This window comes from Noviherbaspirillum galbum (assembly GCF_010974945.1).
In the GTDB taxonomy this organism is placed as follows: Bacteria; Pseudomonadota; Gammaproteobacteria; order Burkholderiales; family Burkholderiaceae_D; genus Noviherbaspirillum; species Noviherbaspirillum galbum.
The window spans coordinates 1-114,879 of the sequence record NZ_JAAIVB010000045.1; the positions used below are offsets into that span (position 1 = coordinate 1).

A 114,879-nucleotide genomic window follows, 5' to 3' on the forward strand; every position below is an offset into this window, starting at 1 on the left:
CTCTAACAATGCACGGACGTCAGTAAAGGTTCAGTCCGTGTGAGAACGCCTTGACCGCTAGCATGCCTATCCCGTTTTCATGTGAAAGTCGGGTATCGGGATGAAGCAATGGCAGCTTGGGGTCGATAGCACGCTGTTACCTTTTGCCGGTGAAAGTCTGGACTGCTCTGCTTAGCCGCGATGCGGTTCAGACTTTGAAGGGCGGTTTCATGCTCGCTTCGTTCATTCGATCCTCGATTCGTCATTCCGTGAAACCATGTCGATATCGGCCACGATCTGCTGGCGGAGTAGAGGTCGCTCACCGTCCAAAAACTGCTCCATGCCCTCAATCCGGTCAACTTCTCCCTTGTCGCGAAGGCGCCGTACCTGATCGGCTAGATGGCTCAGGTTGCTTTGGAGGCGCATGAATGCCGGATCGCCACTCAAACGGGTGGAAAGATTGGTTAGGGCACCCTTGTAGAGCGCTGTTTGCTGTTCCAGTGTCTCCAACTCGCGACGTGCCCCTTCTTCGGTAGTGGACAGTGCCAGGCTTCTGGCGGCCTGGTCAGCTTCCAGGTAGGCATCTCGCACAACCGCTAGCGCATTCATCTGGTCGACATCGGTCAGGTCATCATGAGTTGATTCGCGGTCTAGCCGCGCGATGACGGAGCTTGCCAAAATCACCAGCGACACACAAAGGACGCCAAGTTCCACTTTCAAGCCTCGTCCGCGCTTCGTCTTGGCATTCTGGTTCGTCCGCTTCACAACATCCTCCAGCATGGTTTTTCCATGCGGAATTGTCGCAAGGCCGAGCCGAAAGTGAAGTGCCGAACAACTCGTACAATCCAGGCCTGATTCAGCAGGCGGAACATTAAACCCGACGTCCGGTTTAATAAACGACGACAGGCAGCTCAGGGTCGGATGCGGGCCTCGAACGCGGCGCCGTCAAAGGCCGGAACGTGTTGTAGACCGGTCGTTTCATCTTTGATGCACAAGCAGACCTTCCGGCCAGAGGCGCGTCAGTTAGAATGAAACAAGTCCCCCTACTGGAGCTGAAACGCCATGGCCAACATTTTCGATACCGGGCTGGACCCCAATCCCGCCAACTACACACCTGTCACCCCGTTGAGCTTCCTTGAGCGTGCCGCGGCAGTCTACCCCAGGAGGCCAGCGATCGTGCATGGCGCGCTGCGCCGGACCTGGTTCGACACCTATGCGCGCTGCCGGCGTCTGGCCAGCGCGCTGGCTGCGCACGGAATCGGACTCGGCGATACGGTGGCGGTAATGCTGCCCAATACGCCGCCAATGGTCGAAGCGCACTTCGGCGTGCCAATGTCCGGCGCGGTGCTCAATACGCTGAATACGCGGCTTGATGCGGCCGCCCTCGCTTTCATGCTGGAGCACGGCGAAGCGAAGGTCGTCATCGTCGATCGCGAGTATGCCGGCGTGATGCGCGAAGCGCTCGCAAAGTGTGGTCGCGCGCCGCTTGTCATCGATGTGGACGATCCGGAATACACCGGCGCCGGCGAACATATTGGCTCGGTCGAATATGAAGATTTCCTCGCCTGCGGCGATCCCGGCTACCCCTGGCAAGGTCCTGCCGACGAATGGCAGGCGATCTGCCTGAACTACACCTCCGGCACCACCGGTGATCCGAAAGGCGTGGTCTACCATCACCGCGGCGCGTACATGAACGCGGTGTCAAACATTCTTGAATGGGACATGCCAAAGCACCCGGTCTACCTGTGGACGCTACCGATGTTCCACTGCAATGGTTGGTGCTTCCCGTGGACCGTTGCCGCGCGCGCAGGCGTCAATGTCTGCTTGCGCAAGATCGAAGCTGCTGTCGTGTTCGACTTAGTGCGCGAGCATCACGTCACCCATTACTGCGCCGCGCCGATCGTGCACAGCCTGCTGCTGAATGCGCCCGATGCGATGAAGGCCGGAATCAGCCAGCGCGTCAGTGCGATGGTTGCCGGCGCCGCGCCGCCGGCGGCGATGATCGAGGGCATGGAGAAGATGGGCTTTGACCTTACCCATGTCTACGGGCTAACCGAGGTGTACGGCCCGGCCGCGGTATGCGTCAAGCATCCGGAATGGGAAGCTGTCGACATTGGGGAACGCGCGCGCCTGAATGCGAGACAAGGGATGCGCTACCATTTGCAAGAAGCTGTCGCGGTACTCGACCCAGCTACGATGCAGCCGGTGCCGGCCGACGGCGAGACGATGGGCGAGATCATGTTCCGCGGGAACATCACGATGAAGGGCTACCTAAAGAACCGGAAAGCAACCGAAGCCGCGTTCGCCGGCGGCTGGTTCCATACCGGAGATCTCGCGGTGATGCATCCGGACGGCTATGTGAAGATCAAGGACCGCAGCAAGGACATCATCATCTCGGGCGGCGAGAACATCTCGAGCATCGAGGTCGAGGACGTGCTGTACCGGCATCCGGCGGTGCTGGCTGCCGCAGTCGTCGCGCGACCAGACCCGAAATGGGGCGAAGTGCCCTGTGCCTTCATCGAGCCGCGCTCCGGCAGCACCGTCAGCACTGAAGAACTGATCGCCCATTGCAAGGCGCATCTTGCCGGATTCAAGGTGCCGAAGGCCGTGATCTTTGGCGAAATACCCAAGACCTCGACCGGCAAGATCCAGAAATTTTCGCTGCGCCAGCAGGTGCATTCGACCGCTGCGCTGGAATGAGTGCTGATCCGACAAGCCGATGATACGCTGCAAGTCTTCCTCCTCTGGCTGCTGATTCTGCCGTTCGCCGTCGCGAACGGCGCGCTCCGCGAGGCGGTGTTGATTTTGGCGTTCGACAAGTCGCTCGGAAAGACAAAGAACCATATGTGGTCAACATTCGCTCGATAGCGGTACCCAGCTATCGACATGTCCGACCGACCGTCTGCTTTGGGTCCAGGCCGTGTGAAAACGCCTATATCCTGTACTACCGTCACAGTATCCAGCTCCATATGGGCGTTGTCCTGGTTCGAAGTCCAACTAAACTGATATTGCTTAAGGATTTTTTCAAAAGGATTGGCCAAAGGAAGTCAGTCAGAGATCTATTTCATAAGTGATAAGAGGCAAATGGATGGATTCAAGGGAGTGCCAACGCCAGCAACGACAGTATAGGATTCGATCTCTGCACTTTGCGATTTCTGCGGCATCTGCTTCCCGCGCATCATGAAATATGGGTTGCATGTTCAAGGACGTGGGGTAACTGCGTAGTTGTCCCTCCAACCTATTCTACACAGCCAACCGCTGTCGGCAAGAAACCGCTGCCTTTGAACGCCCGCTTGGGGTCGAGCTCGGCATGTCGCACTCAATGAACGTCCGGCGGGTATTTGCTCGATAGCCGCCAGTCTGATTTTTGTCGCTTGATGTTATCCTTTGCGAAATAATACGACTCAACCCTGACGTGACTTTGCCGCCCGATCTTTGGACAACCCGCGCTGTGCTCGACGGTGATGAGGCGGCAGTAAGCCAACACCGTTATGACGAACGTGCATCCCAGGAAGACTTTGAAGCATATGCGCAGTGGCTCAAAGGCGCGATCATGCGTGGAAGCTATATCGGTCTTTTTGCTGAGGCCCAATGCGAAATCATTGCTGGAGCCGGCTTGCTGTTGCTTGAATGGGGACCAACGCGAGGCGATTCTAATCCAATTCGAGCACGTGTCGTAAACGTCTGGACGCGTCCAGACTGGCGACGACGTGGCGTAGCCACTGACCTCGTCAAACGCTTGCTCGCCCGAGCAGAAATAATCGGCATCCAAGCCATCGGACTCGACTCGACACCAATGTCTAAGGCGCTATACCGCTCGTTGGGGTTCGAGCAGTATCTTGCGGAGATGATCCGCCGGACGAGGTAGGCAATTGACTTTGTCCGCTTTCAGGAAGAGGCAAGGACTGCTTCAATCAACGGCTTATCGACTTATAAAAACCCAGATAATTCTTGGTGTAGAGCAGCACAAATCCTCTACATGGGAAAGATCTATGAATAGGTTTCGACACATTGCACGGTACCTGTCCATGAAGCCGTGCGAAGAACGCTTCCAGCACTTTGAGCGTCTGCTTTCAAGAATGTCCAGTGGCAGCTCAGGGTCGGTTGCCGGCAGTCAACTTCAAATCCTCAGTGGCCGCTTCTTGCTGAATCTTGGATTATCCCGTCTTGCAAGTTGCTTTGACCCTGTCCATGTGAGCACGTCGCCGGGACGGCGAATATCTTCACCGTTCCGAGTGAAGGCGGTGCCGGATGTGATGCGGATGAGGACCGGAATGCGCAGTAATGCGACTGTTCCATGCCGTGGACTTTATAAAAAACTTTCCTTGCGATCTGCATCATTGAATTGACATTCCCGCATTCCCATCACATGTAAGAACGTGATCGGTATCTTTGTGTCAAAGCTGGTTTGATTAAAGCACTGCGGTCGTGGGCGTCTCGCCCTAGCGATCTGCCGACTCTACCCAAGCCGCATCCAATAACTGACTTAAGAAGTCACCGTTGACGCGACGTGAACAACTTTGGACCCAAGGTTACGGATGCTAGCGCAAGCACGGTAAATACAATGCCAATCCATTGCCAGGCACTGATGTGCTCTCCTAAAAGAAGTACGCCGCTGGAGAGTCCGATGACAGGGACGCCTAAGCTGAAGGGCGCTACCTTGTTAGCGCCATGGCGCTTGATCAGCCCGGTCCACATGCTATAAGCAGCTACGGTGGCGATCCATCCCAAGTACGCGACCGACAACCAGCTCTCCCAGGATGCCCTAAGCCATTGCAAGTGAGTCGCAGGTGGATCGGCGAGCAGGCTCAGCACGGTAAAAGGAAGTATCGGCACCACGCTGCACCATACAAGAAAACTCAACACATTGAAGTCGGGCGACTCCTGCTGAGCAAATCGCACAATGATATTCGAGGCTGCCCACATCGAGGCAGCGCCCAAGCATAATATAAAGCCGATGACGGTCGTGGCGCCGGTCCCGTTAGCCTCGGGGATTAGATAGTTCATGCCAAAGCTGCACAATCCGACAGCCGCCAATGCCATGCCAAGAAAAAGTGGCAATGTCGGCCTTTGTGCCAAAAGCAGGAAGCTTAGCAGGGCAGTAAAAAACATTTGAGTCTGCATCAGTACTGATGCGAGGGACGCGGTCATGCCAACCTTGAGCGAAACAAATAAAAGCCCGAATTGACCCACGCCTTGAAACAGTCCGTAGAGGAGTATCCATTTCCAGTTCACCTTGGGCATGGGCACCACAAAAAGTAATGGCAGCGCTGCAAAGACATAACGGAGGACGCCAAGCTGAAAGGGTGTGAAACTACGCAGGCCAATTTTCATGGCGACGAAATTAGTTCCCCATATAAAAACGATTGCTGCGATGGCCAGAAAGTCTCGGCCATTCATTTGGGATTCCCGCATAAATTTTCCTGGATGGGGGCTGTTGCATACCAGCGTCAGGCAGCATTATCTCAATTTCTGTCCAGTCAATGATTGGACAATCGTTTTGACATGCCTGCTCACGTGCACCATGGCTCGCCGCTTCACAACCTGATGCTGGACCAGGCGGGCGATTATTTCCACGATACCTATGGCGGGACGATGCTGAACCTGCCGGGACTCGCCCTGCGAACCGCCGAACCGGCGCCAGCGCGAAGTGAGACGACGCTCGCCGAGGAGGGCCGGTTCGAAGTCCATGCCGGCATGTCCGAGACGAGCCGCATCCTTTTTCTCCGTCCCGACCTCGTTGCCGCCAATTATGGCTCCGCCCCGCCCAACACGGCGAACAGCCCCGCGGAGGCGGTTACGATCGCCCGGCGGGCAGGGTTACATCGGCTCGCCGCGTCTCGCAAGCGCTGCGTTCGGCGCACAAGAGATGCGTTACCGCGGCAGCCTCTTCATTCGCACGGCTTTGTCTGTCCTCGATGGTGAAGACCCGGCAGCCATCCCTCGCATTTCCGCTCTGGCATTCAAGAATCCGGCGATTCAGGACATCGAGGGCGGGACACGGCGCTACTACGCGCAGATCGATCGCTAGCAGGCATCCTGGCTGGAGCGGCATGCGGTGGCGAATCAGCCGCCACTCAATAGCGACTCGGCCCCCATGCCCGCGAAGTAACGGGGCGCTCGCCGCTTGTTGTCGCCGCGGCCAACCCGCTCATGTGGCCGGCTTGCTGTATGTTGGATAAAGATACGCTGCGACAGCCTAGACGAAGTGCTCAAGGATTTCTTGTTTCCCGCCTCAATGCGTCCTTCAAGGGGATAGGTATTGCCTCGTCGTGCCGCTCGACCAACAGCATGCGCAGCTGGCCAACCAGAACCTCATTCTTCCTTTCCAGCCCGGCATTGATCAGATCCGCGTCCTTGATATAAACCTTGAAAGCGGTCGACTCCGTGAACAGATCCAGCCGGTGGCTCGTGGTGTTCTCCAGTCCCTGATGCAAATTCCACGCACAACTGGTCAGATGCAGCCCAATTTCGTCGGCGAGATGGCGCACAACTTCTTCAATCGCGCTCGCGCCGGCGGCCCGCATCTCTGCGTCCGTGCGATGCCCGTCCATGCTGTCTCCTTCGCCGTGGCCTGATCCAGCGACTGCCAGGGCGTCATCTAGTACTTGCGACTTTGGCAGAGTCAAATGGGCAAAGTTCTTGACTATTTTGTAACGTTCTTTAGCAGTTCTTATGAGCCTCGCCCTCCATGTACCTATTGAGAGTGACTACGCAGCAATCGCAGCATGGGTTCCTGATGCTGCGCCCAGTCTTCGTTGGGCAGGCCCACGGCTTCGTTTTCCGTTTGTCGCTTCAGACTTGCGGGAACTGCTGGCCGTGCCTGGTGGCGGAGAATCAAGCTATTGCTTGAAAGATGAGTCCGGCTGTCTCTACGGTTTTGGCCAACATTGGGTTTTGTAGCCCGGATCTGTGCATTTGGGCCGGATCGTCGTGGCTCCAGACGCTCGCGGGTGCGCGGTCGGTAAGGTGTTGTGCAAACAGCTCGTCGCCGCTGCGCTAGAGACGACCTCGGCGGCGACAGTCACACTCCGGGTGTACAGGGACAACGTTGTGGTCGTGAGGCTGTATTCCAGTTCGGGCTTTGTTGAGGTCCCATCGGAATCTAACACTGAAGTGGTGTTCATGAAACTCATGGCTGACCGATCTCACGACGTCGGTGCTTAGCCAGCTCAAGAGTGGAACATGGCCGAATTGAAATTAGTGGAATGTGCGTGCCTGTGAATCGTCGCTTGGCCTTGACTCGCGCTCCTCTAGAGCGTCTGCTTTCGGGATTGTTGAATGTCTGCAACGGGTCGGCACAGGCTTATCCCGGGCTGCCATGCAATGTCTGCAAGGCAATCTATAGCTGCCGGTAGTCCACTGTCAGGTTACCGCAGAGTCCGGCCAGAAGCGATCAGTCGGCGAGCTCTCAGAGTACAGTAGTTCAATTGCAAATGTTGAGGTACACCAATCGAGTTCCTTTCTGGCTTTTGCGTCGGTTGTCGATACTGTGATACCTGCCATTATCCAAAAACTAGATGAAAGCAACCTTTGATGAGGTCAATTGCACCCCACCGCTCGTCTGTTGAACGATAACTCGCATCTGGGACCGCCTCTTCCCTGAAAACGCTTAATAAGATCATGAAAACTAAAATAATTTATCTGAAATTTTCACATTTTTAATCCTAGACAAACATGACGCGTAGACTCTAAAAGTGGACTGAACATGCATTGATCCTAGTTTTGAACTAGACATGGACACTTCCCGCCAAACTAATGAACTAAATCGCCGTCTCCAAGCGCGATCAGTATCGTCATTTACTCTTGCCTTTACCTGTTTCTGAGGCAATACTTACCGAAAATGACGAAGCCAAATAGACGTGTGAGCTGGCCTAGATGACGGCGCCTCCGCGTTATTGCGATCGTCAACGTGAATACGTCAATCGAGGAGACAGCATGCTCAATCCCGCATCTCGCCCTGTGCGGCCCTGCTTATCCTCTTGGTCATGTCGTGACCTGCGCAGCCTGGCCAGGTTTCGTCCCATCACAGGTTAGTCCTCCCTGCTGGGGCTTGCCCGACTCATCTCCGGGCTTTCTTCTTCGATGTCATTTCGCGCCTAAAGCGCAAACGGAAGGGAACGCCGTGCCCATACGCCTTCTACTTGGTTTGCCCTATGTGTTGGGACCGCAGATTGGCAGTTCTGGTCCCTATGCAGTACCCGAATGGGTCGACTGGAATGGTTTGCGTTTTCGCTTTGCCGGACTGACGCCTCTGCCCATGGACAGCGTTGTCATCAGGGGTGACGTCCTTATGACTCCACCGAATCTGCAGTTTTTCTGCTCCGACGAATTAGCGGGTCAACATACCGAATGGACTCTAAAGCCATAAAATGATGGACCTAGAATCTGGTATCTATCTTCCTTACTGTTTGATGCGTTTGAAGGACAGGCGGTATATCCTTTTGGATCGCAGATATCAGCCACTCGGTGCACCGTCGATCGCGTGGCGTGACTTGCAGACTCACCCGCAGGCTCAGCACCTCAAAGAAATATCACCGGAAATAGCAGCGCAGCTTTCTTGCATAGGCTCTTCAGATACTGAATGCATTTACCTCTACAACGAGGGTTGTATTCCTTTAGCAAGCGAGAAAAATTGGCATGCTTTTTCAATGCGCCTCAAAACTTTCTTGAGTCTGAAGTTGAAAAACGAAGTGCCCATAACAGGGTAAGCAGTAAGAGCGTTTAGCGCATTCGGTATATCTTCAGAAACTGTTGCTGGCCGCGTTAAAACTTTTTGGCCGCATGCTATCGTCGCGAAGTGTCGCTGAATGGCAGCTTATGGAATCTGGCAGTGGCAGCTTGGGGTCGTTTTGAGTCCGCCGCCAAAAGAGGACTAAGGTCTGAAAGCTGGCGCAAAGCTGCCGACCGTTCAACTGCAGATCAAGCAGCATTATTTCGACGTTTCACACAATTCAGCCAATCATCATGTCAACGCCTAATACCGTATCGGGTCGCCATGCCGTCGACAATGCGATGAAAATCATGAATCGTTTCTTCAATAATGCTTTTTACTGGCTTGATAGAGTCAATACGTCCGCAGACCTGTCCTGTCAGAGGCACTGCGGCTTCCATGTTTCCGCCGAAATATAATTGCTGAACTCCGGCGAACTCCGCCATGATGTTGTCCGGCGATTGTTCCTGGAGACGCGTGGTGCGTTCAGTGCGCAACGCTCTGAGTGCAGGCCCTTTTCCGCCGCGATTCAGGAAGACGGTATCGGTTTCGCCTGCGTTGACGATGGCTTGCTTCCAGTTATCGTGCACCGGCGACTCCACCGCGGACAACATGCGCGTGCCCATCTGGATACCTTCTGCGCCGAGCGCAAAGGCAGCGGCCATGCTGGCGCCGTCACAGAAACCACCGGCCGCGATGACTGGTACGTCAACCTTGGAACAGACCAGCGGCAACAGGACCATGGATGCGACATCACGCTGGTTCTTGAAGCCGCCGCCCTCGCCTCCCTCCACGATCAAGCCATCCACGCCAGCAGCGACTGCCTTGAGGGCCCCCGCCAATGTAGGCACGACGTGGAATACCGTCAGACCTGCTTCTTTCAACGCAGCACAATAACGCGTCGGATCGCCGGCGGATGTCGTCACGAACCGGATGCCTTGCTCAACTACGAATTGCACGATGCCTGGGTCACGCACATAGCTCAAGGCGATGTTGACGCCAAACGGCTTGTCGGTCAGTTCCCGCATCTTGCGGAGTTCGGTCCGGATTGTATCCAGTTCGCCCGAGGAGGTTTCAATGATGCCCATCCCGCCCGCATTGGAAACTGCCGCCGCAAGCTGAGACCGGGCTATCCATCCCATCGGTGCCTGGACGATCGGATGTTCAACGCCTAGCAAGGAAGTCACGCGGTTATGAATGGTCATTTGTGGTCATTCCTCGTCTGATAAAGGTGAAAGAGGTCAAGGTTAGCGCATCGGCAGGAACCGCATGCGCAAGCGCTTGATGCGAAAACGCGCCATGCACGTTGGCAAGCGTCGTCTGCGGGCTAGACTAGAAGCCCAGAGCCATGTAGTCCAATTATGGTTTTGAATAAATATCCATCAATCCTGTTCATGACACATTGCCTCCATAAATTTCCTCCAAATCTTCCGGTATGGCGAGCAATTGTTGCTGACGGTATTGCCGTAGGGCCTGTGCATGAGCAACAGCGGGGAGAAGGATGGCTGGGTTGAGCAGCTTTCGACTATCTGGCCAGCATAAGTCAACTGAACGAACTACGACATCAATGAATGCCATTGGGTAATAGATTGCGCACAGGTGATAGGTAGGGCAAAATTCCGACATTCCACAGGAGGTCCCATGCCGGCAGAAGGAAGTCATGTCGTAATTGTTGGAGGTGCGTCGGGAATCGGGCTCTCGATTGCGAAAACGTGTGCGGCGCTGGGCGCATCGGTCACTATATCGGGACGCGATGTGGATCGCGGGCTTCAAGTAGCAGCAGGGCTCGGTGGGAGCGTACGCTTCGTGCAGATCGATCTGCTCGAATCTGATTCGATTAAGCGTGCGTTTGAAGGCAATACACGCATTGATCACCTCGTGCTGACGCCTGTTTACCCAGGCAATCAAAGCCTGCGCGAATTTGATGTGGAAGAGGCTATGCGGGCGCTCCGTCTGAAGCTAGTTGCATTTCCGCAGGTGGTGAAGGCCGCACTTCCACGTCTGAAATCGACGTCTTCGATCACGGTATTCGGCGGTTTGGCAAAGGCCAACCCGTATCCCGGATCTACGATGGTTAGCATCGCGAACGGCGGCGTCGTCGGAATGGTGCGTACCCTGGCGGTAGAGCTCGCGCCGATCCGCGTAAATTGCATCTCGCCCGGTCTGGTCGAGGACTCACCACGCTGGCAAGCTCGCATTGCCGCCGGAGCTGGCGCAGCTGTTGAAGCGTTCAAGATGCGCACACCTAGCCAGAAACTTGCCAATGTGGAGGACATCGTTCACGGCGTGCTCTTTCTCATGGATAACCGTGCGGCGAATGGAATCGATCTTGAGCTCGACGGTGGCATACAGCTCGTCTAAAGTGGGCAGTATGTGACTCGTAACACGGCGGCTTTGATCAGAAACGCTTGTGGAGCGAAGTACGCTCAGGGTCGGCAAGGGCCGGTCGCCACTAACCAAGCAAGGGCGGGAAGGTATCCTATAGCCGCTAGCGGCACCAGGCCGGCCTGCTGTCGAATGCGGCCACGAGCAGCCGTCAAAGGCAGACAGTGAGTCGGTCGAAATATTCTTCAGCCACCGTCCAAGTAGTCAGTGAAGGAGATTCCATGGCCAGCGACGTTTCGATCCGACGCGCGAAAGTAAATGATCAGGACGCGCTAGCCCTTGTCGGACAAGCGACATTCCTCGAGACGTTCTCGGGCGTCCTGGATGGTAGCGCAATTATTGAGCATTGCCGGCATGCCCACTCCGCTGCTCGCTACCTTGCCTGGCTCAATGATCCTGATGCCGCGATCTGGCTCGCCGAGGCCAGCCCAGGCCATTCGCCTGTAGGCTACATCGTTGTCGCGCGGCCGGAATTACCAATGGCTGACTTGGAGCGAGATGTCGAACTCAAGCGCATCTATTTGCTCGGCCGTTATCACGGCGTTGGTGTCGGCAAGCGCTTGCTGATTCACGCAATAGAACATGCGAAGTTGCTAGGTGCCACTCGCTTGCTGCTCGGGGTGTATGCCGGCAACGTATCCGCTATTGGTTTTTACCGCCAGCAGGGATTTCTCGACTTTACCCGGCGGCGGTTTAACGTAGGCGGCCGGGATTACGATGACCAAGTTATGAGCCTCACGCTTGTTGAACGGTGACCGTCCGTTTTGGGTCGCGTGTTGCCTGTCACTATCGGATCGCCAAGGTCGGAAAGCTGACCCAAAGCCGCCGGCCGGCTTGCATGCAGTGAATGTGTTTCTCGCGAAGGTCTGCCGCCGCCTTCATGTGCTGGATCTGCCAATTGCTTCCTCAAACAACGTCCGACGACCATGGATGAGATTACCGCCTATCCCATCCATGGTTTTGAAGATTCTGGGCATCTTTCAGGTAGCACACAACTATTGTAATACCTGCAAGGTCGATCTATACCGACGCCGGTGGCTTACCTTGGCCTGGACAAGGCAACGAATACCTATCGCTTTGTGCGATATTTTGCAGGCCAACTCTCGATTTATTTCCCGAGATTGAAGTAAGCTCGTTGCACCGTAGGGGCGACGAACGAAAAGTCATCCATAACGAGCGCGGTGGAGTCTACGCGCCGCCCCATATATGTTTGATGAATAACTCTTATCACAACACGAAAGCGGAAATCTGAGCCGATACTGGGTAAAATAACACTTGTCTCCTCCAACTCTCCTTGAATTGGATTTACCCGCTCACCGCAAGGTCAGCGGGTTTTTTTTCGCCCCTGCGCAGCTTCCATCGTCATCTTTGAGATGTTGCCGGCATTACCAAAGGTGAAAACGCAGGCGATCCCGGCTTCCTGCCCGTAAAATGCTAGGCTGCTGCCACCTTGCACATGCAACTTTGCAATCTTGCCGCGCCGCCGCTGAGACCACGCCATGACTGAACCCTTTCCCGATACCGCCCAGGCTGCAAGCATTCTTGCGACGCGCCGCATGCGAAACGACCAGGGACCAAGATTGCCGGAAGCATGCCGTCCACCGGGCATGGAGGCCGCTTTGGATATCCAGTTCGCCGTCACCGCACGGCTTGGCTTGCCGGTCGCCGGATGGAAATGCGCCCTTCCGGCGGGAGACAAGGTCATTGTGGCGCCAATCTATCGCAATCTGATCCGCACCACTAGCCCGTACGCCGTGAATGCGTTGCAAGCCGAGGTCCGCATCGAACCCGAACTTGCATTTGTTCTGGGCCATGATTTGCCCGCACGCGAAACCCCCTATATTCCCGACGAAGTCGATGCCGCGATCAGCCGTACGCATCTCGCCCTGGAATTGATCGGAAGCCGCTACGAAAGCCCCGATGAAGTGACTTATGAAGAGCATCTGGCCGATGGCTTGCTCAACCAGGGTCTTTACCTTGGCCCCGAGGCCGACGGTAAAGCGGCATCCAGTGCCAACAGGCTGAACCTGAGCCTGACGATCGGCGCCGGTGAAACAGCCGTACTGGATGGCCATCATCCGGCCGCGGCGCCACGCGCACCGCTGCATTGGCTGGCGGAGTTCCTGAGGGCGCGCGGTCAGGGCCTGCAAGCGGGCCAGGTCATCATCACGGGTTCCTATGTCAACAGCTTTACGGTGCCAGCGGGGCAGGACATCGCTCTACGATTCGGGTCGCTGGGTGAGCTCAAGGTGCATTTCTCGCGGCAATGAACGACTTGTCGCGTCTGGTTGCCCGTTTTCAGCCGCGCATGACCTTGCAGACCCTGACGCGCGGCGACGGATTGCTGGGCATGCGCCCCTCCGGCCGGCTGGGTCCGCGCGGCGGAGAGGTCACTGTCGTCTTCATTGACTGGATGTATGTCGCCGGCAACGGCATGCGCTGGGAAATTCCCGCACCGACCACCCTCTTGAATCGCAGGCCCGCTTCGACAATGTTCTTGAACGACGTCGATGGTCAGGCGGTCTACCTGCGCGATCTGGACGCGGAAGCCGACGCGCTGGACCGCGTATGGGACCTTGGCCTGCAACCCCTGCCGGCAGAGAACCTGCAATGGCGCGCCGAAGATCTCTGCGAGCTACCCGGCACGCTTTGGACGCTGACCCAGGAAGACCAGTTCGATGATTTCTGGGCGGACGAGCTCCCTTCGCTTCAGTCGGAAGGCTGGAGCGTTGTGGTCCGACCGGGATTCACGCATGAAAGCGTGACGGTCGATGCCTGGCATGTGATCGTTTCCCACGCGACCGGCGAAGTGCTTGGCAAGGAAGCCGTTCGCATGCGCCGCAGCGAACATGCCGTGAAACTTGCGCTGTCGCCGCTGGACCAGACATCGCGCGGCGGCTCCTGGATGCTAAGCCTCGGCATGGAAATCCATGGTCAGGTAGTGGATCTGGTTCCGCTCCTGGCCCAGCTAATCAGGCGAGACGGGCGCTGGCTCCACGCAGAGCAGCTCGCCAGGATCGATGACAAGGAAATGGTCCGGTTGCGGGCGCCGGGCGGCAAGCGCATCGACGCGCCTGCAGGTGCGCTCAAGCCGATCGTCGGTCATTTCCTTGATCTCCTGAGCGATCAACACCGCCAGGAAGGCCCCTTGCCGCTGTCTTCCTGGGACGCCCAGCGGGTCGATGCCCTGTTCATCGACCTGGAAGAAAGCGCACGCGAACGTGCCGGCGCGCACGGCACATGGCAGTTGCAGGGGGATGCCGGGCTGCGGTCCCTTGCGCGCCGTCTTTTCGACGCCGGTGCACCCACGCCTGTCGCGCCGCCGGTCGGGCTAGAAATCGTGCTTCGGCCATACCAGCTGCATGGCCTGGCATGGCTGCAATATCTCAGAGAACATCGGCTTGCCGGGATCCTCGCCGACGACATGGGGCTGGGGAAGACCGCACAGACGCTGGCCCATGTGCTGCTGGAAAAGCAGGCCGGACGCCTCGACCTTCCTGCGCTGGTCGTGCTGCCCACTTCGCTGATCTTCAACTGGCAGGCGGAGGCAGGACGCATCGCGCCGTCGCTGCGGGTGCTGACCCTGCAAGGTCCTCAACGCGCAGAGGATTTTGCCCGGATGGCGGAGGTCGACCTCGTCCTGACCACCTATCCCTTGCTGTGGCGGGATATCGATTCTCTTCGCACGCAACGCTACCATTTTCTGATCCTGGATGAAGCCCAGACAGTCAAGAACGCCGGCAGCCGCGGCGCGCAGGCGGTACGCCGGTTGCAGGCGCGTCATCGATTGAGCTTGACCGGCACCCCGCTGGAAAATAACCTCGGCGAACTGTGGACGCAATTCGATTTCCTGATGCCCGGCTTCCTTGGCGACGCGCGCAGTTTCACGCGACTCTGGCGGAGGCCGATCGAAGTCAACGGTGAAACGCTGCGTGCGCAACTGCTGGCCAGGCGCGTGCGGCCTTTCATCCTGCGGCGGCGCAAGGACGAGGTCGCGTCGGAACTGCCGCCAAGGACTGACATGATCAGGCGGGTGCAATTGCAAGGCAGGCAACGCGATCTTTACGAGAGCGTGCGCGTGGCGGCCGACGACCAGGTGCGCCGCATCTTGAAGCGCAAGGGCTTCGCGGGAGCCCAGATCACGATTCTCGACGCGCTTCTGAAGCTCAGGCAGGTCTGCTGCGATCCATACCTTTTGAAAGAAATCACGCCGGCGCCTGACATCGAGCGCGCGAAACTGGAACTGCTGCAAGACATGCTGCCGGCGCTGGTCGCGGAAGGCCGGCGCATTCTGGTGTTTTCCCAGTTCAGGGAAATGCTGTCCATTCTGCAAGGCGCCTTGACTGACTTGAACCTGCCGTGGCTGGCCTTGACCGGTGAAACCCGTGCCGCCGACCGTGGAGCAATCGTCGCCCAGTTCCAGGCCCGAACCGTTCCGATCCTTTTGGTCACCCTGAAGGCAGGTGGAGTCGGCCTGAACCTGACCGCCGCCGATACCGTCATCCACATGGAGCCGTGGTGGAATCCCGCCGTGGAAGAACAGGCCACTGCCCGCGCCCATCGGATCGGACAAGACCAGTCGGTCTTCGTGATCAAGCTGGTCGTGGAAGGCAGCATTGAAGAGCGCATACTGGAGCTGCAAGCCCGCAAAGCGGCGCTGGCCGACAGCATTCTGGGAAACGACCAGGCACTGGCGCCGAAATTCAGCCAGGAAGATCTCGACAATCTGCTGGCACCCTTGCGCTGAAGCCGGTTGTCGCACGCCTCCAATTTGCATTAGGATCAGTATTTAGCGGAGATGCAGCGCGGAAGCCTGGTTCGGGAGTGGCAGTTTGGCAGCAACAACACAAGGTTTTCTTCTTACGCGCCACTGGCGGGACACGTCAGCGGGCACGGAGATCGATTTCTGGCTCGCCACCGACCAGGGACCTCAGCGCGTCCGCCTGACGAACCAACCGTCGATCGCCTTTATTCCGGCCGAACAGCGTGAGCAGGCTGCCACGCTCTTACGTGGCGAACGCGACTGCGATCTGCGCATGCTGACGCTCAAGGATTTCCGCGGACGTCCCGTGTTCGGCCTCTATTGTTGTCATTACCGCCAGCTTCTTAAACTGGAAAAACGCTTGCGCGAGCATGGCATCGATGTGTACGAGGCGGATATCCGGCCACCGGAACGCTATCTCATGGAGCGGTTCATCACGGCGCCGGTATGTTTTTCCGACCTTCCCGGCCACCAGGAGAACGGTACGGTGATGAATGTGCCGTTGAAGCCTTCGCCAGGATATCGGCCGGCTCTTCGGCTGGCGTCGCTGGACATCGAGACCAGTGCCCATGGCGATCTGTATTCCATCGCGATCGAAGGCTGCGGGCAGCGTCAGGTTTACATGCTGGGACAGCCGACCGGTCCGGCGGATGACATCGACTTTTCCCTCGAGTATTGCGATAGCCCGGCGAAGATGCTGGAACGGCTGAACGACTGGCTCGCCCGCCACGATCCGGATGCGATCATCGGCTGGAACCTCGTGCAGTTCGATCTGCGCATTCTGCATCGCCACGCAGAAAGCCTGCAGGTTCCCTTGCGTTTCGGCCGCGACGGCGGGAAGCTGGAATGGCGTGAGCATCCGCGGCACCAGCACTTTTTCGCGGCGGCGGCCGGCCGCCTGTTCATCGACGGCATCGAGGCGCTTCGCTCCGCGACCTGGAATTTCACTTCGTTCAGTCTCGAACACGTGGCGCAAACCCTGCTGGGCGAAGGCAAAGCCATCGACAATCCTTACCAGCGCATGGCGGAAATCGATCGCCGCTTCGCCGAAGACAAGCTGGCATTGGCCCGCTACAACTTAAAGGACTGCGAACTGGTCACGCGCATTTTCGCGAAAACCGGCCTCATGAACTTCCTGCTGGAGCGCGCCAGCGTGACCGGCTTGCCTGTCGACCGCAGCGGCGGATCGGTCGCTGCCTTCGAACACCTGTACATCCCGCACATGCACCGTCACGGCTATGTCGCCCCAAACGTCGGAGAAATCCACGGCGAGAACAGCCCGGGCGGATTCGTGATGGATTCGCGCTCCGGCCTGTATGACTCGGTGCTGGTGCTCGATTTCAAAAGCCTGTATCCCTCCATCATTCGCACGTTTCTGATCGACCCCGTGGGACTGGCCGAAGGCGCCGCCACTCAGGACGAGGCCACCACCGTGCCAGGCTTTCGCGGCGCCAGATTCTCTCGCCACAAGCACTGCCTGCCGGCGATCGTCACGCAAGTGTGGGAAGGCCGGGACACGGCGAAACGCGAAGGCAACCAGCCGCTGTCGCAAGCCCTCAAGATCATCATGAACGCCTTCTATGGCGTGCTCGGCGCCAGTGGTTGCCGCTTCTTCGATCCTCGTCTCGCGTCGTCGATCACCTTGCGCGGCCATGACATCATGCGCAGGACGCGCGAACTGATCGAGGAACAAGGCTATCCGGTGATCTATGGCGACACCGATTCCACCTTTGTCTGGCTCCGGCGCCCGCACAGCGAGGAACAGGCGCAGGAGATCGGACAGCACCTGGTCAGCCACGTCAACACCTGGTGGGATCGGCATCTGCGCGACGAATACGGCCTCGACAGCGCGCTTGAACTGGAATTCGACATTCACTACCGCCGCTTCCTCATGCCGACCGTTCGCGGTTCGGAGGAAGGCAGCAAGAAGCGTTATGCGGGTCTCGTGTCCACGCCTGAGGGCAGCGAGGAGGTCGTATTCAAGGGACTCGAATCCGTACGTACCGATTGGACTCCGTTGGCTCAACAATTTCAGAAAGAACTGTATCTGCGCATTTTCAAAGGAGAGCCTTATCGTGACTATGTGCGCGACTATATCAGGCGCACTCTCGACGGCGACCACGACGACTTGCTGATCTACCGGAAGCGGCTGCGGCGCGCCCTGGAGGACTATGAGCGCAACGTACCACCCCATGTGCGGGCGGCGCGCATCGCCGACGACTACAACCGGCGTCAAGGACGCGCACTGCAATATCAGCATGGCGGCTGGATACGCTATGTGATGACGATATCTGGCCCCGAGCCGCTGGAAACCCTGCAGGCGCCGATCGACTACCACCACTATCTTGAGCGCCAATTGCAGCCCGTGGCGGATGCGATTCTTCCTTTTCTGGGAGACAACTTCTCTTCCTTGACCGACCGGCAGCATGCGCTGTTTTAACCGTTGGAACCTGGGCCTTGATGGCCACGATCATCAGCAAGGCCATGCTGGCGATCAATAAGTGATCGGCTTCTACCGCTTCCCAGTCGTCGGCATATTGTCAATGCGACTTAAGATTCATACACTCTTTCCCTGAATCGCCGTCCTCGCGGCGATTTGGCTTGGGCATCGTGGTTCAGTAGAGTACGCAAGGGTTCAGCAAGGGCGAATCGGAGATCCGGGAAGGAAACTGAATGAAAAAAGTCATGATCGTCACCGGCGGAAGCCGTGGCATCGGCGCCGCCACCGCGCGTCTCGCGGCGAAAGCCGGTTATGCGGTCTGCATCAGCTACGTCAACAGTGAAGCGGCCGCTGCCGAGATCGTCCGTGAGATGACGGCGGCGGGAGCCGAAGCGATTGCCTTCCAGGCGGACGTTTCTGTCGAAGCGGATGTCACGCGGCTGTTCGAGCATGTCGATCGCACACTGGGCCCGGTCACCGCGCTCGTGAACAATGCCGGAATGCTGGAAACACAGATGCGTGTCGACCAAATGGATGCCGCCCGCCTCAGCCGGGTTTTCAACGTCAACGTGATCGGGAGCTTCCTTTGTGCGCGGGAAGCGGTGCGGCGCATGTCGACCCGGCATGGCGGACAGGGCGGCGCCATTGTCAACGTCTCGTCCATCGCCTCCCGGCTGGGTTCACCGAATGAATACGTGGATTATGCCGCGGCCAAGGGCGCCGTCGACACCTTCACCACCGGCCTTGCCAAGGAAGTGGCGCCGGAAGGCATTCGCGTGAATGCCGTGCGGCCCGGCGTTATTTACACCGACATCCATGCCAGCGGCGGAGAACCGGGGCGCGTCGACCGCGTGAAAGCATCGGTACCCATGCTGCGCGGTGGCCAACCCGAAGAGGTCGCTCAAGCCATTCTGTGGCTGCTGTCGGACGAAGCGTCCTATACGACCGGCACTTTCCTGGATGTGACGGGCGGGCGCTAGCGCCACATTCCTTCGCCTCCTCTTGCGCTTGATTCGGGGGTCCCCTTCTAAGCAGCCCATCCCAAGATGTTTGCCTTATATTGGCACCATGAACTTCGGCAGGAGGAAGCTGCCATGGACGAATTGCGGTTGAATGAAGCAGAGCAACGTCAACTCATGGAAACCACGCGCCACACGCATGATGTGCGACTGTACCGACGCACGCTGGCGATACTTGAGTGCGGCCGTGGCAAAAGCGTGGTCGAGGTCGCCAAATCACTGAACGTCACCAAATGGAGCTTCTACAGCATTCGGGGCATTTCAGCTTAGTGTTTAATCCGTGTCGAAGAGACTTTAGAGTGTGCCCGTCACAAAGTGTGACCGAACGGCAGCTATTGGGGTGCAGCTAAGGCTGCTGTGGGTCGGGTCCGGCAGGACGTCCACATTCAAGTTAGGTCAGGAAAGCAGCTTATAGCCGCCTGTCCCGATGCGCCTGCCAAACGTAAGGCTTACTAGAGACCGCTAGTTGATTGCGCAACACTGCCATGGCACCATGGCAGGTTGTAGAGGCGAGAACCGGGCGGTCGGCCCGGAATGCGTCGCCTCTCTTCGTTTATTCCCATTAAGCAGTCGTGGAAAGCCGCGCTGCGTCAATCAGTATTCCAATATGGCATTCCAACAAGTCACAATCGATACCGTACAAAAGCTCTATGTCACGTTTTTCAGCAGGCCTGCCGATGTAGCCGGTTTGGCTTTTTGGGCCGACAAAGTTGAACAAAAGACCTTGACCGAGGCGCAGATCGCCGCCTGCTTTGTCGGATCCGTTGAATATCAATCCATGTACGGGCATCTGGAAGTCGGAACGGTAATCTCGAGCCTTTATGCACACCTGTTTGGCCGCACGCCCGCAACTAATGAGTTGCTGTTCTGGGCAAACCGGATTTTTCAAGGACTGGAATTCATGGATAGCCTTGCGCTGAAACTCGCAAACAGCGCACAAGGCACAGACGCCAATAATTTCGCCAACAAAGTATCGGCTGCGGAATTGTTCACGGGGTCGCTCCAGACAGCACGACTGGTCGGCGACTACGCGATGAGTGGTCGTTTCAACGGCATGGGTTGGCTATCGGAAATCGTGGACACCACTTCCTATTCAAAAAACACTAGTGACACTACACTGATCAGCGCATTTTCAGGCTTCAGCTATCGCCCATTCGAAGCCGATATTACAGCGGATGGCACCTATGCACTTACACGCATGCACGTCGTGAATGTCAAAGCCAACGTCGCCGCAGGGTCGTCGATTTCCTTCGGAAGCGCGGATGATTCAATGATGTCGCAAGGTGGAAGTGTCGCCCCGTCGTCGTCGAGCTTAAAAACGCTGATCGACGGCGGTGCCGGGACAAATACGCTGTCGGCGGCACTAGTGAACGCCGCGAATGCGGAGCAATTTGCGAACTTCCAGGTATTGAGTTTGGACAGCCAGACAGGATGCGACGTGTCGTTATTGTCCAAATGTACGATCAAGGATCTGGTGATGAAGACGGCCACCAGCTCAGCGACTTATGATGGCGTCACAAAGGAAATGGCCTTTTCGATTTCGTATTTTGGCGACAACAATGGAGCGGTTACGACACTTCGAATGACCAGTGCAAGCGGGCCATCAGACGATTTTACGATCACCTTCAAGCCGCAGATCCCATATCCGTCATTCTCTGGTGGGGTAATTAACGCGGGCACGATTGCGGCGGAAGGCATCGAACACTTTTATATCAGTACCTACCCGAACATCATTGAGCCAAAAGCCTCGGAAGTCATTACATTGGGTGCAGATTCAACCGCACAAACTGTGACCATCGAGAGAAACTATATTGATATTTCGCTTTCCTTTGCCGACGGCTTCGGCTCGCGAACTGCTGCTGCGGGCGGCGTCTCACTCATCGACGCGTCTCAGTACCTAGCAAAGATTACGATCGATCTCAACCATGTGACGTCTTCGGCAGCTGGATTGAAAGTTCTAGGTGGGTCTGACAGTGACACAATCATCACCGGTCCATTTAGCGCGACGCTGACCGGCGGCGGCGGCACCGACAACTTCATCGTGAATGCCAGCGTCGTCAGTAACGTGGCAAGTCCGGTCATTACGACCATCACGGACATTAGTTCCAAGGAACGAATCATATTCCACGCTGGCAGCGCTTCAGAAACCTTCATCCCGGCAAAGGTTGACGTCAGTAATGCGACCTCGCTGTATTCCGGAGTTGTCAATGCCCTTGATCTTGCTGCATCAGCCGACGGAAGCAATACAGCGAACATCAGGTGGTTTCAGTACCAAGGCGATACTTACCTGATGGAGGACATGAGCGGGAGTACCGCATTGACGAACGCGGATTTGGTTGTCAAGCTCACAGGGCTGTACGACTTGTCCAATGCGACATACAGCGCTTCGAGTCACGCTCTAACCATTGCCTAGATATGTTGAAATCGCGTTGCAATAGGCGTGCTTTTTCTACGGCACGTCAAGACAGTTAATCTACATCCCCTGAACGGCAGGTATCTGGACTAAGCTATGGCAGCAAAGAGTCGATATGAGGCGTTGACTTGCACAACTCGAAGGGCAGGTCTGCAACGATAAGCGGACGTAAAAAATCCTCCATGCAAAACGATGCATGGAGGACTGGAAAACAATCGAAGCGCCAGTTGCAGTAACTATGGCTACATGAACTCATCACTTTGTCGCGCAGCATGGCAACTACTTGCTTCTTTTCCTCGCCAGTTGCAATTACTGCGGTGCCCGACGAGAGGCTTGACGAAGCCTTGACGTTCCATGCCCCGACTCGGGAAGGTTTTGCGGTGCTTCGCGCTTCGCCCCATCATTCTCGATGCAGGTCAGTCGCAACAACTTTAATGTCTCGTCGCACAGCCGTGGCGCCCTGCACCGGACCGGCGGCGCGAGGCAACTGCAAGGCATCGCGGAACGCATCCAGCATCATGCGCAGCTCCGAAAGCTGCGACGGCTGCGGCAGGTCCGGCTGCGCTTCCAGCCGTTCGCAGCTCGCCGCCAGGGCGTCCGCTCCCACCGTGCGCGCACCGGACTTCACGCGGTGGCCGAGCGCATGCAATGCCGCGAGGTCGCGCGCGTCGAACGCGGCCTGCATCTCGGCAATCGCCTGCTCCGTGGTGCCGATGAAGCGCAGGACGAAGCGGCGGATGGTGGCGGGATCGTCCCCGACCATCGCGGCCAGCCTGCCGAGATCGACCACGCCGTCTTCGCGCAAGGTCGCGGGCGCCGCTGGCTGCAGAGTGGCGTTGGCAGTGTTGGCAGGGGCTGCGTGCCGACCGTCTCGCAGCCAGAAAGCCAGCTGCGAATACAGCGACTCCGGTTCGAAGGGTTTGGCGACGAGGTCGTTCATCCCGGCGGCGGCAGCCTTGTCGCGGTCGCTCTTGTACACGTTGGCGGTCAACGCCAGCACCGGCAGGTCGCGCCATGCCGGCACCGCCCGGATGGCGTGCGTTGCCGCATAGCCGTCCATGACCGGCATCTGCACGTCCATCAGCACGCAGTCGAAGGCTTGGGCGTGCAACGCGTCGAGCGCATCCTTGCCGTTGCCCGCGACGCTGACCTGCGCGCCCTGGCTGCCCAGCAACTCCATCGTTACCTGCTGGTTGAACTCGTTGTCTTCGACCACCAGGATGCGGGCGCCGGACAGCATGCCGGCTTGGCTGGTATGCGGGCGGGCCTCTCCTCCGGCCTCGCCGGCGCGCGGAGACGGTTGCAGCGGCAGGACGCACCAGAAGGTGCTGCCCGCGCCCTCCGTGCTGTCGACGCCGACTTCCCCTTCCATCAGTTCGGCAAGCTGTCGGCAGATCGCAAGGCCGAGCCCGGTGCCGCCGTACTGGCGGGTGATGGAGGCGTCGCCCTGCTGGAAGGGACGGAACAAGGTGGCCTTCTGGATCGGCGACAGGCCGATGCCGGTGTCCCTCACGGCCAGGCGCAGCAGCGGCCCGCGGGCATCGTTCTCCACGCGCGACATGAGGACGGTGATGCCCCCGGCAGCGGTGAACTTGATGGCATTGCTGATGAAGTTCCCGAGGATCTGCTGGATCCGCAAGCCGTCGCCGACGATCCATGCGGGCAGCGACGGGTCCTTGTCGATCCTCAGCCACAAGCCTTTCTCATGCAGCGCCGTTTCGAAGGGCACCGTCACCTCGCTCAGCAGGCTGTCGAGGTGGATGCCGGCATGCTCGAGTTCCAGCTTGCCGGCTTCCAGCTTCGACACGTCGAGGATGTCGTTAATGATGCGCATGAGTCCGCGCCCGGCCCGCAGGATGGTTTCGACGTAGTGCCGTTGCGCCGGCGGCATGTCCGCATTGAGGGACACGTGCGCCATGCCGAGGATGCCGTTGAGCGGGGTGCGGATTTCATGGCTCATGTTGGCAAGGAATTCGCTCTTGGTGCGGGTGGCGGTCTCGGCGGTTTCCTTGGCATGCCGGAGTTCCTGCTCCACGCGCTTGCGTTCGCTGATCTCGCGGATGAAGGCGTTGAAGCGCAGGGCATTGCCGACGCGCAGGGTGCCGACCGTCATTTCCAGCAGCAGGCGGCGGCCGTCGCGGTGCAGCGCGGGCATTTCGAGCCGCTCGCCGGCCGGCGGTCCGGCCTCGAGGCCGCGGCGGTCCCGACGCTCGGCCAGCCATGCCAAGTGGCAGTCGACGAGTTCGGCGGGCAGGACGAGTTCGTGGAGCGGGCGGCCTATCGTGTCCTGGTGGCGCCAGCCGAACATGATCTCGGCCTGCGTGTTCCATTCCATGACCTTGCCGCCGGCATCCAGGCTGATGAAGGCGTCGGGCGCGGTCTCGATCAGCTTGCGCACGTGTTCGGCCTGCAGGCGCTGGCTGCGCAGCCGGAAGGCGTTGAGCGCCAGCCAGCCGACCAGCACCAGCACCAGCGACACCGCGGCTCCGCTGGCGAGGTAGATCCGGCGTTCGCGCGCATGCGGCGCGAGCAGTTCTTCCGTGGACTGTCCATAGCTGACCGCCAGCGGATACTTCGCCAATGATTGCCAGGCGTAGCGCCGGCGCACGCCATCGAGCTGCGCCGCCTTTTCCATGGTGCCGCCGGTTCCGGGCGGCGCATCCCGGAACGGAACTTCCTTGAACGTTTCGCCGGGCGTGAAGCGGATGGATGGCCAGCGCGCCAGCAGGTCGCCTTGCCTGCGCAGCACCGACAGCGAATCCTGGCTGCCGACGACGACCCGGCGCGAAATGCGCGTGAAGTATTCCGGCGGGACCGACAGCACGATGACGCCGTCGAAGCGCCCCTTGCTGTCGTGCAGCGGGCGGGTGAACTGGATCGCCCAGCGCGCGGAAATGCGCCCGAGCAGAGGCTCGCTGATGTAGAGCTTGTCGCCGGGTAGGTCGCGGTGGACGCGGAAATGCGTCCGGTCGGAGAAATCCGCGGGCTGCGGGTGGGGATTGTTGCTGTTGTAGACCAGCTTGCCGTCGCGGTCCAGGATGCTGACCTGGAATACGAAATCCTTTTCGAGAAACTGCTGGCGCTCGGCAACGGCCGCGTCGAATCCGTCGCGCCGGTCACGCCACTGGTTGCGGAAATCGACGAGCGCGAGATCGATGATCTGCACCGTCGTCTGCACCTGTTCGGCAAAGAATTCCGCAAGGTGGCCGGCCTGGGCTTCGCTCGTCGCGAGGAGGTGCTCGCGCTTGCGCGACAGCTCGAAGAAGATCGCGCTCCAGAGCAGCGGCAGCACGATTGCCATCAGCAGGGCGAGCCGGATGGCCATTGCCCGCCGGTCCGGTCCGGCATGGCCGGACGCGGTCCGCAAGGAAGACAGCAGTGGACGGAGAGGGTGACGCAAGGAAACGACCGGAGGAATTCGTAAAATTTCTTACCAATTCTCGTCGAATCGCTCGAATCCTTCCACAAGGAAGCGCGGTTTGGCGCGAGGATGCAACACTGCGGAACGAGGCATCGGCCAGTGATGCCAGGTCGGCATGCAAGTCGGGCAAGCTTTCGCCTGCCGGGCAATCAATCGCCCGCGTCGCCTCTTGCCGGTGGCGTGCCGCGCATCTGCCGGCGCAAGCGCTCGGCGCCCGGCGGGTCATGCCGGAACCATAGCCACTGAGCATCCATCCCGCCATGCCTGAATGTCCACGAGTTGAAGGCGCCTTCGACCAGGATGGCAGCCACGAGAAGGAGACCGATCGCCAGGGCGATGGGCACTGCCACGCCGAGGATGGTGACCAGCGGCACTCCGGGAACGAATTCCCGGGCAAGGAAGGCCGCCAGGCCACCCAGGAGGGCGAGACAGAGGGCTAGACGGATTCGCAGGTTGCTCATGTTCATCACGATCAATCTCCGGCAAGGTCGGTGAGTGGAGCTGGATGATGTTACCGGCCACCCCAACAGGCTAGGCCAGGAGCGACCGGTTGTCAAAATGAAAATCGCTGCCGTCGGCAGTCGAACAATGGGTCTGTCAGGCCTTCGCATCCGGCAGGTCATCGACCGCCACGATCGTGCCTTGCGCGGTAGCCACCAGTTTTTCCGCGTCGCCGTCGCGGGCGAACACGTCGCAGCGGCACACCGCCTGGCGCTTGCCGGCATGCACGACGCTGGCGCGCGCGAGCAGGCTGGAACCGGTGGCCGGGCGCAGGAAATTGATCTTGAATTCGCTGGTCAGCACGCCCTTGCCCAAACCCATGGCGCCGGCGATCGTGAGGGCATTGTCCGCGAGGTAGCTCAGCACGCCGCCATGCGCAAAGCCATGCTGCTGCTTCAGGTCGTCGCGCAAGGGCAGCGACAGCTCGATCGACTTGCCGTCCATGCTTGCCAGCGATGCCCCCAGCAAGCGGGTAAAGGGTTGGGCGTCCAGCGCCGCACGTGTCCTTGCCAGAAAATTTTCCAAGACGTCCTCCGGGAGGGTATGCTTCGGTCTTGCTATCGAGATGATAGCGCTATTTAAAAGATAGCGATTTCCCAAACCCCAGTCAATCCGTCATGACGAAGAAAAGCAAGCTCATCGAACCTGGCAGCCCCGTTCGCAATTCCGAATCCGGGCAGCCGATCATGGCCGTCCTCGACCTTCTCGGTCGGCGCTGGGCGCTGCGCATCCTGTGGGAACTGCGCGACGGCCAGCGGCGATCGTTCCGCACCCTGCAGGACGTCTGCCAGATGTCTTCCCCGAACGTGCTCAACACGCGGCTGAAGGAACTGCGGCATGCACGCGTCATCGACCTGGCGGACGGCGGGGGGTTCGGCCTGACCGAATCGGGCCGGCAGCTTCTTGCCGCGATGCACCCCCTGTCCCTCTGGGCAGAGGCGTGGGCGATCAGCGTCGGACGCGAGGATCTGGCGCACCTGGCGCGCTCGGCAAAGAAGACCCAGCCTGAAACACCAGTGGAACCTGCCTGATCGGGCGTGCCGTATCCGGAAGCCGACGCGGCAGCCATTGCCCGAATGCCAAGAACGTCGATTTCCGGTCGATACGGGAGTACCATGCTTGTCATGAAAGGACACCGCAGGTCGGTGGCGATCCGCGCCCGCCCGTTGCTTCCAACGTGTGCACCCGACCGCTTCGAAGCGTCAACCGCCAGCCGTCCTTTCACGCCGAACGGCATCCCTCATCCAATTCGCCTGGTTTTATGAACATGTTTGCCCTCGCCCTGCCCTTGCTGTTTGTTGTTTCGCTGGGCCTCCTTCTGAATCACTTCCTCCTGTCACTGGCCTGGGCCGGATTGCTGGCGGTCATCACCTGGCCCCTGCACCAGCGCCTGATGGCGCGCGGATGGACGCGCGGCGCTTCCGCGGCCGTGCTGGTGGGCGGCCTGGTCGTGCTGTTCGCGGCGCCCTCGATGGTGCTGCTCAACACCGTCACCAATGAAATTTCCACCATCGAGCGCCTCGTCAGCCAGGTCAACGGCAGCGGCGTGCCGGCGCCCGAATGGCTGACGCGGCTGCCCATGCTGGCCAAGCCCGCGACGGCGTGGTGGCAGCAGCACCTGGCCGTGCCCGGCGGCCTGAACCTGCTCCTCCAGACCACCGCCGGCGACATGCTGCCGCACTTGCCGAGAACGCTCAGCACCCTCGGCCCGTCGCTGCTGGCGAATGCGCTCTATCTCTTCCTGTCCCTGCTCACCCTGTGCGTGCTTTACCTTGAAGGGCCCGCCGTGATCCGCTACGTGGACCATGCCGGCGAGCGGCTCAGCCCGAAGCACTACGCCATCGTGCGCGACCTGTTTCCGCTGTCGGTGCGCGGCACCGCCCTCGGCTTGTGCTCGGTGGCGCTGCTCGAAGGCGTGGTGCTGGGCATCGCCTATGCGATCGCCGGCGCGCCCGCGCCTGCCCTGCTGGGCATCATTACCGGCTACATGGCGCTGATCCCCGGCGGCGCACCGCTGTCGTTCTCGCTCGTGTCGCTCGTGCTGCTAGGACAGGGCAATGTCGGCCCGGCCATCGGGCTGTTTGCCTGGGGCGCATTCGAACTCTTCCTGGTGGACAAGTTCGTGCGGCCGAAGCTCATCGGCGCGCGCGTGCGGCTGCCGTTTCTGGCGGTGCTGTTCGGCCTGCTGGGCGGGGTCTCCACGCTTGGCGTCATCGGCCTCTTCGTCGGCCCGTTCATGATGGCGGTGCTGTTCTGGTGGCTGCGCAAGGATGAGCCGGTGCTGCTGCGGCCCAAGACCGTTTCCAGCCCCGAAAAGAAGCGCGCCGCCTGAAGAAAAAGTTTTCTAGAGGAAGCCGACTAATCGGTGGCCGGGGCAGCGCGGGCACAGTATGCTCGTTGCTATTTCAATCAGGAGTCATCCATGTCTGCGCTGTCCACCCAATCCAAGCTCGGCGACCTTCTCGACAACGATGCGAGCAAGGCTGTCCTCGAAAAGCATCTTCCCGGCATTTCCACCCACCCCCAGATCGCCATGGGCCGCGGCTTTCCGCTGGCGACCGTGGCGCAATTTTCCGGCGGCCTCATCACTCCGGAGGCGCTCGAAAAGATCGACGCCGACCTGGTGAACCTCGCCTGAGGCCGGCCGGCATCCTCCCTTCAACATCTTGATGCCGCTCAAGCGCGCCATGCTGCGCGTCTCCGCGGAAGGTGGCTAGACTGGACGCTTGCGTCATCGGCTGCGCGGAGGGCGACGACATGTCCGGTTCACTCGATTTTTTCTATTACTTCGGCAGCACGTACACCTACCTGTCGGTGATGCGCATCGAACAGTTCGAGGCGAGCACAGGCATCACGGTGAAATGGCGTCCATTCCACGTGGGCGCCGTGCTGACCGAGCATCCCTTCCTCGGCAAGGACGCCAAGACGCGGTACATGTGGCGCGACATCGAGCGCCGTGCCGCGCGCCATGGCCTGGACTGGAATGGAATCCCGCCCTACCCGATCGACCGGTCCACCCTGCCGGGACGCATCGCCGTCCTCGCGGAAGCCGATGGCTGGGGCGCGGATTTCACCAAGGCCGCCTACCGTGCCTGGTTCCTGCAACACCAGGACATCTGGGAACCTGCCATCCTCCACGACCTGCTCCAGGACCTCGGGCAGAACGCGGCGGCAATCATTGCCGGCGCGGATGCCCAGGATGCAAGGCAGGCGTTCATCGCCAACACCGAGATGGCAAAGCAGGCCGGCGTGATCGGCGCGCCCAGCTTCGTCTGGAATGGAGAGGTGTTCTGGGGAGACGACCGGATGGAAGAGGCCTTCGAATGGGCGCAGTCTCACGGCGCCATGCCCACCCAGGATCCGCTGCTGCTCGGCTCGACCGGCAGGCAGGGCGACCTGCGTATGCCGGCCGCCTGAGCGCTTCGACCGGAAAAATACGCCATCCCGGATCTCCCGGCGAGCACGCTTACCCCTTCCAGCCGTAAACACCCGTTTACTTTGTCTTGGACAAACACGGTGCGTTTCTCATTTTTGGCTGATATAATGCCGTAAGTAAACATTTTGTCCATGGCAATATCGGCCGGGCAGCATCCCGCTGCGCCGTTTCCTTCTCTGAGGCCGAGGCCGGGCCGGGGCGATCGCCCCAGGGAGAAAACATCGTGTACCACCAGGAAGACATGGGCGCCATCGGGCGCCTGGGCGACAAAGTGCTGCTCGGAACCCTCGCGGTTTCCGCCCTTCTCGCCGCGGCGATCGGCAATCACTACGGCAGGCCCGGCCTCGCCATCGCCGCCGCCGGCTTGCTGTTCGCCGCAGGATGCGCCAGCTTCGGCTTCTTCCGGGGGCTCGCCTCGGCGATCTGCCTGGCCGTCCTCAATGCCGCCATGGTGGCATTGCACATCCAGCTCGGGCGGGGAATCATCGAATTCCATTTCGGCGTGTTCACGCTGCTCGCGCTGGTGCTGATTTACCGCGACTGGCGTCCCATCATCGCGACCGCCGCATTCTTCGCCGTCCATCACATCCTCTTCGACCGCCTGCAGCTGGCCGGGTACGACATCTACTGCACCACCGAACCCGATTTCCTGCGCATCGTCGGTCACGCGGGCTACGTGGTGGCCCAGTCGTCCATCGAGGTCTTCGTTGCGGTCATCCTGCGCCGGGCGGCAATCCAGAGCGCGGAACTCCATGCGATCGTTTCCAGGCTGACGGACGGCACGAGCATTTCCCTGGACGTGCGGCACCTCGCCGTCACGTCGCCCGAGGCGACGGCCTTGACGCGCGCCCTGGGCACGCTGCGCTCCGCCATCGAGGACGTATCGCGGGTCGCGGACTCGGTCGCGCACGCCAGCCGCCGGATCAGCGACAGCAATGAACGGATTTCCCACGGCACGGGCATGGCGGCGCAGCGCATCCAGCACATGTCGCGGCGCATGCAGGACATCGCCGAGGAAGTCGCTGGCTCCGAGAAGTCCGCGAGCGAAGCGGAACGGCTCGCGCAATCGGCCTGCGCCGGCGTGGACGAAGGCACCGCCGTGGTCGACCAGGTGACCAGGAAGATGCAGCGCATCCAGGAAAGCTCGAAGAGCATTTCCGACATCACCCAGGTCATCGATTCCATCTCCTTCCAGACCAACATCCTCGCGCTCAACGCCGCCGTCGAGGCCAGCCGTGCCGGAGAACAGGGCCGCGGTTTCGCCGTCGTGGCGAGCGAGGTGCGCAACCTCGCCGCGCGTTCCGCGGCGGCGGCGAAGGAAATCCGGGGGCTGATCGAAACGTCGGTAAAGGAAATCAACGAAGGCGCCGCGCTGGCCTCGACGGCCGGCGCGTCGATGGCGACGATCACCGGCACCATCGACGAGGTCAGGGCATCGATGAAGGACATCGTGGCCCGCACCACCAGCCAGCGCGCGCAGATCAGCGATATCAACGAGTCACTCGGCACGCTGGGCAAGAGCACGGCGGAGAACGTGGAACTGGTCAAGGCCACGAGTGCGGGGGCCAGCGAACTGGTGGCGCAGGCGGAGCACCTGAGCGAGGCGGTGGGGAGTTTTGAACTGGGGCGGGTTGAAGCTTGACGGCTAGCCGGTGTCCCCTTCCTTGAAGGAAAGGAAGTGTGGGAGAAAGGTGTGAACCGCCGCCGGCACAAACGCCGTTTACACCAACCCAGGAAACATCTCCCGGATCGTCTCCAGCCTGGCCGGCTTGGTCAGGTGGAAATCGATCCCGCATTCCCTGCTCTTCTGCCGGTCCTGGTCGGCCCCCCATCCGGTCAGGGCAACCAGGCGGGTCCGCTGGAGTTCAGGCTTGCTGCGCAGCACGCGCGCGACGTCGTAGCCGCTCATGTCCGGCAGCCCGATGTCCAGGAACACCACGTCGGCGCGGCATGACGCCGCCAGCACGATGGCCTGCGCGCCGTCATGCGCATAGCTGACGTCATGCCCGCTGGCCTGCATCAGGTGGCCGAGGGTGCGGGCGGCATCCACGTTGTCATCGACGATCAGGATGCGCTTGCTTTGTCTATCCCCGCTGCCGGCCGAAGGCCGTTCGAGAGTGGCGGCCGGTTGTTGCTGCGTGTCCAGCGGCAGGATGACCGAGAAGCTGCTGCCCGCGCCGGCTGCGCTCTTCACCGTGATGCGGCCGTCGTGCAGTTCGACCAGGCGCCTGGTCAGCGGCAGCCCGATGCCGATGCCGCCCTTGCGCAGGTTGCGTCCATGCTCGTCCTGCGAAAACATGTCGAAGACCCGTTCCTGCATGCCGGCTTCGATGCCGATGCCGTCGTCCTTCACCTCGAAGACGGCCGTATCGTCCTGCCGCCTGACGGACAGCCAGATGTGGCCGCCGCTGGGCGTGTACTTGGCGGCATTGTTGAGGAGGTTGGTCAGCACCTGGGCCATGCGCACCGCGTCGGCCCGGATGTAGACAGGTTCGTCGGGCAGGGCCACGTCAAGCGCGTGGCCGGCGCCGACGATGTAGGCATCGCTTGCCTCGAGCGCCGCGCTGACCACGTCGGCGGCGTCGACGCGCTCCAGCCTCAGCTCGAACTTGCCCGCGTTGATGCGCGAGATGTCCAGCAGGTCGTCGATCAGCCGCACGAGGTGCGATAGCTGCCTGTCCATCACGTCGCGCGTGTGGTCGAAGGCGCCGGACGGCGACGGCATCAGCTTCATGAGGTCGATGCCGGCCTGGATCGGCGCCAGCGGGTTGCGCAGTTCATGCGCGAGCACCGCGATGAATTCGTCCTTCTGCCGGCTTTCCAGTTTGAGCTGCTCTTCCTGCTGGAGCAGGATGGCCTGCTGCCGCTTCAATTCTGTCAGGTCCAGCGTGAAGGCGATGACGTCGCGGCGGCTGTTGTCCATGAAGGCGAAACCGACCATGACGGGAATGCGGCTGCCATCCTGCCGCACGTATTCCTTCTCGTAGCGCCCGGAGAATCCGGTGCGGCGGGCTTCCTCGATATGCCGGCGATCGACTTCCAGCCATTCGGGCGGGGTGATCCGGTCCCAGCGGAACTTGCCCTTCTCGAATTCCTTGCGCTTGTAGCCGATGATGCGCAGGTATTCGTCATTGGCGTACTCGATGCCGCCGTCGAGGTCGCCGAAGACCACGCCGATCAGATCGGAATCGGAAAGCCGGTTCAGGCGCCGCTGCGCCAGCGCGACCTGGCGCTCGGCGTGGCGCGTCGCCAGGATGAGCGCGAGCAGGGTGCCGAGGGAAAGCACGGAAATGACGCCCGCGGAAAGATAGGCTTGCCGGAAGGCGCGGCGGCGCTCCTGTTCCTGGGCCTCGACGTTGCCTCGGATGCGCGCATGCAGGCGCGCGAAATGGACCCGCAATTCATCCATGGTGGCCTTGCCGCGTCCCGAGCGCAGGATGGCCAGCGCTTCCTTGCTCTTGCCGGCATCGTGCAGCGCCAGGGTTTCATGCAGTTCGTCCAGCTTGACCTGGGCAAGCTGCTGGATGCGGCGGACGTCGTCCCGGCCTTCGGCATCGGCCACGAGGCGGGCGTCGAGGCGGTCGAGAAGTTCATGCAGCGATGGCCGGTCGAATCCCTGCTTGGGCACCGCCTGGCCGATGGCGGACCAGTAGGGTTCGAGGAATTCGCGCTGGTCGGTGAGCAGGTAGCCGCGCTGCCCGGTCTCGGCGTCGGTCATCGCGCTTTCCACCTGGTCGAGCAGGTCGGCGACCTGCTGGGTGGCGAGTACCGCCTGCGTCGTACTCTCCTGGTAACGCGAATTGAGGTAGGCGGAGGCGCCCGCCACCAGGATGATGCACGCCGTCGCGGCATAGGCGGCAAGCACTCCCACGCTGGTCGCGAGGCCGTCGTATGATTTTTGCGGCATGACGCAATCCTTAGGGGTAGATGCTTGCGTTGGACGCAGGCGTCGCTGGAATGACTGGCGCAAGGAACGGAAAGGCAACCGGGCCATTTTATCAAAACGGCGGGCAGGACCGTTTCGCCGCCAAGGCACGGCAAGTCCGGGCGGCAGTCAGCCAGCGGCTTGCCCGGCGACATCGCTCGATCCGGCAAGCAGGCTTTCCAGGCGTTCGATGCGGTGCCGGTGGGGCGTGGTGATGGCATAGAAGTTTTCCTGCAGGCGGCTCGACTGCCCCACCGTCACGAGGACACCGGTGCGCAGTTCGTCCTGCACCACCACTTCCGGCAGCACGGTCAGCCATCCGCTGTCCCGGGCGATCAGGCGCAGCATGGCCATGTCGTCGACCTCGGCCCGTAGGCGCGGCTTCACGCCCGCCGACATGCAGAGCGCGTCGAACTGCCCGCGCAGCGCATGGCGCGGGCCGGGCAGGGCAATGTCGCAGCCGTCGAGGTCGTCCGGGATGCGCAGGGTGCGTCCCCGCCATTCGCCCGCCGGACCCACCAGGGAAATGGACTGGCTTCCCAGGAAGCGGCAATGCAAGGGCCGGTCCGGGTCCGCCGCCACGATCTCGTTGGCGAGCACCACGTCGAGCTGGTGCTGCAGCAGGCGCTCGAGCAAGCCTTCGAGCAGGCCGGATTCCAGGGTCAGCACCACCGAAGGATCGGCCAGCACGGGGCGGATCCAGTTCTCCTGGTAATTGCGCGACATGGTGGCCACGCTGCCCACCCGCAAGCGGATCATGCCTTCGCTGCGGCCCTGGAGGCGTCCCAGCATTTCCTGGCCGAGGCCGAAAATGTTTTCCGCGTACGACAGCACGAGCTGGCCGGTGTCGGTCAGCAGGAGTCGCCGTCCCTCGCGCTCGAAGAGCGCTTCGCCGAGGCGGTCTTCGAGCTGGCGTATCTGCGCCGACAGCGCGGATTGCGAGACATGAAGTTCCTGCGCCGCACGCGTCAGATGGCCCGTCCTGGCGACGCGCCAGAAGTAGAAAAGGTGATGGAAGTTAAGCTGGTCGAGGGAATTCATTCTGTTTTATGGATGAATACGTTCATAACTATGTATTTTACAGAATCATTTCAAACTATCACCATAGCGGCAAATTCACGATTGGAGTGTCCGCCATGGTTTTACCCGCGTCGCCGCTGTTCGTCTGCGCCCTGATTCCTCCGGCATTGATGCTAGCGTCTTCCCTGCTGTCATCCTTCGCCGGCCGAGATGAAGACATTCTCTGGAAACGCTTCAAGGGCCTGGCGGCGGCAGCGGCGCTGGCCGCTTTCGCCAGCCTGCTGCTGGCTTGCCTCCAGCCGCAGGCCGCGGCCGCAGGCGGCCCGGGATGGCTGGCCGTGAGCCTGCCGGGCGCCTGGGCCGCCCTGCTGGTCCAGATGCTGGGCACCACCATCGCCGTCTTTTCGTCGCGCTATCTTCAGGGCGAACCGGGACAGGCGCGGTATGCCGCCGCGCTCGCCGGCGTGCTCGCCGCCGTGCATGTGCTGCTGCTGGCCGATCACTGGGCGGTCCTGATCGCCGCCTGGGCCGCCGCCGGCGTGGTCTTGCAGCGGCTGCTGTGCTTCTACGGAGACCGGCCTTTCGCCTTGCTGGCGGCACACAAGAAGCGCATCGCCGACCGCCTCGCCGACCTGCTGCTGCTGGCCGCCGCCGCGCTGGCGTGGCGGGAAACGGGCAGCCTGGCGCTTTCCGACCTGTGGCAACACCTCGCGAACCAGGGCGGCACGCTTGCCTTGCACGCCAGCGCGGTTTGCCTCGTGCTGGCGGTCATTCTTCGCACCGCCCTGTTTCCGGTGCATGGATGGCTGATCCAGGTGATGGAAGCGCCGACGCCGGTGAGCGCCCTGCTGCATGCGGGCGTGGTCAACCTGGGCGGCTACGTGCTGGTGCGCTTCGCGCCGCTGCTGGAGCAGGCGCCAGCGGCGCGCTGGCTGGTCGCCGGCGTCGGCCTAGGCACCGCGATGCTGGCCGGGCTGGTGATGCTCACCCGGGTCAGCATCAAGGTCCGGCTCGCCTGGTCCACCGTGGCGCAGATGGGATTCATGCTCCTGGAATGCGGCCTCGGCCTGTACACCCTGGCCATGCTGCATCTCCTCGGCCACTCGCTGTACAAGGCGCATGCCTTCCTCTCTTCCTCCAACGCGGTCAATGACACCCGGGCCAGGATGATGCGCCCGGTCACCCGCCATTCCCGTCCCAGCCTGGCGGCCGCGCCCCTGCTGGCCTTGCTGGTGGTAATGCTGTCTCAGGCGGTTCTCGCGCCGGCGTCCTGGCCGTGGTGGTGGAGCGGCGTGCTGGCGCTGGCCTGGGCACCCCTGCTTTGGCTGCCCATCCTGCAGGGTCGGGACATGAAGGAGGCCGCAGGAAGCGTAGTCTCTGGCCTGGTCTCTGGCCTGGGCATGGTGATGGGCCTGGCGGCGCTGGCCGGCATCGCGCATCGGCTGCCGCTCGGACTGGCCGACATGCCAGACCGGCCGGCCGGCATCGTGTCCCTGTTGGGGATGGCGGCGATGTACCTGTGCCTGGTCAGGCTGCAGGTGCAGCCGCAAGGGCTGGCGGGCTGGCGCCGGTGGAGCTACGCCGGCTTTTACGTCGACGAGTTCGCCACCCGCATGGCCCTGCGCCTGTGGCCGGCGCGCTGGGTGCCCGCCGCTCCCGCTGCGCGCGGCGCGGGCATGAGCGGCGCGATGGTCGCCGCCGCATCTGAATGACTCGAATGAACTTGCCCGACGCTTCAAGGAAAATCTCATGAACGCAACCGAACTCACCATCCCCGAGACCGGCCCCGGCCTGGCCGCCCAGGATCCGGCCTCGTCCCTGGCCTGGGAAGCCGAGCGCATCGAAGCCGCCTGCCAGCAGGCGTGCGAGGCCATCGCTCCGGCCTGGCCGCTGGACCAGGCGATCGCGGTCAATCCGCACTGGGCCCGCATCGGCCGGCCGGTGCGCGCGGTGGCTGCGCGCATGGCCGCGCTCGGCGACATCAAGGTGTTTCCCGAGCGCCTGCATTTCCGCCAGGCCTGGGAGGAGGGCAGGATCGCCGCCGATGACCTGGCGCATGCGCTGGCCACGCTGCCGGCCGCCCGGCAAGCCGGACTGACGGCCACGCAGTGCATCGAAGCCTTGCGCGGTTCGCCGCCCCTGCCTCGCCTGCCCCTGCTCATCGACGTGCTGGACGACGATCCGGCCCGCGACCGGCGCCTCTCCTGGCGGCAAGCCATCACCCACCAGGTCAGCCAGACCTGCGCCGCCTACTTCGACGAGCAGCAGGCCGACTGGCAGCCGGAACGGGAACAGGACCTGTACGGCTTCTGGCGCGACACGTTGACGCACGACCATGGCATCGGCGTGCTGATGGGCTTGCCTGCGCTGGGCCGCCGGCTCGGCGCGCTGCCGGCCACGCGGCAGGAAGCGGAACGCTGGGTTTTGCAGCGGCTCGGACTGCCCCGGGAAGTGTGGGCGGATTATCTCGAAGCGGTGCTGCTGACCGTCAATGGCTGGGCATCGTGGTGCGCCTATCTTGGCTGGCAGGCCAGGCTGGCCGGACGCGGCGACGCGCACCTGCGCGACCTGCTGGCGATACGCCTCGCATGGGGAGCGATCCTGCTCGACTGCAAGGAGGATGCGTCGGCACGGCGCGCCTTCGCCGCGCTGCAGGCGGAATGGCGGCACGCGCCCTCATTGTTCGCGCAGGCCGAAGACCTGCTGCTGATGGACGAGGTCTGGCAGGTCGCGCTGGAAGCCGGATACCAGCGTCAACTGGCCCGCAAGCTGCAGGCCGCCGCCACGCCCGCGGCAACCGACGCTGGGCAGCCGGACGTCGAAGTCCAGGCCGCGTTCTGCATCGACGTGCGCAGCGAACCGCTGCGCCGTGCGCTCGAAACGTCCTGGCCGGCCGTCCGGACCATCGGCTTCGCCGGTTTCTTCGGCCTTCCCATCGCCTATGCGCCGCTGGGTACGGCGATGCATCGGCCGCAGCTGCCCGGCCTGCTTGCGCCGGCGCTGACGGTGACGGACCGCATCACCCGCCGGGACGGCGCCGCCCCTGACGAGCGAGGTCAGGACGGCGCCCGCCGGGCGCGCGCGCGCCGCTTCGCCTGGTCGGAACGATGGCTGGCCGCCACCCGCTGGCCCGGCGCCGGCTTCTCCACCGTTGAGGCGGCGGGCATGGGCTATCTCGGCAAGCTCGGCCAGTGGCTCAGGCCGTCCGCGCGGCAGCGCGTGCGAAGCGACTTGGCCGGATTGCCGGACCGCTATCGCGCACTGTGCCGCCCCGCGCTGGACGGCATGGACATCGGCGACAAGACGGCGGTGGCGGGACGCGTACTGCACGCCATGGGCCTCGACGGCTGCCTCGCGCCGCTCGTGCTGCTGGTGGGACATGGCAGCCAGAGCGCGAACAATGCCCATGCCGCCGCGCTGGATTGCGGCGCCTGCTGCGGCCAGACGGGCGAAGTGAATGCGCGGGTGCTCGCGCAGCTGCTGAACGACCCGGCGGTGCGCGAGGGCCTGCGTTCGGCGGGCACGGTCATCCCCGATGGCACGGTGTTCGCCGCAGCCTTGCACAACACCACGACCGACGAGATCGAATGGTTCGACGCCGACCTGCTGCCGCCAGCCGCCGCCGCGCGCCGGGAAAAACTGCAGCGCGCCTTCGCCCAGTCATGCGACCAGGTGCGCCGCGAGCGCGCCGCCAGGCTCGGGCTGGATCCGCGCGCCGGCCATGAACGCTTGCTCGATGCCTACCGGCGGCGCGCCAACGACGGCGCCCAGACGCGCCCCGAGTGGGGACTGGCCGGCAATGCGTCCTTCATCATCGCGCCGCGCAGCCGCACGCGGGGCGCGGTGCTGGACGGCCGCAGCTTCCTGCACGACTACGATGCCGCCGGCGACACGGATGGCAGCGTGCTGGAGCTGCTGATGACCGCGCCCATGGTGGTGACGAACTGGATCAACTGGCAATACCACGCGTCGACCTGCGATCCCGCGCGGCTGGGCAGCGGCAACAAGGTGCTGCACAACGTCGTCGGCGGACGCATCGGCGTGTTCGAAGGCAATGGCGGCGACCTGCGCATCGGCCTGTCGCGCCAGTCCCTGCACGACGGCAAGCGCTGGATGCACGAGCCGCTGCGCCTGACGGTGGTGATTGATGCGCCGGCCGACAGGATAGAAGCCATCATCGCGCGGCACGCGGCCGTCCGCGACCTGCTGGAAAATGGCTGGCTGCATCTCTGGCGCTGTGAGGGCGCGCGGCTGTTCCGGCGCGCCGGCGGCGGCTGGCAGGACCTGGGCCTGGAAGCACCGCAGCCGGACTGATGGCGATGCGCCGGCCAGGTTCGCGGGTCTCAGCCGAGCGCGATGCGGAAACGCAGCGCCTTGCCTCCCCCGTACGCGGCCGGCTTGGTGAATTCCTCGACCAGCACGCCGCCATTGGCAAGGATGACGGCCTGCGACGCGGCGTTCGCCGGATCCGTGGTCAGGTCGACCCAGGGCAGGCCCTCCGCCCGCGCGACGGGCAGGATCTGCGCCACCGCGGCCGTCGCATAGCCCTTGCCGCGCTTCCAGGGAACGACGTTGTAGCCGATGTGCCCGAGGTAGGTGTCGGGCAGCGCCACGGTGCCGTGCTGCCAGCGGAACACGGCCACGCCGCAGAACTCGCCGTCCCACATCCAGTAGCGGCATTGCGGGATGGGCGGCTGCAGCGTCCCGTCGGCGAGGCGCCAGGGATCGCGGCTGCCGTGGCGATCGAAGAGGCCGTCGAGGTAGCGCTGCGGATCCGCCGCGAGCTGGGCCAGGATGGTCTCGCCGCCCTTGGGATCGGTGCTGAGTGGAGACCATCCCGATTCGAGCGCAGCGACGAAGCCGTCGAGGTGGTCCAACGTCGGGCGGACGATGCGCATCGCGTTTTCCGGACTGTTTTTCATGGGCGACATTATCACCCACTGTACCGGGCACACCGACTGGCGGTAGAATTTGCTGGAATTGACGATTCGTCAAAGCACTTTTCCTACCTCCGCTTACAGGTGCGATTGCCCATCATGACCAGGAAGCAGCATCTGCCGCAAAAGATTTGCCTGCATTGCGGGCGTCCCTTCACCTGGCGCAAGAAATGGGAAAAGGTGTGGGACGAGGTGAAGTATTGCTCGGACCGCTGCCGCACGGAACGCAAGCGCGCCGCGCCGGAACGGGGACGGCCATGAGCGTGCGCCAGCCCGTCCGCGTGCTGCGCCTGATCCTGGGCGACCAGCTCAATCCGGAGCATTCATGGTTCCGCGAGGCGGACCCGGGAGTTGTCTACGTGCTCATGGAGGTGCGCTCGGAAACCGACTACGTGCTGCACCACGCGCAGAAAATCCTTGCCATCTTCGCCGCCATGCGCGACTTCGCCCGCCACCTGCGCGAGGCCGGCCACCGGGTACGTTACGTGACGCTGGATGACCCCAGCAACCGGCAATCCATTCCGGACAACCTTACCGCCCTCGCGCGGCACTACACGGCCGCGCGCGTCGAGTGGCAGTCGCCCGATGAATGGCGGCTCGACGAGGCGCTGCATGCCTGGGCCGGCGGACAGCCGTTCGAGACGGCGGAAGCCGACAGCGAGCATTTCCTGACCAGCCGTAGCGAAATGGCCGAGCTGTTCGAGGGCCGCAAGCAATGGCTGATGGAACATTTCTATCGCCGCATGCGCCGCCGCCATGGCCTGCTCATGACGGCGCGCGGCGAGCCCGAAGGCGGCAAGTGGAACTTCGACCACGACAACCGCAAGCCCTGGCCGGGCACGCCGCCGGAACCGGCGGACGCCCGCCCCATGCATGATCATCGTGCGCTGTGGGACATGCTGCAGCGCTGCGGCGTCAAGAGCATGGGCGAGGCGCAGGCGGAATGCGTGCGCTGGCCGGTGAACCGCATCGAGGCGCTGGCCTGCCTCGATGCCTTCATCGAAAACGCGCTGCCGCACTTCGGCGATTTCGAGGATGCGATGAGCAGCACGGGGCAGCGCCTGTTCCACTCGCTGCTGTCGTTCGCCCTGAACGTGAAGATGCTGCATCCGCTCGAGGTGGTGCGGCGCGCCGAAGACGCCTGGCGCGGCGGCCATGCGCCGCTGTCGGCGGCGGAGGGATTCATCCGGCAGATCGTCGGCTGGCGCGAGTACGTGCGCGGCATCTACTGGGCGCACATGCCGGGCTACGATGACCGCAACGCGCTCGGGCACCATGCTCCCCTGCCCCGCTGGTTCTGGACCGGCGACACGGGCATGCGCTGCCTGCAGATGGCGATCGGCCAGTCGCTGCGCACTGCCCATGCCCATCACATCCAGCGGCTGATGGTCATCGGCAATTTCGCGCTGCTCGCCGGCCTCGATCCGCGCGCCGTGCATCACTGGTACCTGGGCGTGTACGTTGACGCCTTCGAATGGGTGGAACTGCCCAATACCCTAGGCATGAGCCAATGGGCGGACGGCGGCATCATCGCGACCAAGCCGTATGTCAGCAGCGGCGCCTACATCAAGCGCATGAGCGACTACTGCAAGGGATGCCGCTACGAGCACAAGCAGAGGATGGGCGAAACGGCCTGCCCCTACAATGCCCTGTACTGGGACTTCTTCGACCGGAACGAAGACCTGTTGAGCAGCAACATGCGGCTGGGAATGGCCTACCGCCAGCTCAGGAAGATGCCGCAGGCGGAGCGCGAGGCCTTGCGGGCTCAGGCGGGCGAAGTGCGCGCGCGCCTCGACGAACTCTAGCCCGGTGGACGCCGAACCCGCATCGCCGCATCGAACGATCACGAACACATAGGGAAAGCCATCCATGCAATCGTTGCCGACAAATTATCGCGCCCTCGTCATCGGGTCTTCCGGCGCCATCGGCTCGGCCATGGTCGCGCACCTGCGGGCCGACCCGCGCTGCGGCGAGCTCGTGGGGCTGGGCAGGAGCAGCACGCCCCGCCTTGACCTCGAGGACGAATCCACCATCGCCGCGGCCGCCGCGGCGCTGCGCGCGAGCGGTCCGTGGCACCTGGTGGTGGTGGCGACTGGCATGCTGCACGGCCCCGGCCAGATGCCGGAAAAGCGCCTTGCCCAGCTTCGCTGCGACGACATGCTGCGCAGCTTCGCGATCAATGCGGTCGGGCCGGCCGCCGTACTGACGCATTTCACCCCTCTGCTGGCGCGCGAGGAACGCAGCCTGTTCGCGGTGCTCTCGGCGAAGGTGGGCAGCATCGGCGACAACCGGCTCGGCGGATGGTACAGCTACCGCGCCGCCAAGGCGGCATTGAACATGATCGTGAAAACGGCCTCCATCGAACTCGCGCGCACCCATCCGCGCACGGTGCTGGCCGCGCTGCATCCGGGCACGGTGGACTCGCGTTTGTCCGCGCCCTTTCATGCGGCGCACGGCAAGCGTCCCGCATCGCAGGCAGCGGCCGACCTGCTGGCGGTGCTCGACAAGCTGGACCCCGCAGAATCGGGCAGCTTCCACGCCTACGACGGCGAGCGGCTGCCATGGTAACGCGGGCATCAATCCGACATCGCGCGGCATGCTCCCGCGCGGCATAAAAACAGGAGAATGAAGATGCGCATACTGCTTACCGGCGGCACCGGCCTGATCGGCCGGGCGCTGTGCGGCCTCTGGCAGAGCCAGGGCCATGAACTGATCGTCTGGAGCCGCCGACCGGAACAGGTTCCCGCGCTGTGCAGCGGCGCGCGCGGCGTGGGAAGGCTGGAAGAACTGGAAAATTCGGGCAGCGCGTCCGCGCTGGATGCGGTGGTCAACCTGGCCGGCGCGCCGATCGCGGACAAGCCATGGACGTCGGCGCAGCGCACCCTGCTCAGGAAGAGCAGAGTGGCCTTGACGAAGGAACTGGTCGACTGGCTGGGCCGGCAAGCCCATCGTCCCCGCTTGCTGATCTCGGGTTCCGCGGTTGGCTGGTATGGCGATTGCGGCGAACGCATGATCGACGAACCCAGCCGCCAGGGCACCACGGATTTCGGCAGCGAACTGTGCGGCGAATGGGAACGCGAAGCTTTGCGGGCGGAACCGCTGGGCATGCGCGTCGTGCTGCTGCGTACCGCGCCCGTGCTCGCGCCGCAGGGCGGCATGCTGGAAAAGCTGCGCCTGCCGTTCAGCCTCGGACTCGGCGGACGGCTCGGCAGCGGAAATCAATGGATGCCATGGATCCATATCGACGACCTCACTCGCCTCATCGATCACGTGCTCCAATCCGACGATTGCCGCGGCGTCTTCAATGCCTGCTCGCCGGCTCCGGCAACGAACGCCGAATTCACCCGCGCGCTGGCGCGCGCGCTGCACCGCCCTGCCGTGCTGCGCGTGCCTGCCTGGGCGCTGCGCATGGCCCTGGGGGAAATGTCCGTGCTCTTGCTGACCGGCCAGCGGGCGGTGCCGATGCGGGCGATCAAGCGCGGATTCAAGTTCCAGCATCCCATCCTCAAGGAGGCCCTGGCAGAACTGCTCGCGCGCCGCAAGTAGCGTTGCTCGACGGGATCGCGAGGATTTTCGACAACCGTGTTAGATTGATCAGCTACTTGATCAACAACCCGCACAAGCTGACACCGATGCACATCGAAACCGACGATCCCGGCCGCGCCGACGTCTACGCGCTGCTCGACGAACACCTGCGCAACATGCACGCGCTGTCGCCGCCCGAGAGCGTCCACGCCCTCGACGTGAGCGGGCTGAAGCATCCCGACATCACCTTCTGGTCCGTGCGCGACGACGACGTGCTCCTCGGCTGCGGCGCCCTCAAGGAAATCGCTCCCGGCCATGGCGAGATCAAGTCGATGCGAACGCCATCCGCCATGCGCCGCCGGGGAGCGGGCCGCGCCATGCTCCAGCACATCCTCGCCGAAGCCCGCCGCCGCGGCTACGCGCGCCTCAGCCTCGAAACGGGAACCGCAGACGCCTTCCACGCGGCGCACCAGCTTTACAAGAGCGTCGGCTTCGAAGAATGCGGACCCTTCGGCGACTACCGGCCCGATCCGTTCAGCGTGTTCATGACGCTTGACCTGCGCAAGCCCGAGGCCTGACCCGGCAGCGGCCTACAAGTCACGCATCATTGCCACGAAACCCGGCGGCAAGGATGCGCTTGATGGCCGTTCGACGAAGCCGAGCCGGGCATAGAAAGCCACCGCCTTCGGCGCCGCGTTCAGCCACAAGGCATTCTTCTCGCTCCTGCCCCGGCATGCCGCTGCCGCGGCATCCACGAGCGCCCTGCCCATTCCCTGCCTGTGATATTCCGGGTCGACGAACAGGCTGCACAGGTTCCAGAAATTCTTCACCAGGACGACCCCCGCAAGCTCGCCGTCGATCACGCACTTGAGATGGCAGCACTTCTCCGGGTTCGCCTGCCACCAGTCGAGATTGCCGAGAACGTTGGCCGTCATCTCCGCCAGCAGCCTGTCGCTGGAAGTGACCGCGATGTCCACGATGCGCGGCATCCAGGCGCGCAGGGTGTCAACGTCACCGGGTTCTACGGGTTTGATGAGGAAGGGGGGCATGATTGGATGCGGGCGAGGTTGGTTGCAACCCGTGTTTAATTTTCCGCCATATTCCCTCCCCTTCAAGGGGAGGGAGCTTCACAGTTTAGCGCCTGCGCGGGGATGACGGCGCGTTGTAAAGGTGACGAAGGCTGGCGTGGATGACAAACACCCGCCTCACTTGCCCCCCTTCGCAGAAGGAAAAAACACCTCCTGCCCATCGACCTTGAACGAAGCGATCGCCTTCTGCCCTTCATCGGACGTAATCCACTCGATCAAGCGCATCGCGCCCTTGTAATTGATCCCGGGATACTTCGCCGGATTCACGGCAATGATGCCGTAGGGATTGAACATCCGCGGATCCCCTTCCACCTCGATCGCAAGGCCGGTCTTGGCCTTGTAGGCGCTGTAGGTCGCGCGGTCGGTCAGCGTGTAGGCATCCTTCTCCGCCGCCATGTTGAGCACCTCGCCCATCCCCAGCCCCGCCGAAACATAGGCCGCGCCTTGCGGCTGCGCGCCGACCTGTTTCCAGTAAGCCTTTTCCATCAGGTCGGTGCCGGAATTGTCGCCGCGCGAGATGAAGGTGGCCTTGCTGTCGACGATCTTCTTCATGGCGGCCAGCACATCCTTGCTGCCCTTGACGCCCGCCGGATCCTTCGCCGGGCCGACGATGATGAAGTCGTTGTACATGACGTCGCGGCGGTTGACGCCGTGGCCCTCGGCGACGAACTTGTCTTCCGCGGGGCGGGCATGGACCAGCGTCACGTCGACGTCGCCGTTCTTGGCAAGCTCGAGCGCCTTGCCGGTGCCGACGGCAATGACCTGCACCTTGGCGTCGGCCTTCTTCTCGAACAGCGGCAGCAGGTAGGCCAGCAGTCCCGAGTTTTCGGTGCTGGTGGTGGTGGACATCTTGATGACTTGCTGCGCCCAGGCAGCCGGGGCAAGCAGGGCGGTTCCGAACAGGGCGGCGCAGAGACAGGAAGCCAGGTGGCGGCGTTTCATGACGTTTTCCTCGATGGCATTAAATGGCGAACGAAATATTCTAAGGGCAATCCCCGTCCCTCGCGCGAGACCGGTGGAAGCGCGGCATGGCGTGCCGACTTTACAAGGAAATGCCGAATTTACCGACAACGCACATCGCCGTTTCCTCCTTGCTCCCTGCGTATCCTTGGGCATGCTAATTGCCTCCTCAAGCCTTCTTGAGTTTTCGCTTGCCGCGCGGCATGCCGGCCACCAACGCTGAGGAAGTTGCCATGTCCGATGATCCCAACAAGAAAAACGCGTTGCGCCTGAGCCGGCGCCATTTCCTTCAGTCGGCCGGCGCGATGGTCGGCACGTCGGTGCTGCCGGCGCAAGCGGGCGCGGCCGCCGTTGTTCCTCCTGCTGTCGGCAACGCGGCGCCAGCGCCGTCGCTGGAACGCGTGACGCTGCAGGTCAACGGCGCCGCCCATGCCCTCATGATCGAGCCGCGCGTGACCTTGCTCGATGCCCTGCGAGAACATCTCGGCCTGATGGGGACCAAGAAAGGCTGCGACCGCGGCCAATGCGGGGCCTGCACGGTGCTCGTCAATGGCCGGCGCATCAATTCCTGCCTCACGCTCGCCATCATGCACGAGGCCGACCGCATCACGACCATCGAAGGCATCGGCCAGCCCGGCCACCTGCATCCCATGCAGGCGGCATTCATCGAGCACGACGGCTTCCAGTGCGGCTATTGCACGCCGGGGCAGATATGCTCTGCCGTAGCCATGCTCGACGAGGCGAAGCGCGGCGATGCCAGCGCCGTCACGGCGGACGTGCGCAAGCCGGGCGCGGCGCTGGGCGCGGACGAGATCCGCGAGCGCATGAGCGGCAACCTCTGCCGCTGCGGCGCGTACGCAAACATCGTCAGCGCCATCGCGGACGTGGACAGGAAGGGAGGACGCGGATGAACCTCTTTGCCTACAAGCGCCCCGCGAGCGTCGACGAAGCGGTGCGGATGGCGGCCAGTCCCGGCGCCGCCTACATCGGCGGCGGCACCAACCTGATCGACCTGATGAAGGGCGGCGCCGCCGCGCCGACCATGCTGGTCGATGTCAGCCGCCTGCCGCTCAACGGCATTGCCGAATTGCCGGACGGCGGCGTGCGCATCGGCGCCATGGCGCTCAACAGCGACGCCGCGAATCATCCGCTGATCCGCCAGCGTTATCCCCTGTTGACGCAGGCCCTGCTGGCCGGCGCCTCGCCCCAGCTGCGCAACATGGCGACGATGGGCGGCAACCTGCTGCAGCGCACGCGCTGCTACTACTTCTACGACACGGCCTTCGACCAATGCAACAAGCGCGTGCCCGGCTCCGGCTGCGCTGCGCTGCAGGGCATCAACCGCATCCATGCGGTGCTCGGCGCGAGCCCGTCCTGCATTGCTACCCATCCCTCGGACATGTGCGTGGCGCTGGCCGCGCTGCGCGCCACGGTGCGGGTGCTGGGGCCGGCCGGCGCGCGCGCCATCGGCATGCAGGACTTTCACCGCCTTCCCGGCGACATGCCCCAGCGCGACACCCTGCTGGAACCGGGAGAACTGATCACCGCCATCGACCTGCCCCGCTCCGGCTTCGAGCGCCATGCCCATTACCTGAAGATACGCGACCGCGCGAGCTATGCCTTCGCCCTGGTCTCGGTGGCGGCGGCGCTCGACATCCGCGACGGCACGGTGCAGGACGCCGCGCTCGCGCTCGGCGGCGTGGCCCACAAGCCGTGGCGCATCCCGCAGGCCGAGGCGGCGCTCATTGGTCGTCCGCTTGCGCCCGAGACGATGCAGGCGGCGGCAGACCTGCTGTTGCAGGGCGCGCAGCCGCATTCGCACAACGGCTTCAAGGTTCCTCTGGCCCGGCGCGCCATCGTGCGGGCGCTGCGTTCGGCGGCCGACACAACCCTGGGGACATGACATGAAACAGACCGGCCTTCCGATGAACCGCGTGGACGGTGAAGACAAGGTATGCGGCACCGCCCGCTATGCCGCGGAATTCACGTTGCCGCGCCTGGCGCATGCGGTGATGGTGCAAAGTCCCGTGGCCAGCGGGCGCATCCTTGCCATCGACGGCAAGCCGGTGGCTGCCATGCCCGGCGTACTGGCGGTGCTTACCCACGAGAACGCGATGAAGCTGCCCAAGGGCGGCAAGGCGGCGGTGCAGCCGCCGCAGGGACGCGTGCTGTCGCTGCTGCAGGATGATGCAGTCCACTATGCCGGCCAGCCGGTCGCGGTGGTGGTGGCGGAAACGCTGGAACAGGCAACCGCCGCTGCGGCCGCATTGCGCATCCGCTACGAGCGGCGATCCGCCAGCCTGTCGTTCGCCGCCGCGAAGGGCAATGCGTATTCACCCGGCAAGATCCAGGAATCCGAAGCCGACACCGCGCGCGGCGATGCGTCGCGCGCCGCGTCCGCGGCGGCGAAGCGCGTGGACCTGAACTACGCCACGCCGATGGAGCACCACAATCCGATGGAGCCGCATGCCACGCTGGCCACGTGGAATGGCGACCACCTCACCTTGTACGATTCCACCCAGCATGTCGCCGGCGTGCAGAAGACCATTGCCAAGACCTTCGGCATGCAAGCGTCGCAAGTGAGGGTGCGCAATCTCTTCGTGGGCGGCGGATTCGGCGGCAAGGGCTCGGCCTGGTCGCACGTGGCGCTGGCCGCGATGGCCGCGCGGCATACCGGGCGCCCGGTGCGCCTCGTGCTGCAGCGGCCGCAGCTGTTCGGTCCGGTGGGCGGCCGGCCGCGCACCGAGCAGGTCGTGAAGCTGGCCGCCGATGGGCAAGGCCGGCTGGCGGCGATCGAACACCGCGCGTTCAGCAATACCTCGGCAATCGAGGATTGGACCGAATCGTGCGCCCTGGTCACGCGCATGCTCTACGCCTGTCCGAACGTCGCGACCTCGCATCGCCTTGTCAAGCTCAACGTCGGCACGCCGACCTTCCAGCGCGCGCCGGGCGAGGCCACCGGCAGCTTCGCGCTGGAGTCGGCCATGGACGAGCTTGCCGCGGAAGCAGGCATCGACCCCTTGCGCCTGCGCCTGCTGAACTACGCGGACACCGATCTCGAGAAGCGACTGCCCTATTCCAGCAAGGCCTTGCGCGCCTGCTACGAGACCGCCGCGGAACGCTTCGGCTGGGCGCGCCGCGATCCCCGTCCGCGCTCGATGCGGCAGGGACAGTGGCTGGTCGGCATGGGCATGGGCACCGCCACCCGCCCGGCAAAACGCAGCCCGGCGGCGGCCAGCGTGAAGCTCACGCCCGACGGCCAGGCGGTGGTGCGTTCCAGCACCGAAGACCTGGGCACCGGCACCTATACCGTCATGACGCAGATCGCCGCCGACGCGCTCGGCTACGCGCCGGGCAAGGTTCGCTTCGAGCTTGGCGACACCGACTTCCCCGAAGCGCCGGTCTCGGCGGGATCGATGACGGTGGAAAGCGTCGGCTCGGCGGTGCATGCCGCCTGCCAGCTCGCGCGCCATGAGCTGGTCCGGCTGGCGTGCCGCGATCCGCTGTCGCCGCTATCGGGCGCGAGCCTGGCCGACGTCCGGCTGGAGGATGGCTGGCTGCGGCACGCCGACGGCAAGCGCGCCGAACCCGCAAGCGCGGCCATCGCCCGCGCGCCCGGCGCTGCGATCGAAGCCAGCGCCGACAGCAAGCCCGGCGACGAGACCGAGCGCTATTCCATGCATTCGTTCGGCGCGGTGTTCTGCGAGGCGCATGTCGATCCGGAGCTGGGCATCGTGCGGGTGCCGCGCGTGGTGGGGGCCTATGGCGTCGGCACGGTCATCAATGCCAAGACCGCGCACAGCCAGATCATGGGCGGCATCGTCTGGGGCATCAGCCAGGCGCTGCACGAGGAATCCCTGCTCGACGAACGCTACGGCCGCTTCGTCAACGCCAACCTCGCGGAGTACCACATCCCGGTCAATGCCGACATCGGCGACATCGACATCACCTTCGTTCCCGAAACCGATCCGCACGTCAATGCGATCGGCGCCAAGGGCTTGGGGGAAGTCGGCATGACGGGCGTCGCCGGCGCGATCGCGAACGCGGTTTACCACGCCACCGGGAAGCGCATCCGAGAACTCCCGATCCGGCTCGACAAGCTGCTGTAACCGGCCAAGGACATCGAGGAAAAACCATGAGCTTATCGAAGCAGGATGGCACGCCCGACGGCAAGCTGCCGGGCGGCCTGACACGGCGCGGTTTCCTGCGCCTCGGCACGGGCGCGCTCGCCACGCCCTGGATCGCGAGCGCGCACGCGGCGGGATCGGGAGAGGTGCACTTTCCGCCCATCCAGGCGCCGACGGAAAAACCTGAAAAAACCGAGCAGTTCGATCCGCCCGGCGAACGCGTCGGCTTCGCGGTCGTCGGCCTCGGCCGCATCGCCGTCAACGAGATGCTGCCCGCCTTCGCCCGCTCGAAGCATGCGCGCGTGACCTCGCTCGTGAGCGGCGACCGCGACAAGGCGCTCAAGATCGCGCGGCAATACGGCATCCCGGAGCAGGCGGTGTTCGACTACCGCGACCACGACCGCCTCGCCGACCACAAGGCCACGCAGGCGGTCTACATCGCCCTGCCCAACAGCATGCACGCCGAATACACGGTGCGCGCCGCGCAGGCCGGCAAGCACGTGTTCTGCGAGAAGCCGATGGCCAACAGCGTGGCCGAATGCCAGCAGATGATCGACGCCTGCGCCAAGGCCCAGCGCCTGCTGATGATCGCCTACCGCAGCCAGTACGAAGCGAACGACCGCGCCATCCTCAAGATGGTGCGCGCCAGGCGGCTCGGCACGCTGCGCGAATTCATCTCGAGCAACTGCCAGAACCAGGGCGATCCGGACCAATGGCGACACAAGAAGGCGCTAGCCGGCGGCGGACCGCTGCCGGACGTGGGCATCTATTGCCTGAACGCGGCGCGCTTCCTGTCCGGCGAAGAACCCGTCGAGGTCATCGGCCACACCTGGGCCAATCCCAACGACCCGCGCTTCCGCGAGATCGAAGAGGCGGTGCATTTCATCCTGCGCTTCCCGAGCGGCTTCACCGCGACCTGCACCAGCAGCTACAGCGGCCACAATGCCAAGTTCCTGCGCCTCATCGGCAGCGAAGCCTGGGTGGAACTCGATCCGGCCTACTCCTACTCGGGCATCCGCCTGCGCGTCGGCAGGCTGGTCGACGGCAAGGACAGCGTCCAGGAAATCGCCCTCGAATCCGACGACCAGTTCGTGAAGGAACTGGACCACATGGCGCAATGCGTCAAGGCCAACCGCCGTCCGCATACGCCGGGCGAGGAAGGCCTGCAGGACATGCGCGTCATCGAGGCGATCTACCAGTCCGCAAGGGAAGGAAGGCCGGTGACGCTCGCGCCACCTGCCTTCTCCGTGCGCGGGCCGGTACCGGAGGACAGCGACTGACCGGCTTCCCTTCGCCCGTTACTTGACGGCGATCGTCGCGCTCGTCTGCGTACCGTCGAACACGATCTTCGACGGCCAGGCCGGCCAGGTTGTTTTCAGCGCGTCGTTGTTCGGATCGCCTTTCCGCGCGAAGGCGCTGATGCTCTTCATCATCGCGTCGGACAGGGCAAGCCTGCCGGGACGGTTTGCCGAGGTATTGATCACGTTGGAAAACAGCACGTTGTCGAAGTTGCCGAACACGAAGGGCAGGTCGAAGGCATGGGACGCGCCGAAGATGGCATCGAAGGGCTTGGGCATTTCATCCCAGTCGAACTGGTAGGCCCAGACCGCGGACTGCTGCGACTTCAGGGCATTCAGCACGCTGTCGCGCTGGGTGAAGAACAGATTTTGCGTCAGCACGTCGATGCGGGCCTTGAAGCCGGTGACGGGCGTGTTCACCGGCAGGTAAGCCGCGGGAATCCACTGCTCGACCGAGGTGGTCGGCGGCGCCTCCGGATTGTTCTTGGTGACGATCGAGAAGAAGGTCTTGTCGTCGATCAGGCGTCCGCTCAGGCCACCCAGCGAAGGCGTCGCGAGGAAGGCGGCGAACAGGGTGCCCTCGTCGCGGGTATTGCCCGCCAGGACGGGAACCTTGACGTACTGGCCGGCCTTGATGGCGGCGATCGGGTCGGTGGGCAGGACGGTGCCTTCCGGGATGGGATTCGACGAAGACAGCCCGGCTGCGGCGAGCTTCGTCCTCACGACGTTCAGCACGGCATCCGTCGACTTGCCGCGCAGGTAATCGGCAAGCTGGGCCGGGGTGCGGCTCGCGATGTAGGCATCCGCGCCGGCGGCGTCGGCGGCGAGGCCGTCTCCGATGACCAGGTTCGACAGCAGTGCCGCGCCCTGGGCCTGGGATGTGGGATTCGGGGACAGCACGCCCGAGGTGCCGGCCGGCAGGCTGCTCGCGAGTGCAATGCCGCCGCTCAGGGGAATCGCGCGCTGGAACAGCGCCGGGCTCGCGTTTCGCGCCAGCGGCGAGGTGAGCAGGGCCAGCACGTTGACCGCGCCGGCGGAGTGGCCCATCAGGGTGACGTTCTGCGGATCGCCGCCGAAGGAGGCGATGCTGGCGTTGACGAACTTGAGCGCCTTGATGATGTCCAGCAAGGCGAAGTTGCCCGAGCTTTCCGCGGGGTCGCTGGTCTTCAGCGAAGCGGCATTGAGGAAGCCGAAGATGCCGACGCGGTAGTTCACCGTGACGACCACTGCGTCGGCCGCTTTCGCGAGCGCCGCGCCGTCGTATTGCGGATCCGCCGTGTAGCCGCTGACGTTGCTGCCGCCGTGCACGAAGACGATGACGGGTCGCGGCGCCGACGAGGTGGCGGACGGCTGCCATACGTTGAGGTACAGGCAATCCTCCGAGCCGACGGTCTGGCCCAGGGTGGAGCTGACGGTGTCGTCCAGCCGGTTGTTCAGGCCCGGGCTGAACAGGCGGCCGGTCTGGGCACAGGCATTGGCAAACTTGTCCGTCGCCTTCGGGGTAGTCCATGCGACCGGGTCGACCGGGGCCTTCCATCGCAACTCGCCCGCCGGCGCCTTCGCGAAGGGAATGCCCTTCCAGCTATACACGCCCTTCGTCGTCGATTCATCGACGCCGACCACGGTGCCGTATGGCGTATTGCGCTGGGTGACGCCAGCCGAATCGCCGCCGCCGCAGCCCGACAATTGCAACAGGAAAAGCAAGGCGCACGCCGCGCCCGCATGGTACTTCGATGTCATGACCGTCTCCTCAGGGATTCTTCTTCGATGATGAATGGCTACGCCGCGGTCGCCGGACTTGCTGCCGGTTCGACACGGTGCCTTGGATGCGCAAACTTGAAGCAGTGCACCCTGCGAGAATGCCTTGACGAGGGGAACAAGCCAACGTGGGAAGTCCACATCCGATCGCGCGGACTTGTGTGATTAACTTCCAAAGCCTGGCGCAAAGGCGAAAACGGGATCCCCGCCTCCGCTCGGATACTTGGGCATTGGCCGGTTAGGTCTTTGACTTGTCACGCGAGATGGCCGAACATGCGCAGTGGGCTGGTTCCTGCAATTCGTCCACGGCGACGCAAATTTAGCCAGAGGAGATAGTGAAGCATCATGAGCAAGGTATTCGTGAACATCGGACTGAGTCTCGACGGCTACATGGCGCCGGAAGGCATGACCATGGATGATCCCGGCCATAAGAACTGGGGCGCGAAGTGGGGAGCGATGATGGGCTGGCTTCTCAGGCAGCAAGCGTTCCGGGAAACCCATAACTTCGGCGAGGGAGGCGAGACCGGTCCGGTCAACGACCTCGTCCGCCGCACGATGGAGCGCACCGGGGCCAACATCATGGGCAAGCGGATGTTCGACCAGGGCGAGGTCGCCTGGCCCGAGGAAGCGCCTTTCCATACGCCGGTCTACGTCCTGACGCACGTGAAGCGCGAGCCCTGGGTCCGGCCGGGAGGGACCACCTTCTACTTCGTGAACGACGGCCCCGAGAGCGCACTCGCGCAGGCCAGGAAGGCGGCAGGCGGACGCGACGTCCGCATCTCGGGCGGCGCCGACGTGATCCAGCAGTACCTCAGCCTGGGCGCCGTCGACGAGCTCGAGATCGCCCTGGCGCCCGTGCTGTTCGGCTCGGGGCGGCGCCTCTTCGAGAACCTGCAAGAGCCTGGGCCGCAGTTCCGCATCGACAGCGTGCTTTCGGGTTCGGGCGCGACGCACCTGCGCTACGTGCGCGAGTGAGGAAGGCCGTCCCCGGCCTCTTCATTGGCGATGGGATCGCACCGCTTCGAACAAGGTGAATTCGAGACTGGTAGGCAGGATGCGCGCCACCTCGAGGCCGGCCTGCTCCAGCAGGCCGCATATCGTAGCCGTGCTGCGTTCCTTTCCGCCCAGGCTGACCAACATGTTGAGGTCGGAGCGCACGGCCGCGGCGGGCGACGTGCCGTCCTCGGACAAAACGCGCTCGACCACGAGCAAGCGTGACCCGCCATCCATTGCCCGCGCACAGTTTTCAAGGATTTGCCGGCTGCTGGCATCGTCCCAGTTGTGAATGATGCTCTTGAGCAGGTAGAGATCCGCACCAGCGGGAATCGCATCGAAGAAGCTTCCGCTGGCGAAGGTGCAGCGCCCATGCAGGGATCGCGCTCCGCGGCCCTGGCAGGCGCTCTGGATGGCATGCGGCAGGTCGTACAGCACGCCTTGCGCGTCGGGCCAGGCGGCGAGGATGGCAAACAGAAGCGCGCCATTGCCGCCCGCGATGTCCACGATGCGCCGGGCGCCCGAAAAATCGTATGCCCGCAGGATCGCGGCGGACTGGATCCGGGTGAGCCCCGCCATCGCCTCGTGAAACAGCCGGGCCGCCTCGCCGTTGCCGTCTAGGTGGTCATATCCAGTGCGGCCTTGCAGCAGCTGGCGCGCGCTCTTGCCCGTTCTCACGCAGCTGGCAAGTTCACCCCACAAGGACCAGAGATTGCGTCCCCACCAGAGCACCCAGGCCCTGACGCTTTCCGGATGGTCGCCCAGCAAGGGCTTGCCCAGCGGCGCCAGCCACCATTGGCCATGCTCGTCCCTGCCGCAGATGCGCAATGTCGCCAGGGCGCCCATCAAGCGGCCGAGCGCATCGGCATCGCACCCGCAGCGGCGGGCCACTGCCTCGGTCGTTGCCTCGCCGCCTGCCAGGGCCTCGGGAATGCCGAGTTCGCAGGCGGCGTACAAGACTTGGGTCATCCAGGCCGCGCCGGCCATGTCCAGCAGGGAAATCGATCCGCCGCCGGCCTGCGCGGCCTTGCTTTCCTGGAAGTCGTGCGAATACCCTGGCATGGCGGTCACTCCCTGGGGATGTCGTTATCGCGTACGAACCGTTCCCACATCGGCATTTCCTTCGCAATTTCTTGCGACAACCGCTTGCCATCGCCGGCTTCGACCGACAACGCACGCTCTTCCAGCCGGCTGCGCGTGGCATCGTCATGCAAGACCTCCTGCAGCCTCGCGGCCAACGCTTCCACGACGGAAGCCGGCGTGCCGGGAGGTGCCATCACGGCCTGCCACGTCGGCAGGACGATGCCGCGCACGCCGGCCTCTTCCAGCGTCGGAACATCCGGCGCGAGCGGGCTGCGCTGGCCCTGCAGGGTGGCCAGCAGGCGCAGCTGGCCGGTGCGGGCATAGGGCAATCCTGCGCCGAGCGGCGTGAAGAAGACCTGGACCCGGCCCGCCAGCAGGTCGGGCATCGCCTGCGCGGCGCCCTTGTAGGGAACCCGCATCATCTCCGCGCCGGTGCGGTTCATGTAGTCGGTGGCAACCAGATATTCGCTCAATGCGCCGGTCGCATAAGTCAGCTTGCCGGGCTGGGATCTGGCATGCGCGGTCAGCTCGGCAACGCTGGCAGCCGGCGTGGCGGGGTGGACGAAGAGACCGAAGGCAAATCGCCCGACCAGCCCGACCGGCGTGAAGTCATTGAGCGACTTGAACGGCGGCGATCTTTGCAGCAACGGTATGGCCCCCATGGAGGCCGTGCTCCAGAGAAGCGTGTACCCGTCGGGCGCCGAGCGCATCACGGTCTGCGCCGCGATCGCGCCGCCCGCCCCGCCCTGGTTTTCCACGATCACTGGCTGCCCGAGCCGGCGCGTCAGGCCGTCTGCCACGGTCCTGGCCGCAAAGTCGGAAGGACCTCCGGCAGGAAAGGGGACGACGAGGCGAATCTGCTTCTCCGGGTAGGAAGCGGCGGGCGAATCATGCACTACGGAAACGAGCGACAGACCCATCACCAGCGAGACAATGAACTTGTTCATGGCGACCTCCATGTGATTGACCGATGCACGCAGCTTAGGTCAAGGCTTCTGCGAGAGGAATAGACTTCCGGCGAAGACAACTATTAACATCAGGTTAAACCCCAGGCCAACCCGCCATGCTCCGGAGGTAACGCGATGGACAAGTTTCGTGCTGCCGAGTATTTCATCATGGCTGCCCGCGAAGGAAGCCTTTCGCGCGCCGCCCGCCAGCTGGAAGTCAGCGTGCCCGCGGTGTCGAAGCTGATCTCGGCGCTGGAACGGGAGCTGGGCACGACCCTGTTCGAGCGCCGGGCGCAAGGGTTGGCGCTGACCTCGCAAGGCACGCAATATCTCGAAGCCTGCGAACAGGCGCTCGGCAAGATGATCGACGCGGAACAGGCATTGCATGGCAGCGGGGCGCGCGTGCATGGAACGCTGACAGTCGGCGCGCCCGCACAGGTCTGCCAGCACTGGATCTTGCCGGCACTTCCCGCTTTCCACCACCGCTACCCCGGGCTTCACATCGACCTGCATTGCACGAACCGCGTGGCGGAAGCGCAGGGACGTCCGATCGACCTGTTCGTGCTGATGGGCTGGCACGAGGAACCGGACATGGTCCGGCAACCGCTCGGAGCAAGCCGCATGCTGGTTTGCGCCTCTCCCGACTATTGGTCGAGGCATGGCATGCCCCGGCGTCCCGAAGACCTCGCAACCCATACCTGCCTGTTGTTCCGCAATCCGATGGGAACGCTGCTGGACCTCTGGGAATTCGAGAACGGCAACGACAAGGTCGCCGTTGCGGTGACAGGCTGGCTGTGCAGCAATCACAGGGACGTCGTGCTCGATGCTGCGATTTCGGGAGAGGGCGTCATCCGCTTGGCGGAGGTGACCAGCCGTTCGGTGCTGCAGAGCGGTCGCCTGGTGCCGGTGCTTCCGGAATGGCATGTGACCGGCAATCCACCCATGCAGGTGCTGTACGCGCCTAGCCAGCGTGGCGTGACGCGGGTGCGCGTATTCATCGATTTCCTGGTGAATCTGCTCGAGGACACCTCGGACCGCGAGTTTTCCCAGCGCCCCTCCTGGTATGTTCCGCGGCGGACTCGCGCGTCAGGGCCCGGCAGGGCCTGATTCCGGAGTGTCCACGCCCGGCCACGCCCAGCAGGCAGTTTAGTTAAACCCTTTTACCGATTGTTTCGTTGCGCTTGTAACCGGAGTATGGTGTCACACAAGGGGTGGCAACGAGGCCGTCCCACGCGATGGCAACGGCGGGGCCTTACTGGCTCGCCGCATGTGCGAAGAGGCACAAGGAGATGGCAGTGCAAGACATCGCGAACACCTTCCGGCGCGGGGCACCATGACGCCGCGCAGCATCCTGATCGTGGAAGACGACAAGGACTTGCGCGAATCCCTGCTCGACCTTCTGGTCATCGAGGGATTCAGCGTCGTCGCCGCCGGCAATGGCGAAGAGGCCTTGCAAGTCCTGAGGAAGGGCGGGTCGTTCGGCCTGGTCCTGCTGGACATCATGATGCCGGTCATGGATGGCGTCGCGTTCATGCATGCGTTCGAAAACGAGTTTCCGCACCTGATCGGCACGACGCCGATCGTCGTGCTGTCCGTGCTTGCGGGTCAGGTGCATCTGCCGGACTGGGTGACGGATGCGGTAGCGAAGCCGACGAGCCTGGATAAGCTGGTCGAGTTGTGCGAGAGGTGTTTTTATACCTTGCACTGAGAGGGGTCTCGAATGCGCGGGCATTCTTTGGACGCGCGGATGACGGAGCGTTGCAGGGACGACGGAGGCCACCATCCTGCCCCGCCATTACCCGCCTCACTCCACACCATCACCGCATCCAAAGATATCCTCGATCCTCTGCAACCTCCCAGCCTCGCTCCCATCATACCCGGGCAACGCGCTGACCACCCGCCGATACGTATCGGCCGACATGATATTCACCACCCTTTCCAGGTCGGCGGGATCAAGCAGCTGCACATCCGCCAGCAGCATGTAGCGCTCCGACTGCAAGGGAAGGAACTCCAGGTCGAAGCGCCGCGCCGGCGTCTCCACGCCGAACGCAACATCGGCCATGCCGCTCGCCACGCAAGCCGCGACCGCCGCGTGGGTCAATTCGTTCTGGTCGTGGCCCGTCACCTGTTCGGGTGAAATGCCGCTCGACTCCAGCATGAGCTCCATCAGCAGCCGGGTACCCGACCCGATCTGCCGGTTGATGAAGCGCACGTCGGGCCGGGCCAGGTCCTCGATGGCATAGATCTTCTTCGGATTCCCTCGCTGCACCATCAACCCTTGCCGCCGGCGCGCGACGTGGATCACGCGCTGCCGCTCCGGGCGCAGCCATCGCCGGTAATGCGCCGCCATCGCCGGTTCGAAGCGGCCGATCGGCAGGTGGAATCCGGCCATGTCGCAGCCCCCCGCCGCCAGCGCGGCGACGGCGTCGAAGCTCGGCCGGTACTTGAGGTCGAGGGCGCAGCCGGCATTGGTCAGGAACAGGTTCAGCTGCTCGACGGCGAACCCGTGGCTGGCATGCAGGCGCAGCGCGCGGCCGCTGCTGCTGAGGATGGCGCGCACCTCCTGCTCCATCTCGGAAGACAGGCTGTCGAGCGCGGGCGAGAGCCGCGCCTTGATGCGGCGGTCCGCCCAGACGAAGCGCTGGGCCAGCGGCGTCAGGCGCGCATGGCGGCCGCGCGCCATGTCGAGCAGGGACGCTCCCAGGGTTTGCTCGGCCTCGTGCAGCAAGCCCCAGCTATGACGGTACGACACGCCCATGACCCGGGCGGCTTCCTGCAGGCTGCCGTGCTCCTCCACGTGGGTCAGCAATTCCACGACGCGGTACGGCAGCTGCCGGCCTTCGCCATCGGTCAGCGTCCAGGTGGGCGTAATGGTGACTTTATGCATACCGGTTATGCCGAGAAAGCATATCGCATTGGAGATAAACATCATATTGCACCAAACCGAGGAAGCTGGTTTGATACGCAAGATTTTTATTTCTAAGAATTGGGGCCTGGCACCTTCGGATGCCATGAGATCCCTCGGATGGATAAAAAGCTCAGATCGAGCAGATAACCGTTGAAAGGAGACACCATGTCCACAACCACGGCCGGCGTTCAAGGCGCCGGCGTTACCAAACCGGGGAGCTGGCTAGACAAGGAGCGCACCATCGCCGGAGCGGGATTCAACCGCTGGCTGGTGCCGCCCGCCGCGCTGGCGCTGCACCTGTGCATCGGCATGGCCTATGGCTTTTCCGTGTTCTGGCTGCCGCTGTCGCGCGCGCTGGGCATCAAGGAATCGCTCGCCTGCCCCGCCGATGCCGGCCTGCTGACCGAGCTGTTCACCACCAGCTGCGACTGGAAGATTTCCTCGCTCGGCTGGATGTACACCCTGTTCTTCGTCGTGCTCGGCTCCGCTGCCGCGATCTGGGGCGGATGGCTGGAACGCGCCGGTCCGCGCAAGGCAGGCGTGCTCGCGGCCGTCTGCTGGTGCGGCGGCATGCTGATCTCGGCTTTCGGCATTTATACCCACCAGCTGTGGATCATGTGGGTCGGCTCCGGCCTGATCGGCGGCGTCGGCCTCGGCCTCGGCTACATCTCGCCGGTCTCGACGCTGATCAAGTGGTTCCCCGACCGCCGCGGCATGGCGACCGGCATGGCCATCATGGGCTTCGGCGGCGGCGCCATGATCGGCGCGCCGCTCGCCGACCGCCTGATGAAGCTGTTCGCCACCCCCACCTCGGTCGGCGTGTGGCAGACCTTCGTCGTCATGGCCGTCATCTACTTCATCTTCATGATGGGCGGCGCCCTGGGCTACCGCGTGCCGCCAACGGGCTGGAAGCCGTCCGGCTGGACACCCCCGGCCAGCAACAATGGCAACACCATGATCACCCAGCGCCACGTGCACGTCAGCAAGGTGTGGGGCATCCCGCAATTCTGGCTGGTGTGGGCGGTGCTGACCCTGAACGTGTCGGCAGGCATCGGCATCATCGGCATGGCCTCGCCGCTGCTGCAGGAAGTGTTCGCCGGCAAGCTGATCGGCGTGAACCTGGGCTTCAATGAACTCAGCCCGGACCAGAAGAAGGCGATCGCGGCCATCGCCGCCGGCTTCACCGGCCTGCTGAGCCTGTTCAACATCGGCGGACGCTTCTTCTGGGCAACCTTCTCCGACAAGCTCGGCCGGAAGATGACGTACTACACCTTCCTGCTGCTCGGCATGGTCCTGTTCAGCTCGATCCCGAGCCTGAGCCAGGGCGGCCATCTGGCGCTGTTCGTGGCGGCCTTCTGCGTGATCCTGTCGATGTATGGCGGCGGTTTCTCCACCGTGCCGGCCTACCTTGCCGACCTGTTCGGCACCCAGATGGTGGGCGCGATCCACGGCCGCCTGCTGACCGCCTGGGCGACCGCCGGCATCGTCGGCCCGGTGGTGGTGAACTATATCCGCGAATACCAGCTTGCCCATGGCGTGCCGAAGGCGGATGCTTACAACATCACGATGTACATCCTGGCAGGCATGCTGGCGCTGGGTTTCCTCTGCAACCTGATGGTCCGTCCGGTCGCCGATAAGTGGTTCATGACCGACGACGAACTGGCTGCCGAGAAAAAGCTGGCGCACGAGCGCTCGGCCGCCGAAATCTTGTCGGCCGACCCCGGGTCAAACGAAGTGACGCCGCCGGCCAAGATCGCGCTGGCCTGGCTGGTGGTGCTGGTGCCGCTGGCCTGGGGCGCGTGGATCACGTTCGAGAAAGCGCTGGTGCTGTTCCGCTAGCACCCGCGGCAAGCGCCGGGCCGGGCAGGATTGCCGGCCCGGCGTCGCCGGACCTTACCTTTTCGCATCACCTTCTTCATCATGAATCAACGTGTCATTCCCATCGCCGTACAAGCACCCAGCCAGGGTCCCAGCCGCGAACGCAAGCGGCAAGCGCCCAAGGGCCGCCGGGTCGATCCGGCGGCATTGGCCGAGGTGCAGCGCCTGCTGGGCGATGCGCCGCGCCGGCGCGATCTGCTGATCGAACACTTGCACCTGATCAACGACCGCTACGGCGCGCTGTCGACCGCCCACATGGCGGCCCTGGCGCAGGAAATGCGCATGGCACAGACGGAAGTGTACGAAGTGGCGAGCTTTTACCACCACTTCGAGATCGTGCGCGACGGCGAGGCGCTGCCGGATACGCTGACGGTCCGGGTATGCGACGGCATCGCCTGCGAGCTGGCGGGCGCGCAAGACCTGCTGGCGAAGCTTCCCGCCATCCTGGGCAGCGACGTGAAGGTGATCCCCGCCCCCTGCATCGGCCGTTGCGAACAGGCGCCGGCGGCGGTGGTCGGGCAGTTTCCCGTCCCGAACGCCAACGCCGACAGCGTGCGGCAGGCAGTGGCCAGCGGACAGACGACGCACGAACAGGAACCGGCGACCGGGTTCGACGCCTACCTCGCGGCCGGCGGCTACCGGCTCCTGCAGGAATGCGCGAGCGGGGCACGGACGGCAGACGCCGTGATTGCCGAAATGGAAAACTCGCAGCTGCGCGGCCTCGGCGGCGCAGGCTTCCCGGCGGGACGCAAGTGGCGCATCGTGCGCAACGAGCCCGGGCCGCGGCTGATGGCCGTCAACATCGACGAAGGCGAGCCCGGCACCTTCAAGGACCGCACCTATCTCGAGCGCGATCCGCACCGTTTCCTCGAAGGCATGCTGATCGCCGCATGGGCCGTGGGCATCGCGGACATCTACGTTTACCTGCGCGACGAATACCACGGCATCCGGGGTTTCCTCGAGCGGGAAATCGCCATGCTGCAGGCGAGGCCGCCGATCGCGAACATGCCGCGGATCCATCTGCGGCGCGGCGCCGGCGCCTACATCTGCGGCGAGGAATCGGCGATGATCGAATCGATCGAAGGCAAGCGCGGCATGCCGCGCCTGCGCCCGCCCTACGTGGCGCAGGTCGGCCTGTTCGGCCGCCCGACGCTGGAACACAACTTCGAGACGCTCTACTGGGTGCGCGACATTCTCGAGAAAGGCGGCGCGTGGTTTTCCTCGCACGGCCGCCATGGCCGCAAGGGCCTGCGTTCCTTCTCCGTCTCGGGCCGCGTCAAGAAACCCGGCGTGCACCTCGCGCCGGCGGGCATCACGATCCAGGAACTGATCGACGAATTCTGCGGCGGCATGCAGGACGGCCATGCCTTCTATGCCTACCTGCCGGGCGGCGCGTCCGGCGGCATCCTGCCGGCGACGATGAACGACATTCCGCTGGACTTCGACACGCTGCAACCCTACGGCTGCTTCATCGGCTCGGCGGCGGTGGTGGTGCTGTCCGACCAGGACAAGGTCACCGACGCGGCGCGCAACCTGATGCGCTTCTTCCGCGACGAATCCTGCGGTCAGTGCACGCCCTGCCGCGCCGGCACCGCCAAGACCTTGCAATTGATCCAGCATGACCACTGGGATGCCGCGCTGATCGGCGACCTGTCGCAGGTGATGCGCGACGCCTCGATCTGCGGCCTCGGCCAGGCGGCGCCCAATCCGGTCGACTGCGTGATCAAGTATTTCCCGCACGAGCTGGCCTGAAGCGCCGGTCCCGTGTGTTTAGGTAGAGAGTGACAACATGAACGCGATTACCCGTGCCGAACTGGCACAAGCCATGCAAGCCACCGAGGTGCGCTTCACCCTGAACGGCAGGGAGGTCAGCGGCGGCGCCGACGAGACCTTGCTGCAGATCGCGCGCCGCGAAGGCGTCGAGATTCCCCACCTCTGCTACAAGGATGGCCTGGACACCGCCGGCAACTGCCGCGCCTGCGTGGTGGAAATCCAGGGCGAACGCGTGCTCGCGCCGTCCTGCTGCCGCCATCCGAGCAACGGCATGAAAGTGACTACCGACAGCGAGCGCGCCGTGAAGGCGCAGAAGATGGTGCTGGAGCTGCTGCAGTCCGACATGCCCGAGGAAAGCTTCACCGTCCACAGCGAGCTCGACCAGTGGTCGCTGAAGATGGAAGTGGGCAAGCCGCGCTTCCCGTCCCGCGAGCCGGTGGTCTCCGACTTCTCGCATCCCGCAATCGCCGTCAACCTCGACGCCTGCATCCAGTGCACGCGCTGCCTGCGCGCCTGCCGGGACGAACAAGTCAATGACGTGATCGGCCTGGCGTTCCGCGGCGAACAGGCGAAGATCGTGTTCGACATGGACGACCCGATGGGCGCGTCCACCTGCGTCGCCTGCGGCGAATGCGTGCAGGCCTGCCCGACCGGCGCGCTCACCCCGGCGCGCGACGCCGCGCTCAACGTGCCCGACCGCAAGGTGGATTCGGTCTGCCCGTATTGCGGCGTCGGCTGCCAGCTCACCTACAACGTCAAGGACGACAAGATCCTTTACGTCGAGGGACGCGACGGCCCGGCCAACCACAAGCGCCTGTGCGTGAAGGGCCGTTACGGCTTCGACTACGCGCACCACCCGCAGCGCCTGACGGTGCCGCTGATCCGCCGTGCCGACGCGCCCAAGCGCGGCGACTTCGTGATGAATCCCGACAACGTCATGGACGTGTTCCGCGAAGCGAGCTGGGAAGAGGCGCTGGACTTCGCCGCCGGCAAGCTGAAGGCCATCCTCGACACCCACGGCAAGAAGGCGCTGGCCGGCTTCGGCTCGGCCAAGGGCAGCAACGAGGAAGCCTACCTGTTCCAGAAGCTGGTTCGCACCGGCTTCGGCAGTAACAACGTCGACCACTGCACGCGGCTGTGCCATGCGTCATCGGTCGCCGCGCTGCTGGAAGGGATCGGCTCGGGCGCGGTCTCCAATCCGGTCATGGACGTGACCAAGGCGGACGTGGTGATCGTGATCGGCGCCAACCCCACGGTGAACCACCCGGTCGCCGCCACCTGGATCAAGAACGCGGTGAAGAATGGCACAAAGCTCATCGTTGCCGATCCGCGCCGCTCCGATCTCGTCCGCCTCGCGCATCGCCACCTGCAATTCAAGCCCGACACCGACGTCGCCATGCTCAATGCGATGATGCATGTGATCGTGCACGAAGGCCTGGTCGACGAGGACTTCATCAACAGCCGCACCATCGGCTACGAGGACCTGAAGCGGAACGTGGAAGGCTACAGCCCCGAAGCGATGGCGCCGATCTGCGGCATCGACGCCGAGACGCTGCGCGATACCGCGCGGCTGTACGCGACATCGAAGGGATCGATGATCCTGTGGGGCATGGGCGTGTCGCAGCACGTGCATGGCACCGACAACGCACGCTGCCTGATCGCGCTGGCGCTGATGACCGGCCAGATCGGCCGCCCGGGAACCGGCCTGCATCCGCTGCGCGGCCAGAACAACGTGCAGGGCGCGTCCGACGCCGGCCTGATCCCGATGATGTATCCCGATTACCAGCGGGTCGACCACCCCGGCGCCCAGGAGAAGTTCGAGAAGCTGTGGGGCATGCCACTGGACACCGAGCCCGGCCTGACCGTGGTGGAAGTGATGCACGCGGCCAAGGAAGGCAAGATCCGGGGAATGTACATCATGGGTGAAAACCCGGCGATGTCCGACCCCGACGCCAACCATGCGCGCGAAGCGATGGCCGCGCTCGACCATCTCGTGGTGCAGGACATCTTCCTGACCGAGACCGCCTACCTCGCCGACGTGATCCTGCCGGCCTCGGCATTCCCCGAGAAGACCGGCACCTTCACCAACACCGACCGCCTCGTGCAGCTTGGCCGGCAGGCCGTGCCGCCGCCCGGCCAGGCAAAGCAGGACCTGTGGATCATCCAGGAGATCGCCCGGCGCATCGGCCTGAGCTGGAAATACGGCCACGTGTCGGAAGTGTTCGACGAAATGCGCAAGAGCATGGCCAGCATCGCCGGCATCACCTGGGAGCGGCTGGAACGCGAGCATGCCGTCACCTATCCCTGCCCGGTGGAGGGCGATCCGGGGCATCCCGTGGTATTCATCGACCAGTTCCCCACCGCCAGCGGCCGCGCCCGCTTCGTTCCGGCGGATATCATCCCGGCAGCCGAGCGGCCCGATACCGAGTATCCGAAGGTATTGATCACCGGCCGCCAGCTCGAACACTGGCATACCGGCAGCATGACGCGCCGCGCCGGCGTGCTCGATGCGATCGAACCCGATCCGGTGGCGCTGGTGCATCCGCTCGACCTCGAGGAACTCGGGGCGCTTCCGGGCGACATCATCACGATCGAGTCCAGGCGCGGCAAGGTGGCGCTGTACGCGCGCGCCGACGAGAGCTCGCCGCGCGGAGCGGTCTTCGTGCCCTTCTGCTATTACGAGGCGGCGATCAACAAGCTCACCAACCCGGCGCTGGACCCCTTCGGAAAGATCCCCGAGTTCAAGTACTGCGCGGTGCGCCTGACGCTGGGTGGAACTCCGCCGCAGCAGAGCAGCTATGGCGGCGGGCAGATCCTGGCGCGCGCGACGGCGGGCGATGGCCGCACTGCCGATCCTGCCCGTTAGGTCGTCGTCCCTGTCTTCAGGCAGCCCGCTTCGATGAGCTCCCTCGCCTTCAAGGGTGGGGAGTTTGTCGGAGCGCTTCAGCATACAGGCAATGCCAGACAAATAATTTCTTCCTTCCCGCCCCGGCATAGACACTCTGTTGCATAAATGCTCTGGCAGGAACGGCCGCATGCACATAAAATGTGCCACTTTCCTTACATAAACAGACTTGATGCCGCAAGCGACGGCAAGAGCGGCCAAGGCCGCCAAGGCCGACCATTCGGGACGTCGCATGCCGCAAATCCAATTCCACGCCCTGTTCTGGAACGCCAATGAAACTTTTCAGTAAATCCTTCCTGCTTCTTGCCTGCCAATGCGCGCTTGCACTGGCGATGGCTTCGGGACCGGCGCGCGCCGAGGTCGGCGTCACCGACCGGAAAATCCTTCTCGGCCAGTCCGCGGCGTTTTCCGGTCCGGCCGCCCAGCTCGGCATCCAGATGCATGCCGGCGCCAAGGCTTATTTCGACATAGTCAACAAGCAGGGCGGCGTCCATGGCAGGCAGATCGAGATCCTGACGATCGACGACAAGTACGAGCCGGACCTGGCAGCCAGGAACACCCACCAGCTGATCGAAAAGGACGGGGTATTCGCCTTGTTCGGCTACGTTGGAACGCCGACCAGCAACGCCGCGCTCCCGATCTTCAGCAAGGAAGGCGTGCCATTCTTCGCGCCCTTCAGCGGCGCGCAATCGCTGCGCGAGCCGTTCAACAAGCAGTTGTTCAACATCCGGGCTTCCTACTTCAATGAAACCGAGTACTTAGTCGACCAGCTGACGCGACTCGGACTGACGAAGATCGCGGTGTTCTACCAGAACGATGCCTACGGCCAGACCGGACTCGACGGCGTCGTTCGCGCGCTGAAGAAGCGCAACCTGGCGGTGCTGGACACCGCCACCGTCGAACGCAACAGCGTCAACGTGACCGATGCCATCGCCCGCCTGCTGCCGAAGCGGCCGGACGCGATCATCCAGATCACGGCCTACTCATCGGCCGCAGCGTACATCGATGGCATGCGCAAGGCGGGTTATACCGGACAGTTCTACAACGTGTCGTTCGTGGGCAGCCAGGCATTGGCCGACGCGCTCGGCGCCCAGGGCCCGGGAGTCGTGGTGTCGCAGGTCGTGCCTTTTCCATGGGACCTGTCGAATCCCCTCGTCAACGAATACAACAAGGCGCTGAAGGCAGCGAACATCGGCTCGCCGAACTTCTCCAGCCTGGAAGGCTACATCGCCGCGCGCGTGTTCGTCGAAGGCTTGCGCCGGGCCGGGCCGGGGCTGACCCGAGACAAATTGATTGCCGCGCTCGAGACCATCAACCGGTCGAACTTCGATCTCGGCTTCGACGTCAATTTCTCCCCTAAAAACCACAACGGCTCGAATTTCGTCGACATGACCGTCGTGACCAAGAACGGCAAGTTCGGGCATTGAGCCGGCGCCCCGCAAGGGGCAAGCCGATCATCACGATGTGATGTCCGTCTTGCGGCGGCCGCTCCTGGCCGCCGCAAGCTCCGAGAGCAGCGCCGACAGCATTGCGGTATCCACCGGCTTGACGAAATGGTGGTTGAAGCCGGCCTCCGCCGTCGCACGGCGATCGCTCTCCTGTCCGTAGCCCGTCACCGCGATCAGCGTTGCCCCGACCGTCTCGGGCTGGCCGCGCAGGCGCCGCGCAAGATCGTTTCCATCCATGTCGGGCAACCCGATATCCAGCAGGAAGACGTCCGGCTGTTCATGCCGCGAGCGTTCCAGCGCGCGCCTCGAGTCGTGCTCCACGATCACGTCGTGTCCGGCGGCGTTGAGAAACATCGCCAGCATGGCGGCGGCATCGTTGTTGTCCTCGACCAGCATCAGTTTCAGCCGGCCCAATGGCCCGCCTTGCGGGCCCCCGCCCGCGGCACCCTGGAACGCTTCCGCGGCGGAGACGCGCGGAAGATAGACGCTGAAGACACTGCCCTTGCCCAGGCCTGCGCTCTGCGCCGTCACGACGCCGCGATGCAGCTCGACTAGGCTCTTGACCAGCGAAAGCCCGATGCCCAGGCCGCCTTGCGAACGGTCGGCGGTCCGCGTGCCCTGGGTGAACATGTCGAAGACGCAGCCTTGCAGATCCGGCGTCATGCCGATGCCGTTGTCCTTCACTTCGATCAGGACATGTTCCGCCCTCACGTCGACGCGCATATCGATGCTGCCGCCCTCCGGCGTGTACTTGGCGGCGTTGTTCAGCATGTTGGCCGCGACCTGGACCAGCCGCTTCGCGTCGCCGTAGACGAAGGTGGTGTCCGGCGGCAGGAACACGGCGAGGTGATGGCGGCGCGATTCCATCAAGGGGCGCACCTGTTCGGCGGCGTCCGCGATGATGCGCTTGGCATCCAATACGTTCATTTCCAGTTTTACCAGTCCGCGCGTCACGCGTGACACATCCAGGAGGTCGTCGACGAGGCTCGTCATGTGCTTGACCTGGCGGGCGATGACCTCGCTGGTCTGGCGCACCCGAGACTCATCCAGCCTGGCCAGGCGCAGGAGGTCGGCGGCAGCGCTGATGGGCGCCAGCGGATTGCGCAGTTCGTGCGCGAGCATGGCCAGGAATTCATCCTTGTTCCGGTCTGCCTTGACCATTTCATGCTCATGCCGCTTGCGCTCGGTGACATCCTTGAACAGGATGGCAACCAGGTTGTTTGCCGTGGCATCCGCGCGGAACGCATACACGTCGTACCAGCGATTCAATGCCTTTGACTCGTCCTCGAACCGGACCGGCTCGCCCGTTTGGGCAACCCTTCCGTAGATCTCGAACCACCGTGTCTCGTTGTTCGGGATCACTTCGCTCACCGTCTTTTCGATCACGTCGGACAATCCGGTCTGCTGTTCGAAGAGGTCGTTGACCTCGAGGAAGCGGTAGTCGGCCGGCTTGCCGGCGGCATCGAAGATCATCTCGACGATGCAGAAGCCTTCGTCGATCGAATTGAAGAGCGTGCGGTATTTTGCTTCGCTGCGCAGTCGCGCCTCTTCCATCAGCTTGTTGTCGTGCACATCCGTCGAGGTGCCGAACCAGCGCACGACCTCGCCTGTTTGTGGATCGCGATAGGGCTGGGCGCGCACCAGGAACCAGCGATATTCGCCAGCGGCCGAGCGGATGCGGTGTTCGATGGTGAACGTGGTGCCCTGGCGCTGCGCCTCGCCCCAGGCCCGCATCGTCGGCAGGTGGTCATCGGGATGCACGAACCTGGACGAAATGTCTTCGGCCGTCGCCGGGTTGTACGGCGTCCCCGTATAGTCGGTCCATTTCTGGTTGAAGAACTCGGCGTTGCCGACGGCATCGGTAATCCAGACGATCTGCGGGATGGCGTCGGCCATCAGGCGAAAGCGGGTTTCGCTGTCTCGCAGGCGCTGCTCTGCCTTGATGCGCTCGCTCGCATTCCGAAAATATACCGATAGCCCGTCCGCGGACGGGTAGGCATGGACTTCGTACCAGCGGTCATGGTCGGCGTAGTAGGTCGTGAAGCTGACCGTGACGTTCTCCGTCACCGCCCGCCGGAACATGGCTTCGATTTCCGACCCCACGGCGGATGGATACTTTTCCCAGACGTTCTTGCCCAGCAGGTCTGCGGCGGTGCGGGCCAGCAGTTGCTGGGCCTGCCGATTGAGATAAGTGAATTCCCAGTCGCGGTTGAGTCCGTAGAAAGCATCGGTGATGCTTTCCAGGATCGATGCAGCGTCTCCCAGTACGAACTGCTTGCTCCCCGTTGTCAGCTCCAAATCGGCCTCCTGATGGAAATCCTTTTTATGAGAGCAGTGTAGGACGAATCAGGGGCAAAATCTCATTATGTTGTTAGAAAGGCACTTTGCCAGGCATTCTGGCTGGTTGACCTATCAAGCCGCGCTTTTTTCAAATTCAAACATTGGCAACATTGGTTTTCTGTAGGCAGCACCGTCGGGCACATGCTCGCTTACCCGGAATACGCTGACGACTTGTATCAACTCATTTGCCTGTTCATGCATTGTTTGAGCCGCTGCGGCCGCTTCCTCCACCAGGGCTGCATTCTGTTGCGTGATCTGGTCGATCTGTGCGACGGCGCGATTCACCTGCTCGATGCCAGTGCGCTGTTCCTCGCCCGCCGCCGCAATTTCGCCAATGATGTCAGTCACATGCCGGGCACTCACAACGACGTCTTCGATCGTGCCTCCCGCCTGGTCCACCAGTCGTGAACCGGCCTTGGCCTTCTCGATCGAATCCGCGATCAGTTCCTTGATCTGCTTTGCCGCATCGGCTGATCGTTGGGCAAGCCCTCTCACTTCGGATGCCACCACCGCGAACCCTCTCCCCTGTTCACCCGCCCTGGCGGCTTCGACCGCGGCATTGAGCGCGAGGATATTGGTCTGGAAAGCGATGCCGTCGATGACGCTGGTAATGTCGGCGATGCGCTTGGCCGATTCATTGATCGTCGCCATCGTTTCCACCACTTGCTGCATGACCGTGCCGCCGCGCGTGGCGACATCCGAGGCGGATGAGGCAAGCTGGTTGGCCTGTCGCGCGTTGTCGGCGTTCTGCTTGACCGTCGACGTCAGCTCTTCCACGGTCGCAGCCGTCTCTTCGAGCGAACTTGCCTGCGATTCGGTTCGCGTGGACAAGTCTTGATTGCCCTGCGCAATTTCACCGGCAGACCGGGACATGTTCTGGCTGGCACGGCGCACGTCGGAAACGATGTGCACAAGCGAATCGATCATTTCGGCCAACGCCTGCGTCAAGGCCCCGGTTTCGCCGCCTGTGGTTTTCCGCAACTGGACAGTGAGATCGCCAGTCGCGATCCGCTTCGCGGCATCGATTGCCTGCACGAGAGGCCGCGTTATCCGCCTCGACACGAAGATGCCAACCAGTATGGCAAGGAAAGTGGCGCCGATCGCCAATGCCAGAACGATGACACGCGTACTGCCGGCGGTCTCCAGCACTGCGCGCCCGGTGCTTTCCATGCCACCCGCTTCTTGCTGGATCAGCCGGTCAAGCGAATCGAGATAGCGCTGTTGTACGGGAACGATGTCCGGAAGCGCAAGATCCCTTGCCTGTTCGATTTCGCCATCGCGGATGAGCTTGAGATAAGCGGCAAGCTTGGGCGCGTATTCATCGCGCGCGCTGATCACTTCCTGAAACGCCTTTCGTTCCTGGTCCGATCCGGCCATCTGCTTGAACCGGTCCAATATGTCTTGCGCGGTCTGTTCGGCCCGGGAGACGGCAAAAAGCTCCTGGTTGATTTCCTTGGCAACCGTCAGGAAAAGCACATTGCGCATGCTGCGCGCCGATGCGTTGAGTGAATCCTTGACAGAATAGGCCAGCGTCGACTTGGTATGATTCTTGTGAATCAGGTCGTCCACCTGGTCCGCAATGAGCGCAATCTGGATGACCGCATAGGTTGATGCGGTCAGCATCAGGACAATGGCCAGGCCGAATCCAATGGCAAGCAATTGACTGATCCCTAGCGTCGACGTCCGCTGCCGGACCAGCTGCAAATACCGCGACATCGACATCTTCCCTGCGATGGTTCTTGTCATGATCACTCTCCAGAATTCGTTTTATCTTGGCTGTCTCTTTGCGATGACCGGCAAATGCTATGCCGGTCATGCCGGGGCTACATGTCGGTCGCGGTTCGTGCGGCCTGGTCATACAATGTCGATAGCATTCGCAAGCCAAACCCGAATTCCACGAGTTCGAATGCCTGTGTTCCTTGTGTCGCCACGGCCGAAACGAGGACCTGTTCGCGAACCTGGCGATACCGTCGGCCGAGCGCCCGTCCCTTCCTGGTCGGCATGTAAGCCGCCTCCTCGGCTCGTTCGTCCGCCCGGGCCAAGCCGTGCTTGCACAGCTTGCTGATGGCGTATTTGACGACGTGAATGTCCTCGATATTCAAGAAGCATCCGATGTCCATCAGCCGGCGCGCGCGCGTACCATGCATGAGGTAAAGCAGCACCATCGCGTCCGTCACGGAGAGATCGGCGGCCGCTCCCGCGACAGCCATGCATTGCTCGGTCCATCGCTTGAATGCGTGCCCTGCAATCACGAGTCCAAACTCAAGCTCGCTCAGTGCCGGTCCCCGGCCAGTGGCCGGATGGGACGACAGGACGATCGGGATCCTCCCGCTTTCTGCGTGATCAGTCATGCTGCCTGCCAGTTGAGGTGTTTGTTCTGAGGTAACCGCGTTTGCCGGACCCGGCCGCTGTCCTAGTTCATCGAGCGCTCGGTCGTGTATCTCAGCAGGACCTTGAGTTCTTCGCTTCCCGCTTTTTTCAGCCACTCCCGTGCCAGCGTCTCGCCGATACGGTCCAGCGAGCGTCGCATGAACGGGTCGAGCTGTTGAATCGACACGCCGTTTGCCGACAGCTTGTTTTCGTATTCCTGGTCGCTTTCCCGGCTGGCCTGCCATCCTCGCTGCTCGGCGACCTTGGCCAGATCGAGCATCTTTTTCTGCGTTTCCGGGTCAAGGCGTTCGAAGGTGTCTTGGCGCATGAAGACCATGTTCTTTGGAATCCAGGCGTTAACGCGGTAATAGTTCTTCAGGCGGGACCATGCCTGTGTCTCCACGCCTGTCCAACTTGAAGTCAGCATCAGGTCGAGCTGGTCGTCGGCGATTGCTTTTTGCAGGTCGACGACCTGAATCGTGACCGGAACAGCACCCGTCAACTGCGAAAAGCGCTCGGTAGCGGGACTGTAGACCCGCATGCGGAGCCCCTTGAAGTCAGCCACGCTCTTGAGAGGACGTGAGGAATACAGGTTTTGCGGGGGCCAGGGCACCGCATAGAGAAGCTTGAGCCCGCGTGCAGCAAGTGCCTGCTCCACCGCGCTACGGGACGTTTCCCACATGCGCATCGCGTCCTGGTAGCCAGAGACGATGAAAGGGAGCGAATCAATTTCAAGCAGGGGGATTTCCCGGGCCAGCGAAGACATGATCGCTTCACCGCCTTCGGCCTTTCCGGCGCGCACGCCGGCAAAGATGTCGGTTGGTTTCAGGAGGCTCCCGCCCGGGTGCAGACGGATGGTAAGCCGGTTGGCGGTTGCCGCAGCCACATCGTCGGCGTAACGCTGCAGGTTTTGCGTCTGGAAGTTATTCGCTGGATAGGCAGTAGCAAACTTAAGCTCCAGCGCCCATGCCTGGCCGGAGAGGGCAACGACCACTGCGGCGGCAAATCGGATAACCAAACAGCGAATCACTGTACTCATGTCTCCCTCGGCTTGAACGGTTCATCGGTCGGCGCCGCTATGCGTGGTCGGCTGTGTTTTGACAGAGTCTAAGTTCTATTGCAAAACTTTGTCAACGAAATGTATACGTTTCGTTTAAATGAAGTTTAAAATATTCTGACGATGTGAGGGATTCGTCTCGCCGGGTGCAAGTTAGTCGCAGAGAACCTCGGGCCTGCGCGTCTCGCAAAGTGAAAAGGATGTCTCTCCCCCTCTGCGGAGGTTTGTACGCGACGTGTGTCTGCCGTCGCGTATTTTTTTGGCTTTTGAAATTTTTAGCTGACGAATGACGCGGTCGTCGACGACGGGGGAGCCCAAACAGCATCTGCCCGGTTCTGCCACTTTTCCTGGGTAATGTGGGTAATGGGCCTTACTTTCGTGCAGGGGGCAGCATCCGGCCCAGGACGGCGTCCCGCAGCACATAATGGTGATAAAGCGCCGCGGCAGCATGTCCTGCGGCAAGGATGACGATTGCCCATCCATTCCATTCATGGATCTCGCCGATCAAGTGATGCATAGGCTTCGAAAACGGTTCGAAAGGGGGAGGAATCAGCAATCCGAAGAAGCTCATCGATTCGTTCCCCGACCAGCGCAGGATGAATCCCAGCACCGCCTCTGCGGCCAGCATGCCATAGATCAGGTAGTGGACCGCCTTCGAAGCCAGTTCAATCCACCCTGTGGTGGCGGGCGCCACCGCGTGGCCGGGCGTCAGGCGCCATACGATCCGGATCGCGATGACGGCCGTCAAGATGATGCCCAGCGACATGTGGGCCACGATCATCAGGTGACGGGTCGGTCGCGGGAAAGCGCCCCACGTCACGGCCAGGATGAACTGGATGATGACCAGGAGCGCCGTCAGCCAATGCAGCGAAATCGAGAACGTGTCGTAATAGGTGCGATCGTCGCCGGCGGCAATGCGTGTCGCGCTTTGGACTGCAGGATGTCGTTCGGAGGGCATATCGATGTTCCGGGAGTAGCGTATGCCATTCGGGCATGCAAAATCCGTACCGCCGCCTTTTCCACGCGGAGACCGCCGATCCTTGGGCGTGCGAACTTTTTACCGCGCCGGCCTCCAAACCACTGGTGGACACTTGCTTTTTCGACGTGACAGGAAGGTGAATGAAGCATCACGAATCGCATAGCATCGCGCAAATCGGCTGGCTGCGTGCCGCCGTCCTGGGAGCCAACGATGGCATCGTATCGACGGCCAGCCTGATTCTCGGGGTGGCCGCGGCGCATGCCTCGCACCAGAGCCTGCTGCTGACCGGACTGGCGGGCCTGGCCGCCGGATCGATGTCCATGGCGACCGGTGAATATGTTTCGGTGTCATCGCAGGCGGACACCGAGAAGGCGGCGCTCGCGCAAGAGCAATCCGAACTGGAGAACGACTATCACGCGGAGCACCGCGAGCTCGCTGGCATCTACATGAACCGCGGCCTGGATCATCCGCTTGCCGCACAGGTCGCCAGCAAGCTCATGGCGCATGACGCGCTGGGTGCGCATGCGCGCGACGAGCTGGGAATCTCGGAGCTGTCCACGGCGCGCCCGCTGCAAGCCGCCGCGGCATCGGCCGCCAGCTTTGCGACCGGAGCGGCGCTGCCGCTGGCGGTGACCGCCATTGCCCCTGCGGCGCATGTCATGCCCGTCGTCGCGGGTACCGCGCTATTGTCGCTGGCCGGCCTGGGTGCACTGGCCGCCAAGGCCGGGGGCGCGGCGCTCTTGCCCGGCGCCCTGCGGGTGACGTTCTGGAGTGCGCTGGCGATGGGCATCACGGTTGCCGTGGGTACCCTGTTTGGTGCGGCTGTCTGAAGTAATGGCGGGAGTGGCGGTCAGCCACAAATGACGCGAGCCGAAAAGCGAGATCCTTGATCCGCGCATTTCGCTTCCCGCGCATAGGTTTGTACAGTCAGGGATCGATCACGGCAGCGCATGCATCCGTGGGCAGCGCCGCGACATGGCCAACCACCGGAACCATCTTGATCACCGCGCTGCCCACGCGACATGGCGCGGCAAGCACACCGCAACCGGAGAGCGTCGTCAGCACCAGCAAGCTGGCAAGTAAATGCTTTGTCATAATGGGAAGAGAATGTGACAAGTAAGGATATAGTGGGAACGAGACTGAAAGGACTTGGCCGCGGCGACTGCGCAAACCATTTGTCGTGTACGCCATTCTATGCAGAAACTGTGTCATCGGCCGGTGCCGTAACAAAAACTTTCCCCATTTGATGAAAAAGAAGCGCCGCACACTACTTACCGCGATTGCACTGACGGCCTTGAGTGCATGCCAGTCCACGCCACTGTCGATGAAGGAGCAGAAGCCGATGTATGGATTGATCGGGAAAATCAAGACTAAGCCTGGCCAGCGCGACGCCTTGGCTTCGATCCTCCTCGAGGCAACGCAGCAGATGCCCGGGTGCCTGAGCTACGTCATCGCGGTTGATCCCGGCGATGGCGATGCATTATGGATTACCGAGGTCTGGGACAGTGCGGAGAGCCACAAGGCCTCGCTCAGCCTGCCGGAAGTCAAGGCCGCGCTCATGGCGGGCAGGCCGCTTATCTCCGGCTTCGGTGAGCGATTCGAGACCCATCCGGTGGGCGGGTTCGGAACGCGGCTGACCCAGGCGCGCTGACGGCTTTGGGGAAGAACCGTCATCCCCGGGCGCGGGGATGACGCGGCGAGCATTTACTTCGTCGTGAAGTTGGTCAGCCATTGCAGGTTGGCGCCGAGCTCCCAGTTCGCGGTTCCGCCCTTCCAGCCTGCGTCCAGGGAATTCTGGCTGCCGAAGCAATCGCCGCTGCCGCGCATGTAGCAGTGATCGGCGGAGGCGTCCTGCACCTGGCTGTTCTTGACGATGAACCAGCCGCTGCCATTGCTGTTCGTGCAGCCGTACGACCCGGAGGCGCAGTTCAAGCCCGTCACGTTCTGCAGCGAGGTCTGCACCGCGGATTGCGTGCCGCCCGCGAAGTTGTCGCGCTCGCCATCGACCGCGCGCAGGCGGTCGCTCTGCAGGGTGCGGTTGCCGTTGGAGACGCAGGAAGACAGGTTGTAGGTCGAATACACGTTGCTCATGCCCATGCCATAGGCGGCCTGGACCCGCGCGTCGTAATTCTTGGACAGCAGGGCCAGCACCGATCCCTGGCTGAAGCCGGACACCACGATGCCCTTGCTGCAGTCGGCCTTGCTGCGGGAGCACAGGGCAGCGACGGCGCTGGTGGCGCTGTTTGCGTTGAAGACGCAGCTCGATTTCGCCGACAGCACGGAACAGGTGCCGAACTGCGACGTCGCGTAATCCACCGTCGCCGCGACATAGCCCTTGGCGGCCATGCCATTGACCGCCGCCATTGCCGCCGCGTTGTTGTAGGTTTCCGAGGTGCCGACCAGGTAGATGAAGACGGGATAGGTGCCGCTGGTGGAAGGCTCGGCTCCAGAGATGTTGTAGGTGCTGCCGCAGGAACCGCCGGCAATGCTCGCGCCGTTGTAGGTCGCGGCGAAGGACGTGGTCTGCGCCCCGGCCTCGTGCATCGTGGTCGCCAGCAGCAGGGCGGCGAGCGCAAGGCGCGGCCGGATGAAATCTTTGTTCATTTGCGTGTCTCCGTTATGAATGTCGTTATGCGCAACGAAAAGGAGCGCAGGGCTCCTTGGCAAGGCCGGGACCGGGTAGGTCCGTGGGAGGCGGCACGATGATGCCGCATGGTGATGCTGGCAAGACCCGAGGCGGGTACCCTCGTTGATGAGACAGTATAGGGCAAGTGTCTCAATGTCAAATGATGTATCTCATTTGCGCTGCGAGGCACGGACCTCGGCATTGCCTGCGTTCGCGGCCGTTTGTTTTCAGATTGGCAAGGCGCAGGGCCAGCTTGCGTCCGTGCGTGGCGTTCTACCGGCTTGAGGGCGGCGCCGGGTCCGGATGGCTTGCTCCGGGCTGGCCGGTCAACCTGAGCCAGGTGAAACCCAGCGTTCCCGCCGACAAGGACGCCAGCAGGATCGCCATCTTGGAGGCATCGATCACGGCGTTTGCCCCGACAAAAGCAAGGTTGGTGATGAAGATCGACATCGTGAAGCCGATGCCGCCCAAAAGTCCCGCGCCCAGGACATGTTTCCATCCCAGGTCGGGCGGAAGCCGGCAAATGCCGAGCGCCACCGCGACGAAGGCGAGCAGCGTGATGCCCAGCGGCTTTCCGGCGACCAGGCCCGCCAGGATGCCCAGGCTGTTGGTGCTGCCCAGCGCCTGCGCCCAGTCCGGGCTGATCGCGATGCCGGTATTGGCCAGCGCGAAAACGGGCAGGACCAGGAAGGCGGCCGGCTTGTGCAGGAAATGCTCCAGCTTGTGCGATGGCGACGCTTCATCGTCCTGCGTGGACGAATAGGGAATGGCAAAGGCCAGGAGCACGCCGGCAATGGTGGCATGCACGCCCGACTTGAGCATCAGGTACCACATCAGCGCGCCCCCGGCGAGGTAGGGAAGCAAGGCCATCACGCGGAGCAGCCGGTTCATGGCAAGCAGCATTCCGAACACGGCCAATGCCGCCAGCAGGTAGGGCGCCGACAATTCCGCGGTATAGAAGACCGCGATGACGATGATCGCGCCCAGGTCATCCATGACCGCCAGCGCCGTCAGGAAAACCTTCAGCGAGGCCGGCACGCGGTTCCCGAGCAACGCCAGAACGCCGAGCGCGAACGCGATGTCCGTGGCCATGGGGATGCCCATGCCTGGCTGGGTCGGCGTGCCGGCATTGAGGCTGAAGTGGATCAGCGCCGGAACCGCGATTCCTCCCGCCGCGGCAAAGATCGGCAGCAAGGCATTCCTGAGGTCGGACAATTCGCCGCTGTAGAGTTCGCGCTCGAGTTCGAGGCCGATGAACAGGAAGAAGATCGCCATCAAGCCGTCATTGACCCAGTGTTCGATGCTCATTCCACCGACTTGCCGGTGCCAGAAGTGAAGATACGAAGTGCCGAAGGCCGAATTGGCCAGGCCCGGCGAAACGAGGGTGCAGAGGATCAGGAGGATGCCGCCGGACTTCTCCGAATCGAAGAAGCGCTTGAAGGTCAGTGAGAGAGGGGTGTGGATGGCCGGCATGGTCTTTCCCATTGGAAAAGCAGCGTGGCGGCCCGACCATCGCTTTCCCTGCACACCCGGATTGGTGCGCACCCTGCTGCAAGTGTAAAGCCGATTTCGGACGCGCGCCTGATATGGCTCATCGTTCAATGCGCGATGACGCTTGGCCTTATTTTGCAACCAGTTGCATAAACAGCGAGGCCATGCCTATAATTTTGCAACTGGTTGCATAACGGGGTGCGGCATGTCTTGCTCGCTGCCTTTCTACCCGCCACGCGACCGCGTATGCGTGATGCCATGCGCATCGGCCCGGACCAAGGGTACGGCGTCACCGGCATCGCCACTTCAGGCAACCTGTCCAGGAGCACATGATGCAGCTTCCGAATCACCTCCATCCCGCCGTCGCCGAATCGCTCGCTACCTGGCATGACATGATCGCCGCGCGAGACTTGAGCCGGCTCGCCACCATCCTTCATCCGGACGCGATGTTCCGATCCCCGATGGCGATCAACCCCTACAAGTCCGCTGACGCGGTCACGCTCGCGCTGACGACCGTCATCACCATCTTCGAAGACTTCGCCTATCACCGGCAGTTTGTCGCCGATGGCGGGCTCGACGTCGTGCTCGAGTTCAGCGCCAGCGTCGGCGGCAAACTGCTCAAGGGGGCGGACTTCGTGCGCTTCGATGAAGAAGGAAAAATCCTTGACCTCGAAGTGATGATCCGCCCGCTCATCAGCCTGCAGATGCTGGGTGAAGAAATGGGCAAGCGCCTCGGTCACAAGCTTCCCGGCTACAAGGTCAAGCTCTGACGCGATGTCTCTCCCCCACGCGCTGTTGACCGCACTGATCGAACACCCCTGTTCCGGACTCGAGCTGGCCCGGCGCTTCGACCGCTCGATCGGCTATTTCTGGCACGCGACGCACCAGCAGATCTACCGCGAACTCGGCCGGCTGGAAGATGCCGGTTGGGTGGAGTCGCTTCCCGCCGAGTCGGGCCGCGGACGCAAGAAGGTCTATCGGGTGTTGCCCGCGGGCCGCAAGGAACTCAAGCGATGGACCGCCGAGAGCCAGGACCCGCGGCCGCTGCGCGATGAATTGATGCTGCGCCTGCGGGCGGAGGCGATCATCGGTCCGACCGCGGTGAAGGAAGACATCGAGCGGCGCCTCGCCATGCACCGCGAACGGCTCGCGCTCTATCGCAAGCTGGAAAAGCGGGACTTTGCCGACACCGCCCTGTCACGGGAAAAGGAACTGCAGCACCTGGTGCTGAGCGCGGGCATCATGCACGAAGAACTGTGGATAGAATGGTCTGAGAAGGCGCTTGCCGTGCTGCTCACGCCGAAGACGTAGTGCGCTGGGCCGCGCTTTCGCCGCCGGCCTGCTTGACCATGACCAATTCATCCGCTTCGACGGCGAACTCGGCGGCTTCGCTTGCCGTCCCGGTCTGAAAGCCGAGGCGATGCAGCAAGCCTGACGACCTGGTGTTCGCTGCCTTGAGCACCGCGGCGAATCGACTCACACCGTAATTGGATTGGAGTTCGTCGAGCATGGCCGACACCGCGCCGCTGCCGATGCCCTTGCGCCAATGGCGGCTTGCAAGTTCGTATGCGATCAACGCTTTTCCCGAGGCCAGCAAGGTCGCCTGCACATAGCCCGCCAGCTCTCCATCAGGCAGGCGCAGCACCCAGTTGAGCCAGGTCTGCGATCCATCCGGGGAAGTGCGGCGCTCCAGCCGTGCGTAGCGCTCGGCGAGCCAGGATGCCGATGGCGGGGCCTGGTTCTCGAACTCATAGATGGCTTCATCGCTGAGAACGCGGAACATTTCCTCGGCATGCGTAACGTTGAGCGGCTCGAGCGTACAGCACGACGCAGCGATGGTTCTCATGACAGCCATTCGGCAATTCCATTGAGGTTTGAAAAAATGGCCGCGACAAGGCCGGCTTCCGCAACGCGCTCGACACGCAAGTCCTGGATGTATTCGATGAGCGTCTTGCCAAGGACCTCGTGCAGGCGGCGCGCCAGTGCGCGCTTGCAATATGCCCGCATGGACCCCGGGTGTAAAGTCCAGTCTCCCAACGCCACGGGCCGCAAATCAGTCCTGCCCGGGTCGACGCGCCACGCTGCATCGGTTCCGGCCTTACAATCGAATGATGAACAAAATGGAAAACGATGGCGACAAGACTGGAACCACCGCCCGCTCGGCCACGCGCGAGACGGTGGTCTCAGCCGCGAGAAACCACCTCATCGCCGGGCGCAAGCTCGACATGGTGGCGCTCGCCGCCGAACTCGGCGTAGGGCGCGCGACGCTTTACCGCTGGACCGGCGGCCGCGAGATCCTGATGCGGGAGGTGCTGGAATCGTTCCTGTATGAATCCTTCGCCCGCCTGGACCGCCACGCCGCGCGCCGGCAACTGCAAGGGAAAGAACGCATCGCGTATGAGTTCGAGGAGATGATGCGCCTGCTCGTCGCGTCGCAGCCCGTGCGGGCGTTGCTCAAGAACGAACCCGACGTCGGGCTGCGCCTCTTGACCGACAGCAGCGAAGGCGGGTTGCAGGGCACGAGCATTGCGCGCCTCGTGCGCATCCTCGACGAAGAAAAGGCAGCCGGCCGCTACAAGCCGCGGATCGCGCCGCGCCTGCTCGCGCTGGCCGCGGTGCGGCTGGTCGACAGCTACGTGTACGGCAACATCATCGCCGGGATCCCGATCGACATGAATGTAGCGAACCAGGTTCTGCATGGCTTGTTGTAGGTGGATGCAGCGTCGGCTGTCTGAGCCGCAGGCGAGTTTCCACGCTTCCCGCCTGCGCGGGAATGACGGAGCGCCGCAGGGATAAAGTCGCGCTGCAGTGATCCCCACCCCCCTCAAACCGTAGCAACCGGCGTAACCGGCGACCCCACCGCCCCAGGCAACCGCAAGGGCGGCGCCGTCAGCATGAACCGGCTCCGCCCATGCGCATGTAACCACTCCGCAAGCTCCCGCAAATACCACAGTTCGCCAAGCGGAATCCCCAGCTTGAACAGGCAATGATGGTGCAAAGGCAGAATGGACTTGCGCCCCTGCTGCTCCGGCGCGGGATACGCCTCCACCGCGTAGTTGTCGGCGCAGAGCGCGGCAATGCCCGACGCCGTGATCCAGTCGAGCAAACGCCCGTCGCGGCCGTTGAGGACGCTGCAGGCATGGTGCAGGACCTGCGGATCGGGCCGCCCGCCCATGCGCAGCACCGCTTCGGCAAACCCGGTCCGCAGCACGAGCACGTCGCCGGGTTCCACCTGCACGTTATCCGCCCGCATCACCGCCTGCAGTTCGTCGAGACCGATGAGCTTGCGTTCCTCGCCGAAGTGCCGCGCGAGATCGACCAGCACACCGCGCCCCTGCATGCCGTGCACCGCCATGTTCTCGATGCCGAGCGCCTCTGCCGAGGACACGTGCGGCCCGTCGCAGCCGCACGCGCTTTCCTCGCCCTGCAGGCCGTATTGCGTCGGGCCCTTGATGTCGTGTCCGGCGCGGTAGCCGTTGTAGTAGACGATCTCTTCTTCGCCATCGCCGTCGGCATCGAAGGCGGCGCCGACATGCGCGAGCGAATCCCATTGCGTAGAGTATTGCAGCGTGATGCGCACCTGGTCGTCCGAGACCACGTCGACGCTGTCCTTGTCGATGCGCGCCATCGGGAAGTTCAGCATGGCACGGCCGTCATCGCGATAGGTCGGTTCGAGGCGCGGCGGATGGCGGCGCGGATTCAGGGCATTTCCGCCCGGCAGGTCCAGGGGCAGGGACAGGCAGAAGCTGCGTCCTTCGCGAACCTCGGCAGCCCCCTTGAGCACCTGTTCGCGTCCGATCAGATTGACCCGGCCAAGCTGGTCATCGGGCCCGAAGTCGCCCCAGTTCGCCCCCGGGGGACGGTTCTTCCAACGCATGATGGTGTCTCCTTGTTCGTGTTCTTGTCCTGCGGTCAACGCTAGCGGAAGGCGCGTCTTTCGTCAATGCGTCCGGAACTCGATTTTGCGATGCAGAACAGACGGCAACCTGAGGTGGATCATGCCCATGCCATGCCTGTCCCGGCAGCTTGGGTGCGAGCCTGAATAAACCCGCCGGCCATGCCTTGATGTAAGACATTTGCCAATCCGAATGCGACCCATGCGCCGAGCGGCTTGGGGTAGTCTTGACTGCAAATTATCCAGAAGAAAAAGCGTCGCTGCTTCCGTCTTCGCGTTGTTGCGCATGTCCGTGCCTCCAGGCTTGGAGGGACCGGCCGGACCGCATGATGCGCAAGGACGTTCGACACGCGAACGCACGGGGAAGTCGCGGTTCAGCATCGCGAATCAGAGGGAATGGCAATGTCTAAAAGCAAGAGTCCGCTTGTTGTCACGCTCGTCTCGACCATCATCGCGGGATGCGGCGGCGGTGGCGGCGCCGATCATGCCGACGCGGCAGCGGGCGGTTCGACCGGCGTGGCCGCGTCGTCGACCGGCAACCTTCAGACCGGATCCGGATTGACGCCGACCGCATTGCCAATCGCAGCTCCAACCGCAGCTCCAACCGCAGCTCCGGCATCAGCCCCCGCACCAGTACCGACGCTCGCGCCAGCACCGAGCACCACACCCGCACCATCACCGGCACCAAGCCCCGCACCGGCGCCTGTGCCCGTGCCATCACCAACTCCTGCGCCCGCGCCGGCACCAGCACCCGCGCCAGCTCCCGAACCGGCACTCAACGAGGCCTGCTTCTACCAGCAAGCCAACTACGCGGGCAGCGCATGGTGCACCTCGTCCCGCGAAGGCACGATCCCGGCCAACATCGTAGGCACCATCTCATCGGTCAGAATTCCTGCAGGCGGCCAGGTGACGCTCTACCAGGATGCCCAATATGGCGGCAACCTGGTTCAGCTGCGCGCAAGCGCGCCCGACCTGACAGCCTACAGCTTCGACAACCTGACGTCCTCGTTCCGCACGCTGCCGCCCCAACCGACGGGAACGCAGGCGATCCTGTTCATTGGCAACAGCTTCACGTCTGGCACCGCCGCGCCGATCAAGGACTATAACGCGGCCAGCGTCGTGGACCTGAACGGCTCGGGCGTGGGCGGGATCCCGGGCATCTTCCAGCAGCTGGCGTCGGAAGCCAGCCTGCGCTACGGCGCGTACATCGAGGCCGTGGACAGCCAGACGCTGAAATACCATTACCAGAACAAGCTGCCGCAGATCGGCAGCAGGAAATGGGACGTGGTGGTCATGCAGGAACACAGCCTGATCGACCCCCAGCAACCCGGCAATGCATCGAACCTCATCGCCTATTCCAGGCTGCTGGAGCAGGTCGTTCACGGCGCGAACGCCGGCGCGCGCGTCATGCTGATGGAAACCTGGGCACGTGCCGACCAGGTTTACAACACGCCGGGCGGACTATGGAACGGGCGCGGCGTCGAGCAGATGGAAGGCGACTTGCGCAATGCCTACAACGCGGCCCGCGCCCAGGATCCGGGCATCGTCGACGTGGTCCAGGTGGGGCAAGCCGCCCTGCTCGCCGTCCAGCTCGGCGTGGCCGACCGCAATCCATACGACGGCATCGATGCGGGCAAGCTCAACTTCTGGAACAGCGACGGCTACCACATGAGCGTGTGGGGAGGTTACCTGGAAGCCTTGGTGCTGTTCGGCCGCATCACCGGCCTCGATCCGCGCGCGCTCGGGAACGGCTCCAAGGCAGGCCGTGACCTGGGTTTGTCGGGTTCGCAGATCCAGGCCGCGCAGGAAATCGCTTACCGCCAGGCCTTCCTCAACCCCTGAGCCGCGGATTGGCTGTGCTCGCGCGGCCTTGCCATCGTCGGTCATTTCCACTTCGCAAGCTATACTCCAATCATGCGGGCGCCTCGCCGGGCGCCCGCCAAACCTGCAAAACGGAGAAGTTGCGATGGAAAAATCGATGGCCAACAAGCGCGAAGTCCTGCTGCGCTTCCTTGCCGAGCCCACTGACGTGAACTTCGGCGGCAAGGTGCACGGCGGCGCGGTCATGAAATGGATCGACCAGGCCGGCTATGCCTGCGCGGTCGGCTGGAGCGGTTACTACTGCGTGACCGTCTACGTCGGCGGCATACGCTTCTACAAGCCCATCTTCATCGGACAACTGGTGGAGGTGAAGTCGACGGTCGTGCACACCGGGACGTCCAGCATGCACATCGCCGTGGAAGTGTCCGCGACCGACCCGCGGACGGGAACGCAAAAGCTGACGACGCGGTGCCTGATCGTCTTCGTGGCCGTCGACGACGGCGGAGACACGGTCCCGGTGCCGCGCTGGACGCCTGAAACCGAGCTCGACAAGCGCCTCGAACAATATGCGATCCACATGGCGAAGGCCCGCAAGGAAGAGGAAGCGGAGTTGCAGGCGATTCCGCTGTAATCACCTGGCCGCGAGCAGGACGAAGGCGGTTTTCAATGCCGCTCCCTCTTCAAACCGCATCCAGCGCTGGACGCCCCATCGCTTCCGTCAGCTGCCGCAATCCGACCGGCTTGATCAGATGGTGCGCGAACCCCGCCGCCATCGACTGGGCCTTGTCATGCGACTGCCCGTACCCGGTCACCGCAATGAAGACCGCATCGGCAAACCGGGCATTCGCGCGCAGCTGCTGCGCAAGCTCGTAACCCGTCATGCCGGGCAGGCCGATGTCGAGGACGAAGCAATTGAACTCGCGGGCCGCGGCCAGCGCCAGCGCTTGCTGCGGATCGTTTGCCACCGTGATCGCATGGCCGGCCGATTCGAGCAGGCCGGCCATCGCCAGCGCCGCGTCCTGGTTGTCGTCGACCAGCAGGACACGCAGCGGATGATCCGTGCGGTGAACACGCATGCGTCCGCTGTCGAGGGGAATCGACAGGTTCAGCGGCACGACGGGCAATGACACCAGGAAGGTGCTTCCCTGGTCGATGCCGCGGCTGCGCGCTTCCGCTTTTCCGCCATGCATCTCGACGATGCTCTTGACCAGGGCGAGCCCCAGGCCGAGGCCGCCCTGGGCGCGGTCCGGCGTGCGCTTGCCTTGCACGAAGAGTTCGAACACATGCGGCAGCAGGTCGTCGGCGATGCCGGTGCCGTTGTCTTCCACCGCGATGTCGACGCGGCCGCCGTCCACATCCATGGACAGGCTGATCTGCCCACCCTGCGGCGTGTATTTGGCGGCATTCGACAGCAAATTGCTGATCACCTGGATCAGGCGCGTGCGGTCGCCATGCACGCCTGCGTGGGCGGCGCCGATGCGCAGCGTCAGGGCATGGCCGCGCGCCTCGATCAGGGGCCGCACCTGCTCGACGGCGCTGGCAACCACGTTCTTCAGGTCCACCTCGTCGCGCTCCAGGTCGACCAGGCCGCGGGTGACCCGCGAAACGTCGAGCAGGTCGTTCACCAGCGCCGTCATGTGATCGACCTGCCGCGCGATCATGTCGCTGTACTGCCTGACGCGCACCGGGTCGCTCGGCGCCGCGCGGAGGATGTCCGCTGCGGCGCTGATCGGGGCAAGCGGATTGCGCAGCTCGTGCGCCAGCATCGCGAGGAATTCATCCTTCCGGCGATGCGAGGCCTGCAACGCTTCTTCCGCCTGCTTGCTTTCATGGATGTCGGTGTCGGTGCCCATCCACTTCAGGATGGTGCCGGCGTCGTCGAGGATGGGCACGCCGCGCGCCAGGATCCAGCGGTATTCACCGGAATGGTGGCGCAGCCGGTAGGTGGTTTCGTACCATTCCCCCGTCGCCACGCAATGTTGCCAGAGCGTTTGCGCGGCATCGTGGTCCTCGGGATGCAGGCGCCGCGCCCAGATGTTCGCGTCCGGGGCGGCGGCCGTCTCGCCGGTGAAGTCGTAGAAGCGCTCGTTGTGATAGTCCACCATGCCATCCGGACTGGCGGTCCATACCATCTGCGGCATGGCATTGGTGATCGTGCGGAACTTGCGCTCGCTTTCGCGCAACGCGGCTTCCACGCGCAATTGATCGGTCATGTCCATCTGGGCCACGACCGCGCCCAGGATGCTGCCGTCGGTGTCGCGCACGGGCGTGGCCCGCAGCAGCACGGTGCGGCGGGTGCGGGCCTTGTCGAAGCGCTCGATCTCGATCAGGTCGCCGCGCACATCCTCGCCTTTCAGGGCGCGCGCCAGTCCCCATTCTTCCGGTTGCAACAGCTTGCCATGCCGGTCCAATCCATCGACCCACCTTGCCGTCCACCTCTGGTAGTCGCTGACGCCCTCGGCCTCGGGCATGCCGCCCCATAGCCGGCGGTTTTCGGCATTGATGCGGAACAGCCTGCCGTTGTTGTCCGCGTAGCCGATGCCTACCGGGACGGCTTCGAGCAGCGCATCGAGATGGCGCTTTTCCTGTTCCGCCCGGCGCGCCGCCTCGAGGGCGCGCTGCTCGCTCATGCGCAGCTCTTCCTCGAACTGCTTGCGTTCGGTGACGTCGCGCGTCGTGCCGGCGACCGCCTCGACCTCGCCGTCCGGCCCGAACACGGGAACGAAGATGTAATCGTAGATGCGGCGTCCGAACGTTCCGTTGAAAGGCACCTCGCCCCGGATCGGGCGCTTGGTGGCCTTGACTTGCTCGATCTCGCGGTCGTGCATTTCCGCGTGCCAGGGTTCGTATCCCAGCTCCAGGCAATTCTTGCCGATCGCCTCGTCCCAGGTACGGCCCCACATCTGCAGCAGGACGCGGTTGGCGTAGGTGAAACGGTGATTCAGGTCGAACACGTAGACGAGGTCCGGCGTGGCGGCGAGGATGGTTTCGTAGAGACGCTTGCGCCGTTCGGACTCGGCGGCGACGGCGAGCAATTCCTGGCGTGCCGCTTCGTCGCGCCGCTGCTCTTCGTCGCCGCGCAGGTGGCGGTCGATCACGATGGCGGCAAGGTCGGCGAAATAGCGGATCTCTTCCTCGACTTCCTTGCCTGGGAGCGAAGTCGCGGCATGGTAGAAGGCCAGCGTGCCGACGATGCGGCCGTCAGGCGCATTCAAGGGAAAGGACCAGCAGGAACGGATGTCATGCGCGCGTGCAAGGTCGCGGTACGGCGCCAGCCGCGGTTCGGCAAGGACGTCCTCCACCAGGACGACTTCTCGGAGGCTGGCGGCACGGCCGCATGAAGCCTCACCCTCGCCGATCGCCAGCCGCTGCACCGCCGCCATGAACGCCGGCGCAAGACCGGCCGATGCTGCCAGCCTCAGGAATTGTTGCGCCGGGTCGACGACGTACAGCGAAGTCCGGCTGTCTTCACCGATCAGGCGCCGGCAGGCTTGCAGCAAGCTGTCCGCCAGCTCGCCGAAGGGCGCGCCGCGCACCGACAAGGCAAGGACATCCTTGATGGCAGCGAGATTCGGCCTGCCGCTGTTTCGTTCGTTGGAAATTTCCATCTCCGGCCTCAATCGCGGAAAGACGGTCGAGGCAAAGTCGGATGCGGAAAACGCATGCTTGCTCCAGTGAATGGCGCGCCGCGAACCGCCGGCGGGGAGCGTGCATTGTAATGCATGCCGGACGCGCGCACGCCCGGCCGCGGGGTAACGACTAACTATTTGGCCTTGTAGTAGCCGGAGGAAACGATGGTGTCGTTGACCTTTTCGAAATAGGCCGACTTGGGCTGGATTTCCTTGCTGATCGGATCGACCCACTTGTAGTCCACCCAGCCGCTGTTGCTGCTCGCCGCCTTCGTGACGATCTCCTTCATGAAGGCCTTGCCGTCGGCGTCCTTGAGATCGATGATGTCCTTGCCGACCATCCTGGCGTTGGCGCCGTGCGCCAGCACGTTCGCCTTCAAGTCCCAGACGCTCAGGTAGAGGTCGCGGTCGAGCACCTGCGGGTTCTTGCCGTTCACTTCCTGGATCAGGTTGTCCTTGCCGCTCTTCTGCATCAGCGAGATGCCTTTCTTGACAAGGGCCACCGCATCGTCAGCCGATCCTCTGTCGGCCGCCGTCGCGCACGAAAACACGGCCATCAATCCCAGCATTGCAAACAAGCTCTTCATCTTCCTCATGGGTTCTCCCGTTCTTGAAATGGATCCGGCGGCAGGCTTGGCCGAAGCGATGTTTCCTTACCGCAATTAAAATGTAAGACTTCGTCGAGAAAATATCAACGTTTTTATGTCGAATGTTTTTCGTGATGCCGAAAAAACATCAGCGCCCCGACGAGCCGCCATCACGCCTTTTCCGCTTTTGCCCGCAGGCGGACGCACTTTGTTTGCATATACAATCATGTGCAATCCCGGCGCTGGGCCGGCAACGATGAGAGAGTTGGCAATGACAACGGAAGAGACCCTGGCAAGCTGGAATGCCCGGCTTGAGGAAGTCAAGGAACGCATCCAGGCGAACCATCCCACGCCCGGCGTGGCCAGCCGCGACATGGTCGCGGGAAAGAGCGGGCTGGAGATCATCGAGGGCATCATCCGGGGCGAGCTGCCCTTCCCTCACATTTCCGAAACCCTCGGCTTCTGGCTCGTGGAAGCGGACAAGGGAAAGGCGGTGTTCCAGGGGACGCCGCAGTTGAAGCATTACAACCCGATGGGGACGGTGCACGGCGGCTGGTATGCGACCCTGCTCGATTCCGCGCTGGGTTGCTCCGTGCAGACGATGCTGCCGCAAGGCCAGGCGTACACCACGGCGGAGCTGAGCGTCAACATCGTGCGCGCGGCCACTGAGAAAACAGGCCCGCTGCGGGCCATCGGCACCGTGATCCATTGCGGCCGGCAACTCGCGACGGCGGAAGCGCGCCTCGTCGGTCCGGACGGCACCCTGTATGCGCACGGAACGACGACCTGCCTTGTCTTCCAGGCACGCTGAGCGACGCCATGTACATTCCCGCACATTTCAACGAGCCGCGCACCGAGGTCCTGCACGAGCTCATCAGACAGCATCCCCTGGGCATGCTGGTGACGCATGGGGCCGGCGGCCTGGATGCGAATCACATTCCCTTCGAACTCGATGCCCGGCAGGGCGAGCACGGCAGGCTGAACGCCCACGTGGCACGCGCCAATCCGGTGTGGAAGGACGTGGCCGATGGCGACGAGGTGCTGGTCGTCTTTCGCGCGGGCGACGCCTACATCTCGCCGAACTGGTATCCCTCGAAACATGAATTGCACCGCCAGGTTCCTACCTGGAACTACATGGTGGTCCACGCGCACGGGCGCATCACCATTCGCGACGACGAGCGCTTCGTGCGCGGCATCGTCGCGCGCCTCACGCGCGCCCACGAAGCATCCCAGCCTAAGCCTTGGAAGATGACCGACAGCGCGACTGACTATATCGACACGATGCTCCAGTCCATCGTCGGACTGGAAATCGAGATCACGCGCATCGAGGGCAAGCTCAAGCTGAGCCAGAACAAGGAAGCGCGGGATATCGAAGGCGCGGCCGCGGCGCTCGAGGCAAACGGCGAGCATGACATGGCTGCAGCGATGCGGCGCGGCGCCGGCGCCAAGTCCGGCTGAGAAGGCGGCTGGCATACGCTGTCAAAGGCCTCGCTTCGATGCCTCCCTGACGTGCGGATCGTTCGCGAACAAGGCCGGCGCGATGGCATTGTCCCGGATGGCAGCGGCGATCGCCGCCGCCACGGCGTCGACCGGTTCGCCGAGCGCACCGGCGATGCCTTCCGAGGAAAACAGCGCGAGGCTCAACATGGCGCGCTCGACGCGGCCGATGAGCCTGGCTGCCAACTCCGGCGTCGTTACCGGCGCCATTTCCTTGCCTGGCCCTGATTCGGTTGCTGCCCTTGGGTCGATGGTTGCCTTCGCCGGCGCCGCTTCAGCCAGATAAACATGCGCGCCGGGCGGACTGTCTTGCGGCGCGGCCGGCTGCAAGGCGCCTGACGCCGCAGCCGCATGGAAGGCGCGGTATTGCCGGTTGAAGCGCAGGTTCACCTTGGCCCGGGTCAGCGCGACGTAAAGCAGGTTCACTTCCTGGTCGAAGTCCACCAGTTCATGGCGGTTGGGGCGTCCGTCCTTGTCGACGAGTTCGAAGAAGTCATCATCGAGCAGCACCTGGTCGAATTCCAGTCCCTTCGAACGGTGGGCCGTCATCAGGTAGAGATCCGCTTCCTGCATCGTCTCGCATGCTGCACGCACCACCTCGTCGATCAGGGACGGCAAGCTCGCCTTGTAGTCCTTCACGATGCCGACCAGGGCCATGATTTCCTTGTCCTCGACGTCCCGCGCATACGAGGAGAGCGCGGAAAAATCCGTGAATTCGCGATAGAAGGGATCCTGCACCAGTTCCGGCTTTCCGGCCCATATGCTGTGCACGTCATAGAGCTTGCCGAGCAGGTAGTTCTCCACCCCGCCGACGAAGTAGACCTTGCGGCTGCCCAGCGCTTCGACCGCGCGGCTGAACACGCCGGCGTTGGTGCGGCTGATGATGGCGTAAGGTTTGCCGGGGTCGATGTCTTCCGCCGGCGCGGCGCCGGCCGCCCTGCCGACGATGGTCTGGGTTTCGCCCTTGAAGTAATGCAAGAGGTTGGTTGCCGCCTGCGCCACGAAGCGTCCGAAGCGCATGGAGTGGGTCAGGTAGAGCACGTCGGCCGAAGGCAGCATGCGCATGGCATCCACGCTGCCGCGGAAGGCATAGATCGATTGATGGCGGTCGCCTACCAGGACCTTCGTGCAGGGCTGGCCGAGCACGATCGCCGCGGTGACGAGATTCGTGTCCTGCGCTTCGTCGAGCAGGATGATGTCATAGCGCCGCGCCAGGCGAGGCCGGGAAAGCTGGTACAGCTTCAGGTAGCCGTCATGCGGCAGCGGCAGCGGCGTATTGGGATTGGACAGGTCGGTCCAGATGCGCTGCGCTGCAGCCGCGATCTGGACCCGGTCGGACCACGCGAGTTCCGGCGCCACATGCTCCACCTGCACGGCGTCGGTGTCTCCATACATGAACGCCTCCAGCGCCTTGACGATGAAGCCGGCGAGGATCACGTCGAGCTCGCGGTAGACTCGCGTCAGGTCGCTAGGCCGCAATGCGCCGAGCTTGTGCCGGAAGCGCTTGCCGACGGCCTGGTACGCAAGGCTGTGCATGGTGCGGCACTCGACATGCGGCGAAAAGGACTGCCCGGCCTCGTCGGCGATCGCCTTGTTGAAGGCGAGATAAAGAATGCGGGACTGCGGACGCGCCGCTGCATAGGCGCGCAGCGTGGTCGTCTTGCCAGTGCCGGCGAAGGCATTCACGACCAGCTCGGATGCCTTGCAGGCGATCACTGCCTGCTGCTCTTCGGTCAGGCGCAAGCCAGGCGGAGACGTCATGCGCTGGCATCCCCGCTGGTGCGCGTCGCGCCGGCAAAGCGCGGAACGAGAACGTCACGATAGATCGCCAGGTGAAACTCCATCTTCTTCAAGGCCTTGACCCGGTTGATCGTCGGCCGGTCGCTGATCCTGAGTTCCCGCAGCGCGCGTTCCGCGTCGTCGGCCAGGGCCTGCGCCTGCGTCCAGAGGTTGGGCGGCGCCGCGACCTCCGTGCCATCGCCGCGCTTCAAGCCGACCGCATGGTTGGCATAGGCGCGTCCGCCCTTGTTCACCAGGGTGGAGAAGGGATTGAAGGCAAGCATTTCGCCGGGCTGGGCGTTGATCAGCTTATGCGAGAGGCGCTGGGCCATCTCGGACGCGAGGTCGAGCGACACGATCACGTTTTCGCCATCGCCCTCGAAGCCCATCCTGACCTTGTGATAGTCGTTGCCTGCCTCATCGTGCGTCGTTGCCAGCTTGATGGATGACCATCGTCCCGATACCGGTTTCGGCTTGAGGCCAAGCAGTGCGAGATGAGCGCGGACCACCTCGGTCGCGCCGTTCTTCGCAAATCCCGAAAAGCCGGAGCGCCACGCCTTCTCGCCCACCTCGCCCGCTGCCTTTTTCAACGCGGCGTCCACCGCGCTGTTGCCAACTGGCAGGAGCATCCCGGCGACGGTGTGGTAATGCATCAGGATCGCGAGGGTCATGTTACTTTTCTCAATCTTTACCTGGTTGGCCGTCAGCGCGGGCGAATGTTCAATGATAAGTCGATATCGCCTTCGTAGGCAGGCGATTGCATCATGCCTTGCGGGACTTCGTTCCCGCCCCGGACCGGTGCTGTTCGCGCTGATGGCTCAATGCCGTGGCATAGGTTTCCATCGCTCGCGCGGTCCGGTGGCCAAGCTGGCCAGAAACGGTTTCCGGCACTTCGCCGGTAGCCAGCCGGGAGACCGCGAAGCTGTTGCGCAGCGTCCTGCCGCCCTTGCGCGGCACGTCCAGCCCCGCGCGCTCATAGGTTTCCCTGGTCTTGCGGTAAATCCAGGTCTTGTCCATGCGGCGTCCGCGGTTGTTTGGAAACAGCAACGGTCCGCCCACGGGCAGCGCCTGCCGCTCGGCCACCCAGTCGAGCACGATCGCCGTGGCCGGCGGACGCAGGAGCGCGACGTGCCACTGGACCGTGCCATGGGCCGATGCCGGCGACACCTCGATGGGAACGCAGCCCTGCTCGTCACGCTCGTCGCGCTTCACGTTGATCGTGTAGAGCCCCGTCACCTCGGCGACCTTCAACCCCGCGCCGAGCATGATCGCTTGCAAGGCACGATCGCGCCTCGCCTCCCAGCCGGCAAGCGGGTCGCCATCGCGCCGCGGCGGGTCGGGAAGCGCATCCAGGAAGGCTTGCTGCTGCTCGGGCGTCAAGGCCACGGTTTTCTTGTTCTGGCCACGAAGCCTGCTGGAGCCGGCCATCGCGACGTTCATGCCAGCCGCGGGGTTGGGATGGATCTGCAGATGCTTGTAGACCCGTTCCAGCATGGTGAGATATTGCCGCCGTATCGTCGCGGACTGGATGATGCGCGCGCCATCCAGTCCGCGTTGTTCGAGGAAGGTCTCGATCCACTCGCGGCTCAGCAGCCAGAACGGCACGTCGATCCCAACCGACCAGCGGAGGAAACGATTCCACATGTGGCGGTAGACGTCCGCGCTGGACTTGCGCAGCGGATAGGTTCCCTTGGGCCTGCCGTTCTTGCCCACCGCATTCGCGCCCGGCCGGCGAAGCGACAATTCCACGAAGGCCATCGAGGACACGAATGCGTCGAAGGCGGCCTGGGGATTGGTCTGCCACACCTCGGGGACGTCGAACAAATCTCCTGCTGGGTGATTCGTCATCGTTCTCTCTTTCTCAAGATCGCCGGTCGTGGTCATATAATCAACTAATATACACGCTACCGGACAGACAGAGGGGCGCGACCGGCTTTGGCCTTGGCGAACGGCATGAGGCTGCTGCCTGGCTGCCCGCCTTTCAAGAGGCCATTCCTTCTAGCAGGTAAATCCAGTTAAAAGGGAAATCCTTTTCAAAAGGAAAATCCTCTTCCATTCCAAAGTTCGGCAGGAAAGGAGTCCGGAGCGCTGTTTTTCAACTGCTGATGACTTGTTTATTAGTTGAGTTTCCTGCGACTCGAGAGGTCCTTGAGTTTCGACCCGCAAAAGACCAGGCACAACGGGTACGCGAAGACTGCCGGAAGCGGAGCGTGTTCAGAAAAAGTCGATCAGGGAGGAATCGGCGGCTCGGCGGAAGGCGGAGCGCCCAGGGCAGCAGCGTGCCGGAGAGATGTGTGCAGGCCGTCCTGCTCGGCACAGGCCCCGGCGAAAAGCCGGAACCTGTGCCGTATCGTTCAGCGCGTCAGACGTTCATGACCGCCACGGAACGCGCATTCAGGTAGGCGTCCATGGCTTCGGGTCCACCCTCGGAGCCATAGCCCGAATCCTTGATGCCGCCGAAGGGCATCTCGGCCGACGGGATGGCCGGCATGTTGATCCACAGCATGCCGACTTCCACCCTGCGCGTGAGCAGGTCGGCGTTCTTCAACGACCGGGTGAAGGCATAGCCTGCCAGGCCGTAGGACAGGCGGTTGGCTTCGGCAATCGCCTCGTCCAGCGTATTGAAGCTCCGGATCGCAGCCATCGGGCCGAAGGGCTCGTCGTTGAATACCTTCGCTTCCAGGGGCACGTCGGACAGGATGGTGGGTTGCCAGAAGTTGCCGGCCTCGCCGATGCGCGCGCCGCCGGCGAGCACCTTGGCGCCCCGGTCAACCGCATCCTTCGTGAATTCAGCCATGGCCGCCAGCCGGCGGGGATTGGCCAGCGGACCCATCTGCGTGCCCTCGGCAAGGCCGTCGCCCACCTTCAGCGCCTGGGCATGCTGCACCATGGCGCGCTCGAAGTCGCCGCGCACGCTCTCGTGCACCAGGAAGCGCGTGGGCGAAATGCAGACCTGTCCGGCATTGCGGAATTTCGCGGCGCCGGCCGCCTTCACGGCGAGCGCGATGTCGGCATCCTCGCAGACGATGACCGGCGCGTGGCCGCCCAGCTCCATGGTGACGCGCTTCATGTGCTGGCCGGCGATACCCGCAAGCATCTTGCCCACGGGCGTGGATCCGGTGAAGGTGATCTTGCGGATGACGGGATGCGGAATGAGGTAGTTCGAAATCTCGGCCGGGTTGCCATAGACCAGCCCGAGCACGCCGGGCGGCAAGCCCGCGTCGGCGAAGGCCTGGATGAGCGCGGCCGGACCTGCCGGCGTTTCCTCGGGCGCCTTCACCAGCATCGAGCAGCCGGAGGCGAGCGCCGCGCCCACCTTGCGCACCACCTGGTTGATCGGGAAATTCCACGGCGTGAAGGCGGCGACGGGGCCGACCGGGTCCTTGATGACCATCTGGCGCACCGCCAGGTTGGTGCGGGACGGCACGAGGCGGCCATAGAGGCGGAAGCCTTCCTCGGCGAACCATTCGATGATGTCCGCGGCGGCCAGGGCCTCGCCCTTGGCTTCGACGAAGGGCTTGCCCTGTTCCTGCGTCAGGACGCGGCCGATGTTTTCCGCGCGCTCGCGCATCAAGCCGGCGGCGCGGCGCATGATCTTGCTGCGTTCGACCGGCAGCATGTCGCGCCAGACCTCGAATCCCTTCTGCGCGGCTTCCAGGGCGCGATCGAGATCCGCGCGGGAAGCGCTCGCCACGCGGCCGATTTCCTGGCCGGTGGCGGGGTTGTGAACGGCAAGCGTGCGGCCGTCGGCAGCATCCTGCCACTGGCCATTGATGAACAGCTGGGTATTTGGATAGGTCATGTTGGTTCGAGCCTCAATGAATCGCGATGTGGTTCTGGATTGCGTCACGGAAAAACCCGCGGGCGCCGCGCTTGCTCTCGGCAGGACGACGGCAAGCTTCTGGGCGGCACGCCGGCGGAGAGACGAAAACTATAACAGCTTCATTCCGGGCGCGTGTCCGGCGGGTACGGCGATGACTGCGGCCATGGCGCTCATGCGTTCAAGGATAGAGATTGTCTTCGCCGACTGGCGCCGGAAAAGCCGTCGTTTCCGGCCGACGCGCCCTGCCCCGCGCGGAATACATGCTGCCGCGCGCCTCCACCTTCGGCGCGAAGCACAGCAAGCCGGTATCGCGCGTCATGTCGTCGTACACGGCCTCCATGCCGCCCTGCATGAAGTAAGTCTCATGCCAGAAGCCCGTTCCTCCGGAATCATGCAGGAACTGTTTCCACCAGACGCGATGCGGTTCGGAGCGCGCCCACGCCTCGAGCGTCTCGAAGTCGCGCCAGTATTGCCGCATGCCGACGTGAGGCGGAAACAGGGAGAACACCAGGTTTTCGTGCAGCAGCAAACCGTCGGGCATGGCATCGACGGACTTGGCGATTTTCGGACCGAAGCCGAGCAGCGTCTTCAGCCCGGCCAGCGTATTGACGCGCATGCCGAGGTAGATCACGACCAGGTCAGGATAGGCGGAAAGATCGACGGTACGGCGATGAACCTTCGTTGTCATGGCGCTGCCCTCCGTGGCGAATGCAACGCGGCCGGCGGGATGCCGGACGCAGCAGGCTTCATTCTATGCGATGCGCCTGCCAGCGAAACCATCATTTCCCGGATGGCTTTCAGGCCAGGTGGTCTGCCTGCCTCACCACGTCGATGACCGAACCGTCCCGGTACTCGACCACCGCCACCACGCGCCCCACTGATCCTTCTGACCCCGCTGATGGCGGCGCGATCGCGACGGACGCCCCTGCCCGCGCGAGATCGCGCAAACGCTCGATGGGCAGCACGTCGATGCCGTGCGACAAGAAGCGCTCCGCCAGGTCCGGCCTGCGCGGGTTGACCGCCACGCCCTTCTCGGTGACCAGCACGTCGATCGTTTCCCCCGGGGTCGTCACGGTCGTCACCCGGTCCACCACCTTGGCGATGCCTGCGGCGTGCAAGCGGGTGGTCACGAGCGCCAGCCTGGCGCCTTTCGCCGCGTCCGCATGTCCGCCGGATCCGCCGATGATCACGCCATCGGAGCCGGTGGTCACGTTCACGTTGAAGGCGAGGTCGATTTCCGCCGCGCCGAGCACCATCACGTCGAGCTGGTCGACGACCGCGCCGCGCTGGTGGGGATTGGCATACATGGACGCCGACATGCAATGGTGCGCCGGATGCCGGCGGTATGAGGCCACCGCCTTCAGATCGAAGCATTGCACGTCGAGCAGCGCGCCGAACAGGCCCTCGTCCAGCATGTCCACGATGTACCCGGTGATGCCGCCGGAGGCGAAGCTGCCGCGCACAGCGCGTTCATGCATGAGCTTGCGCACTTGCGCCGCCACGGCGAGGGAAATGCCGCCGGCGCCGGTCTGGAACGAGAACCCGTCTTCCAGCAGCCCTGACGCGGCGATGACCTTGCCCGCGGTTTCGGCGATCGCCAGGCCGACCGGGTCGGATGTGGCGCGCGTCGTTCCCGACACGATGCCGGCGGGATTGCCGATCGCCTCGACCTCGACGACGTAGTCCACCTGGTCCTGCGCGATGTCGATGGGCGAAGCGGGAAAGGGAACGAGGTTGTCGGTGATCGCAACGACGCGGCGCGCGTGGGCCGCGTCCACCATGGCATATCCCAGGGTGCCGCAGGCGGCGGGCCCGTCGGTGCCGTTGATGTTGCCGAAGGCATCGGCCGTTGGTGCAGCGATGAAGGCGACGTCGATCTTGAGTTCGCCCGAGGCGATGGCTCTCGCCCGTCCGCCATGGGTCTGCAGCACCACCGGTGCGGCCAGTTCGCCGCGCGAGATCGCGCGCGCGACCGGGCCCGAGGCATAGGCGGTGAGGAGGCCGCCCACCACGCCCTCGCGGATATGGTCCACCATCGGCGCGTGCACCGGGAAGATGGAGCTCGCCGCGACGGTGATTCCCCGGATGCCCATGGCGGCGATTTCCATGAGCACCATGTTGACTACCGAATCACCGTTGCGCAGGTGATGATGAAAGGAGATCGTGCCGCCGTCCTTCAGTCCCGCCGCCTCGATTGCCGCCCGCAGGCCCGGCATGAGCTTGGAGCGCGACTGGTTCTTGCCGCGGCCGAGGCCGGCCGAGCGGAAGGAATGGATCGCGCCGTAGCCGTCCAGGAAGGCGGGAATACGCTCGCTACGCATGGCGTTTCAGAGTACGACCACGTCTCGCAGGCTCTGTCCGGCGGCAAGCCGGTCGAAGCCACGGTTGATGTCGGCCAGCGCGAGGCGCTCGCCCATCAGCGCGTCGATGGGCAGCTTCCCCGCCTGGTAAAGGCCGATGTAGCGCGGGATGTCACGCGCCGGCACGCAGGAGCCGATGTAGCTTCCCTTGACGGTGCGTTCCTCCGCCACCAGGCTGACCTGCTGCAGCGCCCAGGTGCTGGCGGGATTCGGCAATCCGGCGGTCACGGTGGTGCCGCCGCGGCGCGTCATGCGGTAAGCCATCTCCATCGCCTGCACCGAGCCGGCCATTTCAAGGGCATGGTCCACGCCGCCTTTCGTCAGTTCCTTGACCTTGGCCACGGCATCCGGATCGCGCGCATTGATGACGGCGGTCGCACCGAGCGAACGCGCGACTTCCAGCTTGCTGTCGTTGATGTCCACGGCGATGACCTGCCTCGCGCCGGAAGCGATCGCGCCCAGCATGGCGCACAGGCCGACGCCGCCCAGTCCGAGCACCGCCGCCGAGGTGCCGGCCTGGATCTGCGCGGTGTTGATCGCCGCGCCCACGCCGGTCAGCACGGCGCAGCCGAACAGGGCGGCTTCGACCGGGTCGATGTCGGCCTCGATCTTCACGCAGGAACGGCGGGATACGACCGCATGCGTGGCAAATGCCGAGACGCCGACATGGTGGTGGACATGATGCACGCCGCTATGCAGCCGGCGCGCGCCGGACAGCAGCGTGCCTTCGGTGTTCGCGGCCGCGCCCGGTTCGCACAAGGCCGGCCTGCCTTCCATGCAAGGCAGGCAATGGCCGCAGCTCGGCACGAACACCAATACGACCAGGTCGCCAGGCTTCAGGTCATGCACGCCCGCGCCGGCTTCCACCACCTCGCCGGACGCCTCGTGCCCGAGCGCCATCGGCACGGGACGCGGCCGGTCGCCGTTCAGCACCGAGAGATCGGAATGGCAAAGCCCGGCGGCGCGCAGCTTGATCAGCACCTCCCCGGGGCCGGGCGGGTCGAGGTCGAGTTCCTCGATGCGCAGCGGCTTGCTCTGATCAAACGGCGCTTCGGCGCCCACCTGGCGCAGCACGGCGGCCTGGATCTTCATGGGATACCTCGTTACGGTTTAGGTTTAGGTGCACGCGATCTGCTACTTCCCCGTCAAGACGCGCGGGCCCTGCTCCTTCCCCTGCAAGGGGAAGGAGCCAACTCAGATCGTCCTGCCCCCATCCACCGGCAATTCCACCCCCGTCAAGAACTCCGCCGCATCGGTCGCCAGGAACACCGCCGCCGCGGCCACGTCGCTGGCTTCCGCCATGCGTCCGAGCGGGATCGTCGAAATGAAGCGCGCGCGGTTTTCCGGGGTGTCGGGCATGCCCATGAAATCGGAAAGCAAGGCGGTGGCGCCCATCACCGGGCAAATCGCGTTCACGCGGATGCGGTCGGGCGCGAGTTCGACGGCCATCGCCTTGGACAGGGTATTCACCGCGCCCTTGGAGCCGTTGTACCAGGTGAGGCCGGGTCGCGGACGGATGCCGGCCACCGAACCGATGTTGAGGATGACGCCTGACTTGCGCTCGCGCATCAGCGGCACGACGGCCTGGGCCATGTGGTAGATCGACTTGACGTTGACCGCGAACATGCGGTCGAAGGTCTTTTCGTCGACGTTCAGGAAAGGCTGGTTCCGGTGGGTGGTGCCGGCATTGTTGACGACCACGTCCGGCGCGCCGAAGGTCTCGACGCAATGGCGCACCGCGGCGCGGACCTGTTCGCCGTCGGTGACGTCGCAGGCGATGGCGCTGGCGTTGGTACCGAGTTCCCGGGCCAGGCCCTGGGCCATCTCGGGGTTGATGTCGGCGATGACGACCTTTGCGCCTTCGCGGACGTAGGCGCGCACGATGCCGGCGCCGAAGCCGCCGGCGCCGCCGGTGACGATGGCGATCTTGTTGCTGAGCTGGGACATGCGGGTCTCCTTGCTGGGGATTGGTTTAGTCGTGGAACTGGACGATGGTCTTGGTAGTGCTCATTTCTTCCAGCGCGAGGAAGCCTTTCTCGCGCCCGTGGCCGCTCTTCTTCACGCCGCCGAAGGGCAGCTCGACGCCGCCGCCCGCGCCATAGCAGTTGATGAACACTTGGCCGCTTTGCAGGCGCTTGGCCATGCGGGACTGCCGGCCGCCGTTCTCGGTCCATACGCCGGCGGCGAGGCCGTATTCGGTGGCGTTGGCGAGCCGCACCGCGTCTTCCTCGTCGGTAAAGCTCATCGCCGACAGCACTGGGCCGAACACTTCCTGGCAGGCCAGGCGGTGGTCGCGCGGCACGCTGCCGAACAGGACCGGCTTCACGTAGTAGCCACCGTCCGACAGGCCGGCCGCGAGGCTGCCCTCGGCGAGCACCGGCACGCCGGAAGCCTTGGCTTCCTCGATGAAGGACGAGACGCGCTTATGCTGCTTGGCGTTGACGATGGGGCCGCAGTCGCAATCCATTTCCGGCGCGCCGACGCGCACCTTGTTGAAGGCCTCGGCCACCATGCGCGTGAACTTTTCATAGATGTCTTGCTGGACCAGCAGGCGGCTGCCCGCCGAGCAGGTCTGGCCGGCGTTCTGCACGATGGCCTTGACGATCACCGGCACCGCCTTCTCGAGGTCGGCGTCGTTGAACACCACCTGCGGCGACTTGCCGCCGAGTTCGAGCACGCAAGGCACGTGGTTCTTCGCCGTCGCTTCCTGCACCATCACGCCGACTTCCGGCGAGCCGGTGAAGGTAGCGAAGTTGATGCCGGGATGGGCGGTCAGCGCGGCGCCGGCTTCATGGCCATAGCCGGTGACGATGTTCAGCGCGCCCGGCGGGAATCCAGCCTCGATGGCGAGCTCGCCCAGCTTGAGCGCGCTCAGGCAGGCGTCCTCCGACGGCTTGAGCACGCAGGCGTTGCCCATCGCCAGCGCAGGCGCCAGCGTGCGGCCGAACATCTGCGCGGGATAGTTCCACGGGATGATGTGCGCGGTAATCCCGTGCGGCACGCGCACCACGCTCACGTTGTAGCCGTTGAGATAGGGAATGGTCTGGCCGTGGACCTTGTCGGCGGCGCCGCCATAGAACTCGAAGTAGCGCGCCACGGCAGTGACGTCATTGCGGGCAACGGTGATGGGCTTGCCGGTGTCGCGCGCCTCGATCTGCGCCAGTTCCTCGGCGTTCTTGATGATCAGGTCGCCGAAGCGCATTAGGATGCGGCCGCGCTCGGCCGCCGTCATCTTGCCCCAGGCGCCGTCCAGCGCGCGCTGCGCGGCGGCCACCGCGAGGTCGATGTCGGCGGCATTGCCGCGGTCGATCTTCGTGAAGGGCTCGCCGTTGCACGGGTTGATCACGTCAATCGTTTGCCCGCTTTGCGAGGCCGTCCAGCGGCCGTCGATCAACAAGGTTGCCATGTGAATTGCTCCTCAGTCTCAATATAAGTGGTGGCTGGCGCCATGCGGGGCGGCGGCGAGCTCGCCGCGCTCCAGCGTCAGTGTGGTGTCCGGCAGGTCGCGCAGAAGGCTGCCGTTGGATTCGGTGACGATGACGCACAGCTCGGGGTTGAGGTCCCGCAGCCGGCGCAGCGACTCGGCATACTGGTTGGCGAGCACCGGCGCGAGGCCCTGGAAAGGCTCGTCCAGCAGCACCAGGTTGCGCCCGGCCATGAGCGCCCGGCCCAGGGCCGCCATCTTGCCCTGCCCGCCCGACAGCGCGGCGCCGGAGCGGGCCAGCATGTCCTTGAGCTGCGGCACCACCTGCAGCGTCATTTCGAGGCGGCGGTCGGTTTCCTGCTTCGGCATGCGCTGCACCTCGCAAGGCAGGCGCAGGTTTTCTTCCACGGTGAAGGTGGGGAACATCACCCTCTCTTCCGGCGCGTAGCCGATGCCCATCGACGCGCGCCGGTGGTCGGGCACCGTCGCCAGGTCGCGTCCGTTGAACTCGATGCGGCCTTCCTCCAGCCGGATCAGGCCCATGATCGCGCGCAGCAGCGTGGTCTTGCCCGCGCCGTTGTGCCCCACTACCGCCACCAGGCTGCCCGCCTTGAACTCGGTCTCTATCTGGCGCAGCACGGTGATGCCCGCGATCTTCGTGCTGATCTTTTGCAGTTTCAGCATCTCATTCTCCCAGCACGTTCTTGCGGATGTCCGGATCGTTGAGCACCTGCTCCGGCGTGCCGTCGGCGGCGACCCGCCCGGCGATCCAGGCCGCGACCCGGGTCGAATACTTCGCCACGATGTCGACGTCGTGCTCGACGAAGATGGCGGTGATGCGCGCCTCGTCGAGCGCAGCCATGATGGTTTCCATCAGGCCATGCTTGTCCTCGGTGGACACGCCCGAGGTAGGCTCGTCCAGCACCAGCAGGCGCGGATGCAGCACCAGCGCCATGGCGATGTCGAGCAGCTTGCGGTGGCCTTCCGGCAAGGATTCGCAGGGCTCGTCGCCGCGCTCGCGCATGCCGACCAGCTCCAGCACGTGTTCCACGTCGTTGGCCGGCACCGCCGAGGCCAGCGAACGCCACAGGCCCAGCCGCCCTGCCTTGCCGGCCGCCGCGATGCGCACGCAGTCGCGCACCGAATGTTCGAGGAAGAGCTGGGGTAGCTGGAAGGATCGCGCCATGCCGCGGCGGGCGATCAGGCGCGGCGCCATGCCGGTGATGTCCTTGCCGTCGAAGCTCACCGTGCCGCTGTGCGGACGGATCAGGCCGGTGCAGATGTTGATGAAGGTGGTCTTGCCCGCGCCGTTCTGGCCGATCACCGCAAGGCGCTCGCCTTCGTGCAGCGAGAAGCTGATGTTGTCGGCGACCACGATGGCGCCGAAGGAAAGCTTCAGGTCCCTGGTTTGCAGCAGCGCCTGGCTCATCGCTTCGCTCCTTCCTTGTTGCCGGACTGGAGGCGCACGATGACGCCGGAAATGCCCGTCGGCGCGAGGAACACCACGGCCAGCAGCACGATGCCCAGCACCATCTGCCAGGCGCCGGTGAGGTAGGCGGCGGCGAACAGCTTGACGAACTCGAACAGGGTCGCGCCGAGGAAGGCGCCGACCGGGTGGGCTACACCGCCGAGAATGGCGATGAACAGGAATTCGCCCGAGCGCACCCAGTAGCCCATCTCCGGCGTCACCAGGCCCTGCGCGACCACGAACATCGCGCCCGAGAAGCCGCACAGCGCGGCCGACAGCAGGTAGCCGGTCAGCAGCACGCGATAGGTCGACAGGCCCACGTATTCGAGGCGGGTTTCATTGGTCTTGATGGCGGCCAGCGCCTGTCCCGCCACCGAGTTCAGGTAACGCTGCACCAGCAGGCCGATGACAACGGCGGACGCGACCGCGGTCAGCAGCAACGCGGTCTCGAAGCCGTCGCGTTCCAGGTTCATGCCGAGGAAAGTGGAGCGCACCAGGCGCATGCCGTCGGTGCCGCCGGTCAGGTGGAAGAACTTGCCCAGCACCGCGAACAGCACCATCGACAGCGCGAGGTTGAGCATGCCGAAGAAGATCTCGCGGTAGCGCACCACGAAGAGGCCGATCACCAGCCCGAACAGCGTGGCGAAGATTGTGCCGATGGCCAGCAGCGCGACGCTGTCGAGCTGGGTCCACCAGCGCGCGGCGAAGGCAACGGCATAGCCGGCCGCGCACGAGAACATCGCGTGGCCGAACGACACCTGGCCGGCGCGGATGAGGATGGATACGCCGAGCGCGGCGATGCCGAAGCAGGCGGCGAAGATCACCGGCGTCTTGAGCCACGGCAGCGCCAGCGGCAGCAGCAGCGCGAGTCCGGCGAGAATCGCCCCGGCCACGGTGGCGTAAGGCCTTGCCTTCCTTGCCGCAGCCCGGCGGGACGTGCCCTGGCCGCTTGCCATGCTGATGATGTTTTCTTGTTTCGCCATCACACCCTCCGTGCCTTGGCTACCGAGAACAAGCCCTGCGGACGGACCAGCAGCACCAGCGTCATGATCAGGTAGGGCACCAGCACTTCCAGCTCGGGCATCAGGTACACCGAGAACGCCCGCGCCAGGCCGATCATGATTGCCGCGACCAGCGCGCCTTCGATCTGGCCGAGGCCGGCGGTGGCGACCACCGCGAACGACAGCACGATCATCTCGGCGCCGGTGCCGGCCACCCAGGAGGTGGTCTGCACCGCCATCACCCCGCCAAGCGCGCCGAGCGCCGAGCCGGCGATGAAGGTCAGGAAGCAGATCCGGGTCACGTTGATGCCCATGGCGGTCGCGACTTCGCGGTGATGCGTGACCGCCACCACCTGACGCCCGACCGGGCTGCGGCGCAGGAAGTAGCGCAGCGCGAAGAACACCGCCAGCGCCACGCCGGGCAGCACCACGAGCTGGTAGTTGGTATAGGTGATGCCCATGACTTCGGACACGCCCAGGTAATTCACCAGCTCGGCCGTGGAGTAAGGCTGCGTGCCCCAGATCATGCGCTGCAGGTCCTCGAAGATCATGAAGGCAGCGAAGGTGACCAGCAATTGCAGCGCCGGGTCCTTGCTGTAGATGCGCCTCAGCAGGAACTTCTCCATGAGGCCGCCGCAGAGGGCGCCGACGACGATGGCGACCAGCGGCAGCATGATGAGCGACCACAGCGGCGAGATCCCGCTCGCGAGCGCCCAGGCGCCCACGGTTGCCGCCGCGTAGCCGCCGATGGCGAACAGGCTGCCGTGCGCCATGTTGACGATGTTCATCACCCCGAACACCAGCGTGATGCCCAGCGCCACCAGGAACAGCAGCGCCGCGTACGACAAGCCGTCGAGGATGGCGAGCAGGATCAGTTCTTGATTCATGATTCAGGCGCTTATTTGCCGGCGGCGTAGGTCTTGATGCGCGGGCTGTTGATGAGGTCCGGCTTGACGGTCTTCACCCAGTCCGGCGATTTCTGGCCGACCGGCGTGGTGACGAGGTCGCCCGGGTAGATCGCCATCTTGTCGAGGATCGGGAACGGATAGGCCGATACTTTCTTGGTGACGCCCAGAAGCTGGTCTTCGAGGCCCTGGCCATCCTCGCGGATCTTGACGCTGCGGGTCAGGCCGCGGAATTCCGCGCCGTGCATGGCGTCGGCAAGCTGCTCGGTGCTCGGCCACTGGCCCTTGTTGGCCTTGATCGCGCGGTCATAGCCGGCGGCGAGGCCGTCGAGCGCCTGGATCATGTGGTAGACCGAATAGATCGGATAGGCGCCCGTCTTTTCCTTGAACTTCTGGACGAAGCCCTTCAGCTTGGGATCGTCCTTGAGCTCAGGATGCAGGAAGTAATGGTCGCCGCGCGCGCCGACGATCACGCCTTCCGGCAGCGTCGCGCCGAGGCGTTCCAGCGAGCTTTCGGCCAGCGGCAGCACGAACAGCGAATTCTTCATCAGGCCGCGCTGGGCCGCCTGGCGCACGAAAGTATCCAGGTCGCCGCCCCAGGAGGTGGACAGGATGACGTCGGGACGCAGCGCCTGCAGGCGGCTGATCTCGGTCGAGAAGTCCGGCGCGCCGAATTTCGGGAACAGCTCGGCCACCACCTTCACGTCCGGCTTGAGCGCCTTCAGTGTGTTGGAGAACAGCTCCCAGGAATCGCGGCCCCAGGCGTAGTCCTGGTTGACCACGGCGATGCTCTTGAAGTCCGGCTTGGTGCGCAGCAGATACAGCACCGTGGCCACCATTTCGGTGGTAGCGTTGGCCTGGGTCCGCACCACGTAGCGGTAGCGCTTGTCTTCCAGCAGCTTTTCGGTGCCGCAGTCCCACATGATGTTCATGACCTTCAGGTCCTCGGCCACCGGCGCGAGCGTGTTGCAGTTTCCCGAGGAAATCGAGGCCAGCGTCACGCGCACGCCCTGCTCCTGCACCACGCGGCGGTATTCCGACAGCAGCTTGTCGGTGCCCACGCCTTCATCGATGTAGGTGGGCACGATCTTCACGCCGTTGATGCCGCCCGCGGCGTTCATCTGCTCGATGTAGAGGTCGGCCGCCTGCTTCGCCGGCACGCCGAACACCGAGGCCGGGCCCGACAGGAAGGTGGTAATGCCGATCTTGAGTTCGGCGGGCTTGGCGGTCTGCGCATGCACCGTGGCCGTCAGAAGCGCCGTAGCGGCCAGGGCGGTAAGCCGGGTCAGGTTGAAGTTGAACATCTCTTCTCCATTGTGTTATTGATTGTTGGAATCAAGCGCAGCTGCCGGGCGGCGTCCGCGATGGCGCCGGCCGGTGCTGGCCGTGGCTGGCGGGAGCTGACTGCTGCGGCCGCGGCTGGATGCTCCGCGTTGTTACGGTCACACGACGAAGACGGAGGCGGGATAGCGGGAAAGAATCGGGAAGGGCATCGCGTCTCCAGCAGATTGTCGTTATGTGCCATCAGTGTCGGACACTCATGGCCGACTGACAATCTAGATTTATGGAAGGGGGGCTCTGTCGTTGGTGAAGACAGGAGGCGCGCGCCGGGAAGTGTTCAGGCCGCGAGAGTGATTGCGGCAGGCGAGTTGGGATGGTACGGAGCGGGAAGCCGGCGGGCGGCCCTGCTCCGCGTGAGAAGTTTGCGCCGGGCAATGCCGGCGCTTGTCAGGCCAGCTCGATCAGGGCAGTTCCGCGTAGTTGAGCGGTACCCACTGGAATCCCTGGCCCGCGGAGCGCAGGTGTCCGAGGCCGGGGAAGGGAAGGTGCGACGCGCCGATCATGTCTCCCTTCTTCGCTGCTTGCGTGAAGGTCGCACGGCGCGCGGCGGCGGCGGCCTTCTGGTCCGTGTCGAACGCGATCGTCACGCCGGGCTTCGCGAACTGGACGGCGCCGACGTGGATGAGGTCGCCGACGAGAAGCAGTTTTTGTCCCTTGCTTTCCACGACATACGTGGTGTGTCCGGGCGTGTGGCCATACGAGGAACTGGCGCGCACGCCGGGCACGAGTTCGTTATCGCCGTCGAAGGTGCGCAGGCGCTGCGCGCTCGCATAGGGCTGCAGGCTGCCCATCGCGCCCTGGAAGAACGGCTTGTTGTCGGCCGGCGCCTTGTCGAGGTTGGCCTGGCTCAGCCAGAACTCGGTGTCGCGGCGGTCGGCGCGCACGACCGCATTCGGAAATGCCGGGGTGCCGCCGGGCGCGAGCCCGCCGACGTGGTCGGGATGTAGATGGGTGATGTAGATTTCGTCGACCTGTTCCGGCTGGTAGCCCGCCGCCTTGAGGTTTGCAGCCACCTTGCCCAAGGTCGGCCCGAACAGCTTTCCGGCGCCCGCGTCGATCATCACGAGTTTCGCACCGGTGTTGACGACATACGCCGTCACCGAGGTGTCGACCGGCGTAGAGAGAAAGGATTGGGCCAGCGCCCGCTTGGTATCGGCCGCCGGTTCCTGCAGCAGCTTGTCGACCGGCAGCTGCACCGTGCCGTCGCTGATGGCGGTGACTTCGATGTCGCCGACCATGATCCGGTAAAAGCCCGGGGCGGAAATCTTCGCCATGGGCGCCGCGGCGTGCACCGCGCCGGCGATGGCGAGACAGGAGGCAAATGCCGCCAGGCGGCGCGAGGCATGGGAAACGAGGTGCATGCTTGTCCTTTCGAAAGCGGGTTGAAAAGTTGCCATTATGCCTTCTGACTAGAAATGACGTTTTTGACGGAAATGTTGGGAGCTGCAGGGCGCGAAAGTGACAAGCAAAAAACTCTTTGCCCTACTTCGACAATTCGACTATTATCGAATCAATGACATTTCGAGAATGATCGAATCATGGATGAAAACCTTGCTGTCAGCGCGCTCGCGGCCTTAGCCCATGCGTCGCGTCTTGCCGTGTTCCGGCTGCTCGTCCAGGCCGGTCCCGAGGGCATGGGCGCGACCCGCATTGCCGACGAACTGAGCATTCCGCCCTCTTCGATGTCCTTCCACCTCAAGGAGCTTGCGCATGCCGGGCTGGTCACGCAGACCAAGGCGGGCCGCTCCCTGATCTACGCTGCCGACTTTTCGTCGATGAACGCCCTGGTCGCCTTTCTCACGGAAAACTGCTGCGGCGGGGCTGCCTGCCTTCCTGGCCGCAATTCCTCCCGTTCTTCCTGTTCCACTTCCAAAGAAGGAGCTTGCTCATGAAACGCTTGCATGTCCACGTGTCGGTCGACAATCTCGCCGACAGCATCCGCTTCTATTCCGGCATGTTCGCCAGCGCCCCGACCGTCGTCAAGACCGATTACGCCAAGTGGATGCTCGACGATCCACGGGTGAACTTCGCCATCTCCCGGCGCGACCGCGACGCCGGCCTCAACCATCTGGGCATCCAGGTCGAGTCCGGCGAAGAATTGCAGGAAATGGAGGGCCGCCTGCAGGCACTTCAAACGCCGCTGGTTACCCAGGAAAACGCTTCCTGCTGCTATGCCAAGTCGGACAAGCATTGGGTCGAGGATCCCTCGGGCATCGCCTGGGAAACCTTCCATACGCTCGACAGCATCCCGGTCTATGGCGAACATGCGTCTTCCGCCGGCAAGCCTGCGGAGGCCGCGGGGGTCACTGAGGCCGGAGCCTGCTGCGTCCCGCTCGCCAAGGCACAAAGCAAGCAGTCCTGCTGCGGCCCGAAGACGGAAAGCAAGGCTTCCGCCTGCTGCTGACGCCATGATCGCCAGGACCCGCACCGCCCTCTTCCCTTGCACCCGCGACCCGGTCCGCGGCGGGCTGCATCGCATCGGAAGAGAGCCAGCATGACGGTGGCCAAGCGTCTCGTTGCCGAAGGAATGGGGACGGCCATGCTGCTGGCCGTCGTCATCGGTTCCGGCATCATGGGTGAACGGCTGGCGGGCGGAAACACCGCCATCGCCCTGCTGGCCAATGCGATTGCGACGGGCGCAGGACTGGTGGTGCTGATCCTGATGTTCGGCACGGTATCGGGCGCGCACTTCAATCCGGTCGTGACCTTGTCCGAAGTCTGGCAACGCAACCTGCCGGGCCGCATGGCGCTGCCCTACATCCTTGCCCAGGGGCTGGGCGCCTTCGCGGGCGTGGCCGCGGCCCATCTGATGTTCGGCGAGCCGGTCTTTTCCATGTCGCTCCATGCCCGCACCGGGCCGGCACAATGGTGGAGCGAATGCGTCGCCACGTTCGGCTTGCTGGCGACGATCATCAGTTGCTCGCGCACCCGGCCGACGGTCACGCCGATGGCGGTCGCGCTCTACATCACGTCTGCGTACTGGTTCACGTCTTCCACGTCGTTTGCGAATCCGGCCGTGACGCTGGCCCGCGCCGCCAGCAACACCTTCGCCGGCATCCGGCCCGTCGACGCGCCGGGCTTCATCCTCGCCCAGCTGGCGGGAGCGGCGGCAGCGACGCTGGTGTTCTCCTGGCTTTATCCGCGTCCGCCCGAAGGCGCGACGGTTGCTGGCACTGTCGCGCCGAGCGAGTTCAGCGGCGGCCGGGCCGACTGACGCGCCCGAATTCCCCGCGCGGGCACGTCATCCTTCGCTTCACCCCGCCACGCTCGCTCGCGCGCCATTTCCGCGGCAGCGGACGCCGTCGATCGGCAAGACCTGCGCGATGCCGAACGCCACTTCGACCACCAGGAAGCTCCATACGATGGGATGGGCGCCATGAAGCAGGGCATAGAGCTGCCAGGTCGCGAAAAGAAAGCGGCCGGCCGCGTCATACCGGCCGTACCGCACCTGCGTGTCGCGCAGCCGCAGGATCGCCCAGACCGTCACGATGGAGCCCAGCAGGTTGGCCATGAGCATGTGAGCCGGTTCGAAGACGGGGAAGCGCGCCGTGATGCCGAACAGGCTTGATATGGTTTCCAGGCCGGCCAGGATGGCGGCGAAGGTCCATGGCGTGGCGAAGCCGATCGTCACCATGAGGTCATACCAGGCGCTGGCGCGCACCACGCGCAGATAGGTGGATGTGCCGATCATGCTGTTCTCCCTTGCGATTGAAGACGCCAGCATAAACCCTGGAGTACACTCCAAGGTCAAGCATGACATGCGGGAGAATGCAGCAATGAGAATAGGCACGGTTGCCCGGGCGGCCGGCGTGAGCTGCGACACGCTGCGCTTCTATGAAAAGCAAGGCCTGATCCGGTCCACGCGCGCGGACAACGGCTATCGCCATTACGCGCCGGAGACCACCCAGCTCGTGGCCTACATCCGCACGGCGCAAAAGCTCGGCTTCACGCTGGCCGAGATCGGCGCGAACATGCCGGCGGTGTGGAACGCGCCTGATCCCGACGCGGCGGTCGCCAGGCTCCTCGAAGAAAAACTCGGCGTGATCGACAAGCGCATCGCGGAACTGCAGGACCTCAGGAAGGAACTGCTCGAGCGCGTGCGGCAGCAATGCCCGCTGTCACGGAAGTGACCTTTTCCTTCCCTCATTCCAGCCGGACATGCTCGGCAAGATGATGCAGCACCGTGGCTATCCGGCGCAGGTGGCGCGACTCCGGATGCGCCAGCAGCCACAGTTCGGTGGTGCACTCCGCGATTTCCGGCGAGACCCGCTTGAGGCCGGGATGCGGATCGGCCAGGAACATGGGCAGCAGCGCCACGCCCAGTCCGCGGGAAACGCACTCGGTGGCGGACAGGATGCTGTCGACCCGGTAGGTCGGCGCGATCTTCGGCAGATGCTTGCGCCGCCACACGACCGACGGATGATCCGGCAGCGCGTCATCGGGCGCGATCCACGGAACGCTGCCCGCGCCTGCCTCGTCGAGCGAGCGGATGCGGCTCTTGCGCGGCGCATAGAGCGCCACCCGGATCGGCCCGAGATGGCGTCCCACCAGGTGCCCGGGCGGCTTGCGTGTGGCGCGCACCGCGATGTCGGCGTCGCGCCGGGTGAGGTTGAGAGGCTGGTTGCCCGCATGCAGATCGAATTGAAGCTGCGGATGGAGCGCGTGAAGCGAGCCCATGGCAGGCGCGACCAGGCCATGCAGGATGGTGTCGGTGGTCGTGATGCTGACCTGGCCGGACACCTGCTCCGGCGCGACCTGCAGCAGCGACCTTGCCGCCTCGATCTCGCTTTCCAGGCGCTCGCCGTGGCGGGCAAGCTCCAGCGCCATGTCGCCCGCGAGGTAGCCGGTGCGCGTGCGCTCGAAGAGCGCCTGGCCTGTGCCGCGCTCGATGCGCTGCAGGTTGCGGAACACGGTGGAACTGTCCACGCCGAGGCGTTCACCGGCGGCGGCAAGCGTGCCGCCCCGGACCAAGGCGAGCACGGTTTCCAAGTCGGACGGCGTCAAACGGTATTGCATTTTTGCAGGCATGATTTGCACTCGTGCTTATTTACCTTGTAATGATGCAATCATAGACTGGGCTCTCCCATCTTCCAAGGAGAGCTCCATGAATACTCTGACTTCCTCCCGCGCCGCCACGGCTTCCTCAAGCGCCACGGATGGCGGCGCCCATGCATCCACCCATGCCTCCTCCGGTCCGGCCGCGCTCGGCATCGGCCTGCTCCGCCTATCACTCGGCGTAATGTGGCTCGCGCATGCGCTGCTCAAGCTGTTCGTCTTCACGCTGCCCGGCACCGCCGCCTATTTCGAAAGCGTCGGCTTCGCGGGCTGGATGGCTTACCCAGTCTTCCTCGCCGAGCTTGTCGGCGGCCTTGCCCTTGTCATGGGTGTGTATGCCCGCCAGGCGGCATTGCTGCTGGTGCCGGTAATGGCGGTAGCGGCGTGGGTTCACCTGCCCAATGGCTGGGTGCATACCAGCGCCGGCGGCGGCTGGGAATATCCCGTCTTCCTGATCGTTGCCTCGATCGCGGTCTGGCTCGCGGGCGATGGCGCGCTTGCCCTTCGCCGCAGCAATCGCTTCACCATCGCATGAGGAGCAAATGATGACGAACCAACTTGTCCTCGTCAGCCATGCGCTCTGTCCCTACGTGCAGCGCGCGGCTATCGTCCTCCTTGACGTCCTCCTCGCCCTAAAGGATGAGGATTCCTACACCTAGCGTCGCACGTCCGCGACGGAGAATGTTTAACGCAGCATTGGTGTCACGATCATGTACACACCCGCACTCACAACACTGCCACTCTCTTATTCCAAGGTCTGCGATACCTTTCGGCCTCGAATCAGGCATGGCGCCGCAATTCGAACAGACCTGGGTGGTAAAGCTTTCGTTCACTTCCTCAAACCATGCGCCATGCTTAACAGCCTTGTACGCCAGTTGATGACGGAAGGACGACCAACCCGCATCGAGAACGGACTTGGCCAGGTTGGTTTTGGCCAGTCCTGCGGCATTTACGTTGCCCACCGCAATATAGTCAAAGTCGCGCACGATGCGATGCGAGAGTTTGTGGTGAAAGTCATTTCTGCGATTGGCAATCTTTCGATGGATTGCCTGCACGCGGTTTTTCTTTCTCGCGCGCTGGGCAACGGCAAGCGCCTTCTCCATCCCACGATAAAAGCTCTGCGCCTCGATCTTCTCGCCAGTGGAGAACGTAGCGAAGTCCTTAAGACCCAGGTCAATGCCGACGCCACGAAGCGGTTGCCGCGCTTCGGCATCGACGGCAATTTCAATTACGATGTTCAAGAACCAGTTGCCGCGAGCGTCTTGTGAAAAATTCGTGCCATCCTTGATCTTCCCATCAGGAAGCGGGCGGCTGTAAAAGACGCGGAAGGTGTTGCCTGCAAAGCGAAAGGCATTGCCCTCGCGTTTCAAAGCACGTCCTTTCAACGGCACCCAGCCAATATGTTTCTTGCCGCGATAGCGCAGGTGAGGGCGCTTTTTTTGCGAGCGCGACTTGGCGTACTGTTCGCACACGGCGTTAATGGTGTCCGAGTGCAGTCCCAGTTCCTTGCTCGCGCCTTTGGTCAAGTTGTTGAGATCGAACCCCGTCAGCCAGGGTCGGCCAAATCGCAAGGCGTCCTTTTGGCGATCGTTACAGTAATTCCAGACAAAATTGCATGCCCGAGCCTGCCGATTAAGCAGGCCATTCAGCGACTTCACCCGGTAACGATAGACCAAAAGCATACTGTAATTATATACAGTTATATTAACAACTGGAAGGCAACGACTGCCGCGCGGTCGGCTCCTTTCCTCCCCGGCCTACAGGCCGAGGTTTCTCGGAGCATCGGATGAAAAGGGCTTGCCCGACGGCGTGTCGTTCACCAGGCGCAATATCGACCTGGCCAGCAAGCCCGCATGGTTCCTTGCCGTTTCGCCACTGGGCAAGACCCCGGTCCTGCTCGCGGACGGCGAGCCCATCTTCGAGTCCGCGGTGATCTGCGAATACCTGGAGGATGTGTACGCGCCGCGAATGCATCCCGAAGATCCGCTGCAACGCGCGCGGCACCGTGGCTGGATTGAATTCGGCTCAAGCGTGCTCAGTGCCATCGGCACGTTCTATTCCGCGCCGGACGACACGGCCCTGCAGGCAGCGGCATCCGAGTTGAGGCGCAAGTTCGGCCAGCTGGAAGCGGCGCTGGGTCCGGCGCCGTTCTTTGATGGCGAGCGGTTTTCCGTGGTCGACGCTGCCTTTGCGCCGGTGTTCCGCTACCTGGACGTGTTTGACCGGATCGAGGATTTCGGCTGCCTTGCAGGCATGCCCAAGGTGAAGGCATGGCGATCCGCGCTGGCATCGCGCCCATCGGTCAGGATGGCCGTGGGCGCGGACTACGGAAGCCTCTTGATGGATTTCCTGCAGCGCAGGAGATCGGCGTTGTCGGCCTTGATTGCGAGAAGGCTGGAACAAAACAACCTGGCCGCGGCAAAAGCCTGAAGCAGGCTTTCATCAGGTTGAAAAGGCAGGGCCGGGCGGAAAGGACATCCCGGCCACCTGGTGGCGGCTGGTTTTCCTTACTTGGCTTGGCCGCTGTCCTGCGCATTGCCGGCGCCGGCCGCGCTGGAACCGGTCGTCGCGCCATTGTTCGCCCCGCTGTTGTTTGCGCCCGCATTCTGGTTCTGCTGGGCGGCCTTTTCCTTCTTGGCAGCCTTGTGATGCCCGATGGCGCAACCCGCCGCAGCGCCAACGCCGCCATGGCTTCCCGCGACATGACCGGCAACCCCGCCGACTGCTGCTCCCTTCAGGCAACCCTTGGCTGACGCTTCCTGGGACGCGGCGGCGAATGCCATCACTACCGACAAGGCGATCAATGCTTTTTTCATGACAATCTCCTATTTAAAAGTTGGTAACTCTTCGAATTGACGGAGGACTGCGGGTTCGCCCTTTTTTGTCAGAAGTTGTGACTTTTTTGATCTATTCGGGCTGCGCCGGAGGATGTCAGCAATTTGTCAGGATCGTGTCATCCCGCCGTCAGCTTGAGATGGGACTCTTGGCCTGCCAAGCCGGTGCCTTCGGGCACCCTCACCAATCATCTTGACGGACACGGGCCATGGTCGACTTTCGTTTCATGCAATTCAGCGCCGAGCGTGCCGCGCGCCACGAGAAGGCAGTACGGCTGCTGATCCTGGATTGCGCCGGGGATATCGAAGTCTGGCTCGGCAGGGACGACCTCGAGCGCCATGTCGCCAGGTATGGCCACCGTCCCGCATTCACGAAGGGCATTGCCGCCTATGGTAAATACGCAGCGCCGGATGCCGCATCTTCCGCCGGCACGCCTGCCGTCGTTCCCGTTTCCATGAAGCAGGCACCCTCTGCTTCGTCCAAGCCCAGGGTGCCGCGGCGCATCCGCATGAAGAAGACCGTGATACGCAAGGTGACCAGCGGCGCGACGCGGATCTCAAGCGACGACGACGCACCCTACATCGCCATGGCCGGCATGACGCTCCTGGCTGCATTGAATGCCGAGGGCGACATCGCCGCCGTCTTCGAAGGCGGCAAACGCTTCTACGTCCGGCCCGAAGAATTCGACGTGATCGAATGGCGCACGGCGGACGAACTTCAGCTGCGCCAGTGACAATGCCTTACACCTTCGCGTCAACGCCGCGCACGACCGGCCGTTGAGCCGGAAGCACAAAAAACATTCAACAAGCATCCGGCCCGATCTCGATGCCTTTGGAGACATGGCTTGGCCATCGAGGCGAGCCCGCGTCTGCGTCATGGGAATCGTGCACGGGCCGGGCATCCGCTGATAGGAGCAAGCATGTCGACATGCGAACCCGTAACCAAGGCCGCGCTCGATCAAGAAGAGGGCGGCATCGCCGCGACTGACCGGGCGCGGCGAGACATCGGGCGGGCGGCGCTCGTCTCGGCTGGCGCATCCCTGGCCCTGTCCGCATGCGGCGGCGGCGGATCCTCGACCGGCGAGTCCTCCGGTTCGCCCACCCCGGCATCGAATGCTGCAAACGCAGCGAATGGGCCGGCCGCCGCAGGCGGCTCGGCCAGCCAGGCAATTACCGCAGCGGCGGCCTCGCGCTTCCTTTCGCAGGCCTCCATGGGGGCGACACGCGATGAAGTCGCCCGCGTGCAGTCGCTCGGTTTCGCGGGATGGCTCGACGCACAGTTCGCCATGTCGCCGGGCACCGGGCACTGGGACTGGATGGTTTCGCAGGGCTACGACGCTTCCACCAACAAGAACACCGAGGCAGGCTTCGACGCTTCCGCGTGGCGCATGCTGGTTTCGGCCCCGGACACCCTGCGGCAACGCGTGGCGCTCGCCCTGTCCGAAATCACGGTGGCGGCCATCGACGGCTTCGTCGGCGCAGGCTGGCGGGCGTTCTCGGCGGCGGCCTACTTCGACATCCTGCTGGCCAATGCATTCGGCAACTATCGTACGCTGCTGCAGCAGATCTCGACCAGCGCCCCGATGGGCGAATACCTGACCTTCCGCGGAAACGTGAAATACAACGCGACGACCGGCGCCATGCCGGATGAAAACTACGCGCGCGAGGTCATGCAGCTGTTCAGCATCGGACTGCTGCAGCTCAACCCGGACGGCACGCCCAAGATGGTCAGCGGCAAGGCGCAGGAGACGTACACGCTGGATGACATCACGGGCCTTGCGCGCGTCTTTACGGGCTGGGATTACAACCTCGCCGGCGGCGACACCTCCACGCCGGACTTCAAACGGCGGGCCATGATCCAGATTCCTTCCCGCCACGAGACGGGCGAGAAGACCTTCCTGGGAACGACCATCCCGGCAGGCACCGACGGCGCCACCAGCCTGAAGCTGGCGCTCGACTGGATCTTCGCCCATCCCAACGTCGCGCCCTTCATCAGCCGCCAGCTTATCCAGCGGCTGGTCTGCAGCAATCCGAGTCCGGCATACGTCAGCCGCGTATCGTCGGTGTTCAACGACGACGGCAACGGCGTCAAGGGCAACATGAAGGCCGTCATCAAGGCCATCCTGCTCGACGCCGAAGCGCGCGGCGATGCCGGACTGGCCGATGCCTCGTTCGGCAAGCAGCGCGAACCCATCCTTCGGTTCACCGCATGGGCGCGCGCCTTTAACGCAAACTCCCCGAGCAACGCCTGGGCCGTCGGCAATGCCAGCGATCCGGCGACGCGGCTCGGGCAGAGCCCGCTGCGTTCCCCGTCCGTGTTCAATTTCTTCCGTCCGGGCTATGTGCCGCCCAACAGCGCGGTCGGCAATGCCGGCCTCGTGGCGCCGGAATTCCAGCTTACCAATGAGTCGACTGTCGTCGGCTATATCAACTTCATGCAGTCGGCGGTGAGCAAGGGGATCGGCGACCTCAAGGCCGATTATTCATCATTGCTGCCGCTGGCCGACAATGCGCAAGGCCTGGTCGATGAACTGAACACCGTGCTGGCCGCCGGACAGCTGTCGGCGGCCACCGTGTCCATGATCAGGTCGGCGGTTGATTCCATCACCGGAACGACCGATGCCGCGCGCGCCAACCGCATTTATGCCGCCATCGTGCTGGTGCTCGCCGCACCGGAATTCATCATCCAGAAATGAGGGCCAGCCATGGACCGATCACCCAAGTTTAACCAGTCGCGCCGCGCCTTCCTGCGCCGCGCCGCCACCTTGTCGGCCGCCGGCGTCGCCGCGCCCTGGGCCTTGAATCTCGCCGCCATTGCCGAGGCCAGCGCTGCCACGGCAACCGACTACAAGGCGCTGGTGTGCGTCTTCATGTATGGCGGCAATGATTACGCCAACACCCTGGTTCCCTACGACAGCGACAACTACACCCGTTACCAGCAGCTGCGTCCGACGC

At 63.5% G+C, this 114,879-nt stretch carries 102 protein-coding genes (1 of these 102 only partly in view); 54 read left to right on the top strand and 48 right to left on the bottom strand.

The genetic code is table 11. The features are described from left to right. Positions 1-222: 222 nt before the first annotated feature. Positions 223-759, bottom strand: a complete 537-nt coding sequence (locus tag G3574_RS13435; protein WP_163963953.1) for a hypothetical protein — start codon at positions 757-759, stop codon at positions 223-225. A gap of 282 nt (positions 760-1,041) precedes the next feature. Between G3574_RS13435 and G3574_RS13440 the strand changes: the two genes are divergently transcribed. The 3 genes from G3574_RS13440 (at position 1,042) to G3574_RS28935 (ending at position 3,847) form a co-directional block, all read left to right on the top strand. Further along, the gene (locus G3574_RS13440) at positions 1,042-2,679 is read left to right on the top strand and encodes an acyl-CoA synthetase (protein ID WP_163963955.1); all 1,638 of its coding nucleotides are present in this window, start codon (positions 1,042-1,044) and stop codon (positions 2,677-2,679) included. Next, the gene (locus G3574_RS13445) at positions 2,680-2,847 is read left to right on the top strand and encodes a hypothetical protein (RefSeq protein WP_163963957.1); all 168 of its coding nucleotides are present in this window, start codon (positions 2,680-2,682) and stop codon (positions 2,845-2,847) included. 685 nt (positions 2,848-3,532) lie between these two features. Further along, positions 3,533-3,847: a GNAT family N-acetyltransferase gene (locus G3574_RS28935; protein ID WP_407941670.1), complete on the top strand. Its 315-nt coding sequence runs from the start codon at positions 3,533-3,535 to the stop codon at positions 3,845-3,847. Between the two features lie 626 nt (positions 3,848-4,473). On the opposite strand, the gene G3574_RS13455 is transcribed toward G3574_RS28935, so the two are convergent. Further along, positions 4,474-5,394 (bottom strand): EamA family transporter, encoded by a 921-nt coding sequence (locus tag G3574_RS13455; protein WP_235953414.1) that lies wholly within the window; start codon positions 5,392-5,394, stop codon positions 4,474-4,476. Positions 5,395-5,484: 90 nt separating this feature from the next. Here G3574_RS13455 and G3574_RS13460 point away from each other — a divergent pair, with 90 nt between their 5' ends. Next, complete coding sequence (locus tag G3574_RS13460; RefSeq protein ID WP_163963959.1) at positions 5,485-5,904, top strand: creatininase family protein; 420 nt, start codon at positions 5,485-5,487, stop codon at positions 5,902-5,904. Positions 5,905-6,191: 287 nt separating this feature from the next. Here the strand turns inward: G3574_RS13460 and G3574_RS13465 are convergent, their stop codons facing one another. Then, positions 6,192-6,533, bottom strand: coding sequence for a hypothetical protein (locus tag G3574_RS13465; RefSeq protein WP_163963961.1), 342 nt, complete (start codon positions 6,531-6,533; stop codon positions 6,192-6,194). Between the two features lie 358 nt (positions 6,534-6,891). On the opposite strand from G3574_RS13465, the gene G3574_RS28940 reads away from it, so the two are divergent. Next, positions 6,892-7,146, top strand: a complete 255-nt coding sequence (locus G3574_RS28940; protein ID WP_407941669.1) for a GNAT family N-acetyltransferase — start codon at positions 6,892-6,894, stop codon at positions 7,144-7,146. Between the two features lie 1,803 nt (positions 7,147-8,949). Here G3574_RS28940 and G3574_RS13475 read toward each other — a convergent pair. Further along, entirely contained in the window at positions 8,950-9,897 is a 948-nt protein-coding gene (locus G3574_RS13475) for an NAD(P)H-dependent flavin oxidoreductase (protein WP_163963965.1), read from the bottom strand. A gap of 436 nt (positions 9,898-10,333) precedes the next feature. Here G3574_RS13475 and G3574_RS13480 point away from each other — a divergent pair, with 436 nt between their 5' ends. Both G3574_RS13480 and G3574_RS13485 read left to right on the top strand, forming a co-directional pair. Beyond that, positions 10,334-11,053: an SDR family oxidoreductase gene (locus tag G3574_RS13480; RefSeq protein WP_163963967.1), complete on the top strand. Its 720-nt coding sequence runs from the start codon at positions 10,334-10,336 to the stop codon at positions 11,051-11,053. Positions 11,054-11,298: 245 nt separating this feature from the next. Beyond that, positions 11,299-11,832, top strand: coding sequence for a GNAT family N-acetyltransferase (locus G3574_RS13485; protein ID WP_163963969.1), 534 nt, complete (start codon positions 11,299-11,301; stop codon positions 11,830-11,832). A gap of 569 nt (positions 11,833-12,401) precedes the next feature. Here G3574_RS13485 and G3574_RS13490 read toward each other — a convergent pair. Beyond that, positions 12,402-12,578 (bottom strand): hypothetical protein, encoded by a 177-nt coding sequence (locus G3574_RS13490; protein ID WP_163963972.1) that lies wholly within the window; start codon positions 12,576-12,578, stop codon positions 12,402-12,404. On the opposite strand from G3574_RS13490, the gene G3574_RS13495 reads away from it, so the two are divergent. The 6 genes from G3574_RS13495 to G3574_RS13520 all read left to right on the top strand — a co-directional run bounded on the left by G3574_RS13495 (position 12,577) and on the right by G3574_RS13520 (position 21,711). Then, a complete protein-coding gene (locus G3574_RS13495) occupies positions 12,577-13,347 on the top strand; it encodes a fumarylacetoacetate hydrolase family protein (RefSeq protein WP_163963974.1) in 771 nt (256 codons plus the stop codon). The genes G3574_RS13490 and G3574_RS13495 overlap by 2 nt on opposite strands. A 38-nt stretch (positions 13,348-13,385) precedes the next feature. Next, entirely contained in the window at positions 13,386-15,824 is a 2,439-nt protein-coding gene (locus G3574_RS13500) for a DEAD/DEAH box helicase (RefSeq protein ID WP_235953415.1), read from the top strand. Positions 15,825-15,909: 85 nt separating this feature from the next. Then, positions 15,910-18,279, top strand: a complete 2,370-nt coding sequence (locus G3574_RS13505; RefSeq protein ID WP_163963978.1) for a DNA polymerase II — start codon at positions 15,910-15,912, stop codon at positions 18,277-18,279. A gap of 233 nt (positions 18,280-18,512) precedes the next feature. Then, positions 18,513-19,259: an SDR family oxidoreductase gene (locus G3574_RS13510; RefSeq protein WP_163963981.1), complete on the top strand. Its 747-nt coding sequence runs from the start codon at positions 18,513-18,515 to the stop codon at positions 19,257-19,259. 114 nt (positions 19,260-19,373) lie between these two features. Continuing rightward, positions 19,374-19,568 (top strand): hypothetical protein, encoded by a 195-nt coding sequence (locus G3574_RS13515; RefSeq protein ID WP_163963983.1) that lies wholly within the window; start codon positions 19,374-19,376, stop codon positions 19,566-19,568. Positions 19,569-19,764: 196 nt separating this feature from the next. Further along, a complete protein-coding gene (locus G3574_RS13520; protein ID WP_163963985.1) occupies positions 19,765-21,711 on the top strand; it encodes a DUF4214 domain-containing protein in 1,947 nt (648 codons plus the stop codon). A 400-nt stretch (positions 21,712-22,111) separates the two neighbouring features. Here the strand turns inward: G3574_RS13520 and G3574_RS13525 are convergent, their stop codons facing one another. The 3 genes from G3574_RS13525 to G3574_RS13535 form a co-directional block, all read right to left on the bottom strand. After that, positions 22,112-25,036, bottom strand: coding sequence for an ATP-binding protein (locus G3574_RS13525; RefSeq protein ID WP_163963987.1), 2,925 nt, complete (start codon positions 25,034-25,036; stop codon positions 22,112-22,114). Positions 25,037-25,281: 245 nt separating this feature from the next. After that, the gene (locus G3574_RS13530) at positions 25,282-25,593 is read right to left on the bottom strand and encodes a hypothetical protein (RefSeq protein WP_163963989.1); all 312 of its coding nucleotides are present in this window, start codon (positions 25,591-25,593) and stop codon (positions 25,282-25,284) included. A 136-nt stretch (positions 25,594-25,729) separates the two neighbouring features. Further along, the gene (locus G3574_RS13535) at positions 25,730-26,158 is read right to left on the bottom strand and encodes a PaaI family thioesterase (RefSeq protein ID WP_163963991.1); all 429 of its coding nucleotides are present in this window, start codon (positions 26,156-26,158) and stop codon (positions 25,730-25,732) included. Positions 26,159-26,250: 92 nt separating this feature from the next. On the opposite strand from G3574_RS13535, the gene G3574_RS13540 reads away from it, so the two are divergent. From G3574_RS13540 to G3574_RS28805, 5 genes are all read left to right on the top strand, one after another. Further along, positions 26,251-26,664, top strand: a complete 414-nt coding sequence (locus G3574_RS13540; RefSeq protein ID WP_163963993.1) for a winged helix-turn-helix transcriptional regulator — start codon at positions 26,251-26,253, stop codon at positions 26,662-26,664. Positions 26,665-26,900: 236 nt separating this feature from the next. Further along, on the top strand, positions 26,901-27,965 hold the full coding sequence (locus G3574_RS13545) for an AI-2E family transporter (RefSeq protein WP_235953417.1): 1,065 nt from the start codon (positions 26,901-26,903) through the stop codon (positions 27,963-27,965). 90 nt (positions 27,966-28,055) lie between these two features. Beyond that, positions 28,056-28,271 carry a hypothetical protein gene (locus tag G3574_RS13550; RefSeq protein WP_163963995.1) on the top strand — a complete coding sequence of 72 codons (216 nt, stop codon included), beginning with the start codon at positions 28,056-28,058 and terminating at the stop codon, positions 28,269-28,271. Positions 28,272-28,390: 119 nt separating this feature from the next. Next, positions 28,391-29,050, top strand: a complete 660-nt coding sequence (locus G3574_RS13555) for a 2-hydroxychromene-2-carboxylate isomerase (RefSeq protein ID WP_163963997.1) — start codon at positions 28,391-28,393, stop codon at positions 29,048-29,050. Positions 29,051-29,292: 242 nt separating this feature from the next. After that, positions 29,293-30,711, top strand: coding sequence for a methyl-accepting chemotaxis protein (locus G3574_RS28805; RefSeq protein ID WP_163963999.1), 1,419 nt, complete (start codon positions 29,293-29,295; stop codon positions 30,709-30,711). 78 nt (positions 30,712-30,789) lie between these two features. Here G3574_RS28805 and G3574_RS13565 read toward each other — a convergent pair whose 3' ends face one another. Then, complete coding sequence (locus tag G3574_RS13565) at positions 30,790-32,976, bottom strand: hybrid sensor histidine kinase/response regulator (RefSeq protein WP_163964002.1); 2,187 nt, start codon at positions 32,974-32,976, stop codon at positions 30,790-30,792. 147 nt (positions 32,977-33,123) lie between these two features. After that, on the bottom strand, positions 33,124-34,035 hold the full coding sequence (locus tag G3574_RS13570) for a LysR family transcriptional regulator (RefSeq protein WP_163964004.1): 912 nt from the start codon (positions 34,033-34,035) through the stop codon (positions 33,124-33,126). Between the two features lie 95 nt (positions 34,036-34,130). Between G3574_RS13570 and G3574_RS13575 the strand changes: the two genes are divergently transcribed. Further along, on the top strand, positions 34,131-35,726 hold the full coding sequence (locus tag G3574_RS13575) for an NADH-quinone oxidoreductase subunit L (protein ID WP_163964006.1): 1,596 nt from the start codon (positions 34,131-34,133) through the stop codon (positions 35,724-35,726). Positions 35,727-35,763: 37 nt separating this feature from the next. Next, positions 35,764-38,328: a YbcC family protein gene (locus G3574_RS13580; protein WP_163964009.1), complete on the top strand. Its 2,565-nt coding sequence runs from the start codon at positions 35,764-35,766 to the stop codon at positions 38,326-38,328. A gap of 29 nt (positions 38,329-38,357) precedes the next feature. On the opposite strand, the gene G3574_RS13585 is transcribed toward G3574_RS13580, so the two are convergent. Continuing rightward, entirely contained in the window at positions 38,358-38,936 is a 579-nt protein-coding gene (locus G3574_RS13585; RefSeq protein WP_235953419.1) for a GNAT family N-acetyltransferase, read from the bottom strand. Between the two features lie 114 nt (positions 38,937-39,050). Here G3574_RS13585 and G3574_RS13590 point away from each other — a divergent pair, with 114 nt between their 5' ends. The 5 genes from G3574_RS13590 (at position 39,051) to G3574_RS13610 (ending at position 43,054) form a co-directional block, all read left to right on the top strand. Next, positions 39,051-39,212, top strand: coding sequence for a DUF2256 domain-containing protein (locus G3574_RS13590; protein ID WP_163964011.1), 162 nt, complete (start codon positions 39,051-39,053; stop codon positions 39,210-39,212). Then, positions 39,209-40,756 (top strand): cryptochrome/photolyase family protein, encoded by a 1,548-nt coding sequence (locus G3574_RS13595; RefSeq protein ID WP_163964013.1) that lies wholly within the window; start codon positions 39,209-39,211, stop codon positions 40,754-40,756. Before G3574_RS13590 ends, G3574_RS13595 begins: the two co-directional genes overlap by 4 nt. 64 nt (positions 40,757-40,820) lie before the next feature. After that, on the top strand, positions 40,821-41,519 hold the full coding sequence (locus G3574_RS13600; protein WP_163964015.1) for an SDR family NAD(P)-dependent oxidoreductase: 699 nt from the start codon (positions 40,821-40,823) through the stop codon (positions 41,517-41,519). 63 nt (positions 41,520-41,582) lie between these two features. After that, positions 41,583-42,497, top strand: a complete 915-nt coding sequence (locus tag G3574_RS13605; protein ID WP_163964017.1) for a TIGR01777 family oxidoreductase — start codon at positions 41,583-41,585, stop codon at positions 42,495-42,497. 44 nt (positions 42,498-42,541) lie between these two features. Then, positions 42,542-43,054, top strand: a complete 513-nt coding sequence (locus G3574_RS13610; RefSeq protein WP_328804784.1) for a GNAT family N-acetyltransferase — start codon at positions 42,542-42,544, stop codon at positions 43,052-43,054. Positions 43,055-43,066: 12 nt separating this feature from the next. Here the strand turns inward: G3574_RS13610 and G3574_RS13615 are convergent, their stop codons facing one another. Together G3574_RS13615 and G3574_RS13620 are read right to left on the bottom strand one after the other, a co-directional pair. Continuing rightward, on the bottom strand, positions 43,067-43,525 hold the full coding sequence (locus G3574_RS13615; RefSeq protein ID WP_163964020.1) for a GNAT family N-acetyltransferase: 459 nt from the start codon (positions 43,523-43,525) through the stop codon (positions 43,067-43,069). Between the two features lie 156 nt (positions 43,526-43,681). Beyond that, positions 43,682-44,506, bottom strand: a complete 825-nt coding sequence (locus G3574_RS13620; RefSeq protein ID WP_163964023.1) for a substrate-binding domain-containing protein — start codon at positions 44,504-44,506, stop codon at positions 43,682-43,684. Between the two features lie 251 nt (positions 44,507-44,757). Here G3574_RS13620 and G3574_RS13625 point away from each other — a divergent pair, with 251 nt between their 5' ends. Genes G3574_RS13625 through G3574_RS13640 form a run of 4 tightly spaced genes read left to right on the top strand, consistent with a single transcriptional unit; the run spans position 44,758 to position 49,931 of the window. After that, positions 44,758-45,435: a 2Fe-2S iron-sulfur cluster-binding protein gene (locus G3574_RS13625; RefSeq protein WP_163964025.1), complete on the top strand. Its 678-nt coding sequence runs from the start codon at positions 44,758-44,760 to the stop codon at positions 45,433-45,435. After that, complete coding sequence (locus G3574_RS13630; protein WP_163964027.1) at positions 45,432-46,427, top strand: FAD binding domain-containing protein; 996 nt, start codon at positions 45,432-45,434, stop codon at positions 46,425-46,427. Before G3574_RS13625 ends, G3574_RS13630 begins: the two co-directional genes overlap by 4 nt. A gap of 1 nt (position 46,428) precedes the next feature. Next, on the top strand, positions 46,429-48,633 hold the full coding sequence (locus tag G3574_RS13635; RefSeq protein WP_163964029.1) for a xanthine dehydrogenase family protein molybdopterin-binding subunit: 2,205 nt from the start codon (positions 46,429-46,431) through the stop codon (positions 48,631-48,633). Positions 48,634-48,659: 26 nt separating this feature from the next. Next, positions 48,660-49,931, top strand: a complete 1,272-nt coding sequence (locus G3574_RS13640) for a Gfo/Idh/MocA family protein (protein ID WP_163964031.1) — start codon at positions 48,660-48,662, stop codon at positions 49,929-49,931. Between the two features lie 18 nt (positions 49,932-49,949). Here G3574_RS13640 and G3574_RS13645 read toward each other — a convergent pair whose 3' ends face one another. Beyond that, entirely contained in the window at positions 49,950-51,689 is a 1,740-nt protein-coding gene (locus tag G3574_RS13645) for a carboxylesterase/lipase family protein (RefSeq protein ID WP_163964033.1), read from the bottom strand. 363 nt (positions 51,690-52,052) lie between these two features. Here G3574_RS13645 and G3574_RS13650 point away from each other — a divergent pair, with 363 nt between their 5' ends. After that, positions 52,053-52,682: a dihydrofolate reductase family protein gene (locus tag G3574_RS13650; RefSeq protein ID WP_163964035.1), complete on the top strand. Its 630-nt coding sequence runs from the start codon at positions 52,053-52,055 to the stop codon at positions 52,680-52,682. Positions 52,683-52,703: 21 nt separating this feature from the next. Here the strand turns inward: G3574_RS13650 and G3574_RS13655 are convergent, their stop codons facing one another. Together G3574_RS13655 and G3574_RS13660 are read right to left on the bottom strand one after the other, a co-directional pair. Continuing rightward, entirely contained in the window at positions 52,704-53,762 is a 1,059-nt protein-coding gene (locus G3574_RS13655) for a methyltransferase (RefSeq protein ID WP_163964037.1), read from the bottom strand. A gap of 5 nt (positions 53,763-53,767) precedes the next feature. Then, a complete protein-coding gene (locus G3574_RS13660; RefSeq protein ID WP_163964040.1) occupies positions 53,768-54,730 on the bottom strand; it encodes a tripartite tricarboxylate transporter substrate binding protein in 963 nt (320 codons plus the stop codon). A gap of 135 nt (positions 54,731-54,865) precedes the next feature. Here G3574_RS13660 and G3574_RS13665 point away from each other — a divergent pair, with 135 nt between their 5' ends. Next, positions 54,866-55,837 (top strand): LysR family transcriptional regulator, encoded by a 972-nt coding sequence (locus tag G3574_RS13665; RefSeq protein WP_163964042.1) that lies wholly within the window; start codon positions 54,866-54,868, stop codon positions 55,835-55,837. 226 nt (positions 55,838-56,063) lie between these two features. Beyond that, complete coding sequence (locus tag G3574_RS13670) at positions 56,064-56,438, top strand: response regulator (protein ID WP_163964044.1); 375 nt, start codon at positions 56,064-56,066, stop codon at positions 56,436-56,438. Positions 56,439-56,534: 96 nt separating this feature from the next. On the opposite strand, the gene G3574_RS13675 is transcribed toward G3574_RS13670, so the two are convergent. After that, positions 56,535-57,617: a substrate-binding domain-containing protein gene (locus G3574_RS13675; protein WP_163964046.1), complete on the bottom strand. Its 1,083-nt coding sequence runs from the start codon at positions 57,615-57,617 to the stop codon at positions 56,535-56,537. Between the two features lie 186 nt (positions 57,618-57,803). Here G3574_RS13675 and G3574_RS13680 point away from each other — a divergent pair, with 186 nt between their 5' ends. From G3574_RS13680 to G3574_RS13695, 4 genes are all read left to right on the top strand, one after another. Continuing rightward, positions 57,804-59,477: an OFA family MFS transporter gene (locus tag G3574_RS13680; RefSeq protein WP_163964048.1), complete on the top strand. Its 1,674-nt coding sequence runs from the start codon at positions 57,804-57,806 to the stop codon at positions 59,475-59,477. An 81-nt stretch (positions 59,478-59,558) separates the two neighbouring features. Further along, positions 59,559-61,268, top strand: a complete 1,710-nt coding sequence (locus G3574_RS13685; protein ID WP_163964050.1) for an NAD(P)H-dependent oxidoreductase subunit E — start codon at positions 59,559-59,561, stop codon at positions 61,266-61,268. A gap of 37 nt (positions 61,269-61,305) precedes the next feature. Beyond that, entirely contained in the window at positions 61,306-64,155 is a 2,850-nt protein-coding gene (fdhF, locus tag G3574_RS13690; protein ID WP_163964052.1) for a formate dehydrogenase subunit alpha, read from the top strand. Positions 64,156-64,466: 311 nt separating this feature from the next. Further along, positions 64,467-65,621: an ABC transporter substrate-binding protein gene (locus tag G3574_RS13695; protein ID WP_163964054.1), complete on the top strand. Its 1,155-nt coding sequence runs from the start codon at positions 64,467-64,469 to the stop codon at positions 65,619-65,621. A gap of 30 nt (positions 65,622-65,651) precedes the next feature. On the opposite strand, the gene G3574_RS13700 is transcribed toward G3574_RS13695, so the two are convergent. The 5 genes from G3574_RS13700 to G3574_RS13720 all read right to left on the bottom strand — a co-directional run bounded on the left by G3574_RS13700 (position 65,652) and on the right by G3574_RS13720 (position 72,367). Further along, entirely contained in the window at positions 65,652-67,940 is a 2,289-nt protein-coding gene (locus G3574_RS13700) for a hybrid sensor histidine kinase/response regulator (protein WP_163964057.1), read from the bottom strand. Between the two features lie 114 nt (positions 67,941-68,054). Then, positions 68,055-69,728: a methyl-accepting chemotaxis protein gene (locus G3574_RS28810; RefSeq protein WP_163964059.1), complete on the bottom strand. Its 1,674-nt coding sequence runs from the start codon at positions 69,726-69,728 to the stop codon at positions 68,055-68,057. A gap of 77 nt (positions 69,729-69,805) precedes the next feature. Continuing rightward, positions 69,806-70,333, bottom strand: coding sequence for a winged helix DNA-binding protein (locus G3574_RS13710; protein WP_163964061.1), 528 nt, complete (start codon positions 70,331-70,333; stop codon positions 69,806-69,808). Positions 70,334-70,395: 62 nt separating this feature from the next. Next, positions 70,396-71,391, bottom strand: coding sequence for a TRAP transporter substrate-binding protein (locus G3574_RS13715; protein WP_163964063.1), 996 nt, complete (start codon positions 71,389-71,391; stop codon positions 70,396-70,398). Positions 71,392-71,779: 388 nt separating this feature from the next. After that, complete coding sequence (locus tag G3574_RS13720) at positions 71,780-72,367, bottom strand: cytochrome b (protein WP_163964065.1); 588 nt, start codon at positions 72,365-72,367, stop codon at positions 71,780-71,782. Positions 72,368-72,528: 161 nt separating this feature from the next. Between G3574_RS13720 and G3574_RS13725 the strand changes: the two genes are divergently transcribed. Continuing rightward, positions 72,529-73,218, top strand: a complete 690-nt coding sequence (locus G3574_RS13725) for a VIT1/CCC1 transporter family protein (RefSeq protein WP_163964067.1) — start codon at positions 72,529-72,531, stop codon at positions 73,216-73,218. Between the two features lie 97 nt (positions 73,219-73,315). On the opposite strand, the gene G3574_RS28815 is transcribed toward G3574_RS13725, so the two are convergent. Next, on the bottom strand, positions 73,316-73,483 hold the full coding sequence (locus G3574_RS28815; RefSeq protein ID WP_328804787.1) for a DUF6726 family protein: 168 nt from the start codon (positions 73,481-73,483) through the stop codon (positions 73,316-73,318). 298 nt (positions 73,484-73,781) lie between these two features. Between G3574_RS28815 and G3574_RS13735 the strand changes: the two genes are divergently transcribed. Further along, complete coding sequence (locus tag G3574_RS13735) at positions 73,782-74,039, top strand: putative quinol monooxygenase (protein ID WP_235953420.1); 258 nt, start codon at positions 73,782-73,784, stop codon at positions 74,037-74,039. 53 nt (positions 74,040-74,092) lie between these two features. Here the strand turns inward: G3574_RS13735 and G3574_RS13740 are convergent, their stop codons facing one another. Together G3574_RS13740 and nhaA are read right to left on the bottom strand one after the other, a co-directional pair. Further along, positions 74,093-74,992: a hypothetical protein gene (locus G3574_RS13740; protein WP_163964070.1), complete on the bottom strand. Its 900-nt coding sequence runs from the start codon at positions 74,990-74,992 to the stop codon at positions 74,093-74,095. A gap of 295 nt (positions 74,993-75,287) precedes the next feature. Continuing rightward, positions 75,288-76,487 (bottom strand): Na+/H+ antiporter NhaA, encoded by a 1,200-nt coding sequence (nhaA, locus tag G3574_RS13745; protein ID WP_163964073.1) that lies wholly within the window; start codon positions 76,485-76,487, stop codon positions 75,288-75,290. Positions 76,488-76,834: 347 nt separating this feature from the next. On the opposite strand from nhaA, the gene G3574_RS13750 reads away from it, so the two are divergent. After that, on the top strand, positions 76,835-77,275 hold the full coding sequence (locus G3574_RS13750; RefSeq protein ID WP_163964075.1) for a nuclear transport factor 2 family protein: 441 nt from the start codon (positions 76,835-76,837) through the stop codon (positions 77,273-77,275). 4 nt (positions 77,276-77,279) lie between these two features. Continuing rightward, on the top strand, positions 77,280-77,816 hold the full coding sequence (locus G3574_RS13755) for a PadR family transcriptional regulator (protein WP_163964077.1): 537 nt from the start codon (positions 77,280-77,282) through the stop codon (positions 77,814-77,816). Here G3574_RS13755 and G3574_RS13760 read toward each other — a convergent pair. Beyond that, positions 77,800-78,351, bottom strand: coding sequence for a GNAT family N-acetyltransferase (locus tag G3574_RS13760; RefSeq protein WP_163964079.1), 552 nt, complete (start codon positions 78,349-78,351; stop codon positions 77,800-77,802). The genes G3574_RS13755 and G3574_RS13760 overlap by 17 nt on opposite strands. A gap of 274 nt (positions 78,352-78,625) precedes the next feature. On the opposite strand from G3574_RS13760, the gene G3574_RS13765 reads away from it, so the two are divergent. After that, positions 78,626-79,216: a QsdR family transcriptional regulator gene (locus G3574_RS13765; protein ID WP_163964082.1), complete on the top strand. Its 591-nt coding sequence runs from the start codon at positions 78,626-78,628 to the stop codon at positions 79,214-79,216. 113 nt (positions 79,217-79,329) lie between these two features. Here G3574_RS13765 and G3574_RS13770 read toward each other — a convergent pair whose 3' ends face one another. Beyond that, positions 79,330-80,382, bottom strand: coding sequence for a cyclase family protein (locus tag G3574_RS13770; protein ID WP_163964084.1), 1,053 nt, complete (start codon positions 80,380-80,382; stop codon positions 79,330-79,332). A gap of 420 nt (positions 80,383-80,802) precedes the next feature. Between G3574_RS13770 and G3574_RS13775 the strand changes: the two genes are divergently transcribed. Beyond that, positions 80,803-82,242, top strand: a complete 1,440-nt coding sequence (locus G3574_RS13775) for a peptidase inhibitor family I36 protein (RefSeq protein ID WP_163964086.1) — start codon at positions 80,803-80,805, stop codon at positions 82,240-82,242. 124 nt (positions 82,243-82,366) lie between these two features. After that, a complete protein-coding gene (locus tag G3574_RS13780; RefSeq protein WP_163964088.1) occupies positions 82,367-82,852 on the top strand; it encodes an acyl-CoA thioesterase in 486 nt (161 codons plus the stop codon). A 49-nt stretch (positions 82,853-82,901) separates the two neighbouring features. On the opposite strand, the gene G3574_RS13785 is transcribed toward G3574_RS13780, so the two are convergent. Continuing rightward, positions 82,902-85,829, bottom strand: a complete 2,928-nt coding sequence (locus G3574_RS13785; RefSeq protein WP_163964091.1) for a PAS domain S-box protein — start codon at positions 85,827-85,829, stop codon at positions 82,902-82,904. A gap of 155 nt (positions 85,830-85,984) precedes the next feature. Beyond that, the gene (locus tag G3574_RS13790) at positions 85,985-86,446 is read right to left on the bottom strand and encodes a cache domain-containing protein (protein WP_163964094.1); all 462 of its coding nucleotides are present in this window, start codon (positions 86,444-86,446) and stop codon (positions 85,985-85,987) included. Between the two features lie 262 nt (positions 86,447-86,708). Between G3574_RS13790 and G3574_RS13795 the strand changes: the two genes are divergently transcribed. Together G3574_RS13795 and G3574_RS13800 are read left to right on the top strand one after the other, a co-directional pair. After that, positions 86,709-87,248, top strand: coding sequence for a PaaI family thioesterase (locus tag G3574_RS13795; RefSeq protein WP_163964096.1), 540 nt, complete (start codon positions 86,709-86,711; stop codon positions 87,246-87,248). Positions 87,249-87,256: 8 nt separating this feature from the next. Next, positions 87,257-87,895, top strand: a complete 639-nt coding sequence (locus G3574_RS13800; protein ID WP_163964098.1) for an FMN-binding negative transcriptional regulator — start codon at positions 87,257-87,259, stop codon at positions 87,893-87,895. Positions 87,896-87,916: 21 nt separating this feature from the next. Here the strand turns inward: G3574_RS13800 and G3574_RS13805 are convergent, their stop codons facing one another. The 15 genes from G3574_RS13805 to G3574_RS13875 all read right to left on the bottom strand — a co-directional run bounded on the left by G3574_RS13805 (position 87,917) and on the right by G3574_RS13875 (position 105,396). Further along, positions 87,917-89,695 carry a UvrD-helicase domain-containing protein gene (locus G3574_RS13805; RefSeq protein WP_163964100.1) on the bottom strand — a complete coding sequence of 593 codons (1,779 nt, stop codon included), beginning with the start codon at positions 89,693-89,695 and terminating at the stop codon, positions 87,917-87,919. Beyond that, complete coding sequence (locus tag G3574_RS13810) at positions 89,692-90,384, bottom strand: hypothetical protein (protein ID WP_163964102.1); 693 nt, start codon at positions 90,382-90,384, stop codon at positions 89,692-89,694. Before G3574_RS13810 ends, G3574_RS13805 begins: the two co-directional genes overlap by 4 nt. Positions 90,385-90,475: 91 nt before the next feature. Next, the gene (locus G3574_RS13815) at positions 90,476-91,561 is read right to left on the bottom strand and encodes a tyrosine-type recombinase/integrase (protein WP_163964105.1); all 1,086 of its coding nucleotides are present in this window, start codon (positions 91,559-91,561) and stop codon (positions 90,476-90,478) included. A gap of 514 nt (positions 91,562-92,075) precedes the next feature. Continuing rightward, on the bottom strand, positions 92,076-93,515 hold the full coding sequence (locus G3574_RS13820) for an NAD-dependent succinate-semialdehyde dehydrogenase (RefSeq protein ID WP_163964107.1): 1,440 nt from the start codon (positions 93,513-93,515) through the stop codon (positions 92,076-92,078). Between the two features lie 199 nt (positions 93,516-93,714). Beyond that, positions 93,715-94,224, bottom strand: coding sequence for a monooxygenase family protein (locus G3574_RS13825; RefSeq protein WP_163964109.1), 510 nt, complete (start codon positions 94,222-94,224; stop codon positions 93,715-93,717). A 109-nt stretch (positions 94,225-94,333) separates the two neighbouring features. Next, the gene (gene citF / locus G3574_RS13830; protein WP_163964111.1) at positions 94,334-95,857 is read right to left on the bottom strand and encodes a citrate lyase subunit alpha; all 1,524 of its coding nucleotides are present in this window, start codon (positions 95,855-95,857) and stop codon (positions 94,334-94,336) included. Between the two features lie 6 nt (positions 95,858-95,863). Beyond that, on the bottom strand, positions 95,864-96,988 hold the full coding sequence (locus G3574_RS13835) for a zinc-dependent alcohol dehydrogenase family protein (protein ID WP_163964113.1): 1,125 nt from the start codon (positions 96,986-96,988) through the stop codon (positions 95,864-95,866). Between the two features lie 102 nt (positions 96,989-97,090). Next, complete coding sequence (locus G3574_RS13840) at positions 97,091-97,843, bottom strand: SDR family oxidoreductase (protein ID WP_163964115.1); 753 nt, start codon at positions 97,841-97,843, stop codon at positions 97,091-97,093. A 25-nt stretch (positions 97,844-97,868) separates the two neighbouring features. Beyond that, positions 97,869-99,302 carry an aldehyde dehydrogenase family protein gene (locus tag G3574_RS13845; RefSeq protein WP_163964117.1) on the bottom strand — a complete coding sequence of 478 codons (1,434 nt, stop codon included), beginning with the start codon at positions 99,300-99,302 and terminating at the stop codon, positions 97,869-97,871. A gap of 18 nt (positions 99,303-99,320) precedes the next feature. Beyond that, complete coding sequence (locus tag G3574_RS13850; RefSeq protein WP_163964119.1) at positions 99,321-100,004, bottom strand: ABC transporter ATP-binding protein; 684 nt, start codon at positions 100,002-100,004, stop codon at positions 99,321-99,323. Position 100,005: 1 nt separating this feature from the next. After that, positions 100,006-100,749: an ABC transporter ATP-binding protein gene (locus tag G3574_RS13855; protein WP_163964122.1), complete on the bottom strand. Its 744-nt coding sequence runs from the start codon at positions 100,747-100,749 to the stop codon at positions 100,006-100,008. Beyond that, a complete protein-coding gene (locus G3574_RS13860) occupies positions 100,746-101,771 on the bottom strand; it encodes a branched-chain amino acid ABC transporter permease (protein ID WP_235953422.1) in 1,026 nt (341 codons plus the stop codon). The genes G3574_RS13855 and G3574_RS13860 overlap by 4 nt, the downstream gene beginning before the upstream one ends. Continuing rightward, positions 101,771-102,676 (bottom strand): branched-chain amino acid ABC transporter permease, encoded by a 906-nt coding sequence (locus G3574_RS13865; protein WP_163964124.1) that lies wholly within the window; start codon positions 102,674-102,676, stop codon positions 101,771-101,773. The genes G3574_RS13860 and G3574_RS13865 overlap by 1 nt, the downstream gene beginning before the upstream one ends. Positions 102,677-102,687: 11 nt before the next feature. Next, on the bottom strand, positions 102,688-103,998 hold the full coding sequence (locus G3574_RS13870) for an ABC transporter substrate-binding protein (RefSeq protein WP_163964126.1): 1,311 nt from the start codon (positions 103,996-103,998) through the stop codon (positions 102,688-102,690). Positions 103,999-104,436: 438 nt separating this feature from the next. Further along, positions 104,437-105,396, bottom strand: coding sequence for an MBL fold metallo-hydrolase (locus G3574_RS13875; RefSeq protein WP_163964128.1), 960 nt, complete (start codon positions 105,394-105,396; stop codon positions 104,437-104,439). A gap of 177 nt (positions 105,397-105,573) precedes the next feature. On the opposite strand from G3574_RS13875, the gene G3574_RS13880 reads away from it, so the two are divergent. The 3 genes from G3574_RS13880 (at position 105,574) to G3574_RS13890 (ending at position 107,249) form a co-directional block, all read left to right on the top strand. Then, the gene (locus G3574_RS13880) at positions 105,574-105,927 is read left to right on the top strand and encodes an ArsR/SmtB family transcription factor (protein WP_163964131.1); all 354 of its coding nucleotides are present in this window, start codon (positions 105,574-105,576) and stop codon (positions 105,925-105,927) included. Further along, on the top strand, positions 105,924-106,439 hold the full coding sequence (locus tag G3574_RS13885; RefSeq protein WP_163964132.1) for an ArsI/CadI family heavy metal resistance metalloenzyme: 516 nt from the start codon (positions 105,924-105,926) through the stop codon (positions 106,437-106,439). The genes G3574_RS13880 and G3574_RS13885 overlap by 4 nt, the downstream gene beginning before the upstream one ends. Before the next feature lie 90 nt (positions 106,440-106,529). Next, entirely contained in the window at positions 106,530-107,249 is a 720-nt protein-coding gene (locus tag G3574_RS13890) for an aquaporin (protein ID WP_163964134.1), read from the top strand. A gap of 39 nt (positions 107,250-107,288) precedes the next feature. Here the strand turns inward: G3574_RS13890 and G3574_RS13895 are convergent, their stop codons facing one another. Beyond that, on the bottom strand, positions 107,289-107,726 hold the full coding sequence (locus tag G3574_RS13895) for a hypothetical protein (RefSeq protein ID WP_205609784.1): 438 nt from the start codon (positions 107,724-107,726) through the stop codon (positions 107,289-107,291). Between the two features lie 85 nt (positions 107,727-107,811). Between G3574_RS13895 and G3574_RS13900 the strand changes: the two genes are divergently transcribed. Continuing rightward, positions 107,812-108,165: a MerR family transcriptional regulator gene (locus G3574_RS13900; protein ID WP_163964136.1), complete on the top strand. Its 354-nt coding sequence runs from the start codon at positions 107,812-107,814 to the stop codon at positions 108,163-108,165. A 13-nt stretch (positions 108,166-108,178) separates the two neighbouring features. On the opposite strand, the gene G3574_RS13905 is transcribed toward G3574_RS13900, so the two are convergent. After that, complete coding sequence (locus G3574_RS13905; RefSeq protein ID WP_163964146.1) at positions 108,179-109,063, bottom strand: LysR family transcriptional regulator; 885 nt, start codon at positions 109,061-109,063, stop codon at positions 108,179-108,181. Between the two features lie 76 nt (positions 109,064-109,139). Here G3574_RS13905 and G3574_RS13910 point away from each other — a divergent pair, with 76 nt between their 5' ends. Then, on the top strand, positions 109,140-109,625 hold the full coding sequence (locus G3574_RS13910; RefSeq protein WP_163964148.1) for a DoxX family protein: 486 nt from the start codon (positions 109,140-109,142) through the stop codon (positions 109,623-109,625). 97 nt (positions 109,626-109,722) lie between these two features. Here G3574_RS13910 and G3574_RS13915 read toward each other — a convergent pair whose 3' ends face one another. Further along, positions 109,723-110,772 carry an RNA-guided endonuclease InsQ/TnpB family protein gene (locus G3574_RS13915; protein WP_163964150.1) on the bottom strand — a complete coding sequence of 350 codons (1,050 nt, stop codon included), beginning with the start codon at positions 110,770-110,772 and terminating at the stop codon, positions 109,723-109,725. Between the two features lie 115 nt (positions 110,773-110,887). Here G3574_RS13915 and G3574_RS13920 point away from each other — a divergent pair, with 115 nt between their 5' ends. Then, positions 110,888-111,520 carry a glutathione S-transferase family protein gene (locus tag G3574_RS13920; protein ID WP_328804785.1) on the top strand — a complete coding sequence of 211 codons (633 nt, stop codon included), beginning with the start codon at positions 110,888-110,890 and terminating at the stop codon, positions 111,518-111,520. Between the two features lie 77 nt (positions 111,521-111,597). Here the strand turns inward: G3574_RS13920 and G3574_RS28380 are convergent, their stop codons facing one another. Beyond that, positions 111,598-111,906 (bottom strand): hypothetical protein, encoded by a 309-nt coding sequence (locus tag G3574_RS28380; protein WP_235953424.1) that lies wholly within the window; start codon positions 111,904-111,906, stop codon positions 111,598-111,600. A gap of 227 nt (positions 111,907-112,133) precedes the next feature. Between G3574_RS28380 and G3574_RS13930 the strand changes: the two genes are divergently transcribed. The 3 genes from G3574_RS13930 to G3574_RS13940 all read left to right on the top strand — a co-directional run. Beyond that, positions 112,134-112,658 carry a hypothetical protein gene (locus G3574_RS13930; RefSeq protein ID WP_163964152.1) on the top strand — a complete coding sequence of 175 codons (525 nt, stop codon included), beginning with the start codon at positions 112,134-112,136 and terminating at the stop codon, positions 112,656-112,658. Positions 112,659-112,844: 186 nt separating this feature from the next. Further along, positions 112,845-114,620, top strand: a complete 1,776-nt coding sequence (locus G3574_RS13935; RefSeq protein ID WP_163964154.1) for a DUF1800 domain-containing protein — start codon at positions 112,845-112,847, stop codon at positions 114,618-114,620. Positions 114,621-114,629: 9 nt separating this feature from the next. Next, positions 114,630-114,879, top strand: the 5' end (the start) of a protein-coding gene (locus tag G3574_RS13940) for a DUF1501 domain-containing protein (protein ID WP_163964156.1). It continues 1,151 nt past the right edge of the window; 250 of the gene's 1,401 nt are visible here — the first part of the coding sequence; the start codon lies at positions 114,630-114,632; its stop codon lies off the right edge, out of view.

Excerpts from the sequence above, each read along its gene's own strand:
- G3574_RS13435 (WP_163963953.1), bottom strand. The coding sequence starts at position 759 with ATGCTGGAGGATGTTGTGAAGCGGACGAACCAGAATGCCAAGACGAAG.
- G3574_RS13440 (WP_163963955.1), top strand. The coding sequence starts at position 1,042 with ATGGCCAACATTTTCGATACCGGGCTGGACCCCAATCCCGCCAACTAC.
- G3574_RS28935 (WP_407941670.1), top strand. The coding sequence starts at position 3,533 with ATGCGTGGAAGCTATATCGGTCTTTTTGCTGAGGCCCAATGCGAAATC.
- G3574_RS13455 (WP_235953414.1), bottom strand. The coding sequence starts at position 5,394 with ATGCGGGAATCCCAAATGAATGGCCGAGACTTTCTGGCCATCGCAGCA.
- G3574_RS13460 (WP_163963959.1), top strand. The coding sequence starts at position 5,485 with ATGCCTGCTCACGTGCACCATGGCTCGCCGCTTCACAACCTGATGCTG.
- G3574_RS13465 (WP_163963961.1), bottom strand. The coding sequence starts at position 6,533 with ATGGACGGGCATCGCACGGACGCAGAGATGCGGGCCGCCGGCGCGAGC.
- G3574_RS13475 (WP_163963965.1), bottom strand. The coding sequence starts at position 9,897 with ATGACCATTCATAACCGCGTGACTTCCTTGCTAGGCGTTGAACATCCG.
- G3574_RS13480 (WP_163963967.1), top strand. The coding sequence starts at position 10,334 with ATGCCGGCAGAAGGAAGTCATGTCGTAATTGTTGGAGGTGCGTCGGGA.
- G3574_RS13485 (WP_163963969.1), top strand. The coding sequence starts at position 11,299 with ATGGCCAGCGACGTTTCGATCCGACGCGCGAAAGTAAATGATCAGGAC.
- G3574_RS13495 (WP_163963974.1), top strand. The coding sequence starts at position 12,577 with ATGACTGAACCCTTTCCCGATACCGCCCAGGCTGCAAGCATTCTTGCG.
- G3574_RS13490 (WP_163963972.1), bottom strand. The coding sequence starts at position 12,578 with ATGGCGTGGTCTCAGCGGCGGCGCGGCAAGATTGCAAAGTTGCATGTG.
- G3574_RS13500 (WP_235953415.1), top strand. The coding sequence starts at position 13,386 with ATGACCTTGCAGACCCTGACGCGCGGCGACGGATTGCTGGGCATGCGC.
- G3574_RS13510 (WP_163963981.1), top strand. The coding sequence starts at position 18,513 with ATGAAAAAAGTCATGATCGTCACCGGCGGAAGCCGTGGCATCGGCGCC.
- G3574_RS13515 (WP_163963983.1), top strand. The coding sequence starts at position 19,374 with ATGGACGAATTGCGGTTGAATGAAGCAGAGCAACGTCAACTCATGGAA.
- G3574_RS13525 (WP_163963987.1), bottom strand. The coding sequence starts at position 25,036 with ATGGCCATCCGGCTCGCCCTGCTGATGGCAATCGTGCTGCCGCTGCTC.
- G3574_RS13530 (WP_163963989.1), bottom strand. The coding sequence starts at position 25,593 with ATGAGCAACCTGCGAATCCGTCTAGCCCTCTGTCTCGCCCTCCTGGGT.
- G3574_RS13540 (WP_163963993.1), top strand. The coding sequence starts at position 26,251 with ATGACGAAGAAAAGCAAGCTCATCGAACCTGGCAGCCCCGTTCGCAAT.
- G3574_RS13545 (WP_235953417.1), top strand. The coding sequence starts at position 26,901 with ATGTTTGCCCTCGCCCTGCCCTTGCTGTTTGTTGTTTCGCTGGGCCTC.
- G3574_RS13550 (WP_163963995.1), top strand. The coding sequence starts at position 28,056 with ATGTCTGCGCTGTCCACCCAATCCAAGCTCGGCGACCTTCTCGACAAC.
- G3574_RS13555 (WP_163963997.1), top strand. The coding sequence starts at position 28,391 with ATGTCCGGTTCACTCGATTTTTTCTATTACTTCGGCAGCACGTACACC.
- G3574_RS13565 (WP_163964002.1), bottom strand. The coding sequence starts at position 32,976 with ATGCCGCAAAAATCATACGACGGCCTCGCGACCAGCGTGGGAGTGCTT.
- G3574_RS13570 (WP_163964004.1), bottom strand. The coding sequence starts at position 34,035 with ATGAATTCCCTCGACCAGCTTAACTTCCATCACCTTTTCTACTTCTGG.
- G3574_RS13575 (WP_163964006.1), top strand. The coding sequence starts at position 34,131 with ATGGTTTTACCCGCGTCGCCGCTGTTCGTCTGCGCCCTGATTCCTCCG.
- G3574_RS13580 (WP_163964009.1), top strand. The coding sequence starts at position 35,764 with ATGAACGCAACCGAACTCACCATCCCCGAGACCGGCCCCGGCCTGGCC.
- G3574_RS13585 (WP_235953419.1), bottom strand. The coding sequence starts at position 38,936 with ATGAAAAACAGTCCGGAAAACGCGATGCGCATCGTCCGCCCGACGTTG.
- G3574_RS13590 (WP_163964011.1), top strand. The coding sequence starts at position 39,051 with ATGACCAGGAAGCAGCATCTGCCGCAAAAGATTTGCCTGCATTGCGGG.
- G3574_RS13595 (WP_163964013.1), top strand. The coding sequence starts at position 39,209 with ATGAGCGTGCGCCAGCCCGTCCGCGTGCTGCGCCTGATCCTGGGCGAC.
- G3574_RS13600 (WP_163964015.1), top strand. The coding sequence starts at position 40,821 with ATGCAATCGTTGCCGACAAATTATCGCGCCCTCGTCATCGGGTCTTCC.
- G3574_RS13605 (WP_163964017.1), top strand. The coding sequence starts at position 41,583 with ATGCGCATACTGCTTACCGGCGGCACCGGCCTGATCGGCCGGGCGCTG.
- G3574_RS13615 (WP_163964020.1), bottom strand. The coding sequence starts at position 43,525 with ATGCCCCCCTTCCTCATCAAACCCGTAGAACCCGGTGACGTTGACACC.
- G3574_RS13620 (WP_163964023.1), bottom strand. The coding sequence starts at position 44,506 with ATGAAACGCCGCCACCTGGCTTCCTGTCTCTGCGCCGCCCTGTTCGGA.
- G3574_RS13625 (WP_163964025.1), top strand. The coding sequence starts at position 44,758 with ATGTCCGATGATCCCAACAAGAAAAACGCGTTGCGCCTGAGCCGGCGC.
- G3574_RS13630 (WP_163964027.1), top strand. The coding sequence starts at position 45,432 with ATGAACCTCTTTGCCTACAAGCGCCCCGCGAGCGTCGACGAAGCGGTG.
- G3574_RS13635 (WP_163964029.1), top strand. The coding sequence starts at position 46,429 with ATGAAACAGACCGGCCTTCCGATGAACCGCGTGGACGGTGAAGACAAG.
- G3574_RS13640 (WP_163964031.1), top strand. The coding sequence starts at position 48,660 with ATGAGCTTATCGAAGCAGGATGGCACGCCCGACGGCAAGCTGCCGGGC.
- G3574_RS13645 (WP_163964033.1), bottom strand. The coding sequence starts at position 51,689 with ATGACATCGAAGTACCATGCGGGCGCGGCGTGCGCCTTGCTTTTCCTG.
- G3574_RS13650 (WP_163964035.1), top strand. The coding sequence starts at position 52,053 with ATGAGCAAGGTATTCGTGAACATCGGACTGAGTCTCGACGGCTACATG.
- G3574_RS13655 (WP_163964037.1), bottom strand. The coding sequence starts at position 53,762 with ATGCCAGGGTATTCGCACGACTTCCAGGAAAGCAAGGCCGCGCAGGCC.
- G3574_RS13660 (WP_163964040.1), bottom strand. The coding sequence starts at position 54,730 with ATGAACAAGTTCATTGTCTCGCTGGTGATGGGTCTGTCGCTCGTTTCC.
- G3574_RS13665 (WP_163964042.1), top strand. The coding sequence starts at position 54,866 with ATGGACAAGTTTCGTGCTGCCGAGTATTTCATCATGGCTGCCCGCGAA.
- G3574_RS13670 (WP_163964044.1), top strand. The coding sequence starts at position 56,064 with ATGACGCCGCGCAGCATCCTGATCGTGGAAGACGACAAGGACTTGCGC.
- G3574_RS13675 (WP_163964046.1), bottom strand. The coding sequence starts at position 57,617 with ATGCATAAAGTCACCATTACGCCCACCTGGACGCTGACCGATGGCGAA.
- G3574_RS13680 (WP_163964048.1), top strand. The coding sequence starts at position 57,804 with ATGTCCACAACCACGGCCGGCGTTCAAGGCGCCGGCGTTACCAAACCG.
- G3574_RS13685 (WP_163964050.1), top strand. The coding sequence starts at position 59,559 with ATGAATCAACGTGTCATTCCCATCGCCGTACAAGCACCCAGCCAGGGT.
- fdhF (WP_163964052.1), top strand. The coding sequence starts at position 61,306 with ATGAACGCGATTACCCGTGCCGAACTGGCACAAGCCATGCAAGCCACC.
- G3574_RS13695 (WP_163964054.1), top strand. The coding sequence starts at position 64,467 with ATGAAACTTTTCAGTAAATCCTTCCTGCTTCTTGCCTGCCAATGCGCG.
- G3574_RS28810 (WP_163964059.1), bottom strand. The coding sequence starts at position 69,728 with ATGACAAGAACCATCGCAGGGAAGATGTCGATGTCGCGGTATTTGCAG.
- G3574_RS13710 (WP_163964061.1), bottom strand. The coding sequence starts at position 70,333 with ATGACTGATCACGCAGAAAGCGGGAGGATCCCGATCGTCCTGTCGTCC.
- G3574_RS13715 (WP_163964063.1), bottom strand. The coding sequence starts at position 71,391 with ATGAGTACAGTGATTCGCTGTTTGGTTATCCGATTTGCCGCCGCAGTG.
- G3574_RS13720 (WP_163964065.1), bottom strand. The coding sequence starts at position 72,367 with ATGCCCTCCGAACGACATCCTGCAGTCCAAAGCGCGACACGCATTGCC.
- G3574_RS13725 (WP_163964067.1), top strand. The coding sequence starts at position 72,529 with ATGAAGCATCACGAATCGCATAGCATCGCGCAAATCGGCTGGCTGCGT.
- G3574_RS28815 (WP_328804787.1), bottom strand. The coding sequence starts at position 73,483 with ATGACAAAGCATTTACTTGCCAGCTTGCTGGTGCTGACGACGCTCTCC.
- G3574_RS13740 (WP_163964070.1), bottom strand. The coding sequence starts at position 74,992 with ATGAACAAAGATTTCATCCGGCCGCGCCTTGCGCTCGCCGCCCTGCTG.
- nhaA (WP_163964073.1), bottom strand. The coding sequence starts at position 76,487 with ATGCCGGCCATCCACACCCCTCTCTCACTGACCTTCAAGCGCTTCTTC.
- G3574_RS13750 (WP_163964075.1), top strand. The coding sequence starts at position 76,835 with ATGATGCAGCTTCCGAATCACCTCCATCCCGCCGTCGCCGAATCGCTC.
- G3574_RS13755 (WP_163964077.1), top strand. The coding sequence starts at position 77,280 with ATGTCTCTCCCCCACGCGCTGTTGACCGCACTGATCGAACACCCCTGT.
- G3574_RS13760 (WP_163964079.1), bottom strand. The coding sequence starts at position 78,351 with ATGAGAACCATCGCTGCGTCGTGCTGTACGCTCGAGCCGCTCAACGTT.
- G3574_RS13765 (WP_163964082.1), top strand. The coding sequence starts at position 78,626 with ATGGAAAACGATGGCGACAAGACTGGAACCACCGCCCGCTCGGCCACG.
- G3574_RS13770 (WP_163964084.1), bottom strand. The coding sequence starts at position 80,382 with ATGCGTTGGAAGAACCGTCCCCCGGGGGCGAACTGGGGCGACTTCGGG.
- G3574_RS13775 (WP_163964086.1), top strand. The coding sequence starts at position 80,803 with ATGTCTAAAAGCAAGAGTCCGCTTGTTGTCACGCTCGTCTCGACCATC.
- G3574_RS13780 (WP_163964088.1), top strand. The coding sequence starts at position 82,367 with ATGGAAAAATCGATGGCCAACAAGCGCGAAGTCCTGCTGCGCTTCCTT.
- G3574_RS13785 (WP_163964091.1), bottom strand. The coding sequence starts at position 85,829 with ATGGAAATTTCCAACGAACGAAACAGCGGCAGGCCGAATCTCGCTGCC.
- G3574_RS13790 (WP_163964094.1), bottom strand. The coding sequence starts at position 86,446 with ATGAGGAAGATGAAGAGCTTGTTTGCAATGCTGGGATTGATGGCCGTG.
- G3574_RS13795 (WP_163964096.1), top strand. The coding sequence starts at position 86,709 with ATGACAACGGAAGAGACCCTGGCAAGCTGGAATGCCCGGCTTGAGGAA.
- G3574_RS13800 (WP_163964098.1), top strand. The coding sequence starts at position 87,257 with ATGTACATTCCCGCACATTTCAACGAGCCGCGCACCGAGGTCCTGCAC.
- G3574_RS13805 (WP_163964100.1), bottom strand. The coding sequence starts at position 89,695 with ATGACGTCTCCGCCTGGCTTGCGCCTGACCGAAGAGCAGCAGGCAGTG.
- G3574_RS13810 (WP_163964102.1), bottom strand. The coding sequence starts at position 90,384 with ATGACCCTCGCGATCCTGATGCATTACCACACCGTCGCCGGGATGCTC.
- G3574_RS13815 (WP_163964105.1), bottom strand. The coding sequence starts at position 91,561 with ATGACGAATCACCCAGCAGGAGATTTGTTCGACGTCCCCGAGGTGTGG.
- G3574_RS13820 (WP_163964107.1), bottom strand. The coding sequence starts at position 93,515 with ATGACCTATCCAAATACCCAGCTGTTCATCAATGGCCAGTGGCAGGAT.
- G3574_RS13825 (WP_163964109.1), bottom strand. The coding sequence starts at position 94,224 with ATGACAACGAAGGTTCATCGCCGTACCGTCGATCTTTCCGCCTATCCT.
- citF (WP_163964111.1), bottom strand. The coding sequence starts at position 95,857 with ATGCGTAGCGAGCGTATTCCCGCCTTCCTGGACGGCTACGGCGCGATC.
- G3574_RS13835 (WP_163964113.1), bottom strand. The coding sequence starts at position 96,988 with ATGAAGATCCAGGCCGCCGTGCTGCGCCAGGTGGGCGCCGAAGCGCCG.
- G3574_RS13840 (WP_163964115.1), bottom strand. The coding sequence starts at position 97,843 with ATGTCCCAGCTCAGCAACAAGATCGCCATCGTCACCGGCGGCGCCGGC.
- G3574_RS13845 (WP_163964117.1), bottom strand. The coding sequence starts at position 99,302 with ATGGCAACCTTGTTGATCGACGGCCGCTGGACGGCCTCGCAAAGCGGG.
- G3574_RS13850 (WP_163964119.1), bottom strand. The coding sequence starts at position 100,004 with ATGCTGAAACTGCAAAAGATCAGCACGAAGATCGCGGGCATCACCGTG.
- G3574_RS13855 (WP_163964122.1), bottom strand. The coding sequence starts at position 100,749 with ATGAGCCAGGCGCTGCTGCAAACCAGGGACCTGAAGCTTTCCTTCGGC.
- G3574_RS13860 (WP_235953422.1), bottom strand. The coding sequence starts at position 101,771 with ATGGCGAAACAAGAAAACATCATCAGCATGGCAAGCGGCCAGGGCACG.
- G3574_RS13865 (WP_163964124.1), bottom strand. The coding sequence starts at position 102,676 with ATGAATCAAGAACTGATCCTGCTCGCCATCCTCGACGGCTTGTCGTAC.
- G3574_RS13870 (WP_163964126.1), bottom strand. The coding sequence starts at position 103,998 with ATGTTCAACTTCAACCTGACCCGGCTTACCGCCCTGGCCGCTACGGCG.
- G3574_RS13875 (WP_163964128.1), bottom strand. The coding sequence starts at position 105,396 with ATGCACCTCGTTTCCCATGCCTCGCGCCGCCTGGCGGCATTTGCCTCC.
- G3574_RS13880 (WP_163964131.1), top strand. The coding sequence starts at position 105,574 with ATGGATGAAAACCTTGCTGTCAGCGCGCTCGCGGCCTTAGCCCATGCG.
- G3574_RS13885 (WP_163964132.1), top strand. The coding sequence starts at position 105,924 with ATGAAACGCTTGCATGTCCACGTGTCGGTCGACAATCTCGCCGACAGC.
- G3574_RS13890 (WP_163964134.1), top strand. The coding sequence starts at position 106,530 with ATGACGGTGGCCAAGCGTCTCGTTGCCGAAGGAATGGGGACGGCCATG.
- G3574_RS13895 (WP_205609784.1), bottom strand. The coding sequence starts at position 107,726 with ATGATCGGCACATCCACCTATCTGCGCGTGGTGCGCGCCAGCGCCTGG.
- G3574_RS13900 (WP_163964136.1), top strand. The coding sequence starts at position 107,812 with ATGAGAATAGGCACGGTTGCCCGGGCGGCCGGCGTGAGCTGCGACACG.
- G3574_RS13905 (WP_163964146.1), bottom strand. The coding sequence starts at position 109,063 with ATGCCTGCAAAAATGCAATACCGTTTGACGCCGTCCGACTTGGAAACC.
- G3574_RS13910 (WP_163964148.1), top strand. The coding sequence starts at position 109,140 with ATGAATACTCTGACTTCCTCCCGCGCCGCCACGGCTTCCTCAAGCGCC.
- G3574_RS13915 (WP_163964150.1), bottom strand. The coding sequence starts at position 110,772 with ATGCTTTTGGTCTATCGTTACCGGGTGAAGTCGCTGAATGGCCTGCTT.
- G3574_RS28380 (WP_235953424.1), bottom strand. The coding sequence starts at position 111,906 with ATGAAAAAAGCATTGATCGCCTTGTCGGTAGTGATGGCATTCGCCGCC.
- G3574_RS13930 (WP_163964152.1), top strand. The coding sequence starts at position 112,134 with ATGGTCGACTTTCGTTTCATGCAATTCAGCGCCGAGCGTGCCGCGCGC.
- G3574_RS13935 (WP_163964154.1), top strand. The coding sequence starts at position 112,845 with ATGTCGACATGCGAACCCGTAACCAAGGCCGCGCTCGATCAAGAAGAG.